102 protein-coding genes and 1 tRNA gene (2 of these 103 running past the window's edge) are annotated in these 115,343 nt (G+C 53.6%); 57 read left to right on the top strand and 46 right to left on the bottom strand.

The genetic code is table 11. From position 1 onward, the window contains the following. A protein-coding gene (locus COO92_RS13815) for a LysR family transcriptional regulator (RefSeq protein WP_101303030.1) crosses the window boundary here: on the top strand, window positions 1-230 show its end. The gene continues 733 nt to the left of window position 1, outside the view; 230 of the gene's 963 nt are visible here — the last part of the coding sequence; its start codon lies beyond the left edge, outside the window; the stop codon is at window positions 228-230. 28 nt (window positions 231-258) lie between these two features. Here the strand turns inward: COO92_RS13815 and COO92_RS13810 are convergent, their stop codons facing one another. Genes COO92_RS13810 through COO92_RS13795 form a run of 4 tightly spaced genes read right to left on the bottom strand, consistent with a single transcriptional unit; the run spans window position 259 to window position 7,054 of the window. Then, entirely contained in the window at window positions 259-2,334 is a 2,076-nt protein-coding gene (locus COO92_RS13810) for a hypothetical protein (protein ID WP_101303029.1), read from the bottom strand. Continuing rightward, window positions 2,331-5,048, bottom strand: a complete 2,718-nt coding sequence (locus tag COO92_RS13805; RefSeq protein ID WP_101303027.1) for a DUF4159 domain-containing protein — start codon at window positions 5,046-5,048, stop codon at window positions 2,331-2,333. The genes COO92_RS13810 and COO92_RS13805 overlap by 4 nt, the downstream gene beginning before the upstream one ends. Next, complete coding sequence (locus tag COO92_RS13800) at window positions 5,045-6,013, bottom strand: DUF58 domain-containing protein (protein WP_101303025.1); 969 nt, start codon at window positions 6,011-6,013, stop codon at window positions 5,045-5,047. The genes COO92_RS13805 and COO92_RS13800 overlap by 4 nt, the downstream gene beginning before the upstream one ends. A gap of 3 nt (window positions 6,014-6,016) precedes the next feature. Next, a complete protein-coding gene (locus tag COO92_RS13795) occupies window positions 6,017-7,054 on the bottom strand; it encodes an AAA family ATPase (RefSeq protein ID WP_101303023.1) in 1,038 nt (345 codons plus the stop codon). Between the two features lie 115 nt (window positions 7,055-7,169). Between COO92_RS13795 and COO92_RS13790 the strand changes: the two genes are divergently transcribed. The 5 genes from COO92_RS13790 (at window position 7,170) to COO92_RS13770 (ending at window position 10,730) form a co-directional block, all read left to right on the top strand. Further along, on the top strand, window positions 7,170-7,748 hold the full coding sequence (locus tag COO92_RS13790) for a DUF1285 domain-containing protein (protein ID WP_101303021.1): 579 nt from the start codon (window positions 7,170-7,172) through the stop codon (window positions 7,746-7,748). Then, window positions 7,748-8,392, top strand: a complete 645-nt coding sequence (locus tag COO92_RS13785) for a CoA pyrophosphatase (protein ID WP_101303019.1) — start codon at window positions 7,748-7,750, stop codon at window positions 8,390-8,392. Before COO92_RS13790 ends, COO92_RS13785 begins: the two co-directional genes overlap by 1 nt. 23 nt (window positions 8,393-8,415) lie before the next feature. Beyond that, window positions 8,416-8,703: a hypothetical protein gene (locus tag COO92_RS13780; protein WP_101303017.1), complete on the top strand. Its 288-nt coding sequence runs from the start codon at window positions 8,416-8,418 to the stop codon at window positions 8,701-8,703. Between the two features lie 63 nt (window positions 8,704-8,766). Beyond that, complete coding sequence (locus COO92_RS13775) at window positions 8,767-10,080, top strand: CCA tRNA nucleotidyltransferase (RefSeq protein WP_101303015.1); 1,314 nt, start codon at window positions 8,767-8,769, stop codon at window positions 10,078-10,080. Then, a complete protein-coding gene (locus COO92_RS13770) occupies window positions 10,080-10,730 on the top strand; it encodes a GDSL-type esterase/lipase family protein (RefSeq protein WP_101303013.1) in 651 nt (216 codons plus the stop codon). The genes COO92_RS13775 and COO92_RS13770 overlap by 1 nt, the downstream gene beginning before the upstream one ends. 47 nt (window positions 10,731-10,777) lie before the next feature. Here COO92_RS13770 and COO92_RS13765 read toward each other — a convergent pair whose 3' ends face one another. From COO92_RS13765 to COO92_RS13750, 4 genes are all read right to left on the bottom strand, one after another. Further along, window positions 10,778-11,128, bottom strand: a complete 351-nt coding sequence (locus COO92_RS13765; protein WP_101303012.1) for a hypothetical protein — start codon at window positions 11,126-11,128, stop codon at window positions 10,778-10,780. Between the two features lie 162 nt (window positions 11,129-11,290). After that, window positions 11,291-13,111, bottom strand: coding sequence for a GGDEF domain-containing protein (locus tag COO92_RS13760; RefSeq protein ID WP_240626437.1), 1,821 nt, complete (start codon window positions 13,109-13,111; stop codon window positions 11,291-11,293). A 236-nt stretch (window positions 13,112-13,347) separates the two neighbouring features. Beyond that, the gene (locus tag COO92_RS13755) at window positions 13,348-14,301 is read right to left on the bottom strand and encodes a site-specific tyrosine recombinase XerD (RefSeq protein WP_101303009.1); all 954 of its coding nucleotides are present in this window, start codon (window positions 14,299-14,301) and stop codon (window positions 13,348-13,350) included. Between the two features lie 11 nt (window positions 14,302-14,312). Continuing rightward, window positions 14,313-16,301 (bottom strand): antifreeze glycopeptide, encoded by a 1,989-nt coding sequence (locus COO92_RS13750; protein ID WP_101302975.1) that lies wholly within the window; start codon window positions 16,299-16,301, stop codon window positions 14,313-14,315. A gap of 561 nt (window positions 16,302-16,862) precedes the next feature. On the opposite strand from COO92_RS13750, the gene COO92_RS13745 reads away from it, so the two are divergent. The 6 genes from COO92_RS13745 to COO92_RS13720 all read left to right on the top strand — a co-directional run bounded on the left by COO92_RS13745 (window position 16,863) and on the right by COO92_RS13720 (window position 22,993). Further along, a complete protein-coding gene (locus tag COO92_RS13745) occupies window positions 16,863-17,474 on the top strand; it encodes a shikimate kinase (protein ID WP_101302973.1) in 612 nt (203 codons plus the stop codon). A 4-nt stretch (window positions 17,475-17,478) separates the two neighbouring features. Further along, entirely contained in the window at window positions 17,479-18,594 is a 1,116-nt protein-coding gene (gene aroB / locus COO92_RS13740; protein ID WP_101302972.1) for a 3-dehydroquinate synthase, read from the top strand. Between the two features lie 151 nt (window positions 18,595-18,745). Beyond that, window positions 18,746-20,020 (top strand): HlyC/CorC family transporter, encoded by a 1,275-nt coding sequence (locus tag COO92_RS13735; RefSeq protein WP_022731569.1) that lies wholly within the window; start codon window positions 18,746-18,748, stop codon window positions 20,018-20,020. A gap of 220 nt (window positions 20,021-20,240) precedes the next feature. Next, window positions 20,241-20,690, top strand: a complete 450-nt coding sequence (locus COO92_RS13730; protein WP_101302970.1) for a CBS domain-containing protein — start codon at window positions 20,241-20,243, stop codon at window positions 20,688-20,690. A gap of 164 nt (window positions 20,691-20,854) precedes the next feature. Next, window positions 20,855-21,496, top strand: coding sequence for a DUF2889 domain-containing protein (locus COO92_RS13725; protein ID WP_101302968.1), 642 nt, complete (start codon window positions 20,855-20,857; stop codon window positions 21,494-21,496). 153 nt (window positions 21,497-21,649) lie between these two features. Continuing rightward, the gene (locus tag COO92_RS13720; RefSeq protein ID WP_101302966.1) at window positions 21,650-22,993 is read left to right on the top strand and encodes a hypothetical protein; all 1,344 of its coding nucleotides are present in this window, start codon (window positions 21,650-21,652) and stop codon (window positions 22,991-22,993) included. A 29-nt stretch (window positions 22,994-23,022) separates the two neighbouring features. Here COO92_RS13720 and COO92_RS13715 read toward each other — a convergent pair whose 3' ends face one another. From COO92_RS13715 to COO92_RS13705, 3 genes are all read right to left on the bottom strand, one after another. Beyond that, window positions 23,023-23,649 (bottom strand): c-type cytochrome, encoded by a 627-nt coding sequence (locus COO92_RS13715; RefSeq protein WP_101302964.1) that lies wholly within the window; start codon window positions 23,647-23,649, stop codon window positions 23,023-23,025. Then, window positions 23,649-24,902 (bottom strand): PQQ-dependent sugar dehydrogenase, encoded by a 1,254-nt coding sequence (locus COO92_RS13710; RefSeq protein WP_101302963.1) that lies wholly within the window; start codon window positions 24,900-24,902, stop codon window positions 23,649-23,651. Before COO92_RS13710 ends, COO92_RS13715 begins: the two co-directional genes overlap by 1 nt. Before the next feature lie 142 nt (window positions 24,903-25,044). Next, the gene (locus COO92_RS13705; protein WP_101303349.1) at window positions 25,045-25,341 is read right to left on the bottom strand and encodes a BolA family protein; all 297 of its coding nucleotides are present in this window, start codon (window positions 25,339-25,341) and stop codon (window positions 25,045-25,047) included. Window positions 25,342-25,501: 160 nt separating this feature from the next. Between COO92_RS13705 and COO92_RS13700 the strand changes: the two genes are divergently transcribed. The 4 genes from COO92_RS13700 (at window position 25,502) to gluQRS (ending at window position 30,206) form a co-directional block, all read left to right on the top strand. Continuing rightward, window positions 25,502-26,152 carry a J domain-containing protein gene (locus COO92_RS13700; RefSeq protein WP_022731561.1) on the top strand — a complete coding sequence of 217 codons (651 nt, stop codon included), beginning with the start codon at window positions 25,502-25,504 and terminating at the stop codon, window positions 26,150-26,152. A 192-nt stretch (window positions 26,153-26,344) separates the two neighbouring features. Then, window positions 26,345-27,352, top strand: a complete 1,008-nt coding sequence (gene cobS, locus COO92_RS13695) for a cobaltochelatase subunit CobS (protein ID WP_022731560.1) — start codon at window positions 26,345-26,347, stop codon at window positions 27,350-27,352. Window positions 27,353-27,411: 59 nt separating this feature from the next. Then, on the top strand, window positions 27,412-29,340 hold the full coding sequence (gene cobT, locus COO92_RS13690) for a cobaltochelatase subunit CobT (protein WP_101303347.1): 1,929 nt from the start codon (window positions 27,412-27,414) through the stop codon (window positions 29,338-29,340). A gap of 26 nt (window positions 29,341-29,366) precedes the next feature. Next, on the top strand, window positions 29,367-30,206 hold the full coding sequence (gene gluQRS, locus COO92_RS13685) for a tRNA glutamyl-Q(34) synthetase GluQRS (protein ID WP_101302961.1): 840 nt from the start codon (window positions 29,367-29,369) through the stop codon (window positions 30,204-30,206). 11 nt (window positions 30,207-30,217) lie between these two features. Here gluQRS and COO92_RS13680 read toward each other — a convergent pair whose 3' ends face one another. After that, entirely contained in the window at window positions 30,218-31,144 is a 927-nt protein-coding gene (locus COO92_RS13680) for a LysR family transcriptional regulator (protein ID WP_101302959.1), read from the bottom strand. A 103-nt stretch (window positions 31,145-31,247) separates the two neighbouring features. Here COO92_RS13680 and COO92_RS13675 point away from each other — a divergent pair, with 103 nt between their 5' ends. Beyond that, window positions 31,248-31,847, top strand: a complete 600-nt coding sequence (locus COO92_RS13675) for a short chain dehydrogenase (RefSeq protein ID WP_101302957.1) — start codon at window positions 31,248-31,250, stop codon at window positions 31,845-31,847. A 223-nt stretch (window positions 31,848-32,070) separates the two neighbouring features. After that, entirely contained in the window at window positions 32,071-34,137 is a 2,067-nt protein-coding gene (locus COO92_RS13670) for a putative bifunctional diguanylate cyclase/phosphodiesterase (RefSeq protein WP_101302955.1), read from the top strand. Between the two features lie 76 nt (window positions 34,138-34,213). Here COO92_RS13670 and COO92_RS13665 read toward each other — a convergent pair whose 3' ends face one another. Further along, window positions 34,214-34,402 carry a hypothetical protein gene (locus tag COO92_RS13665; RefSeq protein WP_101302953.1) on the bottom strand — a complete coding sequence of 63 codons (189 nt, stop codon included), beginning with the start codon at window positions 34,400-34,402 and terminating at the stop codon, window positions 34,214-34,216. A gap of 436 nt (window positions 34,403-34,838) precedes the next feature. On the opposite strand from COO92_RS13665, the gene rpmB reads away from it, so the two are divergent. Together rpmB and COO92_RS13655 are read left to right on the top strand one after the other, a co-directional pair. Then, window positions 34,839-35,132, top strand: coding sequence for a 50S ribosomal protein L28 (rpmB, locus tag COO92_RS13660; protein ID WP_022731553.1), 294 nt, complete (start codon window positions 34,839-34,841; stop codon window positions 35,130-35,132). Between the two features lie 377 nt (window positions 35,133-35,509). After that, on the top strand, window positions 35,510-36,076 hold the full coding sequence (locus tag COO92_RS13655) for an HNH endonuclease (RefSeq protein ID WP_022731552.1): 567 nt from the start codon (window positions 35,510-35,512) through the stop codon (window positions 36,074-36,076). Between the two features lie 106 nt (window positions 36,077-36,182). Here the strand turns inward: COO92_RS13655 and COO92_RS13650 are convergent, their stop codons facing one another. The 4 genes from COO92_RS13650 to COO92_RS13635 form a co-directional block, all read right to left on the bottom strand. Continuing rightward, window positions 36,183-38,369: a TonB-dependent receptor gene (locus tag COO92_RS13650; RefSeq protein WP_101302951.1), complete on the bottom strand. Its 2,187-nt coding sequence runs from the start codon at window positions 38,367-38,369 to the stop codon at window positions 36,183-36,185. Between the two features lie 149 nt (window positions 38,370-38,518). Next, window positions 38,519-39,388 (bottom strand): helix-turn-helix domain-containing protein, encoded by an 870-nt coding sequence (locus tag COO92_RS13645; RefSeq protein WP_101302950.1) that lies wholly within the window; start codon window positions 39,386-39,388, stop codon window positions 38,519-38,521. A 272-nt stretch (window positions 39,389-39,660) separates the two neighbouring features. Continuing rightward, window positions 39,661-40,164, bottom strand: coding sequence for a disulfide bond formation protein B (locus COO92_RS13640; RefSeq protein WP_101302949.1), 504 nt, complete (start codon window positions 40,162-40,164; stop codon window positions 39,661-39,663). Between the two features lie 48 nt (window positions 40,165-40,212). Next, window positions 40,213-40,800: a YqaA family protein gene (locus COO92_RS13635; RefSeq protein WP_022731548.1), complete on the bottom strand. Its 588-nt coding sequence runs from the start codon at window positions 40,798-40,800 to the stop codon at window positions 40,213-40,215. 237 nt (window positions 40,801-41,037) lie between these two features. Here COO92_RS13635 and COO92_RS13630 point away from each other — a divergent pair. Beyond that, window positions 41,038-41,123: transfer RNA gene (locus COO92_RS13630), tRNA-Leu, on the top strand. A 349-nt stretch (window positions 41,124-41,472) separates the two neighbouring features. On the opposite strand, the gene COO92_RS13625 is transcribed toward COO92_RS13630, so the two are convergent. Next, a complete protein-coding gene (locus COO92_RS13625; RefSeq protein WP_101302947.1) occupies window positions 41,473-42,168 on the bottom strand; it encodes a GntR family transcriptional regulator in 696 nt (231 codons plus the stop codon). A gap of 177 nt (window positions 42,169-42,345) precedes the next feature. Here COO92_RS13625 and COO92_RS13620 point away from each other — a divergent pair, with 177 nt between their 5' ends. The 15 genes from COO92_RS13620 to COO92_RS13550 all read left to right on the top strand — a co-directional run bounded on the left by COO92_RS13620 (window position 42,346) and on the right by COO92_RS13550 (window position 61,261). Continuing rightward, window positions 42,346-43,383 (top strand): C-terminal binding protein, encoded by a 1,038-nt coding sequence (locus tag COO92_RS13620; protein ID WP_240626436.1) that lies wholly within the window; start codon window positions 42,346-42,348, stop codon window positions 43,381-43,383. Window positions 43,384-43,482: 99 nt separating this feature from the next. Then, a complete protein-coding gene (locus COO92_RS13615; RefSeq protein ID WP_101302945.1) occupies window positions 43,483-44,499 on the top strand; it encodes a TRAP transporter substrate-binding protein in 1,017 nt (338 codons plus the stop codon). A 75-nt stretch (window positions 44,500-44,574) separates the two neighbouring features. Further along, the gene (locus tag COO92_RS13610; RefSeq protein ID WP_101302943.1) at window positions 44,575-45,174 is read left to right on the top strand and encodes a TRAP transporter small permease subunit; all 600 of its coding nucleotides are present in this window, start codon (window positions 44,575-44,577) and stop codon (window positions 45,172-45,174) included. Then, complete coding sequence (locus COO92_RS13605; RefSeq protein WP_101302941.1) at window positions 45,167-46,495, top strand: TRAP transporter large permease; 1,329 nt, start codon at window positions 45,167-45,169, stop codon at window positions 46,493-46,495. The genes COO92_RS13610 and COO92_RS13605 overlap by 8 nt, the downstream gene beginning before the upstream one ends. Before the next feature lie 15 nt (window positions 46,496-46,510). After that, complete coding sequence (locus COO92_RS13600) at window positions 46,511-48,118, top strand: GMC family oxidoreductase (protein ID WP_101302939.1); 1,608 nt, start codon at window positions 46,511-46,513, stop codon at window positions 48,116-48,118. A gap of 37 nt (window positions 48,119-48,155) precedes the next feature. Continuing rightward, complete coding sequence (locus COO92_RS13595; RefSeq protein ID WP_165792364.1) at window positions 48,156-49,004, top strand: fumarylacetoacetate hydrolase family protein; 849 nt, start codon at window positions 48,156-48,158, stop codon at window positions 49,002-49,004. A gap of 637 nt (window positions 49,005-49,641) precedes the next feature. Beyond that, window positions 49,642-50,679 (top strand): substrate-binding domain-containing protein, encoded by a 1,038-nt coding sequence (locus COO92_RS13590; protein WP_101302937.1) that lies wholly within the window; start codon window positions 49,642-49,644, stop codon window positions 50,677-50,679. Between the two features lie 124 nt (window positions 50,680-50,803). Further along, complete coding sequence (locus tag COO92_RS13585) at window positions 50,804-52,360, top strand: sugar ABC transporter ATP-binding protein (RefSeq protein WP_101302935.1); 1,557 nt, start codon at window positions 50,804-50,806, stop codon at window positions 52,358-52,360. Continuing rightward, complete coding sequence (locus COO92_RS13580; protein WP_101302933.1) at window positions 52,357-53,406, top strand: ABC transporter permease; 1,050 nt, start codon at window positions 52,357-52,359, stop codon at window positions 53,404-53,406. Before COO92_RS13585 ends, COO92_RS13580 begins: the two co-directional genes overlap by 4 nt. 20 nt (window positions 53,407-53,426) lie before the next feature. Further along, window positions 53,427-54,389 (top strand): sugar-binding transcriptional regulator, encoded by a 963-nt coding sequence (locus COO92_RS13575; protein WP_165792363.1) that lies wholly within the window; start codon window positions 53,427-53,429, stop codon window positions 54,387-54,389. Beyond that, window positions 54,389-55,384 carry an aldo/keto reductase gene (locus COO92_RS13570; RefSeq protein ID WP_101302930.1) on the top strand — a complete coding sequence of 332 codons (996 nt, stop codon included), beginning with the start codon at window positions 54,389-54,391 and terminating at the stop codon, window positions 55,382-55,384. The genes COO92_RS13575 and COO92_RS13570 overlap by 1 nt, the downstream gene beginning before the upstream one ends. A gap of 11 nt (window positions 55,385-55,395) precedes the next feature. Further along, window positions 55,396-57,090, top strand: a complete 1,695-nt coding sequence (locus COO92_RS13565; protein ID WP_101302928.1) for a glycerol-3-phosphate dehydrogenase/oxidase — start codon at window positions 55,396-55,398, stop codon at window positions 57,088-57,090. Between the two features lie 37 nt (window positions 57,091-57,127). Then, complete coding sequence (locus COO92_RS13560) at window positions 57,128-57,976, top strand: class I fructose-bisphosphate aldolase (RefSeq protein ID WP_101302926.1); 849 nt, start codon at window positions 57,128-57,130, stop codon at window positions 57,974-57,976. 5 nt (window positions 57,977-57,981) lie between these two features. After that, entirely contained in the window at window positions 57,982-59,508 is a 1,527-nt protein-coding gene (locus tag COO92_RS13555) for an FGGY-family carbohydrate kinase (RefSeq protein ID WP_101302924.1), read from the top strand. Window positions 59,509-59,650: 142 nt separating this feature from the next. Then, on the top strand, window positions 59,651-61,261 hold the full coding sequence (locus tag COO92_RS13550) for a GMC family oxidoreductase (RefSeq protein ID WP_101302922.1): 1,611 nt from the start codon (window positions 59,651-59,653) through the stop codon (window positions 61,259-61,261). 54 nt (window positions 61,262-61,315) lie between these two features. On the opposite strand, the gene COO92_RS13545 is transcribed toward COO92_RS13550, so the two are convergent. Further along, window positions 61,316-62,338 carry a LacI family DNA-binding transcriptional regulator gene (locus COO92_RS13545; RefSeq protein ID WP_101302920.1) on the bottom strand — a complete coding sequence of 341 codons (1,023 nt, stop codon included), beginning with the start codon at window positions 62,336-62,338 and terminating at the stop codon, window positions 61,316-61,318. A 186-nt stretch (window positions 62,339-62,524) separates the two neighbouring features. On the opposite strand from COO92_RS13545, the gene COO92_RS13540 reads away from it, so the two are divergent. The 7 genes from COO92_RS13540 (at window position 62,525) to COO92_RS13510 (ending at window position 69,766) form a co-directional block, all read left to right on the top strand. Continuing rightward, on the top strand, window positions 62,525-63,847 hold the full coding sequence (locus COO92_RS13540) for an ABC transporter substrate-binding protein (protein WP_101302918.1): 1,323 nt from the start codon (window positions 62,525-62,527) through the stop codon (window positions 63,845-63,847). Window positions 63,848-63,975: 128 nt separating this feature from the next. Then, window positions 63,976-64,923 carry a carbohydrate ABC transporter permease gene (locus COO92_RS13535; RefSeq protein ID WP_022734276.1) on the top strand — a complete coding sequence of 316 codons (948 nt, stop codon included), beginning with the start codon at window positions 63,976-63,978 and terminating at the stop codon, window positions 64,921-64,923. Then, on the top strand, window positions 64,920-65,858 hold the full coding sequence (locus COO92_RS13530) for a carbohydrate ABC transporter permease (protein WP_022734277.1): 939 nt from the start codon (window positions 64,920-64,922) through the stop codon (window positions 65,856-65,858). The genes COO92_RS13535 and COO92_RS13530 overlap by 4 nt, the downstream gene beginning before the upstream one ends. Next, on the top strand, window positions 65,855-66,043 hold the full coding sequence (locus COO92_RS13525; protein WP_022734278.1) for a hypothetical protein: 189 nt from the start codon (window positions 65,855-65,857) through the stop codon (window positions 66,041-66,043). Before COO92_RS13530 ends, COO92_RS13525 begins: the two co-directional genes overlap by 4 nt. A gap of 3 nt (window positions 66,044-66,046) precedes the next feature. Beyond that, entirely contained in the window at window positions 66,047-67,144 is a 1,098-nt protein-coding gene (locus COO92_RS13520; RefSeq protein ID WP_101302916.1) for an ABC transporter ATP-binding protein, read from the top strand. Then, entirely contained in the window at window positions 67,137-68,132 is a 996-nt protein-coding gene (locus COO92_RS13515) for an ABC transporter ATP-binding protein (RefSeq protein ID WP_101302914.1), read from the top strand. Before COO92_RS13520 ends, COO92_RS13515 begins: the two co-directional genes overlap by 8 nt. 11 nt (window positions 68,133-68,143) lie before the next feature. Beyond that, entirely contained in the window at window positions 68,144-69,766 is a 1,623-nt protein-coding gene (locus tag COO92_RS13510) for a dihydroxyacetone kinase subunit DhaK (RefSeq protein ID WP_101302912.1), read from the top strand. Window positions 69,767-69,946: 180 nt separating this feature from the next. Here the strand turns inward: COO92_RS13510 and COO92_RS13505 are convergent, their stop codons facing one another. The 19 genes from COO92_RS13505 to COO92_RS13415 all read right to left on the bottom strand — a co-directional run bounded on the left by COO92_RS13505 (window position 69,947) and on the right by COO92_RS13415 (window position 90,427). Continuing rightward, a complete protein-coding gene (locus COO92_RS13505; protein WP_101302910.1) occupies window positions 69,947-71,101 on the bottom strand; it encodes an iron-containing alcohol dehydrogenase in 1,155 nt (384 codons plus the stop codon). Between the two features lie 22 nt (window positions 71,102-71,123). Continuing rightward, window positions 71,124-72,596 carry an NAD-dependent succinate-semialdehyde dehydrogenase gene (locus COO92_RS13500; protein WP_101302908.1) on the bottom strand — a complete coding sequence of 491 codons (1,473 nt, stop codon included), beginning with the start codon at window positions 72,594-72,596 and terminating at the stop codon, window positions 71,124-71,126. A gap of 16 nt (window positions 72,597-72,612) precedes the next feature. Further along, a complete protein-coding gene (locus COO92_RS13495) occupies window positions 72,613-73,767 on the bottom strand; it encodes an iron-containing alcohol dehydrogenase (protein ID WP_101302906.1) in 1,155 nt (384 codons plus the stop codon). A gap of 26 nt (window positions 73,768-73,793) precedes the next feature. Continuing rightward, entirely contained in the window at window positions 73,794-74,456 is a 663-nt protein-coding gene (locus tag COO92_RS13490; protein WP_101302904.1) for an ABC transporter ATP-binding protein, read from the bottom strand. Next, window positions 74,453-75,229, bottom strand: coding sequence for an ABC transporter ATP-binding protein (locus COO92_RS13485; RefSeq protein WP_101302902.1), 777 nt, complete (start codon window positions 75,227-75,229; stop codon window positions 74,453-74,455). The genes COO92_RS13490 and COO92_RS13485 overlap by 4 nt, the downstream gene beginning before the upstream one ends. After that, complete coding sequence (locus COO92_RS13480) at window positions 75,226-76,173, bottom strand: branched-chain amino acid ABC transporter permease (protein WP_101302900.1); 948 nt, start codon at window positions 76,171-76,173, stop codon at window positions 75,226-75,228. Before COO92_RS13480 ends, COO92_RS13485 begins: the two co-directional genes overlap by 4 nt. Before the next feature lies 1 nt (window position 76,174). Continuing rightward, window positions 76,175-77,074 carry a branched-chain amino acid ABC transporter permease gene (locus COO92_RS13475; protein ID WP_022731515.1) on the bottom strand — a complete coding sequence of 300 codons (900 nt, stop codon included), beginning with the start codon at window positions 77,072-77,074 and terminating at the stop codon, window positions 76,175-76,177. Between the two features lie 75 nt (window positions 77,075-77,149). After that, window positions 77,150-78,463, bottom strand: a complete 1,314-nt coding sequence (locus tag COO92_RS13470) for an ABC transporter substrate-binding protein (protein ID WP_101302899.1) — start codon at window positions 78,461-78,463, stop codon at window positions 77,150-77,152. 21 nt (window positions 78,464-78,484) lie between these two features. Beyond that, complete coding sequence (locus COO92_RS13465) at window positions 78,485-79,822, bottom strand: ABC transporter substrate-binding protein (RefSeq protein WP_022731513.1); 1,338 nt, start codon at window positions 79,820-79,822, stop codon at window positions 78,485-78,487. Between the two features lie 242 nt (window positions 79,823-80,064). Continuing rightward, entirely contained in the window at window positions 80,065-81,444 is a 1,380-nt protein-coding gene (locus COO92_RS13460; protein ID WP_101302897.1) for a sigma-54-dependent transcriptional regulator, read from the bottom strand. Beyond that, window positions 81,407-83,167, bottom strand: coding sequence for a sensor histidine kinase (locus tag COO92_RS13455; RefSeq protein ID WP_101302895.1), 1,761 nt, complete (start codon window positions 83,165-83,167; stop codon window positions 81,407-81,409). Before COO92_RS13455 ends, COO92_RS13460 begins: the two co-directional genes overlap by 38 nt. A 227-nt stretch (window positions 83,168-83,394) precedes the next feature. Further along, window positions 83,395-83,631: a hypothetical protein gene (locus COO92_RS13450; protein ID WP_101302893.1), complete on the bottom strand. Its 237-nt coding sequence runs from the start codon at window positions 83,629-83,631 to the stop codon at window positions 83,395-83,397. 32 nt (window positions 83,632-83,663) lie between these two features. Then, on the bottom strand, window positions 83,664-84,065 hold the full coding sequence (locus tag COO92_RS13445) for an Imm63 family immunity protein (protein ID WP_101302891.1): 402 nt from the start codon (window positions 84,063-84,065) through the stop codon (window positions 83,664-83,666). A 1-nt stretch (window position 84,066) separates the two neighbouring features. Further along, the gene (locus COO92_RS13440) at window positions 84,067-85,299 is read right to left on the bottom strand and encodes a TNT domain-containing protein (RefSeq protein WP_165792362.1); all 1,233 of its coding nucleotides are present in this window, start codon (window positions 85,297-85,299) and stop codon (window positions 84,067-84,069) included. Between the two features lie 266 nt (window positions 85,300-85,565). After that, on the bottom strand, window positions 85,566-85,988 hold the full coding sequence (locus tag COO92_RS13435) for an SMI1/KNR4 family protein (protein ID WP_101302889.1): 423 nt from the start codon (window positions 85,986-85,988) through the stop codon (window positions 85,566-85,568). A gap of 1,134 nt (window positions 85,989-87,122) precedes the next feature. After that, window positions 87,123-87,518, bottom strand: a complete 396-nt coding sequence (locus tag COO92_RS13430; protein WP_165792361.1) for a hypothetical protein — start codon at window positions 87,516-87,518, stop codon at window positions 87,123-87,125. A 166-nt stretch (window positions 87,519-87,684) separates the two neighbouring features. Further along, window positions 87,685-88,056 carry an Imm63 family immunity protein gene (locus COO92_RS13425; protein WP_101302885.1) on the bottom strand — a complete coding sequence of 124 codons (372 nt, stop codon included), beginning with the start codon at window positions 88,054-88,056 and terminating at the stop codon, window positions 87,685-87,687. Window positions 88,057-88,202: 146 nt separating this feature from the next. Next, window positions 88,203-89,066, bottom strand: a complete 864-nt coding sequence (locus COO92_RS13420) for a GntR family transcriptional regulator (RefSeq protein ID WP_240626435.1) — start codon at window positions 89,064-89,066, stop codon at window positions 88,203-88,205. Next, the gene (locus tag COO92_RS13415) at window positions 89,063-90,427 is read right to left on the bottom strand and encodes a formimidoylglutamate deiminase (RefSeq protein WP_101302881.1); all 1,365 of its coding nucleotides are present in this window, start codon (window positions 90,425-90,427) and stop codon (window positions 89,063-89,065) included. The genes COO92_RS13420 and COO92_RS13415 overlap by 4 nt, the downstream gene beginning before the upstream one ends. 81 nt (window positions 90,428-90,508) lie before the next feature. Here COO92_RS13415 and hutI point away from each other — a divergent pair, with 81 nt between their 5' ends. The 8 genes from hutI (at window position 90,509) to COO92_RS13375 (ending at window position 100,199) form a co-directional block, all read left to right on the top strand. Continuing rightward, window positions 90,509-91,735: an imidazolonepropionase gene (hutI, locus tag COO92_RS13410; RefSeq protein ID WP_101303339.1), complete on the top strand. Its 1,227-nt coding sequence runs from the start codon at window positions 90,509-90,511 to the stop codon at window positions 91,733-91,735. 170 nt (window positions 91,736-91,905) lie between these two features. Further along, the gene (gene hutH, locus COO92_RS13405) at window positions 91,906-93,483 is read left to right on the top strand and encodes a histidine ammonia-lyase (RefSeq protein WP_101302879.1); all 1,578 of its coding nucleotides are present in this window, start codon (window positions 91,906-91,908) and stop codon (window positions 93,481-93,483) included. A gap of 2 nt (window positions 93,484-93,485) precedes the next feature. Further along, complete coding sequence (gene hutG, locus COO92_RS13400; protein WP_206186413.1) at window positions 93,486-94,289, top strand: N-formylglutamate deformylase; 804 nt, start codon at window positions 93,486-93,488, stop codon at window positions 94,287-94,289. Next, the gene (hutU, locus tag COO92_RS13395; RefSeq protein WP_101302877.1) at window positions 94,286-95,962 is read left to right on the top strand and encodes a urocanate hydratase; all 1,677 of its coding nucleotides are present in this window, start codon (window positions 94,286-94,288) and stop codon (window positions 95,960-95,962) included. Before hutG ends, hutU begins: the two co-directional genes overlap by 4 nt. A gap of 71 nt (window positions 95,963-96,033) precedes the next feature. After that, entirely contained in the window at window positions 96,034-97,131 is a 1,098-nt protein-coding gene (locus COO92_RS13390; protein WP_101302875.1) for a TRAP transporter substrate-binding protein, read from the top strand. 62 nt (window positions 97,132-97,193) lie between these two features. After that, window positions 97,194-97,715, top strand: a complete 522-nt coding sequence (locus COO92_RS13385) for a TRAP transporter small permease subunit (RefSeq protein ID WP_022731499.1) — start codon at window positions 97,194-97,196, stop codon at window positions 97,713-97,715. Continuing rightward, window positions 97,715-99,262, top strand: coding sequence for a TRAP transporter large permease (locus COO92_RS13380; protein WP_101302873.1), 1,548 nt, complete (start codon window positions 97,715-97,717; stop codon window positions 99,260-99,262). Before COO92_RS13385 ends, COO92_RS13380 begins: the two co-directional genes overlap by 1 nt. Before the next feature lie 187 nt (window positions 99,263-99,449). Next, window positions 99,450-100,199 carry a thioesterase II family protein gene (locus tag COO92_RS13375; RefSeq protein WP_165792360.1) on the top strand — a complete coding sequence of 250 codons (750 nt, stop codon included), beginning with the start codon at window positions 99,450-99,452 and terminating at the stop codon, window positions 100,197-100,199. A gap of 13 nt (window positions 100,200-100,212) precedes the next feature. Here COO92_RS13375 and COO92_RS13370 read toward each other — a convergent pair whose 3' ends face one another. The 3 genes from COO92_RS13370 to COO92_RS13360 all read right to left on the bottom strand — a co-directional run bounded on the left by COO92_RS13370 (window position 100,213) and on the right by COO92_RS13360 (window position 104,701). Further along, window positions 100,213-101,853, bottom strand: a complete 1,641-nt coding sequence (locus COO92_RS13370) for a cyclic peptide export ABC transporter (protein WP_101302870.1) — start codon at window positions 101,851-101,853, stop codon at window positions 100,213-100,215. Between the two features lies 1 nt (window position 101,854). Further along, complete coding sequence (locus tag COO92_RS13365; protein ID WP_101302868.1) at window positions 101,855-103,504, bottom strand: cyclic peptide export ABC transporter; 1,650 nt, start codon at window positions 103,502-103,504, stop codon at window positions 101,855-101,857. A gap of 111 nt (window positions 103,505-103,615) precedes the next feature. Then, a complete protein-coding gene (locus COO92_RS13360) occupies window positions 103,616-104,701 on the bottom strand; it encodes a pyridoxal-phosphate dependent enzyme (RefSeq protein ID WP_101302866.1) in 1,086 nt (361 codons plus the stop codon). Between the two features lie 281 nt (window positions 104,702-104,982). Between COO92_RS13360 and COO92_RS13355 the strand changes: the two genes are divergently transcribed. Next, window positions 104,983-106,242, top strand: a complete 1,260-nt coding sequence (locus COO92_RS13355; protein ID WP_101302864.1) for a TAXI family TRAP transporter solute-binding subunit — start codon at window positions 104,983-104,985, stop codon at window positions 106,240-106,242. Between the two features lie 6 nt (window positions 106,243-106,248). On the opposite strand, the gene COO92_RS13350 is transcribed toward COO92_RS13355, so the two are convergent. The 4 genes from COO92_RS13350 to COO92_RS13335 are packed head-to-tail and all read right to left on the bottom strand — an operon-like array spanning window position 106,249 to window position 110,727. Then, window positions 106,249-106,914 carry a hypothetical protein gene (locus COO92_RS13350; RefSeq protein ID WP_101302862.1) on the bottom strand — a complete coding sequence of 222 codons (666 nt, stop codon included), beginning with the start codon at window positions 106,912-106,914 and terminating at the stop codon, window positions 106,249-106,251. Further along, entirely contained in the window at window positions 106,911-107,924 is a 1,014-nt protein-coding gene (locus tag COO92_RS13345; RefSeq protein ID WP_101302860.1) for an ABC transporter substrate-binding protein, read from the bottom strand. Before COO92_RS13345 ends, COO92_RS13350 begins: the two co-directional genes overlap by 4 nt. After that, on the bottom strand, window positions 107,921-109,945 hold the full coding sequence (locus tag COO92_RS13340; RefSeq protein ID WP_101302858.1) for an MFS transporter: 2,025 nt from the start codon (window positions 109,943-109,945) through the stop codon (window positions 107,921-107,923). Before COO92_RS13340 ends, COO92_RS13345 begins: the two co-directional genes overlap by 4 nt. Continuing rightward, a complete protein-coding gene (locus COO92_RS13335) occupies window positions 109,942-110,727 on the bottom strand; it encodes a hypothetical protein (RefSeq protein ID WP_101302856.1) in 786 nt (261 codons plus the stop codon). The genes COO92_RS13340 and COO92_RS13335 overlap by 4 nt, the downstream gene beginning before the upstream one ends. Before the next feature lie 191 nt (window positions 110,728-110,918). On the opposite strand from COO92_RS13335, the gene COO92_RS13330 reads away from it, so the two are divergent. The 5 genes from COO92_RS13330 to COO92_RS13310 all read left to right on the top strand — a co-directional run bounded on the left by COO92_RS13330 (window position 110,919) and on the right by COO92_RS13310 (window position 114,643). Continuing rightward, complete coding sequence (locus COO92_RS13330) at window positions 110,919-111,425, top strand: YcjF family protein (RefSeq protein WP_101302854.1); 507 nt, start codon at window positions 110,919-110,921, stop codon at window positions 111,423-111,425. 50 nt (window positions 111,426-111,475) lie between these two features. Continuing rightward, the gene (locus COO92_RS13325) at window positions 111,476-111,664 is read left to right on the top strand and encodes a hypothetical protein (protein ID WP_240626434.1); all 189 of its coding nucleotides are present in this window, start codon (window positions 111,476-111,478) and stop codon (window positions 111,662-111,664) included. Window positions 111,665-111,710: 46 nt separating this feature from the next. Then, window positions 111,711-113,069, top strand: a complete 1,359-nt coding sequence (locus tag COO92_RS13320) for an SPFH domain-containing protein (protein ID WP_101302852.1) — start codon at window positions 111,711-111,713, stop codon at window positions 113,067-113,069. 106 nt (window positions 113,070-113,175) lie between these two features. Continuing rightward, window positions 113,176-113,739 carry a YcjF family protein gene (locus tag COO92_RS13315; protein WP_165792359.1) on the top strand — a complete coding sequence of 188 codons (564 nt, stop codon included), beginning with the start codon at window positions 113,176-113,178 and terminating at the stop codon, window positions 113,737-113,739. A gap of 127 nt (window positions 113,740-113,866) precedes the next feature. Beyond that, window positions 113,867-114,643 (top strand): 4'-phosphopantetheinyl transferase family protein, encoded by a 777-nt coding sequence (locus COO92_RS13310; RefSeq protein WP_101302848.1) that lies wholly within the window; start codon window positions 113,867-113,869, stop codon window positions 114,641-114,643. Window positions 114,644-114,719: 76 nt separating this feature from the next. On the opposite strand, the gene COO92_RS13305 is transcribed toward COO92_RS13310, so the two are convergent. Then, on the bottom strand, window positions 114,720-115,343 hold the end of the coding sequence (locus COO92_RS13305) for an AMP-binding protein (RefSeq protein ID WP_101302846.1). 2,880 nt of this gene lie beyond the right edge of the window; 624 of the gene's 3,504 nt are visible here — the last part of the coding sequence; the start codon falls outside the window, past its right edge — the gene reads right to left on this strand; its stop codon occupies window positions 114,720-114,722.

The raw sequence follows: 115,343 nt of genomic DNA, 5'->3' as shown, positions 1-115,343 counted from the left end.
TTGTCGCCCAAGCCCTTTTGGATGGACGTTTGGTGTCGATCCTAAAGGACTTTAATGCCGATAGCGGGGGGGGCATTTATGCGGTTTACCCCGAACGTCGCCATTTGCCGACAAAGGTTCGGGTCTTTATCGATTTTCTGGTGGAGAAATTCCGGGGCGGATTATGTTCGTTCCATCAACAAACCTGCGCTGAAGTGGCCCAAGGCAAAGGCCCCATTCGTTCGTCATAGTGACCCAAAGGCAAAATGGCAGTTCGACCTATTTGCTTTCCACCCGCCAGCCGACCAGACAAATCGCGCCGATCAACAGCGCAATCAACGGGATCGGCAACAGATTGGTGATGCCACCAACAATGGTGCGATAGCTGTCTGTTTCAAGAAAACCTGCCCAGTTCAATCCATGCCGAACCCGGTCGCTTGGGATATGACGGAAATCGGGAAGCCCGTTTTCAATACGCCCGATATATCCATCATTTTGCGCAACCAATCCGGCAAGGATTTCGGGGGTGGAATTTGTATTGCGTGATTCGGCGGTCAAAACATCACGATCAACATGCAAGGCCGTTTGGGTTCGGTCACTAAGGTCCCGTCCTCTTACCCGGATCAATCCGCGTTCAGCCATGGGAACAACCGCCTGCCATGTCTGGTCGGGTTGTTTTTCAAAGGCGGCATTTACCTGTTCACCGGTTTCGGGGTTGATCACACTTCCAATTTCGGGATTTGCCCCAATTTTTCGCCAGTTCAGGATCAGGCTTTCACCATCCGCACTGCGCACGCTCGTGATGGTGTTTTCATCGAGTGCCGGTTCTTTCATCAACCAATGCGATAACCGGCGCAGAAGTTCCGCCACCGGGCCACCACCATCATGACCACGCTGCCAAAGCCACATCTGATCGGAGCTGAGCATCGCAACCCGGCCTTCTTCGACCCTTTGAAGGGTCAAAAGCGGCATATCATCCGCACCTGTCATCAATGTCATGACATCAGGATCGGATGTTCTGGTTTCGATTTGCCGGTACCAGCGACCCCATTTGGGGGGCGTGCTTGGCGAGCCGGCAATTGCGGCTGTGACGGGATGTAACCGGCCGGCATCGTTCACGCGCGGCACAAACGGTTGTTCCATAATCCGGCCGGTCGCAACCGCAGGCATCAGGTCATTTAACACCGTACTCGAAAGCCCGTCCGGCCCGATATATTCCGGCCCGGCGACCACCAGCGCCGCACCACCCCACTTTACGTAGTCGACAACCTTTTCCAGATAATGAGCCGGCAGCACACCGCGCATTTGATAACGATCAAAAATGATCAAATCAAACTGGCGAAGGCGCACTTCAAACAGGTCACGAATTGGAAAAGGAATAAGAGCCAATTCATTGATCGGGGTGTCATCGCCCTTTTCGGGTGGCCGCAGAATGGTGAAATGCACAAGATCAACCCCCGGATCAGCCCGTAAAAGATTACGCCATGCACGTTCACCCGGATGGGGTTCCCCCGATAACAACAGTACCCGCAACCGGTCGCGAACCCCGGTGGTTTCAAGGATCAGGCGGTTGTTGGTTTGATCGGTTTCATCTTCAATCTCGTCCATGCGAAGTTCGGCCAAAACCGGTCCAGCATGGGGAACCGGGATGTTGATGCGGTGTTGTTCATTGGCGGGCAGGTAGATTTCTTTCTCGGTGCCATCTTCAAGCAACATGCGCACGGCAATTGGTGTGCCTTTGGCAAGGTCATGATCAATGGCCTCGACCATGAATTCCGCGTCCTTGCCAACAATGCCGTAATCGGCACTTTGGCGAATTTGCAATCGTCTGTCGTGTTCGTCTTCATGTCCGGTGATCAACACATGCAGTGGCGCGTCCAGATCAAGGCGGGCGGGCACATCGTGCACCTGACCATCGGTGATCATCATTATCCCACCAAGCCGTTCACGGGGAATGCCACCAAGCAAGCGGTCAACAACCGCAAACATGCGGGTATCAGATTGGCCTGTGACATCCTCAAACCGCAGTTCAATCGTATCATTACCGGCAAAACGGTCGCGTAGTTGCTTGATCGTTTCGTCGGTTTGCGCGGACCGATCACCAATTTCCTGACTTGCACTGCGATCCACAAGGACCAGCACAATGTCGCTCAATTTTTCACGGTCCTGATCGGCAAACTGCGGTGCCAACAGTGCAAGCAGCACAAGCACCATCACCACCCCGCGCCAGATGGTGCCGCGCAGTCGAAACAGGGCAAAAACCACCACCGCAATCAGGCACAGCACAGCCAGAATTTGCAAAATACCGATATCAAGCAACGGCGATATCTGAAGGTTCTGCCAGTCTTGGGTCATCGGCCAAGCCTTTCAAGGATGGCAGGTAAATGTACCTGATCACCCTTGTAGCTGCCGGTAAGCGCATACATCACAAGATTAACGCCAAATCGAAACGCCATTTCGCGCTGTCTTGGTGAAATATCCTCGGCGCGCATTTCTTCTCGGCCTTCGGGTAACATCCATGCCGATGCCCAGTCATTGCCCCCAAACAGCACCGATGCCACACCATCCAATCGCTGATCCGGGCGGGCATCAAGCCAAATGGGGGCCGAAAACCGGCCATAGGCATGATCAAGCAGATAAAAACTGCGAAATACGATGTGATCGCCCGGTGCACGATCAAGGATCGGGATTTCAAGACCGGCCAGAAGGCGACGCAACCGGGCGGGTTCAACTTCGCGGTCGCGACTGTCGATTAGGATCATGCCACCGTTTTCAAGGTACTTGTTCAACCGGTCACGTGCCCGTTCAGAAAATGGTTTCTGACCATCGACAAGCGGCCAATAGATCAAGGGATAAAAACTCAGTTCGTCTGTTTCCGGATTGACCCCGTCGACACTGCTAAGATCGGCCGCACTGCGTCGGCGCAGGATTTCGGTTAATCCCGCCATGCCCGCCTGACTAAGCCGGTCCACCGGTGCAACCCCGGTTTCAAAATAGGCCAGTCGGGGCGATAAGGCTGCTTCCTGAAGGGTTGCGGCATTACCATCGGTCGTCGATGACAGCATCACGGTGATGGTCGACGTGCCAAGCATCGCAAGTGCGATGAGGGTGGATGTCACCGCATTGCTTTGCCGGTTGCGGCGCAGACTGACGTGATGCACGGCCAATAAGGTAAGCCCATCGACCAGCAGTAAAAGCAACGCCCCAATCAGGCACAAGGCGGCAAGATCAATCTGGTTATGATCCGTGATTTTGCGTTTATCAATCCCGGATGGCCACGTCACATCATTGGCAAGTGATCCCAGAAACGGACCAAGGTTCAGGGCAACTGCCTGACCGTTTTCGCCGTAAATGCCGGGCGGATGACGTGGTGTCGGTGTGGCGAGTGGTGCGCGAAGGGGCAGGATCATCGCATCGGGTTGATGGGCCTGTCCAAACCCGTCGAGAACCGATTGCGGCGGTAAACTGGTTTGCAGTTCACCACTGTTGGGATTGCTCGGACTGGCAAGTGGCAGGATTCTTTGCCACAGCTCAACAAAAAGTCCCGACATCGGCAAGTTCGACCAATCGGCCCATGGGGTGACGTGAAACAGCACAAGGCGTCCGGCATTTTGCGCGGAGCTGGTAATCAATGGGGTGCCATCCGTCAGGCGCGCCCAGGTTTTGCTGAGGATATCGGGGTCTGGTTCGGCCAGCAATTGCCGGGTAATGGTAATTTCCGGTGGAATGGTAATGCCAAAAAACGGGCTGGTTTCGGGGAAATCAAGCAATCGTTTTGGCTTTTCCCATGACATGGAACCGCCAAAGTCGCGATTGCCCAAACGCAAGGTGACGGGCAAAAACTCATTGCCGATTTCTGTCGAACTGTCGCCCGCAAACCGCACCAGCATGCCGCCGTCGTTGACCCACCTTTCAAGGTTTTTATGTTGGCTGCCCAATCCTGAAATCGGGCCGGTTGCCACCAGAATGTCTACTTTCTGTTCCAGCAATTTGCCAAGCGGCTGATAGATGACTTCGGCATAGGGGGACAGCGCCCGATCAAGGAAGAAATACCGATCCGATAAAACCGCCGGACTGTCCCCGGAACTGACAATCACACCCACGCGGCGTTGTTGCCAACGCGCACCTGTTTGAAACACCGTCGCGGCACTTTCACGTCCCTCAACGCCGACGGTTTGAATGGCATTGGCGATATCACTTGGCAAAAGAACGGTCAGTTCGGTCTGTTCAGTATCGGCAGCAATTTCGGCATTGTGGCGCAACAGGACCGATCCACGTTCGCCGCGTGCAAGAAGATTGATCGTGCGGGCCGTGTCGCTGCGATTATGGGAAAGTGTGGCGATCAAGCCAGTGCGTGACCGGATCAGGGATCGTACCGCCATCCGATCATTAATCGTCGGTTCGATCACCGTGATCGGGGCGATTTGAAGAAGCTCCTCGGCAAGTTCGGATTTGCCGGGGTTTGCCATCTGGTCGCTGAGCCAAAGTACGCTGCCAATCGTTGTGTTCATTTCCTGTTGATTGGAAATCAGATCAGACAGGGCGAAATAATCAGCTGCCCAAGGACGCGGTTGTAACCGGCCAATAAGGTCTTGCGCTCCGCGCGGCGAAAGTGGGCCGACAATGTCGGGCAGTTTCCACGTGGTTGCACCGGCGGCCTCGGGGGCAGTGCGCGCGATATAAACCGATTGCAGATCAAACCGTGCCTTATTGATGATCTGATCCAAGGCCGAGCGGTATTGTGACCACTCGGATGCACTCGACCAGCCATTATCAACAATGATCAAAATCGCGCCGTTGTTTTGAACAAATTCGTTTCTGTTCATCACCGGGCGGGCTGCTGCGACAATCAGCAAGGTCAGAATAAGACAGCGCAGAATGGTTTGCCAGATTGGCGCACGCTGAACATCCCGGCGCTGGCTTTTTAAGCCGCGCAACAATCGGGCCGCGGGAAACGTGATTTGCTTTGGTGCGCGTGGGGCAGACCGGATTAACAGCCAGACAATCGGCAGGACCATAAGGCCTGCCAGCATCGCCGGATACAGGAATGTGATGGCCGAAAGGCTCATGACGTCTCCTGCGTTTTATGACCGTCCGGGATGGGGCGGTTCAGGTTGGGGCGTCCACGCCCGTTTGACCCGCTTTGGTTCTGACGTTCGCTAAGATGTTGATACAGTGCCAGAAGGGTCGGGCTTGCACTTTCCGATGTGACGTGACGGTCGCACAGCCAGTCGTTCTGGCGCGCAGCATCACGGACATCGGCCCGCCATTTTTGTGCCCGGCTTTTGAAACCCTCGGCGATGTCTTCGAATTTCTCGCTTTTGAAAATCAGGGTGTCATTGGAATCAAGGAAATTGACCCGCCCCTGAAACGGCGGCGAGATTTCAGCAGGGTCCAGAATATGAACCAGTGCCCCGTCATTCTGATATTGCCCCAAATGACGGAGGGCATTTCGTGTCTGGGTGCCGTGCTCGGCAAATTCCAGAAAATCGCCCAACACCAAAACAGAATGTTTGCGTCCCGGGTGCATGTTCAGGCCTTGCTCGGCGATGCTTGGTGGAGTGGCCAACATGGCATGTGCCAGTTTTTCCAGATGCTCGGCGGATGTAACCCGGGTACGTTCGACATCAAACGTGCCAACGGTTTCACCATTTCGGATCAAAAGGTCGGCCAGGGCAATCGATATGATAAGTGTGCGTTCGGCCTTGCTTGGAATGTCGCGTGCAGATGACCAATACATCGACGGCGATAACACCGGCCAGATCCAGTAATTATGACTGGCCTGCCATTCCGTTTGACGGATAAATGTATGATCACTGCGTGCGGAGCGGCGCCAGTCGATCTGATTGGTTGGATCGCCCGGAACATATGGCCGGAATTGCCAAAAATCACTGCCCGGCCCGACCTTGCGGTTGCCATGCAATCCCCCGCGCAGACTGATGGCTGTCCGGCGGGACTCATCAATCAGTTGGGGCAGTCGTGCCGCCAGCGCACGGGCAGCAGCAACATGATCATGCACGGCATTGAGCGCCAATTCTCAGCTCTCCTGAAGGTGGGCGAGGGCATCTGTGATCAGGCTTTTTGCAGTATATCCTTCGGCACGCGCACCATAGGTCAGGCCAAACCGGTGGCGCAGAATGGGAACAGCCAGTTCAGAGACATCCTCAAGCGATGGCGCAAACCGGCCATGAAGCATCGCCCGCGCCCGGCAGGCTAGTGACAGCGATTGTGCGGCACGTGTGCCCGGACCCCATGCAACATTATCGCGGATGTCGACCATTGATGTGCTTTCCGGGCGGCATTCGCGGCACAATGCAATGATGATATCAAGCACGCGGTCGGGCATCGGCAGGCGGCGGACAAAATCCTGTGCCTCGGCCAGATCATCGGCCTGAAGAACCTGTCTTGGCCGTGTTGGATAGCGCCCGGTGGTTTCGGTGACGATTTTGCGTTCTTCATCCGCATTGGGATAGGCTAGACGCACTTCAAGCAAAAACCGGTCAAGCTGTGCTTCTGGCAGCGGATAGGTGCCTTCCTGTTCCAGTGGGTTCTGGGTTGCCAGAACATGGAACGGTTCAGGAAGTTTGTGACTATAGCCCGCCACCGATACTTCGTGTTCTTGCATGGCTTGGAGCAGGGCCGACTGGGTTCGTGGGCTGGCACGGTTTATTTCATCAGCCAGAAGAAGCTGGCAGAACACCGGCCCCTTGATAAAGCGAAAGGCGCGTTTGCCATCCGTGCCTTCTTCAAGGACTTCGGACCCTAGGATATCGGCAGGCATCAGGTCAGGGGTGAACTGAATGCGCTTGTCCAAAAGGCCCAGTACTTTGCCCAATGTATGGGCGAGTAACGATTTCCCAAGCCCCGGCGCACCAACCATCAAGACATGGCCGCCAGATAAAATACCGATAAGTGTTTGCTCTACTGCCTCATTCTGCCCAAATATAATGGATGAAACCATTTTGCGGGCTTCGGCCAGGCGACCGACACATTCGTCCAAACGCGCGGCGTCGCGTTCAAGACTGCTATCTTGGGAAAACCCCATCTCTTCGGGGAAACGTGGCGCGTTTGTCATGGCGGGAGACTTTGCTTCCTCTGTTGCAGTGCAATCGCTGACCAGATTAGGGAACGCAAAAGAATTCACATAATCACTACGGGAAAACATTTGGTTCCGGAGTTAACTGTACAGCATGAGCAATAACGAAAAAACCACCGATCTCGCCGAAAAACTTTGGTCGCGCCTGCGCGGGCAAAAGCCCGACACCGGACGGCATCCGCAGATTTGCGGCGATATCCCTATGTCTATAGGTCGGGATGGCACATGGTTCTATCAAGGTGGGCCCATTGGCCGAATTGAGTTAGTGAAACTTTTTTCTTCTGTCCTGCAACGTGATGAAGAAGGCGGTCATTGGCTTGTGACCCCTGCTGAAATGGCGCGTATTGACGTTGAAGACGTTGCATTCATTGCCGTTGAGATGGAAAACAAGGGTACAGGCCATGATCAGATCCTTCGATTCCGCACCAATATTGATCAATGGGTCGAATTGGACGGGGATCATGCGTTGCGGGTTGAACATGATCCTGAAACCGATGAACCATCGCCTTATATCGCGCTTGAACGCGGGCTTGAGGCGCGCCTGAACCGGGCGGTATTTTATCAACTTGTAGAATTGGCTGAGGAAATCATTGAACCTGACACCGGGATGACGAGTATAGGTGTATATAGTCACGGACAGTTTTTTGAGATTGGCCGTATGGAGACCGTTTAATGACGCCAGCTGAAATCATTGCCGCACTGAATGCCCCGCGCGGTGATGCCGTGCAGCGCCGTGGTGATCACGCTGTCGATTATCCCGGATCAAAATCACGCGCGCGCGCCTTTGCTGACGGGGATTTGATTGCCCGTCCGGCGGCGGTTCTGGTTCCACTTGTCAAACGGACCAATGGATTACATGTCATTTTAACCCGTCGGACGGATCATTTAAGTGATCATGCCGGACAAATCAGCTTTCCCGGCGGCCGACAGGAAAAATTCGACGTCACCATCGAAGAAACGGCCTTGCGCGAAACCGAGGAAGAAATTGGTCTGAACCGGGGCCATATTGAACTGATTGGTCGCATTGATGATTATTACACCGTGACGGGCTATCAGGTGACCCCGGTGATCGGGCTTGTGACACCGCCGTTTGATCTGGTACCAGATGATCACGAGGTGGCCGAAGTGTTTGAAGTCCCGTTGGAATTTATCCTCAATCCGGGCAACCAGAAACTGCAAACCGTGACCTTTGAAGGCACACGGCGGCGATATTTTGCCATCCCGTACCGGGAATATTATATCTGGGGTGCGACCGCCGGGATGCTGGTTAATTTCAGCGAAGTCCTGCGGGCATCGCGCACCGAGATGCACACATAAATGACGTTCAGGGAAAAAGCTTCATGCTAAGACAAATCATTCAGATTGGCCTGCCCCTGATACTGCCGTTTGTCCTCTATGGCATCTGGTTGAAATTCGCACGTGCCAAAGCCATCCGCGAAGGCCACGATATCGTGCCACCCTGGAGCAAAGGTCCGTGGCTGTTGCTGTTTGGTGCGGGTGTTGCGTTAACCGCAGCAATCCTTATTTACACCGCACTTGGGACTGGTGCGCCGCCTGATTCCATTTATCATGCGCCTTCATTGCGTGACGGTGTTGTCGAACCGGGCTATTTCGAACCCAAAAAATAACACCCCACGACCTTTGAACTTAGGTCCTGCCCCTAGACAACCGACGGACATCAAGACTGTGCGATGACAGGAATGGAAGCAACAGGCAGATTGCGGCCCTATGGCATTATGGTCGCGGAAGATACGGCACGCGTGTTTGACGCCATCGAACAGCACGGCGGGCGTGCCCGTTTTGTTGGGGGTGTCGTACGCGATGCGTTGCTCAGACGTGATCTGCATGATGTTGATATCGCCTGTGATCTTGGCCCGGATGAAACCACATCCGCACTTGAAAAGGTTGGCATCCGGGTAATCCCGACAGGAATCAAGCATGGTACAGTGACTGCAATCACCGATGCCGGTGCGTATGAAATTACCACGTTGCGGGTTGATGTCTTAAGCGATGGTCGTCATGCCGAAGTTGCCTTTACCGACAACTGGTTTGAAGACGCCAAACGGCGCGACTTTACATTCAACGCGATTTATTGCGATCTGGACGGTACTCTTTATGACCCGTTTGATGGTCAAACCGATCTGGGCGATGGGCGTGTCAGGTTCATTGGCACGGCGGAAAATCGCATCGCAGAAGATTTCCTGCGCATTTTGCGGTTTTTCCGGTTTCAGGCGTGGTTTGGACGCCCCCCGATTGACCCGGTTGGTGCCGAAGCCTGCCGCAAGGGGGCGCGTGGATTACTTGATATTTCCCCTGAGCGCATCCGCGATGAAATGTTAAAGCTGCTGCTGGCCAAAAGCCCGGCGGGCACCGTTGGCGAGATGATCGGATTTGATATTTTACCCCTGATCTTGCCGCAACTGACCCAGACAGCGACCCTGCGCATCATGCAATGGCTTGATAGTACCGCATTGGCCGATCCGGCCATTCAACCCGATCCCCTTCGACGTTTGGCAGCACTGTTTAAGCCCACAGATGACAACGATGTTAGCGCTAACATCGCCGAAGAATTCGCCCGGTCCTTACGTTTGTCAAACACCGAAGTAGATCGGTTCAGTGCGATGATTTCTGATGCGCCGCTGATTGAATCCGACCTTGATGCCGATACCGTTCGACGTGATTTGTATCGGATTGGGGCTGATCGTTTTCGGGATGCGGTTCTGTTGGCATGGAGCATGCGGGCTTCTGTCCCGCCGCGGTGTACCCAAGACGAAAACAAAGGCTGGCAAAACCTTATTGCAGCTGCCGCTGATTGGCAGCCAAGACACTTGCCAATCCAAGGCCGCGATATTCTGGCCGCCAAGCTTGCCCCGGCGGGCCCGAAAATCGGCATGCTGTTAAAGCAGGCCGAAGAATATTGGCTGGATCGTGGATGTGAACCCGACAGCGCAGAATTGATCAAATACCTTGCCAGTCACCCGATGACGGACGAACAGGAAGCATAATGAGCAAAGCTACTACTGGACATCGCATTTGCTGTTTTGGTGACAGTTTGGTCAATGGTGTGCGTGATGGGGAAAAAGGTGGCTGGCCGATGCGATTGGGCCGCCGTTTGCTGGGCGAGGCAAAGCGCGAAACCACCATTTACAATCTTGGAATTCGCGCTGAAACGACCGAGGGCCTGAAAGCACGTTGGAAGTTTGAAGCCGAACTGCGCATGGTGGCTGAATTTCCGTCGCTCTTGTTGTTCAGTTTTGGTGTTAATGATGCCAATCATGCCGAAGACCGGGGTGAGGAAACCACTATGCGGGTATCTCCCGCCAAATCAGCCGTGAATGCCGCCGAGATTATCGGCGAAGCATCCAAACTGGCACCGACACTGTGGATCGGGCCGCAGGCGGTGATTGATGGCGGTAAATCAAGTCAGGAAATCAACGAACGGCTTGAAGGGCTTAACCAGATTTATCTGGAAACCGCGCGTGGGTTTGATGTGCCCTATCTTGATCTGCTTGGCACGACGCTAGCCGATGAAATCTGGCAGCGCGCATTGCGCCGTGGCGACGGTTATCATCCAGATAAGACCGGCTATGACCGGTTGGCTGATTTGATCTGGGATTGGAATGACTGGCAAAAAGCGGTTGGTCTGATCGACTGATCTTTACGGTATTCAGCACAGCGCAGCCGTTTGGAGATGCCTGAGAATCAGGCATAGATATCGATATACTGACCACGGCCATTTGATGGGCTTGCACCAGCATTCGCTGTGCCGGACGGATCATATCCGGTGGCGCCAAATTGTTCGATATCGTTTTCAAGAACGATGTCACGTGCGTCATTGCGGACAAATTTTTGCTTTTGATTGCGGTCCTGTTCAAAGGCGCGCACTGCGCGTTCAATTTCTTCGTCCGATGTAACGGCAGCCTGATTGTTCTTATCGACAATCTGGTCTTGCTGTTGCTGATCCTGCTGGGGTTGCTGACGCGGTGCGATTGGCCGCGCTGGACGAACCGGAATGACTTGTTGCAGGTCGGATGAAGAAGAAACGCTAACCATCGACGTGAAATGCTCGTTTAAGGTGGTGTTATTTTGACGGGATATTAAACGCAGCGTAGATAAATAAAAGCATTATTTTGTTGTTTTCAAAGCCCTATTGCGTCTCCGATATCGCGTGATATTCAAGAAATACCGATCAAAGACCGATAAACCCAAACGGCTTTAGGCAGGTATCTGCGCGATTTCATCGTTTGTACCCGGCATTTCATAACAGGCACTGGCGAACCGCGTAGGACTGCTTTTTGCCGTTGCTTTGAGTTTGGCGGCCGCGATTGAAATATGATCAAGGGTAATGTCGCTGCGTTCCGGGGGGATGCGCACCATCGCCGCACTGACACTCATCAGGTCAAACCGCGCTTCAATACCGTCGCGTCCCTTACCGGTCAGATAGCCAGCTTCGCGCGTTTCGGCGTCATAGAAGCTTTTGATCTGTTCATCGAACATGGATTGAACACGTTTAACTGCGGCGATGGCTTCTTCGAAATCGACTGATTGAACATAGGCAAAGAAGTCATCGCCGCCAATGTGGCCGACAAACCAGTCATTCTGGCTTAGCACCTTGCCAAGGATATCCTTGAATAACAGGATCGCCCGGTCGCCCTGACGGAACCCATAGCGGTCATTGAACGGTTTGAAGTTGTCAAAATCAAAATAGACAGCAAAGCGACGTTTGCGCGTGTTCGACAATGCATTTGCCGCATAACGATAAATCGCACTATTGCCCGGAAGACGCGTGAGCGGGTTTTCATCACGTGCATTTAGCGTGTTGCGTTCATTCACCGCATGCAAAAGCGCACTTTGGTCAAGCACGCCAAGGTATCGACCGTTCTCGGTCAGGATGACGCCGTCAATTGCGTTGGTGTTCACAAATGTCTCAAGCAGTTCAGACAGGCTGGTTCGGATATCGGCAACCGGACAGCGGCGCAAAAACCGTTTGATATTGGTGCGGTTGGCCGGATTTTGCAGCAACTCGCGCCCAAACGGGGTGTAGATGAAAGATTTGAATTCAGAATCACGCACCACGCCAAGCGGTTCGCCATTCTGATTAACCACCGGCACCAGCGAAATATCCGGGTTGTGCTGAAAATAGGTCAGAATATCAACCGGGTTGATGTCGCTTGGCAGGGCGGGTGTATCGAGAAGGTAAGATCGAACAACATCGTCGTCACGTTCAGTTTGCCGGCGGTTGTCGGCGGCAAGGTCAGCCGCGATCTTGATGGTGTCTGTTTGTTCGGGCAATTCTATTGACGGGTGGGCAAGGAAAAAGCCCTGCACCAGGTCACAGCCAAGTCGGCGACAACATAGGAATTCTTCGCGTGTTTCGACCCCTTCGGCGACGACTTGTGCGGCAATCATATGGGCAAATGCATTGATTTGCGTGACAAACAGTTCCTTGCGACGGTCGCGGTCGATGCCGTCGATAAAGAACCTGTCAATCTTGATGATATCAGGCTCGCATTCATAGATCGCACGCAATTGGGCAAAGCCACTGCCGTAATCGTCGATGGCAATTTTGAAGCCCTGACTGCGATAGCGGACCAAAATATCCTGAAGATACTGGGCGTTGCTGATGTCGTGACGTTCGGAAATTTCCAGAAAAATCGTGTCACGCTCAAGCCCGGCATCTGACAGTAACTTTGCCGTTTGCCCGGGTTGGTAATCTTCGGTCTTAATGACACGGTTATCAAAATTATAAAACAGTTTCAGGCGCGTGGCACCGGGGAGGCGGGCAAACTTTTTAATCGCCTTTTCACGCAGCATCATATCAACGCTGTGCAGATTGCCGGTTTCCCAAGCCGTATCAAACAGGGCCTGAATGGATGCGAACCCGGCACTATCCCAACACCGTAGTAACGCTTCATAGCCAAAAACATGCCCGGTGTGCGGGCTGACAATCGGCTGGAAGGCAAAGTCGACTTTGTCGACAACCTGTTGCCAGTTTCGAAGCACGACAGGCTGTGCGGTGGGTCTGTTGGTTGTCACTGCAGTGTCTGCATTATGGGCCAATGCAGTTCCCCGATTTGCCAAAATGTTTGCGTTCCCTGAGAAAGACGATCAAGACAGTTTTTGTTTGATTTGCTCTAGCTCAGGTTTGGCAACAACTTGATGACAGTACGGTTACGAATATATGACAACCGCAGAAAACGTGCATTTTTTCGCAAAATGACGGTCGTTTACCTATACGGACGGCTTGGACAAATTTTACGAGGCTGTAAGCGTTACTCTGGTTTACCCATATGTGCCAGGGGATGATGTTCCTGCACCAGCCCGCGCAACCGTGACTCGAGAACATGAGTATAAATTTGGGTGGTTGAAATATCCGAGTGGCCCAGCATTTTTTGCAAACTGCGCAAATCGGCCCCGTTGGCCAAAAGGTGGCTGGCAAAGGAATGACGCAAAACGTGCGGGGATACCCGTGACGGTGCCACACCCGCATCAACCGCCAGATCCTTGATCATGTTCAGGAACATTTGCCGGGTCAGATGCCCGGTTTTTCCACGTGACGGGAAAAGGTATGAGGATTGCCCGGCGCGGTTTGTATGGCCGTCGGATTTGTCTGATGGAATAAAAGCATCGCGCACCGCAATGTAGTCACGCAGGGCATCACGGGCCGGATCGGATAAGGGCACCAGACGTTCCTTGTCGCCTTTGCCCCTTACAATCAGCATTTGGGGATCGCGTGCCGCCGCCGCATAGGGCAGTTCAACCAGTTCGGATACCCGCATGCCGGTGGCATACATCAATTCAACCATCGCCAAAAGACGTTTGCCTTTAATCCCGGAATGATTGGATGCCGCCGCAATCAGGCGATCAATTTCATCGATCGTCAGGAACTTTGGCAAGGTCTGGCCTTGCCGGGGACTGTCGATATTGGCCGAAGGGTCTTCGTTGCGATACCCGTCGGAATACAGGAACTTGTGAAATTGCCGAACGGCTGAAAGTCGCCGTGCCTGTGTGCGCGGCGCAAGCCCGGCCGCACCGAGTTCGGCCATATAGCGCCGCATATCACCATCACCCGCCGTCACAGGATCAGATTTTCCTGCCTTTAACGATCCAACATAATCGTCAAGATCGCGGCGATAGGCATCAAGCGTATGTGGACTGGCCCCGCGTTCAGCCGCCATCATTTCAAGAAAGGCCGAAATCAACGCGCTTGCAGGTGCCTTTGTCATTGCACGTGCCGTTACCGGTCAGACGCCAGAAGAAGCTCAACGGCCAAGTGCTGTGCATCTGCTTGAAGGCCAACCATGGTCAGGGCGGCAACCGTATCGGCAAGTGCCTTTGGATCGGCATTTGGCATGGTTGCAATCTGTTGTGCCTGAATGGCCATTGCGACGGTTTTTGCCTTTTGATTTCCGGTTGCGCCAACGCGCAGATAATGATTGACCACACTGCTGATGGTTGTGCGTTCTTCGGCATAAGGTGCAATCAGCAAGCTGTTCCATGCCCCTTCGGGAACCTCGATGCCAAATCCATCATACAGGTTGAAAACCAGTTCGGCATTACGTCTCGCTGCTGCCTGATCGGAACTGGCTGCTTGTATTTCCTGCCATTCGGTCATGCGGGACCGATGATCGGTTAAGGCCTGTAGATCGACCGTTTGCGATGGTTGTGTCGGCGCCGGTGTTACTGCACCACCCAGACCAAAACGTGGCTGGTTGGTGGTCGCGCCATTCATGACGTCCTGATTGACTTGAACGGCATCATCGTTTGGTTTTGGCGCGCCGGTGTCTTCGAGACCCGATATCGCGAGAACAGGGTAAAGCAGGCTCAAGCGCGACGAAATATCATTGCCGGGATTTGCCGAAGACTTGGCAACCTGAAGCCAGCTTGCCGCACGTTCGATGCTGTTAACCGCGATCGATGTCTTAAGGGCCGTGATTGCAAACCAGGAGAAATCACCATTTATCGGAATTTCTTCCACCAGTGGAGCACAAAGCCGCGCGGCCTGAAGGAAATCGCCTTCGATCTGGGCGGTTTCAAAAAGGGCTGCGAGTATTTCTGCACGTACGGCAGGCACATCGCTTTTTGCGGCAGCCTGATAAAGTTTGGCGTACTGACGCGCCTGAACGCCTTCGGCGGCATCATCTAGGGCATTTTCAAGATCGGCCGGATCGAAGTTGACCGCGCTATAAATATCGCCAAGCTGTTGGGCACTAATTAGGCCAAGGTTTTCGGCCTTGTGGGCAGCTTCAAGGCGTACATCGGTCGGGGTTGCAACCGCGTTGGTGAGGCCAATGATGGACACCGCATTTCCGGTTTCAAGCTGACTTTCCGGGATGGATTGTTTGGCGATAGATAAAAGCGCGATATCAATCGGGCGTAAATCAGTCAGAAGATCGGCATCAACCGCCGTTCCACCGCGAATGGCCGCGACCAGACCAAAGAATGTTGCGTCGCTTTCCCCGTCCATTTCACGGACAAGGTCGACCGAAAATGCGGCAGATGTCGGATCATTGGCATGAAGCGCGCACATGGCTGCTGCTTTTAGCCAGAACATTTCATCGTAAATGGCGCTGTAGCTTTCAATCGTGGCACAGGCATCATCGATGCGTCCGGCAATCAGAAGCGCGTTAACTTCGGCCTGTGCCAGCATGGCCCCACGCGATCCTTGCGGGGTTGCGCGGACCAGATCAATTGCGCCGTCAAGCGCACCCATGTTGATCAGTTTGGCAACGCGTGCCTCAAGCAGGCTGACCTTGGGCGTGTCTTGCGGCAGGGCGGCTACCGACAGTAGCAGCCGTTGTTGTAAATCACGTGCGGTATGTGTGGCCGGGGTGGCGGGAAGTTCTGAAACCAGCTTGGCTGCTGATTTACGTGTCGTGCCGTTCCACATATCAACACCAAGACCGCCTTGCGACGGATCAAGGGTGCCGACTGCTTCGGCATCAATAGCCTGAAGGGTCACGGACTGAACCGCATTTGGATCAGACGGGAAACTGTTAACAGACGTTGAACCCGACCCAAATCCACCGGGGTTTGACCCGGTTGTGCCATTGTTGGCAGGCATGTCGTTCCCGGGTTGAGTTACTGCATCTTGCTGTGCTTCCTGTTTTAAAAACAAGGGCACAGGTGCTGAATTCTGGGCATTTGCGGTTCCCGGCGCAAGTCCGGTTCCCGTCATCATTGCCAGCAAACAGGTCTGCAGTAACAGGCGGGAACGCAATGTCATCTTAATTGAACCTCGAATTCGGGATGGTTTCTTCGATTTGGCTGGTTGGGGCCGGAATATCCCAGGTGACCAGGAAAACGGCGCCGCCGACGATTACAGCAAGGACCAGCAACAGAATAATACGCGATAAGATCTTCATTTTTATCCAGACTTCGATGCGTTTGTGCGAATGACGCGTCTACCAGTATGCTGACGAAGCAGAAAGATGCAAGATACGCAAACAGCGATATACCCAATCGGGCAAAATCCCGCTTGGGACTGTTTGGCTTTGCCTCATCCGTGCCGTGATACAGGTTTATGTTCAACGGGCTGGATGACATTCTATTTCGGCAACTTCAAGGCAGTATAGGTGTCGGTTCCTCACAGAGCGTTAACAGCAAAGTCGCAACGAACAATTGTCTGATCCGCATTCGTAATCGCGGCATATAACGTGCGAGAACAATTTTACGCGGTAAATTGTCGTAAAGAGCGTGCGGTTCGCTTGCGTTCGAGGCTAAGCTGGCCTAAAGAATTAGGTAAATTTTGTTGAAACCGGATGAACTACAGGACTGCAAACCGAACATGGAGAGCAACATTGCCGAGTCGGGTTTGCACGAAGACGTGATTGCCAAAATCCGCCGGGGCCTTAAGGGTTACCCTTTGGTTTTCATTGGCCTTATGGGTGCAGGAAAAAGCTGTATTGGCCGTATGGTCGCCAAGGAACTGAACCTGGATTTTGTCGATGCCGACCGCGAAATAGAAGAGGCCGCTGGCTGCTCGATTGCTGATATCTTCAAGCTGTATGGCGAAGAAGCATTTCGCGACGGCGAAGAGCGTGTGATTGCCCGCTTGCTTGAAGGTGAGCAACTCGTGCTGGCCACTGGCGGCGGGGCGTTTATTCGTGAACGCACTCGAAAACTCATTCTCGAAAAATCTGTATCAGTGTGGCTGCGTGCCGATCTTGAATTGCTGTTGCAACGGACCAGTGGACGGACACATCGTCCGTTGTTGAACCGGGGCAATCCGCGTAAGATTCTCGCAGATTTCATTGAGACCCGTTACCCGATTTATGCCGGGGCCGACATCATCTTTGATTGTGATGAATCGTCCAAAGAAGAAACCTGTGACGCAGTTCTCGAACTGATGGCCAAGTCCTTTGACGATGACGGCAATTTGATCAGAACAGGAAGCTAACACAGTGAGCAATCACGACACTCTTCGCGTTGAACTTGGCGCGCGCAGCTATGACATCCTTGTGGGCAGCAACCTTTTGGCCGATACCGCCAAATACATCGCCCCCTTCGTGCGTAAAGCCGGGGTTGTCGTCATCAGTGATACGGTTGTTGCCGACAAACATCTGCCCACGGTTCTGGCGTCCCTTGATGGTGCAAACATCGCGCACCGCGAAGTTGTTGTGCCGTCGGGTGAAAAATCCAAAAGTTTTGCCACGTTCGCAGATGTCGTCGAACAGATATTGGCGATGGGAATTGAACGGTCGACCGTGATCATCGCATTGGGCGGTGGGGTTGTCGGGGATCTGGCCGGATATGTGGCGGCTTCATTGCTGCGTGGGCTTGATTTCGTGCAAATCCCAACGACGCTTTTGTCGCAGGTCGATAGTTCGGTCGGCGGGAAAACCGGGATCAATTCCAAATCGGGCAAGAACCTTGTCGGTGCGTTCCATCAGCCACGTCTTGTTCTGGCCGATACCGCCGTTCTCGACACATTGTCGCCACGTGAAATGCGCGCTGGCTATGCCGAGGTTGCCAAATACGGCCTGATTGATGATCCGGACTTCTTTGCGTGGCTTGAAGAAAACGGGCAGGCGGTTATCGATACCGACGGGCCTGAGCGCCGTCAGGCTGTGATTAAAAGCTGTGCGGCAAAGGCCCGCATCGTGTCCGAAGATGAACGCGAAGGCGGTAAACGCGCCTTGCTTAACCTTGGTCATACATTCGGTCATGCGTTTGAAGCCGAAACCGGTTATGGCCAGAAACTTCTGCACGGCGAAGCAGTTGCCATGGGCATGGTGATTGCGCATGACGTGTGTGGTGCCATGGGCATGGCACCCGCAGGTGAAAAAGACCGCATTGTCGCGCATTTGAAATCGGTCGGTTTGCCGGTATGCGCATCGGAAGTTTCGGGCATGCACTGGGACATCGACAAGGTCATCAGTCATATGTCGCGTGACAAAAAGGTCCGCGACGGCGAGATCACGTTTGTCATGACACGTGGTATTGGCAAGGCGTTTACGTCCAAGGCGATGGATGTGGATAAAATGCGCGCGGCAATTACCCGGTCATGCCGCGGCTGAGCATCGTGCGATCCATATTAATCTGATTGTTTATGTCTGGTCGTTTTTAGCGACCGGACTTGTGAAGTCGTTGACGTAGCGACAATTGACCTTACAAGTGATTTACGGACAAAGTTGTCCGGTTGCGATCACTCTTTGGAGACGGCCCTGAATGACAATCACGATTGTCGTGATTTTTTTCCTGCTGATGTTGTCGGCATTTTTCTCTGGCTCGGAAACCGCGCTTACGGCAGCGTCGCGTCCGGTCATGCATCACAAGGAACAGGATGGCGACCTCAGAGCCGCGACGGTTAACAGGCTGCGCCAGTATCAGGAACGTTTGCTTGGGGCGATTTTGCTGGGCAACAATATGGTCAACATTCTGGCCTCTGCCCTTGCGACTTCGGTGATGATTGAACTGTTTGGTGAAAACGGTGTTGTTTACGCCACCATCGCCATGACCGCACTTGTTCTGGTGTTTTCAGAAATTCTGCCAAAAACCTATGCGCTTCAGCATGCCGATACCATGGCGCTGCGTGTGGCCCGCCCGATGAGCATTCTGGTGGTTGTTTTTGCACCCATCACGCAAAGCATTCAGGTGATTGTTCAGGCAACCTTGCGGCTGTTTGGCAGCGGCGAAGGCCCCGGCATGGACAGCGAACGCGAATTGCGTGGTGCGATTGAACTGCACGCCGATGATGTGGTTGTTGGTGACCATCATGCCGAACGCACGATGTTGCACGGTGTGCTTGATCTTGAAGACGTTGGCGTATGGGAAATCATGGTGCATCGCCGCAAGGTGCAGATGATCGACATTACCCGCCCTATGGACGAAATCCTTGATACGGTTCTGGCCAGTCCGCACACCCGTATCCCGATTTATGAGGAAGACCCCGATAACATCGTTGGCGTTCTGCATGCCCGTGAAGTGTTAAAGGCGGTCGTGCGCGGCGCCAAACCGGCGACGGCAAAAGAAGTCCGTGAACTGAGTTCCGAGGCGTGGTTCATCCCCGATTCAACGACCCTTGCCGATCAGCTCAAGGCGTTTAAGGAACGTCACGAACATTTCGCAATTGTTGTCGATGAATACGGTGCGTTTGAAGGTGTGGTTTCACTCGAAGATATCCTTGAGGAAATCGTGGGTGATATCGCCGATGAGACCGATGTCGAAGTGATTGGTGTACAGCCACAAACCGACGGATCGGTTATTGTGCGCGGTGACGTGACCATCCGGGACCTCAATCGTCGTTTCGCATGGCGTCTCCCAGACGAAGAGGCCGCAACGGTCGCAGGATTGTTGCTGTATGAAACCCGGCGCATTCCCGATGTTGGTCAGCAGTTCCGTTTCCACGGATTTGAATTCGAAGTCCTGCGCCGAATTCGCAATCAGGTCACCCGAATCCGCATGCGTGAAGTGACCGACCTTACCACCGACGACCGCGAATAGGCGGTCGTTCTCTGCCGGTGGCGTTGCCGTGCTTTGATTTCCCATTTTGGCGTAAACAGTTTTAAGTTTTTCGACTTATGGGTTAAAATCAGGTTTGAGCTCTTGACCCAAAAGATCGCAGGACCATTTTAAAATAAGGTCCACTGCGTTTCATCGCGCAGCACCAGATGATCTGATCGGGTTTGGACATGTGGCAACAGCAATCCGCAGAGAGAGAAGCATGGATACGAAAATCGTACCAGGCGTGGTCAAGGAACAATCCATCGCGACCCTGAACCCCGCCGATTCCGTGATGGATGCCGTGAACATGATGTCGGAACGAAAAATCGGCGCGGTTATCATTGTCGATAACGCGGCAAAGCTTGCCGGTATTTTCACCGAACGCGACCTTGTGAACCGTGTTGTTGCAAAGGGAGAAGACCCTGCCACCACACCACTTTCGAAAGTCATGACGGCAAACCCCGATACGTTGGGGCCAAATGATACTGCGATGAACGCGCTGGAACTTATGAGTGCACGTCGTTATCGCCACCTGCCGGTTGTCGACGGGGATGCGGTGGTTGGCATGGTTTCGATCCGCGATCTGTTCAACGTGGTGAAAGCCCAGCTCGAAGAAGATGTTCGCGAACGTGAAAAGTTCATCTTCGGGTCGGATTACGGCGTGGCATAGGCGCCTTAACACGTTTGTTTAGCTTAATCTTTTATCAGAATTCTTTCGCGATGACGGGGGCATGGTTCCCGTCATCGCGTGGAATGATTTGGCAAGTCAGGACTTTGCTACTTGACATCACATGGGTGAAGGACTTTACGTTTACGTAAAGGAGAGATAGCCCCATGCCATTATCCAGCCCCGCCGCCCGCGAACATATTCACACCCGCACTGTGACCTGTCAGGGTTTTCGCCGCGCAGATGGTTTGTGGGATATCGAAGGCCATATCACCGATACCAAAACATACGGATTTGCCAACAACGACCGTGGCGAAATCCCGCCCGGTGTGCCGGTTCATGAAATGTGGCTGCGGGTGACAGTTGGCGATGATCTTGTGATCCGTGCGGTCGAAGCCGTCACTGATCATGCACCGTTCAATGCATGTGATGCGATTGCACCGGCATATGAAAATCTGGTTGGGTTGAAACTCGGGCCGGGGCTTAGAAAGCAGATCAGAGATCGGGTCGGCGGCATTCACGGTTGCACGCATCTGACCGAATTGATGGGGCCAGTGGCGACCACTGCCTTTCAGACAATCTTTCCGATCCGTTCACGTGAGGCGGAAGAAAAGCGTTTGGCGCAATTAACGTCTGGTGACGGTTCCGATCCGGCCAGTGATGCCGCGCCAAATAAACGAAAAATGCCGCTGATTAATACATGTCATGGTTGGCGCAGTGATGGTGCGGCGGTTAAGCGCATTGCGCCAGATTTCTATACCGGCGATGAACCCATCGACGAAGATGACGACAGCCTGCGGGAGCTTTGAAAACAAAGCCGGCATTGTCTTGCAAGTCCCTTGCAGATTTCCAATATCTTTAAGGTTAGGGGCTGCTAATTTATTGCGTTCTGCCCCCTTAAGTATTCGTCCACTGCAATTGTCAGGCGACAGATGATGTGTTCCCGATGCAAAAAGGCAGCCATGCGACCTAAGGATATTGGTTTGCGCGATGTGTTCATACGCGGGCTGTTGACGGTGTTGCTTGGCTGTGGGGTGGGCGCTACTGTTGAAATACCGGTCACATCAGCACAAGAACTTGCCTTGCCGGTCGAAGAAGTTGGCCAGACTATCGGCGACGGGATGGATACGTTTTTGATCCTGCAAACCAATCTTCAACCGCCGTATCAGGAATTGCAGGACGGGATGCTAAGCGGTTATTCCATTGCCGTACTTAATTGCGCGTTTGACCGGATTGGCATTGGGTATGGGCTTGCAGTTGCCCCGCGTCAGCGAAATCGCGAAATGGTCCGAAGCGGCAGGGCCGATGGCTTTTTCCTTGCCCGCCTTAGCCCGTTTATGGACGAATACGCTGTGCCATCCTATCCGCTGGCACTGGAAAAATGGGTCTGGATTTCCAAGCGGTTCAGTGAAAGCGATCCCCGTTCTGGCTTGCAGACTAAGCCCGTTAATATGTCTGCCGTTGGTGCCATTCTTGGGTCGAATGAAGCCGAATGGCTCCTAGAAGAAGGTTATGCTGACATTAACCGTGCGCCATCGTTCTCATCATTGGTTTCCCAAGTGATGGCAGGTCATGTGGAATATGCGCTGGTTGATAAACAAAGTTTCGAAGCTGCCCGTAATGAGCTTGGCTTAGGGTCGGAAAATTTCGAACTGCGCTTTGAACGCTATGCACCGTTGGTCGTTTATTTTTCAAAAGTGTATCTGCAAAAATTCCCCCATATGTTGAATGATCTCAACGACAATCTGGAATTTTGTGAAACCGTTCCGATGAATCTGGAGCCATGGGAAAGGGCGGCGATTGAACGCGATCAATTGCCATCAATAGAAAAGCTGGCGGGCGCATCGGAGCTGATCACAAAAATTCGCACCGAACTGGATGGCGCAACCTACGACACAGAAACCCGTAAACTGCTTGATGTTGAATGGATCGCCAAAGTGCGAAACGGTGACATTAGTCTTGCGGCGTCCAACATCTTGGAAAACGACCTGTCGCAATATTTGCGGAAATTCCAACAGGCATCGGGTGGTCACGTCGCGGAAGCCTTTGTTTTCAATCTTCGTGGTGAAGTGATCGGCATGAACCGGGTGACGTCTGATTTTGATCAGTCAGACGAGACGAAATTCCAAATGACCGATAACCTAAATCGCGGCCATGCCCAGATTGATGACATCCTTTTTGATGGCTCGACCCGTTCTTTCCTGTCGCAGATTACCGTTCCTGTAATTGATCCGGATACCGGCAACGTCATGGCGGCACTCACCGTTGGTTTGGATGTGTCCGCCGCATTGCGCCCCGAAAGCTAAACTTCCCGGTCTACGCTGTTGGCGGTGATTTATGTCCCCGACGGATCAGTGATCTTGATGTCGATCTGGCTATACCAGTCTGATGCCTGCTGCATTTCGGCGTCTGTCAGATCTTTGGCAATCGGGGTCATGACGTCATGTGTGCGCTTACCGGTCCGGAATGCCTTGATCTGGGTTTCGATGTAAATGTTGGTTTCGCCGGCCAAATTGGGGGCATCGGGCAAATTCGAAATACCGTTTACGCCATGACAGCCAACACACAGCTCCGGTGCGTCGTCTTCTGTCTTGCCTGCAGGTAAGGTGGTCACAACGTCAAAATGATTGAACCATGTTGCGACATCCCTGATTTGGTCGTCGGATAATCCGCGCGCAACCACAGTCATCATTTCATGTTCGCGTTCGCCGCTTTTGAACGCGTGCAATTGCGCCATCAGATAGTCAACGGTTTCCCCGCCAATATGTGGTGCAATCGGAATGCGGGCCTTGCCATCCAGCCCGTGACAGGTTCGGCACATGCCCGCAACCTTGCGGCCATCCTTCAAGTCACCGGTGATTTGGTTGGCGGTGGCGTCAGAGGCGGGGAGGTCGGTGTTTTGAGCGAACAGAACCCCGGCGGGCAAAAGCCCGCCGAGGAGTGCGATCATCAGAATACGCATCAATTGCCCTCATACCAGATGCGATACAGTGCCCCGGCAAGATCATCTGAAACAATGATCGAACCATCGCGCAGTTGGGCGACATCTACCGGACGGCCGAGATATTCGTCATTCTCGTCAATCCAGCCTTCGGCAAAGGGTTCGATGCTGGCGTTTCCTTCGGCATCAATAAAGGTCACCATCACACGCGCACCAACCGGTGTCGTGCGGTTCCATGACCCGTGCTGGGCCGAGAATATGGCGTTCTTGTATTTGGCCGGAAACATCTTGCCCGTATAGAAGCTCATGCCAAGGTCGGCGGCATGGGCAACGGTTTCGACCGCGGGCATCACGACGTCATATGGGACGTCCTGTCCTGCATATTCATTGGTACGTACATCGCCGCCGCCATACCATGGATGGCCAAAGTGCTGGCCTGCGGCAGTTTGATGGTTGATTTCGCCGGGCGGAATTTCATCGCCCATGCCATCGACCTGATTATCGGTCCACCACAATTCGCCGGTTTCCGGATGAAAATCATGACCGACGGAATTGCGCACCCCGTAAGTATACACCTCACGCTCGGTACCATCGGTATTGATGCGGATGATGCCGCCGATCCCGTGGTCGCGATACAGATCAAGTTTTTCAGGTGGAGACACGTTAAACGGCTGACCGAGCGAGATATAAAGTTTCCCGTCCGGACCGATTTTGCAAACACGTGCGGTGTGATTGTAGCTTTCTTCTGCTGGCGGGATGAGATCGCCTTGTTTGACGACATTGAATGCTGCGACGTCCGGGCTTTCATAGAAAAATTCCGCAGCAGGGAAGGTCAGGACGCGATTCTGCTCGGCGATATACAGCATGCCGTCAGGTGAGAAACATGGACCGTTCGGGATGGCAAAACGAAGTGATGGGGCAAAATCCTTCACCTCGTCGGCAACGCGGTCCTTGTTGCGGTCGGTGACCGACCAGACCTTGTCTTTGCGGGTGCCAACAAAGACAACAACCCCTTGTGGTCCAACGGCAATATGACGGGCGTCGGGAACAATGGCATAGAGACCAATCTTGAACCCGGGCGGTAATGTGATGCCATCAAGGGTCTTTTTGATCCCGGCGGCATAGTTGCCACCCTGTTCAATGACGGTGAATTCTGTCGTTCCGGTTGATTGAAAGTTTGAGAGCTTTTCGAGATTGTCCGGCGCAGGTGCTTGCGCATGTGCGGTGCCAGATAAGACAAGGGCAATGGTCGCCCCGATAAGGCGCTTGTTCATTACATAGTCCTCCCGTTTAAACCAGATACCATTGACCGGTATCTGTGCCACGCCTGCAATGGTTGCAGGCGTGGCTTGTTCTTAAAGCAATGCGCTTAAACGGAAAGATCGTCTAGGTTGATTTCACAATGCGGAAATCGCCTTATGTGTTTCTTTGTGCCGCTGCTGCTTCGTACTCGGCCGGGGTCATGGTTTTCAGGGCGAGCGCATGGACCCGGTCCTTGAGAAGCTCGTCAAGGGCGCTATAAACAAGTCGCTGACGGCTGACGCGGTTTTCTCCATCAAATTTGTCAGAGACAACCAGAACTGAAAAATGGGACTCGCCGCGCGGGTCTGCACCCGAATGACCGGCATGTTTCGACGAATCGTCGATGATTTCGAGTTTGGCCGGGGTAAATTCTTTGGTCAGGATGTCACGAATCTGATTGGCAACCTGCATGATAAGAGCCTCTATTTCCATTGGATGTTTGCAGATCACTGCAAAAAACGAAACGTAGGGTGACGTTCTGTCATGCGACGGCAGTTTTTCAAGCCTTTTATCGCATTTAATCGAACCGTATGATATTGCGAGCAGCGATATCCAGAACATATAGACGCACATGAACCGAGGACACCGCAACAAGCGCAGAACACTTTATCATGACGAACCGGTCTTGCCCGAATGCGATTGGCCAGACTGTGACGGTCATGGGGAATTTCGTGCGCCCAAAGATCGCAAGCTGAGTGAGTATTATCAGTTCTGCCTCGAGCATGTGCGCGAATACAACAAATCCTGGAACTACTATGCCGGCATGAAGGCCGAAGATATTGAAAGTGACATGCGCCGTGATACGCACTGGCAGCGCCCCACTTGGCAGTTCGGTCACATTCGCGGGTCCAAAAAGCCGTTCAATTTCAAATTCCGGGACGGGTTCGGCTTTTTCAATGAAGACGGCGATCAAACCCATCATGGTCCCGGGGCCGATGACCGGGCGCGCGCAGAGCAAAAACGCAAAAGCGAAGAAGCTCAGCGCCGTGCAGGTGCGCTTGGCATGCCGTCCGAACAACAACAGGCGATGGCGACGCTTGATCTTGGCTGGCCGTTTACCCGAGACGAGTTGAAAACCAAGTATAAGGCCCTGTCAAAGAAGTATCACCCGGACGCAAATGGCGGGGATAAAGTGGCAGAGGAGCGGTTTAAAATGATCAGTGCGGCTTATTCGTCCTTGATGAGCTATATCCGCGATCTTGAATCGCGTGTTTCACTTTGATCCTGAGTGGATTTTTGTTAAATCCGATTGTCGAACCGGCCCGTAGGATGGCTTATCGATTAATCCTTTTGCGGTAATAAAGATTTTTTGCGCATCTTCCCTTTGTGTGATGCGACTTAGCCGCTATTAATGAGCAAGTTTAATGAAACGACCGCGCCACCAGCGTCGGTCCAAGATAATGCGCGAGTACTTATGAGCCAAGGTTACGAAGCGACAGGTGCAGCAGCCGAACATCCGCTGGACACGCCTGATACCACCATTTCCGTCCGTGATACGTTCGGAATTGATGCCGATATGGACGTCCCTGCCTTTAGTCAGGGCAGCGAACATGTGCCCGCGATTGATCCGACCTATCGGTTTGACCGCGATACCACATTGGCGATTTTAGCAGGCTTTGCCCACAATCGCCGTGTGATGATCCAAGGGTATCACGGCACGGGTAAATCGACCCATATCGAACAGGTGGCGGCACGCTTGAACTGGCCGTGTGTACGCGTGAACCTTGATAGCCATATCAGCCGTATTGACCTGATCGGTAAGGATGCGATTGTTCTGCGGGATGGCAAACAGGTTACCGAATTCCGCGAAGGCATCTTGCCGTGGGCGCTTAAACGCCCGGTCGCGATGGTCTTTGACGAATATGATGCCGGTCGCCCGGACGTGATGTTTGTGATCCAGCGTGTTTTGGAAGTGGACGGTAAATTGACCCTGCTTGATCAGAACAAGGTGATCCATCCGCATTCGCACTTCCGCCTGTTCGCAACCTCGAACACGGTTGGCCTTGGTGACACTACGGGCCTTTACCATGGTACCCAGCAGATTAACCAGGCACAGATGGACCGTTGGTCGGTTGTTGCGACCCTGAACTATCTGTCGGTCGAAGATGAAACCAACATCATCGCCGCCAAGGTGCCAGATTTTGATACGCCGGAAGGCCGTTCGAAAATCGAAGCCATGGTTGCGCTTGCCAACCTGACACGGCACGGGTTTGTTGCGGGTGATATTTCAACCGTGATGAGCCCGCGTACCGTGATCACCCTGGCGGAAAACACCAAGATCTTCGGTGATATGTCTTATGCCTTCCGCGTAACGTTCCTGAACCGTTGCGATGAAGTCGAACGTCCGATCCTGGCTGAATACTATCAACGGTGCTTTGGCGAAGAACTGCCCGAAGAAGCCATTAATGTGATGGTTCGTTAAGCAGCGATCCCATGGCATTAAAGCAGATCGGCGAGTTGGTTCCCAAGGCGGGTGAGACAATGAAAAATGATGAGGCTCTTTCCGGGTTTTTGCGCGGCACGGCGGCGACGTTTCGCGCGCTTGCCGGGCGTAATGATCTGGAAGTAGGCTTTGTCAAAGGTGGTCGGCCCGGCGGATATGGTGAACACGTCCGCCTGCCAATGCCCAAGCAAGCCCTGCCAAAGGGCGAAGTTGCTGATTTACGCGGCGTTGCAGATGGCTGGGCGCTTAAAATGCGCCATCATGATGCGGCATTGCACGCCCGGCGTATGCCCGAAACCGCCGAAGCACAGGCTGTGTATGACGCACTTGAAACTGCGCGCTGCGAAGCGGTGGGATCGCGGTATTTTCCCGGTGTGCGTAAAAACCTGCATGAACATTTCGAACAGGATTGTCACGCCAAAGGATATCACCGGCTGACGGCACGCGAAGATGCACCGTTTGCCGATGCCATCGGTATGCTCGCCCGTGAAGTCTTCACGGGCGAAAAAGCCCCTGAATCAGCACAGCCACTGATTGATCTGTGGCGGTCGCATATCGAAGACAAGGCGGGAGCCGACCTTGGCGATCTGCGCGATGTTCTTGATGATCAGGACGCTTTTGCGCGCAGCATGCGCCGTTTGCTCGATCATTTGTCGCTTGAAGATGACCTTGGCGATGATTCCCCGCCTGATCAGGATAGCGAGGATGACGAGGAACAAGGTGGCGAAAACGATCCTGATCAGGAGGATCTGGAAAGTCAGGGCGGCCAGCAGGGGCAGAACGACGATTCTGAACCCGATGGCAGTGATGATCAGCAGGACGCTGGCACCGAAGACGCCGAAGCCGGTGAAGGCGATATCGACGATCAGCAACTTGAAGCCATGTCGCAGGAAGAACAGCCTGCCGGACCGGGTGAACAACCCGAGTTTGATGGTCGCAATGAGCCGCTTGAACGTGGGTATGAGCCGTTCACGCGTGAGTTCGATGAAATCGTCACGGCTGATGAGCTGTGCGAAGGGCTGGAACTTTCCCGTCTGCGAGCCATGCTTGATAAGCAACTGGCGAATTTGCAGAACGTGGTGTCGCGTCTGGCCAACCGGTTGCAACGCCGCCTGATGGCGCAGCAAAACCGTGGCTGGGACTTCGACCTTGAAGAAGGCATTCTCGATGCTGCCAAACTGGCCCGGATTGTCTCGACGCCATCCACGTCCCTGTCGTTCAAACAGGAACAGGATACTGATTTCCGCGATACGGTTGTCACTCTTCTGATTGATAATTCCGGCTCGATGCGCGGGCGTCCGATTACGATTGCGGCCCTTTCTGCCGATATTCTTGCCCGAACACTTGAACGCTGCGGGGTGAAGGTCGAAATTCTGGGCTTCACCACCCGTCAGTGGAAAGGCGGGCAGTCGCGTGAACGCTGGGTCGAGCAGGACAAGCCGCCAAAACCGGGGCGTCTCAATGATCTGCGTCATATCATCTATAAGGCGGCCGATACGCCGTGGCGTCGTGCGCGCAAGAACCTTGGCTTGATGCTGCGCGAAGGGTTGCTTAAGGAAAACATCGATGGCGAGGCGCTTCTGTGGGCGCATGAACGCCTGTTGGGCCGGTCTGAACAACGCCGGATCATGATGGTGATTTCCGACGGTGCGCCGGTCGATGATTCCACCCTGTCGGTCAATTCGGGAAATTACCTTGAACGGCATTTGCGCGAAGTGATTGACTGGATCGAAACCAAGTCACCGGTCGAACTGATGGCGATCGGGATTGGTCATGATGTCACACGTTATTACCAGCGTGCCGTGACCATCAACGATCCCGAGGAACTGGGTGGCGCGATGCTGCGCGAACTCTCCGATCTGTTCGATGAAAAAGGTGCGCGCCAGCCCAAACGCCCAATCCGCCACGTTCCAGCTGATACCGGGCAGGCGCGTGATCGTGCCGCAGGTGATCGCGACCGCTGGTAAACTTCTTGGGGGACGGTGCTGACGCTATGACAGCAATTACCCGATTTGCGCCAAGCCCAACTGGCTACTTGCACCTTGGTCATGCGGCATCGGCACTGTTTTCGTTCAAACAGTCCGGGCCACATGGCCGGTTCCTGTTGCGGATTGAAGACATCGATCAAACCCGTTGCCGTGCGGAATATCTTGATGCGATTTATCAGGACCTCGCGTGGCTGGGGCTTGAATGGGAAGAACCCGTTCGTGTGCAGTCGGATCATTTTTCGGATTATCAAAACGTTCTTGATCGCCTGACGGATATGGGGCTGCTGTATCCGTGTTTCTGCACGCGTAAAGACATTCAGGCGGAAGTCGCCCAGATTGGCAATGCACCGCATGGACCGGATGGAGCGCTCTATCCGGGGACCTGCCGTGCCTGTTCTGCCAAAGAACGTCGTGACCGTATCGCCGCAGGTGAAAGTTATGCCCTGCGTTTGGATATGACGGCCGCAGTTGGTCGGGTCGGTCGCGAACTTGTCTGGTTTGACCGTGCGGCGGGGCGTCAAATTGCTACACCGGAAATTTTCGGCGATGTTGTCCTCGCCCGCAAAGAGACCCCGACCAGCTATCATTTGTCGGTGACCCATGATGACCATTTGCAGGGTATTAGCCTTGTTACCCGTGGTGAGGACCTGTTCTTTGCCAGCCACCTGCATCGGCTGCTACAAGAAGTTCTGGGCTATGACGTGCCGGAATATCACCATCATGGACTTCTGACCGGGCCGGACGGGAAGCGGTTTGCCAAACGAGATAAATCCAAAACCTTGCGATCCATGCGTGAAGAGGGGCTTGAACCGTCAGATGTTATCGCGATGACCGATCTGGTTTAAGCAAACGGCTTTTAGACGCCGTTTAGCCCATTGGTTTCCAGAAGGTCAGGGCGCTCGGTAAACCAGTTTCGAATGAAATCAATCATCAGCCTGTTCTTGACCGGAAGGTTGCCCTGGTAAGCATACACAAGGTAGATCGGTCGCAAGGGTGAATGATACTCCTCCAGCGCGGTTTCAAGCCGCCCTGCGCGGATTTCGGGCATCGCGACATAGCGGGGCAGGCGGGCAACACCCAGCCCCTGCACGGTGGCATTTCGGATAAGCGGGTAGTGGTTTAACCGCAAGTTACCCTGTGCGGTGATCGACTGCGGACCGCTTTGTGAAAAGAACACCCATTTCCGGTCCTTATAATATTGAAAGTTGACCAGACAATTATGATCGGAAAGATCATCCGGCGTTTGCGGTTTGGTGTGGTGTTGCCAATATGCCGGACTGGCGCACACCAGTTCGGATAGTTGGCCCAGCGGGATGGCAACCTGATCGGGATCGTCGGTCAGTCCGGCGCGAATGGCGATATCAATGTGCGCCGCCTGCAAGTCGCGGAACGTGTTTTCCAGTTCCATTTCGATCTGGATGCGCGGATGAATCTTTTGAAATTCGACAATAATGTCCTGCAAGAACATCTCGCCAAACGATACCGGCACCGTGATGCGCACGCTGCCAACCGGTTCACCGCGCAGTGCTTCGACCGCTTCAAACGCGGCATCGGCACTTTGGGTGATGTTCTGACAATAGGTTAGAAAAGTCCCACCGATTTCGGTCAGTTCGAGTTTGCGGGTGGAGCGAAACAGCAATTGTGCACCCAGCACATCCTCAAGCCGTTTGACATGCTGACTGATCAGCCCTTTGGACGTGCCGGTTGCACGGGCGGCATCGGTAAAGCTGCCCTGTTCAATCACCGCAGCAAAGCTGCGCATTTCGCTAAGATAATCTTTCATTGTTTAATATATTAAACAACATGTTTGAAAATTGCCAGATTATCGACCGAACTGTTTTGTGAAATCCTTCATTCATTGGAAATTCCACATATGGAGATAGATGATGAAGGTACTATTGATCGGGGCATCGGGGATCATCGGCAAAGGCGTTGATGCCGAACTGTCCGCACGCCATGATATTATTCGTGCATCGCGCAACAGTGGCGATGTGACAGTTGACCTCAAAGACACGGCATCGATCCGTGCGATGTTTGAAAAAGTCGGTGCGGTTGATGCAGTGGTGTCAACAACCGGCAAAGTCCATTTCGGAGACCTTGCCGACATGGACGAGGAAAAATACCGTATCGGGATTGATGACAAACTGTTCGGGCAGGTTAATCTTGTGCTGATTGGGCGGGATTATGTTGCCGACAATGCGTCTTTCACCCTGACCACCGGTATTTTGTCCCGGGACCCGATCCGCTATGGCAGTTCGGCATCAATGGTCAATGGTGCAATCGAGTCCTTTGTCAAAGCCGCGGCAATTGAAATGAAGCCGGGCCAGCGTATCAACGCTGTAAGTCCAGGTGTGATCCTCGAGGCGATGGAAGGTTATGCTCCTTATTTCCGTGGGCATGATCCGGTGCCAGCCGCCCGTGCTGCGTTGGGGTATGCCAAGTCTGTTGAAGGACTTCAGACCGGCCAGGTTTTTGAAATCTTCTGATGATTGATTGGGTTCAGACCCTAATTACACCCGAACAGTTGCGCTACAGCGGGGCTGTTCGGGGTTTCTTCGTGAATGAAATCAAAACCCTATGACTTTTGGTGAGAAGTCGCTATTTCCGCTCTTTTTACGCGTGCGTTGTTTGTATATTCGCTCTGGCTTGATTTAGTACCTATGTATAGGATCATAGATACGTACGATGAAGCAGAGGCGAAAAGTACTGATGGGTCAAAAAGCCACCAGTTTGGTCAAAAGGTTCGCAAAGCGCTTTGTCGATCCGGATGTCGGTCACGAAGCAGATAAAGATCTGATCGGCAAGGTGCGCCGGGATCAGCTTGATCTTGCATATCGCAATAGCTGGGCGAACATTCTGGTCAACCTTGCCGCAGGGGCCGGGCTCTTGGTGATGTTCTGGGTGCAGGGCGAAGTTGTCCTTAACACCTTGCTTTGGTTCGCCGCCGTTCTGGCCGTGTGTCTTGTGCGTTTATGGTCGGGTTTCCGGTACTATAAGGTACGTCAGAAAACGCCTGAACTTGATGATCGGGATTATAAACACTGGTATCAAGAATATGTCGCCGGTGTGCTGGTTGCTGTTGTGCTGTGGGCGGTGATTGGGGTTCTGCAAATCCCCAATGTACGCAGCGAAAGCCAGTTTTTGACTCTGATTATTTTTTCCGGTCTTGCGGGTGGTGCCACCGGCATACTTGCGCCGATTTTCATTGTCGGACGGGTATATCTGGTCATTTTGTTGCTCCCTCCAGCCATTCTTTTGCTCGCGATGTCGGGGCTCAATTACATTTTGGCCATTTTGGCGATCATATTCCTGTTCGTCATGCTGTTTACCCATCGTAACAACCATGTGGTTCTGTTTCGGTCCCTGGTCCTCCATCACCGCAACGAGGGGCTGGTCGAAGATTTACGGCACAAGAACCGCATTACCGAAGACTGGAATGCCAAGCTTGAAGCCCGCGTGGCACAGCGTACGGAGGAACTCCGCAATCTGGTGGTCCACGATACGTTAACGGGGCTTTTGAATCGTGACGGAATTGTCGAATGGTTTGACGAGGTCTGTGGCCGGGGAGGGGATCTTGATTTTGCCGTTCTGTTTATTGACCTTGATCATTTCAAACAAATCAATGACGGGCTAAGCCACGCAATCGGCGATGAAGTGCTTCGCGTCGTTGGTGCGCGGTTGCGTCAGTTTGGTGGGCCACAACATGCGGTTGGCCGTTGGGGTGGGGATGAATTCCTGATGGTGCTGGCAGCCCCGATTGATGATCTTCACTCGCTGGTTATGGCAACCATCAAAAAGACCCGTGACTCGGTCAATCAACCGATCAATATTTCCGGTCATACCCTGCATGTTGGTTTTAGCACCGGTGTCGCCTTTGCCACCGGCCATAATCCGGGCATTTCCGAGTTGATCCACTGGGCTGATCTGGCTGCTGCCGAGGTTAAGCGCGAAGGCCGCGGCAACGTCCATAACTATGACAGCACGCTTCTGCTTGAACAGGAACGGCGTTTGAGCATCAATCAGGCACTCCGTCGGGCTGTGCAGGGAAATGAGTTCTATCTTGCATATCAACCCGTGGTCAGTGCGAAGGACGGCGCCATCACCTCGTATGAGGTGCTGCTTCGTTGGAACAGTGCTGAGCTTGGGACCATCACGCCGGATGAGTTTATTCCAATTGCCGAAGAATCGGCTCAGATCGTCGGGATCGGTGAGTGGGTGTTGCGTGAAGCCTGCACGACGCTTAACAGTTGGCAGGACATTTCACCGACAACCAAGGTTGCGGTCAACGTTTCCATTCGGCAGATCGTTGTGCCAAACTTTGCACGGATGGTCGAAGGTATCCTGCGTGAAACAGGACTTCCGGCAAACCGTCTGATTCTTGAAGTCACGGAATCCATTTTTGACCAACGCCAGATCATGCTGATTGCCGATGTTTTATCGGTTCTTCATGACATGGGTATTGAAGTTCACATTGACGATTTCGGAACGGGGTATTCCTCCTTGTCGCGTTTGCATCAAATCCGGGTGGATGCGGTCAAGATCGATAAGTCCTTTGTCCTGAAAATGGATGAAAATGCCCGCGTGGTGATTGAAGGCGCGATTTTGATCGCGCATCGGTTTGGTCTTAACGTCATTGCCGAGGGTGTCGAAACCGATCAGCAGCGCGCAGAACTGGCCAGCATGGGGGTTGATGCCTATCAGGGGTATTTCTTTGCCCGGCCAGACAAAGGTCCCTGTGTAGATCCGCATTGGCAAACCAAAAAGTCACCAGTCTAAAGCATCTGTACAACGCAAAACGGCCTGCCACAAATCACGGCAGGCCGTTTTTATGTCGTGCGCTAAGTGCGCGGTGCTAGCGGCTGAAATCAAACAGGACGACGAAGACAACGGGCACGAGTGCCAGTGCGACATAAATCCAGGCCGATGCGATCGGTATGCCGAAATGGGCCAGAACAAAGCCAACCAGATACAACACCAGCCCGATAACCGCGACCAGCAGAATTCCCAAAAGGGGAAGGGACACATTGCTATCTGTTTTCATTTCGCACCTTGCTTTGAAAGATAATCTTTAATTCTGTGAGGATAAAGCTATCAGCACATACGCGTCGTTACTTTGATCCGTGTCAATTTCCAGTCGGGCCCGGCGAATTGCGATGTCTGACTTTATATATATGCTTTCAGGCGGGAGAATCGGCATGTGAGGGCATCCAATTCGGTCGATTTCCCCTAAAAACATGGCTGTGATATTGTCGCGCTGGTTTGAAAAGAGGCTGATTCCTTGCGGTTGAGTTGGGGAAAATACGGCCCATACCCAAAATTGGTGGCAAAACACACCAGATAGGCGTTTTTGTCGCGTAATTGCGTTGATGAAGGCTTGACGGCATTGGTCAGAGGCGGTAATAACCCGGCTCCAAGCGCGGGCCTGCGTGTTCAGGCCAAGCGTCCTTTTGCGAATTTATAGACCAGGAGATCAGGTCATGGCACGTCGCTGCCCGGTATCCGGCAAAGGCGTTTTGGTCGGCATGAATGTGAGCCACGCCCACAATCGTACCAAACGTCGTTTCCTCCCGAACCTGCAGCCGACTTCGCTGCTTAGCGAGTCGCTCGGTCGTTCGGTGCGTATGCGTCTGACCACCAATGCTGTCCGCACCATCGAAAAACGTGGTGGTCTGGATGCGTTTTTGCTCAGCACTGCAAATGCAAAGCTTCCGGCTGATTTGGTGAAAATCAAACGCCAGGTTGCCAAAGCTGTTGAAGCAAAAGCTGCCTAATCAGGCTTCTGCTTTACGCATAGATTTTACGAGGGCTCGCTTCTGGCGGGCCCTTCGTTTTTTCTGAATATATCCGGCTTGGTTTTAAGCTGCATGAATTGCCGCACCATCATGGATGGGCGGCTTTTTTTGTGGCTGCGATATCCGCGCTGTCGTCCGGCTTTTCTTGGCTTGAGCCGGTGTGCGAACACGTAATCGCGACTCGGCGGAACACGGTCTTTGCGCTTTTGTGAAATTGGTTTATACTTTGCTCTATCAGTGGTTTATGTGGCCGCGTCGCGCTAGGTTTATGGAACGTCACGATATCTTCATCTTCCAAGATTCCCGAACCTGCTAAATAAAGGAAGCGACTCGGTAAACACGGTGGAGCGAATGGTATGCATTTATCGCCCAATGTGTGTCCTGCACTTGTTCTTAACGCCGATTTCCGGCCGTTGAGTTACTTCCCGCTGTCTCTATGGTCCTGGCAGGATACGCTCAAGGCGGTCTTTCTTGATCGCGTCAATGTTCTCTCGGAATATGATCGCGAAGTTCATTCGCCATCCTTCACAATGAAGCTTCCCAGCGTTATCTCGCTCAAGGAATATGTTCCGCTTAAAAGCAGCCCGGCCTTCACACGATTTAACGTGTTCTTACGTGATCAGTTTTCCTGTCAGTATTGTAATGATCGTCTGCCGACCAATGAGCTGACATTTGATCACGTCATTCCGCGGTCACGTGGGGGGCGTACCAATTGGGAAAACATCGTCACGGCCTGTTCGACATGTAACCTGTTTAAGGGCAGTCGATCAGTGCGCGAGGCAGGCCTGCGACTGCGCAGGACGCCGGGACAGCCCACGATGCACGAACTCCAGCATACAGGACGCCGTTTCCCGCCAAACTATCTTCATGAAAGTTGGCGGGATTTTTTATACTGGGATACCGAACTGGACTACGATTTCTAGGCAACTGGTTTCAGCCTACAAAAGATCCAGAAAAAAAGCCGACGGCGATATCACCGTCGGCTTTGGTATTTTTGGGCTTCTTACGGACCAAGGAACCGTCAGATAATCAGAAATCCGCGGTCAGGGAGAACGTCGCGGTCAGTGGTTTGCCGACCGTCATGTAGCCCCACTCGGTACCAGCGGTTTCCCAATAGTCATTATCGGTCAGGTTTTCGACATTGGCGCGGAAGGTGATCGGATACTCATAGAGCTCGGTCACATAGCGCGCGCTCACGTCAAAACGCGTCCACGACGGGATTTCAAGTGTGTTGCCGGTATTGACGTATTGTGAAGCGGTGTGGATCAAGCGACCGCCCAGCGTTGCACCATCAAGGAACGGCAGGTCATATTCTGCACCCAAGGTTGCCTGATACTCAGGCACACCCGCTGCCGTATTTCCATCGTTGGTGCCGTTTTGGGTTTTGGTCAGCTCAGCATCGACAAAGGTGATACCACCCAGAATGCGGGTGCCAATGACAGGTTCACCAAAGGCGGTCAGTTCAAGGCCACGGTTCCGCTGTTTACCATCGGTAGTATAAACGTTGCTGGAATTCAGGAAGGCCGATGGCTTCTCAGCCTGAAACAGAGCAACGCCACCTCCAAAGGTGCCAAAGTCGAACTTTGCACCGATCTCCATCTGCTCAGTCTTGTAGGGAGCGAGTGTTTCACCATAGTTCGTAGCTGATGTTTCCGTTACATTTTGGCCCGCAGACAAGCCTTCGATATAGTTGGCATAAACCGAAATCTGATCGGTGACATTGCCAACAATGCCTGCCATCGGCGAATTGGCTGAGGAATCGTAGTTGGAGGTCTTCGCACCGGTCGAGTTGCTGTAGTTACGCGATTTGACATTTTGGCGACGTACACCACCGGTCAAGTGTATCGTATCATCCATAAAGCTCAGGGTGTCTGAGAGGAAATAGCTGGTCAGAATGGTATGTGCACTCAGACGGGGATCCCCGGCATCGCCAAAGACAACGGTAGATGGGCCACTGTTGTAGATATTACCGGCCACCGACGAGCCGGAAGAGTTCCAGTGCGCCCTGACTTCCTGCCACATTGCTGTGGTTCCGGCATTGATTTCGTGCTGAACAGGTCCGGTCTCAAACTTCTGACGGATGCCCGCGACACCGCTGACATCATCACGCACGTAGCTCGAATCGGCCAAATTGCTAAAGGTGCCTGAGCCATCCGCTCCGTTGAGGGTGAAAGAAGAGTAATCGCCGACCTCATCGGAGTTATGCGCGGCTATGGCGGTATAGATCATCGTGCTGTCGGTTGCGTCATATTCGAAGCGCAACTGTGCGAACTTATCCTCAAGATCGCTATATGTCCCAGCTGCGGCAAAGTTATGTGAGCCAGAAGGAGCATCGGGAATGGATGTCAGAGAGCCCACCGTAACCGTCGGGCGGCCTTCTTCGACATGCAACTTGTTAATCGCCGCATCAAAAATGATTCGGGTATCTTCGCCGCGATAGTCGAGTGCTACTGAGCCGAGCGACGTTTCGCGATCTTCATCTTCGATGGAGGCCTCGCCAGTCCGGTGCATGATGTTGGTGCGGACGCCGAACTGATTATTGGAACCAAAGCGACGGCCAAAATCAAAATGACCACCAACTTCGCTGGTAGCACCGTAACTGCCAGTGAAGCTGGTGACCGGATCGTCACCGGCACGTTTCGGGACTAAGTTGATGTTACCTCCCAATCCGCCAGAATCAGGGGTCATGCCATTCAAAAAGCCCGAAGCCCCTTTGATGACTTCCACGCGGTCAAACATTTCAAGAGCAACAGACTGGCGTGGCGCCGTGCCATAAAGGCCATCAACCGAAACTTCGTCGGCCTTTAAATCAAAGCCACGAATGGTAAAGCGATTTGAAAATGCACCAAAGCCGCTGCTGTTGATTACCGATGGGTCGTTATCCATGACATCGGAGATATCACGTGCCTGCTGGTTCTTGATCAACTCGCTGGTGTAGCCGGTTGCAGCAATCGGTGTATCCATGATGTCCTTGTTGCCAAAGGCGCCAAGTCGGGTACCTGTGGCAACCTGTCCACCGGCATAGACCGGCGGGGTTGGATCACCGGTCTCGAGTACGGCTTCGCCTTCAATGATGAGTGCTTCGGTGGTTTCGCCTTCGCTTGCCGTCGCGTCATCTGCGGACTGCGCCAGTGCATAATTCGGGGCGGCAAAAATAAGCGCGACTGCAGTGCCGAGCATTAGGGTCGAAGACAGTTTCTGTCGTGTAAAACGCATTTGGCAATTCCCTGTGTCGGTTGTCTTTTACGACGACCTGCTTGGCGGGAACCTGCGGGCCATCTTCCATGATGGCCTTTCGGTATCACGTCAGAGGGGTGTGAATATTGAACTGGATTTGGGTGTATTGAACGAATTTTGGTTTAATTTCAGGCGGCGGTTTCTTTGCGCCATGCACCGGGGGTGGTTCCGACGATCCGGCGGAAAACACGGGTGAGGTGGGCTTGGTCAGCAAAGCCGACGCTGGCGGCAACATTGGCAAGCGATGTGCTGCTCTGGCTTAGAAGGTCCATGGCACGTTCGACCCGTGCCTTCATCTGCCATTGCTGTGGGGGCATGCCGGTTGAGGCGCGAAATGCCGAGCAAAAATAGGACTGGGAAAGCCCGGTCAACTGGGCAAGTTCATCCAGACGGATGGTACGACCGCAATTTTGTTCAATATAGGCAACCGATTTGCGCAAGTGATGCGGGGCAAGTTTGCCGCGTTTGCGCGGCAAGGTCTCGGGCTTGCGCGGTTCAAGCAAGGCAGCGGTCAGGGCGGTTACAAGCCCGTCGCCGTAAATCTGCGGCCCGGACATGCCGTTTTCAAGATCATCGGCAATCAGCCGGACCAATGCATTGATGCGCGGGTCGCAAAACCCGATGCGCGGGGTTTCCAGTGCGGTACGATCAACCGTTGTGCCAAGACAGGTTTCAATCGCGTCGACATCAAGATGGATATCAAGATGACGCAGCCGGCACTTGCCGAGAATTTCAGAAGAAACTTCCATGCCCGCCGGAATATAGGACAGGCATCCCTGCCCATGCTGATCCTGACGAAGTTCATTACCCGCAGCCTTGACCTGAACGCGGGCGTCGCCAACACAGTCAAGAAAGGCAACCAGACGCGGCGCTTGCGAAACGTATGTCCCGCCAGCTTCCTGTTCACATTCCACATGCCATAGATCGGTAATGGCTGCATTCCAGCGACGGAAACGCAGATCATCACGAAGGGAAATACCTTCGATCTGACTGGTCATGTGTGGATGGAACGTGCTGTCGTGCAATTTAGCTCAGGTCCGTGTGGTGTGAAACAATGTTATGCGAAACCGCCAAGAATCGCTGACTGAATATAACCGGGAATATCCTGCAAACAATAACAATTCGCATTATCAATCGAGTATTTGTTCGTTTTGCGAGGGATTGTTCGCTTTTTAGGTGTGTGGTGTTGTGAAAAAACCCGCCTGAGGTGTCAGGCGGGTTTTGACTGTGCGTATACCGCTATCACATTAAAGGTGTGATTTTGGGTGGTTTATTTCTTCATCCAGCGCGATGGTGCGATCAGGCAAAAGACCGTCAATGCCGCAGAAAAGAACAAATTGACCGTTGGCATGGTGATACCAAACAGTTTCCAGTCGATCTTGTCACAGCGGATAATCGGCTGCGCCATGAGTTGCGCCTTAAGGTCGGCAACTGAGCTGGCACCACTTGCAACGCCGCCGCACATTGCTGGTCCCTGCCACCAAAGTTCTTGTACGCCGACGTGATAAAACGCAATTGCGGTGCCGACTGCAAACGTAATGCCACACAGATAAACAATAAACCGCGCGGCAGCCGGAAAGCGCAGCAGCAATAAGGCAATAACCGAAAGTCCCGCGACACCATAAAATGGTACGCGTTGATACAGGCATAAAACGCACGGCAGAAGCTTCTGGACATATTGCGCATAAAAGGCAAAGCCAAGGCTGCCAACCGATACCAGAAAAAGTGCGACCGGTGGAAAGGCTGACATAGTGCGGGTGCGGTGCTGTTTCATTATTAGGATGTCCGTATTGCGTGGATGCTGTTTGGGGCGGGGACGGCCTTAACCATGCGGCACAAGTTTGATCGCGGCAAAGCCACCAATAAGAACCACAACAAATATGGTGAAAAGGAGGCCCAATCGCCGTTCGATAAAATCGCGAATGGCCGGACCGAACTTCCAAATCAGGGCGGCAATGACAAAGAACCGTAATCCACGCGCAAAGATCGAGGCAACGGTAAAGACAACAGGATCAAGGGCCGTAACCCCCGACAGGATCGTGATGACTTTATAGGGGAACGGCGTCACACCGGCGATAAATACCGCCCAGGCACCCCATTCATTATAATAATCTCGGAACTGATCAAACTTCGCGGCATAACCATAAAGCTGAAGGACGGGCTGGCCCACGGCTTCAAACAGGAAGTAGCCTATGCCATAGCCAACCATCCCGCCAAGAACCGACCCGACAAGACAGATCAGCGCATAGCGCCATGCCTTGGTCGGTGCGGCAATAATCATGGGGATCAAAAGAATATCGGGTGGAATCGGAAAGACCGAGCTTTCAATCGCAGCGATGAAAAACAATGCCAACCCCGCGTGGCGGTGGGCGGCAAGATTCATGGTCCAGTCATACAGGCTGCGAAGCACGGCGGGTGCGCCTTCTAAATCTAAGTGTTATTTTATGAGTTGATCGAAATTTGACATGTGCCGGGTTTTTACCCGCCAAATACGCGCCGATCAAAGCGTATTTTGCCCCTAATCGCAACGCTGCAGTTCATTGTGGACTGGATCCTTGCATTTTTGCATAAACCCCCATTGACCCCACGAAAATTACAGCTATTATCCCGCCCGTTGATGGGGGTGCAGCATGCACCCATATAGCCTGCCCCTGTGGCGGAATTGGTAGACGCGGCAGACTCAAAATCTGTTTCTCTTTGAGAGTGGGAGTTCGATTCTCCCCGGGGGCACCATCACACTTTCCCTTGCTTTCAGCGATGTGATAATTGCGCCAGACACGCTCATTCCGTATCGGTGTTTCGGGGCGCTTTCTCAAAGATGGCTCGACGGGGCTTAAATTTCCCGCATTTCGTAGTGAAATAATACGCTGATACTCTAGGTGTTTAGTCTTGGCATTTGAGGTGATATCGACGGTTCGTTGCTTACCTGGAGCCATTGTTGTCGGTTATTGCATAGACTGTCTCAAGGTTTTCTTCACCTTCGTGACCTTCGGCGCGAAATCTCAAAGCCTTTTTTGCACAAGCCGCAGATAGCAGAGCGCACGCGAGTATCCATTATCTCCCACGAGCGCGATAAAAGTGATTACGACAGCAACATTGCATACTCTTCATCAGAGCGTCGGCGGCTTTTGGTCCGCTGGTTGATGTTCGCAGACGGCAGTGAAATCGACCGGTTGATCACCAGAATGTGCTCTTCGAGCAAGGCCTGCGCGTCATCAAACTGGCGTTTCGCCATCAAATCGCGCATCTGCGTGTGTTCGGCAAAGGAGCGCTGCCAGAAATCCCCTGCACCCGATTGCAAATGGGCGCGCAGAGCTTCCAGCGCCGTAGCCGTCAGATCATAGGCTTTTTCCAGATAGCGGTTGCCAGCATGACGCAGGATCACACGGTGATATGCACTGTCCGCACGGCTATAGAGCGTGAATTCCTGAACATCAATCGCGTGCTGCATTTGCACGATCGCCGCTGAAAGCCCTTGCACAAGACCGTCCGGGTCACGCACCAACGCGCTGCCGAGTGCCTCGCGCTCCAGCATTGCGCGAAAATGGCTCATCTCTTTGACGTCCTGCGGCGTGGGCGTAAAAACATACGTCCCGGCCTGCGGCACAATGCTGACCAGCCCCATATCGCGCAGATCTGTGAACGCCGCGCGCACGGGTGCTTTGCTCATGCCCAGCGCACGGGCAATCTGCTCCTCGGACAGCCGCTCGCCAAATTCAAGCTTGCCCGACACGATCGCACCGCGAAGTCGTTCACAAGCCTCTTGAGTGAGCGACACAGCACTCTCCTTCGCATTTTCAGATCAGTTCCGTGAGGGCAACAATTGCCATCAATCCCCTGATTTTGCTCAGCTATCAAACACCAAAGAATCACAGTTGACAAGTCATTAAAATTCTAGAATTCTAGAATGACGATTTGATGATACCTGATGCCGATGAACCCCGAAGAGGTCCTTATGTCACGCTTCCGCCTACTCACACCCGATGCCCAATATCCAGACGACGCGCAGATTGAGCGCCGCACGGCCGGTGATCAGGTCGACTGGAATATTTTCCGGGAACGTTTGCCGGAAAATATTCCGACCGATGTGCTGGGCACATGCGATGCGATGGTGGTGTGGCATGAAATGCCGGTTACCCGCGAGGTGATTGCAAAGCTTGCCCGTTGCCAGATCATTGTGCGCGCCGGTGTCGGATTTGATCATATTGATCTGGATGCCGCAGCCGAAGCGGGCATTCCTGTGTGCAACACGCCGGACTACGGCACAAGCGAGGTTGCCGATCATGCCATCGCGCTGATGCTGACGATGCGCCGTGGTATCGGTTCGTACCACAGAAACCTGATGGACTCGCCACGCGGCGGATTTGACCATGCCCGCGCCCCGCTGCTGGCCCGGCTTCGTGGCAAAACATTTGGCGTAGTCGGTCTTGGCCGCATTGGTATTGCCACGGCCCTTCGGGCAAAAGCATTCGGCATGCGCGTCCTGGCATATGACCCGCTGGTATCAAGAGGTACTGAAATTGCCGCCGGTGTCGACCGCTGTGACCGGCTTGAAGACCTTTTAGGGCAAAGTGATGTTGTCAGCCTGCATTGCCCGCTGACTGCTGAAAGCCACAAGATGATCAACGCCGAAAGGCTGGCCGCGATGCAGCCCCATGCGATACTGATCAACACCGCACGCGGCGCGATTATCGATATTGAGGCACTGCTTGATGCCTTGCGAAACGGCACGATCGCCGGTGCGGGTATTGATGTGCTGCCGGTCGAACCGCCTGCCGCCGAAGATGCAATCGCGCTGGCCTATGCCAATGGCAAGGATCCAATTGTCGGCGAGCGATTGTTTTTGACACCGCATGCGGCATGGTCGAGCCCTGAAAGTGTGGCGGACGCGCGCCGCCTCTCGGTTGAAACCGCAATGCAATATCTGCGCGACGGTACGTTACGCAATCTGGTTAACGCACCGGCGCAAACCCGTTTGAGCCAAGCTAGCTAATCTTGGCGCAGGCAGACAGTCTGACTTACGAACTGACTTGCTAAATGGTCCAAAGGCATGGGATCGCTAAAACATGCTTTAATCAGGGAGGAAAATATTATGAAAAAAACATATCTCGGCGTTGCTTTTGCAGCACTTCTGATGAGTGGCACCACAGCCGCAGCACAGGAATTTGATCTTACATTCCAGTCGGTTGATCCGGCCGGAAACCCCAACTTCGCCATTCAAAAAGAGTGGACCGAACGCGTTAATAAAATGTCGGGCGGGCGTATTGCCATCGAACTTCTGCCGGTTGGCGCGGTTGTTAATTACAGCGAGACACAGGAAGCTGTCGGCTCCGGTATTCTCGATGGCCACATCACCGATGTGAGCTATTTTTCAGGCAAGGACCCGGCATTTGGCCTTGTCGCCAATCCGATCGGCGCATGGTCCTCGCCTGATGAAATGTTCCGTTTCATCAATTATGGCGGTGGCTATGAGTTGATGAACGAACTTGAAGAACCTTACGGCCTGCATTTTGTCGGCGCGACCACAACCGGCCTTGAAGGCTTTGTGTCTGACCGCCCGCTTGACGGGGTTGCCGATCTTAAAGGCCTCAAAGTGCGCGCACCCGAAGGGCTCATTCAGGAAGTCTTTGCCGCTGCGGGTGCCGTTCCCGTGAACCTGCCCTATTCGGAAGTCTATACCTCGCTCGACAAGGGCGTGATTGATGCCGCCGATTCCACGGTGTTTTCAACCAACCATCAGCAGGGCCTGCACAAGGTTGCCGTTCACCCCGTTTATCCAGGATTCCATTCCATGCCGCTGGTTGAGGTGGCGATGAACCTTGAGAAATGGAATTCGATGCCCGAAGACCTGCAGGAGATCATGACCGTTTCCGTGCGTGACTTTGCGCAGGACGCCGTTGCCCAATTGTCGATGAATGATCTGAAAGCTGTGGCTGAAGCAAAAGCAGATCCATCCATCACCGTTCACAACTGGCCGGCCGAAGAACGCGCAAAATTCCGTACCATTGCAATGGACCAGTGGTCAAAAGTCGCTGCGAGCTCTGAAAATGCGCAAAAGGTCTACGATTTGCTGACCGAATATCTGGAATCGCAAGGTCTGTTGGACTGACACAATGCTTCCGGGCGCGTTGATCGCGCCCGGATATTTTCCGATCATCACTCCGATTGAAACGATTGGCCAGCCATGTCCGCGCCCCTCGATCATAAACCTACCGTACCCGATATGCTGCAAACCGATGCGCCTCAACCAGAAGCCCTGTCGCAGGCCGGATGGCTTGGACGCGCCATAACAGTCGCCGCCCGCGTATTTGCGGTCTGTATCCTTGCGGCCATGGCGATTCTCGTAACCGAGGTTTTCCTGCGTTACGTGTTCAATCGGCCGACGATATGGGCGCATGAGACAACCATATTCTTAAGTGCGCTCACCTTTATCTTTGGCGGGCTTTACTGTGTTGCACGCAATACGCATATCCGCGTTGTCCTGATTTATGATGTTGTCAGGTCGCCTGTGCGCCATGTGCTCGATGTGGTCATTTCAATCGCCTGTCTGGGGGCCAGCCTGTTTTTCGCATGGGCCTCGTGGTTGATGGTTAAAAAGGCGATGTTCCGCCCAGACGGTAGCTTCGCTCTGGAAACCAGCGGAAGTGCCTGGAACTCACCGGCACCCGCCGTTTTGAAAATGTTCCTGCTATGCGTGCTCGTTACCATGAGTTTCCAGTTTCTCATCCTGACGTTCAATTACGCACGCGGCACCAAAGCGCCAAAAGGGCATGACAATGTTTGACCTTCTTGATCTTGGACTGAACCTCAAGGCACTGGGGATCGGTTGGGGAACATTGCTGATGTTCGCCCTTCTGGTTGTGCTGTTGTTGACCGGAACGCCGCTTGCCATGGTGACCCTGTTTGTCGCATTGATTTTTGCGGTGGGCTGGTTCGGCCCAAACTCGGTGCCTTTGATTACCAGCCGCGTTTACAGTTTCGTGTCATCCTTTGTGTTTGTCTCGGTGCCAATGTTCGTGCTGATGGCGGCAATCCTCGACCGTTCGGGCATTGCGCGTGACCTGTTTGACGCGATGAAACTCGTCGGCGGCCGCCTTCGTGGCGGGGTTGCCGTCCAGACGATTTTCGTGGCTGTCATTCTTGCGGCAATGAGCGGCATTATCGGCGGTGAAATTGTACTACTCGGCCTTGTCGCCCTGCCACAGATGCTGCGCCTTGGCTACAATCGGCGCCTGGCAATAGGTGTTGTGTGCGCCGGTGGTTCGCTGGGGACAATGGTGCCGCCCTCCATCGTCCTGATCATTTACGGCCTGACGGCCAATATCTCGGTCGGTGATCTTTTCACCGCGGCTTTCCTGCCGGGTTTCATGCTGGCCGGACTTTATGTCGCCTATGTTCTCTTGCGTTCCTATCTTGATCCGAACGCCGCACCGCCGACGCCGGTGGAGCGTGTATCTTTCCGCGAGAACCTCCCGCTGCTGCGTGGTCTCGTTTTACCATTTCTAGTCGTATTTTCTGTGCTGGGATCGATTTATGGTGGCATTGCTTCGGTCACTGAGGCGTCCGCCATCGGGGTTGCAGGTGTGATTGTTTCGACCATTTTGCGCCGGGAATTCTCGTTCCGCATGCTGCTGGATGCTGCACTGCATACCTTGGCAACAGTCGGAATGATCATGTGGATCGGCATCGGCGCAAGCGCACTCGTCGGCGTTTATAATCTCATGGGCGGCATCCGCTTTATTTCGCAGCTGATTACCGGCGTTTCAGATCAGCCCATGATGATCATCCTATTCATGATGCTGATTCTTTTCATCCTCGGCATGTTTCTTGACTGGGTCGGCATCGCGCTTTTGACCATGCCCATTTTCGTGCCGATCATTCTTGAACTTGGGTATGATCCGGTCTGGTTTGGTGTGTTGTTTGCGATGAACATGCAGGTTTCTTTCCTGACACCGCCGTTCGGGCCCGCCGCATTTTATCTGAAAAGCGTGACCCCGCCCGACATCACGCTTGGCGAGATATTCAGATCGCTTGCGCCGTTCATTTGCCTTCAGGTCCTGGCCGTCGGCCTTCTGATCCTGTTTCCGGCAATCGCAATTTACTAATTCCCAGGTACCGACATGACACGCACTTTAGACGGCGAGTACGATTATATCATCATTGGTGCGGGTACGGCTGGATGCGTATTGGCAAACCGGCTGAGCGACAACCCGGCCCACCGCGTTTTGCTTATTGAGGCAGGCGGCAAAGACAATTATCCGTGGATCCACATTCCTGTCGGCTACCTCTACTGCATGGGCAATCCGCGCACCGACTGGATGATGAAAACCACTAAAGAGGCAGGCTTGAACGGGCGCCAGCTGGCGTATCCGCGCGGCAAGGTTCTGGGTGGATGCAGCTCAATCAACGGCATGATTTATATGCGCGGGCAGGCCGCCGATTATGACGGCTGGGCACAGATCGGAAATACCGGTTGGGGTTGGGATGATGTCCTTCCGTATTTTATCCGATCCCAGGACCGGCCCGATGGGGATGGCAAAATCCACGGCAAGGGTGGCGAATGGAAAGTCGCCCGCCAACGCCTTAAATGGGATCTGCTCGATGATTTTCAGCGTGCCGCTCAAGAAATGGGCGTGCCACCGACCGATGATTTTAACGGCGGTGATAATGAGGGGGCCGGTTATTTCGAGGTTAACCAGAATGCCGGGCGCCGCTGGAGTGCGGCACGGGCCTTTCTCAAACCGGCTCTCAAACGCCCCAATCTGCGCCTTCTAACCCATGCCCATGTTCAAAAAATCACATTTGAGGATGGCCGCGCGAATGCCGTGACAATAACGCATAAAGGTTCTGTTTTTCAGGCGACGGCAAAATCGGAGATCATTCTTGCCGCTGGTGCAATCCATTCCCCGGCACTGCTTGAAGCATCGGGCATCGGTCAGGGTGAACGCCTTAAAAATGCAGGTATTGATGTGCATCGCGATATGCCCGATGTTGGCGAAAACCTGCAAGATCATCTACAGCTGCGGATGATTTTCCGGGTTGAAAATGCCCGCACGCTTAATCAGGTCGCCAATTCATGGGCGGGTAAAATCGGCATGGGGGCGCGTTATTTGTGGAACCGGTCGGGCCCGTTATCCATGGCGCCCAGCCAGTTTGGCATTTTCACCAAAAGCAGTGCGGAAATCGCAACGCCGGATCTTGAATATCATATTCAGCCGCTGTCCACCGACAAGCTGGGAGAGCCGCTTCATCCTTATCCGGCGGTGACGGTATCGGTGTGCAACCTGCGCCCCGAAAGCCGTGGTTCGACCCACATATCAAGCACCGGACCATCAGCACACCCCGAGATTTCACCGCGTTATCTTAGTGCCCGTCGCGATGTGGAGGTTGCGGTTTGCGCGCTGCGTCAGGCGCGGAACTTGATGACCATGCCGGCATTGAAAAAATATGCCCCGCACGAAAACCTTCCGGGGGCGGACATCACAGACGATGCCAGTCTGGCGCGTGCCGCCGGAGATATCGGCACAACCATTTTCCATCCCGTTGGCACCTGCCGCATGGGCGTTGATGACGCTGCGGTGGTTGACCCGCAATTGCGGGTGCGCGGTGTGACCGGTCTGCGCGTTGTTGATGCGTCGATCATGCCGCGCATCGTATCGGGCAACACCGCGTCACCAGTGGTGATGATCGCGGAAAAAGCCGCCGACATGATTTTGCGCTCTGCCTGAGCGCACACCTAAAAGACCATTTTGAAAGGACTGAAGTATGAAGTTTCTCCGCCACGGCCCCATCGGAAGTGAAAAGCCCGGATGCCTTGATTATGAAGGCAACATACGCGATCTTTCCGCCGTGATTGCCGATTTCACACCAGAAACCGTGACCTGCGAACAACTGGCGGCATTGGCGGAGCGCGATCTATCGGATTTGCCGATCATTGATCCCGCCACGCGCATCGGTCCGTGCGTTGGTGCGGCACGCAACTTTTATGCGGTGGGATTGAATTACGCCCGCCATGCGCGCGAAACCAACAATCCCGAGCCGAAAGAACCCGTTCTTTTTTCAAAATCAACATCAAGCATTTGCGGGCCAAATGATCCTATCATTTTGCCGCGCGGCTCTGAGAAAACCGACTGGGAAGTCGAACTGGGCATCATCATCGGCCGCCCGTGCAGTTATGTCAGCCAAGAAGAAGCGCTGGACTACGTTGCCGGTTTTTGTACGATCAACGATGTCAGCGAGCGCGCCTATCAGATCGAGCGCGGCGGCCAATGGATCAAAGGAAAATCAGCCCCGAATTTCGGCCCGCTTGGCCCGTGGCTGGTCACGCCCGACGAAGCAGGCGATCCCCAAAATCTGGGTTTAAGCCTTTCGGTCAATGGCGAGACGGTGCAGAACAGCTCAACCGCCGACATGATTTTCTCTGTGGCGGAAATCATATCTTATATGTCTGGCTTCATGCGTCTTATGCCGGGCGATATTATTGCAACCGGAACGCCGGAAGGTGTCGGTCTGGGCCTTACACCGCCGCGCTTTTTGAGTGCTGGTGATATTGTCGAACTGTCTGTCGAGGGGCTTGGCACACAGCGACAGACTGTTGTGGCAAATGACCAATGACAATTTGTTCTGATATCTGTGGTTAACGCCATTCATGACGTCAACTCTGTCAGAAATTTTTAAAACGCCGGAGCTCTGACGTCAGAAAATGACAGGTGAGTTGCCCGTTGTGTGCGGCCTGTTTTGCGGAACATTCGGGGTGCTCAAAATCTGTTTTGCTCAGTGAGTGGGAGTTCGTTTTTCCCACGGGCAGCATTACTTTCAAAACCCAACCTGAAAAGGTTGGGTTTTGTTGTTTCTGGGGTTTGTGTGGTTTTGATCGATCAATTTGATCGACGTGCGATCATACCGAGAGCCGGGCTGCAAACGGTGGAAAGCTTTGTTCATGGTGTTTGAAAAACACAGTGAAGGCATTAGTTCGGGCCGCGTCGTCGAAACATCACACCGAATTTAAGACCATCAACTTTGGCAAAGAAGGCTTTGGAAAATTTTTCTCAGGCAGAGTTAACCATTGGTAATCAACGGTTACACGTCGAACCAATGGGTTGAAATATATTTCATATTGACTCCCGAAATGGGATCAACCCAAATGGATGGTAGATATTTCGATCAATGAAATATCTACCATAAATAACATTTTGCGAACCGTGCCGCGTTGTGAAGAGCCCGGATTTGGTTACGCATTAGGGAGGATAACATGAAAATCAAATCAATGCTGCTGGGAACAGCAGCGGCTGCTTTTATGACTCTTACCACGTCGTCGGCGATGGCCCAGGACGGCAATAAAAGTGCATTCCAGTGTGAGCCGGGCGAGCTTTACGTCATGAACGTCATGGTCAGCGGCGTTGAGTACTGGTTCCCGGTCTATGAGATGTTCAAACAGGCTGCCCAGCAAATGGGCTGCGAAACGGCATATACCGGCACCCCGGAATATGACGTGAACAAGCAAATCGCCACCTTTGAACAGGTTCTGGCCCGTCAGCCAGCCGGCATCATGGTGCATCCGATGAACTCTGACCCGTTCATCGCCCCGATTGACCGCGCGGTTGAGCAGGGTGTTGCGGTTGTGACCTTTGCCGCGGATTCCCCGAATTCGAAACGGTCCGCCTACATCACCTCTAACAACGACCGCGAAGGTGCGGCTGCCGCCGATGCCATTGCCGATGCCATGGGTGGTAAGGGCGAATATGCCGTTTTGGAAAACCCGGGACAGGATAACCATGACCGCCGTGTATCGGCCTTCATTGCCCGCATGGAAGAAAAATACCCGGACATGAAACTGGTGGCGCGCGCGGCATCCAATCAGGACCCGACCAAGGCCTATAACGCGGTTCTGACCATGCATCAGGCCCACCCGGATCTTGGTGCGGTCTTTATGCCCGAAGCCAACAGTGCCCTTGGTGCCGCACAGGCCGCCATTGAAACCAAGGCCGATATCAAGGTCATGACCGCCGATGTGAATGCCAAAATTCTCGACATGATCAAAGCAGGCGAAGTGTTTGGCTCAATCAACCCGAACCAGGGTATTCAAGGTTATATGGGCTTTATTTCGCTCTTTCTGGCAGCCCATCCTGATCTGATTGATCCGATGAACGACTACAAACGTTCGGGCACCAACCCGATGATGGTGCCTTATATCGATAATGGCTATGCGGTGGTCACGGCTGAAAACGCCGATGATTTTTATTGGGAAGCCTATCTCAAACGTCGCGGTACCAAAGGTATCGAAGAATAAAAGGACACACGCATCTGACCGCTATGCCCATGGCGGTCAGAACACCCTTCCTTTCGGTTACTCCCACGTATTTTCCACCGAAAGGAAGGGGTGCCCTTCTTTCCAGCGTAAGGCATTTCGTTCAATGCAGCCCATTCTTGAAGTCCACGATATCCATAAATCATTCGGCGCGGTGCACGCCCTGCGGGGTGTTAATCTATCGCTGATGCCCGGCGAAGTTCATGCCCTCATGGGCGAAAACGGTGCCGGTAAATCGACACTGATGAACATCCTAAGCGGTGTTTTCCCCCCCGATCAGGGGCGGATCCATTTTAAGGGACGCGACATCGTCCTGCCCGACCCGGCAAAGGCACAGGCCCATGGCATTGGCCTGGTGCATCAGGAAATTGCACTATGTCCTGATATATCGGTGGCCGAAAACATCCTGATGGCGGCAACAAATGCACGCACATCCTTTTTGATGAACGATCGCGAAGTCCGCGCACGGGCCGAAAAAGTTCTGGCCGACCTGATCCCGATTCCGGTTGATGAAAAGGTCGGCGACCTGCCGATTGCCAGCCAGCAAATTGTCGAAATTGCCAAGGCCCTGACACTTGATTGCGATGTTCTGATCTTTGACGAACCAACCGCGGCGCTGACCGATACAGAGGCCGAGGCGCTGTTTCGCATCATTGCCGATCTGAAATCGCGCAACATCGGCATCATTTACATCAGTCATCGCATGGCCGAGATTTTTGCAATTTCGGATCGCATCACCGTATTTCGGGACGGGGCGTTTGTTGACACGCTGATGACGGCGCAAACCAATCCCGATGAAATCGCAACCAAGATGGTTGGGCGTGAAATCCTTAATCAGTTTCCGGCAAAGAACCCGGATCTGACGGCGCAAACATCCTGTTTGTTGTCAGTGCGCAATCTGTCGGATGGCGGGGTTTTACGTGATGTCAGCTTTGACCTGCGCAAAGGCGAGGTCCTTGGCCTTGGCGGCTTGATTGGGGCGGGGCGCAGCGAAACCGCACACGCGATTTGCGGTCTTGGCCGTAAAACAAATGGCGACATTACCATGCACGGCAAACCGTTCGAAGTCGGTGACTATTCAGACAGCATTCGAAACGGTTTGGTCTATCTGTCCGAAGACCGTAAGGGATCAGGTGTTTTCCTTGATCTTTCGATTGCAGCAAACATCACCGCCCTTGATCTTCGCCACGTTAGTGCAAATGGCTTTGTCCGGCATAAGGCCGAAACCACACGGGCCGAGGAACTGGGGCGGTTATTATCGCTACGCTGTGAAAATGTCAGCCAGCCGGTCTCATCCCTCAGTGGTGGCAATCAGCAAAAAGTGGCAATTGCGAAAATGCTGTCGGTCCATCCCGAGATCATCATTTTTGATGAACCAACCCGCGGTGTCGATGTCGGGGCAAAAAGCGAAATCTATACAATTTTGCGCAATTTGGCCGCCGATGGTGTCGGTGTTCTGGTGATTTCATCGGAAATGCCAGAACTGATCGGCCTGTGTGATCGCATTCTGGTCCTGCACGAAGGCAAGATCGCCGGCCAGGTCGAAAATGACCTGATGACCGAAGAAGAAATCATGAAGCTGGCGTCGGGCATCGCATGCCAAAGCACGTCACAAAACATCGGTCAAAGCATGAACGCGACCACAGGGGGGATGGCGTCATGACGTCGGCCAAGGCACTTAAAACCGAAACCAAATCTGAAACAAACAAACCGGAGGCAACCGCAGTGCAGAACGGTGTGCATAACCGGATGCTTGGCATTTTCAAGGCCCGCGAAGCCGGTCTTGTTGCCATCATCCTGATCATTTGCATCGCGATGAGCTTTGCTTCGCCCTATTTCCTGACCTGGCAGAATTTCCGCGCCATGCTGCTGTCCTTTTCGATTGAGGGCATTGTCGTTGTCGGCATGACCATTTTGTTGATCGTCGGGGGAATTGACCTGTCTGTCGGCTCGGTTGTCTGTCTGGCGATGGTGATTGGCGGCAAGCTGTTTTTGATGGGGCTTGATCCATGGTCGGCCAGCCTGATTGCCGTGCTTGCCTGTGGTTTTATCGGGTATCTGATGGGGCAATGCGTGACCCGGATCGGACTGCATTTCTTTATCGTATCGCTGGCGTTCATGGTGATTGCACGCGGCCTGTCACTGTTGATTACCAAGGGCACCCCGCAGTCGCTGTTTTCGCTGCCGCCAAGTTTTAAGTTCATCGGTCAGGGCGACATTGCCGGCATGCCGTTTGTCATCATCCTGTTCTTTGGGATTGTGGTGTTCTTTGACTTGCTGTTGCGCCACTCAACACTGTTTCGAAAAGTCTATTACACCGGCAGTAATGAAAAAGCCGCCCTGTTTTCAGGCATTAAGACCAAACGCATCAAGATCGTCTGCTCGACCCTGTGCGGGCTGTTGTCCGGGGTGGCCGGGGTTGTCTATATGGCGCGCTTTGGGGCCGCAACCCCGCAATTTGGCATCGGCATGGAGCTAAGTGTCATTGCCGCAGCCGTGATTGGCGGCGCCAGCCTCAATGGCGGGGCCGGGACGATTTTCGGGGCGGTTCTGGGGGCGGCGTTGCTGTCGCTGGTGACAAGTTCGCTGATCCTTCTTGATGTGCCGGTGTACTGGCAGGACATCATTCGTGGCCTGATCCTTTTGGTGGCGGTGTCTGCGGATCATTTGCTTAACAAGCGCAAACGCAGCACATCGACCAAATCGTAATGGCGTCAGGAACAAATATCATGACCAACAGCACAGAATTTGAACGCCTGCGACGTCTGCATAAGGTCCTTGTGATGTTCTATGAACAGAACATTTCACAGGCAAAGATCGCGGAAATGACCGGTCTGTCACACACCACCGTGAACCGGTTGGTCAAGGAAGGGCAGGAACGTGGACTGGTGGAAATTACGGTGAAATCGCCGTTTGGCAATATGACCGACCTTGGTGCGATCATCGCCGAACTGGGGCGGATCGAAAATGCAATTGTCGTGCCCGAAGTTTCCACCGATCCACAGATTACCATTAAATCGACCGCCGATGCCGCCGTTGCTGCCCTGTTTGAAACGCTGCAAGATGGCATGACCATTGCCATTTCCGGCGGGGTCGGTGTCAGCGCCATTGTCGAGGCGATGAAACCCAAACGCAGCTATGACGTCACCGTCGTTCCGGCGACCGGCGGGGTTCAGGGGAAATATTACACCGACGTCAATCACGTTTCGATGGCGATGGCCGAAAAGCTTGGCGGCCGCGCATTGCAGTTGCATGCGCCGATCATTGCCGGATCGCGTGAAGCGCGTGACACATTGCTTGATGTGCGCTCAATCCGCGACGTGTTTGATACGGCCCGTACCGCCGATATCGCGGTGATGGGGATTGGGTCGGTGCGTGAAACCACATCGACCTATCTGTCGCTTGATGGCGATATTGACCGCGACGACGTTCTGGGGGCCGGGGCCTGTGGGGAATTGCTGGCCCATTTGATCAATGCAGATGGCAAACCCTGTGACTATCCGGCCAATGAGCGGGTGGTGGCCCTGTCACTTGATGAATTGCGGCAGATACCCCACCGCTTTGCGATTGCCAGCGGGCAACACAAGGCCGAACCGATTGCCTCGATCCTGCGCGGCGACTTCCTGACCACTTTGGCAATAGACGAGCAAACCGCCTATGCGGTGACCGACATTCTAAAAGGAGATGCCTAATGGCACAGCTTATTCGTGAAATTGGAAAATCCGGTGTATCTGCGTCGGCCATCGGTCTTGGCACGTGGGCCATGGGGGGCTGGATGTGGGGCGGGCATGATGATGCCAATTCCATCAAGGCCATTCAGGCATCGGTTGATGCCGGGATTACCATGATTGATACTGCCCCGGCATACGGCCTTGGCCGCGCCGAAGAACTGGTCGGCAAGGCCGTTGAGGGCCGCCGCGATCAGGTGGTGATTGCCACCAAATGCGGTATGGTCTGGGATACCGATAAGGGGAACTATTTTGTCGATGAACATGACAAAAAAATTCATCGTTATCTTGGTGCGGAATCGGTTCGTGCCGAGCTGGAAACCAGCCTGAAACGTCTGCGCACCGATTATATCGACCTTTACATTACCCATTGGCAGGACCCGACCACACCGATTTCCGAAACCATGGGCGTGCTCGAAGACCTCAAACGCGAAGGCAAAATCCGCGCAATCGGCATCAGCAACGTCAATGCCGATGAAATGGCGCAATACCTCGCCAGCGGCCAGCTTGATTGCATTCAGGAATGCTACAACATGCTGGAACGCAAGCTCGAAGATCAGCTCGTACCGATGTGTCTTGAAAATAATGTCGCGGTACTCAGCTATTCCTCGATGGCGCTGGGGCTTTTGTCGGGCAAAATCGGACCCGACCGCGTGTTCGAAGGCGACGACCTCCGCCGCGAAAATCCAAAATTTTCTGTTGAGAACCGTCAACGGATTGCCGACTTCATGAAGGTCCTGCAACCCATTGCGGAGGCTCATAATGTCGAACCGGGGCAGGTTGTCATTGCCTGGACCATTGCCCAGCCCGGCATCACGTTTTCACTCTGCGGGGCCCGTAATCCGGCCCAGGCCATTGAAAACGCCCGTGCGGGTGAAATCACACTTTCCACAGATGAACTGACGGTCATTGACAGTGCAATTGAGGCCCATCTTGGTCCTGTTGCGCGTGCAGCCTGATTGATTGTGTGATGACGCATAGTTCACAAGTTACTGCCATACCCAAACGCACCACGGTGGTGGTGATTGGGGGCGGGATCAACGGGATCAGTGTGTTCCGGGATCTTGCCCTTCAGGGGGTTGATGTTGTGCTGCTTGAACAGGGGGATTTTTGTTCTGGGGCCAGTGCCGCACTGTCGCGGATGGTCCACGGTGGGTTGCGCTATCTTGAAAATGGTGAATTTCGTTTGGTGCGTCAGTCTTTGCAGGAACGCGATTTCCTGCTGCGTAATGCGCCGCACTATGTGTTCCCGTTACCAACACTGGTGCCGATTTTTGATCTTTTCCACGGATCTTTTGCGTCACTAAAACGCTTTATCGGCTTGGGAAAGGGACCATCACGCCGGTCGGCTGTCATGATCAAGATCGGTTTGATGCTCTATGACTGGCTGTCGCGCAAAAGTCGTTCCATGCCCGCACATAAATTCGTATCTGGTCGGAAATTGCGCGCGATGTCGCCGTCGATAACCCCCGATGCCCGATTTGGGGCAATCTATTACGATGCGTGGGTAAAATATCCCGAACGGCTCGGTGTCGAGATGATCCTTGATACCGAGGCAGCCTGTCCGGATGCGCGTGCTTTTTCCTATGTCGGGGTCGAAAAGGTCGATGGGGCTGATATCCATTGGCGTGATCGCCTGACCGGCGAGGTCGGAACCATCACCCCCGATCTGGTGGTCAATGCCACCGGGGCCTGGGTTGATTTCACCAATCAGGCATTGGCCGGTGATCAGGCCAACAATACCCCGCGTTTCGTGCGCGGGACCAAGGGGTCACATCTGATGATCCGTAACGCCCAACTGGCCAACGCTCTTGGCGATCAGATGGTCTATTACGAAAATGCCGATGGCCGGATTTGCATTGCGTTTAACTATCTTGGGGTGTCGCTGGTCGGATCAACCGATATCCTGATTGATGATCCCGAACTGGCCCGCTGCGAAGCCAGCGAAAAAGACTACATGCTAAGTGCGCTGCGCTTTGTCTTTCCTGATATTGATGTCGCCCGCGATGATATTGTTCATGTCTTTACCGGTGTGCGTCCCTTGCCGGTCAGTGATGCCGATGCCACCGGACGGATCAGCCGTGATCATTCACACCGCGAACAGGAACCCGACGAAAAACGTAATTTTCCGGTCATCAGCCTGATTGGCGGAAAATGGACAACGTTCCGGGTGTTTGGCGAAGAAATCACCGATGTTGTCTTAAAACGTTTGGGGCGGAAACGTCGTTGCCGGACCACTGATCTTTGCATTGGTGGGGGGCGCAATTTCCCACCGGTCGGGAAGGATCAGCAACGCTGGCTGGATACCGTCCTTGGTGATCTGACGATGGATCGTCAGGTTTTTGAACGTCTTGTCGAACGTTATGGCAGTCGTGCCATTGACGTTGCACGGTTCTGTCAGGCTGAAAAGGATGCACCGTTAAACGCGGTGCCAACATACAGCCAGCGTGAAATCGAATTCCTGATCCGCAATGAAAATGTTCGCAGCCTGTCTGACATTGTATTGCGCCGCACCGCCATCGGGCTTGAAGGCGGCATTTCCCAAAATTTGATCGACGAAATCGGGGACCTGATGGCCACGGTTCTGGGGTGGTCCAACGCCGACCTTGATCGTCATAAATCTTTGCTCACCGACGAAATGGGCAAGAAACACAGCATTGTCTGAATGAAGTGCCGGGAACACCCCGGCCAGAGGAGGAAACATGTTTGTATCGAAAAAAGTCCGTCTTAATCGTTTGATGAAAAACGGCCGTTGTCTTGATGTCGCCATTGATCACGGTGTCTGTAACGAACCAAGTTTCATGGTCGGTCTGGAAGACGTCCAGTCGGTGGTTAACACGCTGGTCGATGCGGGGCCTGATGCCATTCAGATGAACTATGGCCAGTCGGACCTGTTACAGGAACTTCCCGGTGAAAACCGCCCGGCATTGGTCATGCGCGTTGATATGGGCAATCCTTATAACAAGGAACGCCATCGGTCGATGTGGGCGGTCATGCAAAATGAAACCGACCCGATCTTGCCTGCCTTGCGCATGGATGCGGCTTGCGTTGTCGTTAATCTTTTCATGCTGCCCGATGAGCCGGATCTGTTCCGTCAGTGCGTAAAAAACATCTCAAAACTGGGCAATGACTGCGAAAAATACGGTATGCCGCTTATGATCGAACCACTTGTCATGCAGCCTAACAGTGCACGTGGTGGCTATCTGGTGGATGGCGATACGCAAAAAGTCACGACACTGGTCCGTCTGGCGCGTGAAATGGGCGCTGATATCATCAAGGCCGACCCGACCGACAATCCCGATGATTTCCATCATGTGGTACAGGCCGCACGCTGTCCGGTGCTGGTGCGCGGCGGTGGCAAGGCCGACCTTCGAACTGTGTTTGATAATTCGGCGGCTTTGATGGCGCAAGGGGCGCACGGTATGGTCTATGGCCGAAACATTTATCAACACGACAATCCCAAGGCGGTGGTCGCGGCCCTCATGGCGATGATCCACGATGGTGCGGATGGACAGGCCGCGTGGGACATCTATAGCGGGTTTGAAGGTTAAGGCTGATGGCACGTTATTTTCTTGGCATTGATGCGGGTAACACGGTCGTCAAGACCGTGCTGTTCGATGCGGCCGGGGCTGAAATTGCCCATGCCAGCCGCGAAGCCGTTTCGCATTGTCCCGCGCCGGGCTTTGTCGAGCGCGATATTGATCAATTGCGGAATGATTTGCTGACCGTTGTGGCCGAAGTCGTCAAAAAATCCGGCGTTGATGCGACTGACATTGCCGCCATTGGCAGTGCGGGTCACGGCAACGGCTTGTATCTTTTGGGTGATAATGCGACGGCCCTTCTTGGCATTCAGTCGCTTGATACACGGGCCAATGCGCTGGTTGATCAGCTCCAGTCCGAGGGGGTTGGGGATGTGTCCTATCCGATTTCCGGTCAACGTCCGTGGGTATCGCAAACACCGACATTGCTGGCATGGGTTAAACGCGAACGGCCCGAAATCTATCAGGCGACGCAAACGGTTCTGCTGTGCAAGGATCTGGTGACGCATGCGCTGACCGGTGAACTGGTGTCCGACATTTCCGATATGGGCGGGTGCGGCATGTTGCGCATGCCTGAAAATACCTATGACGATGCCTTGCTTGAGGCATTTGATATTGGCGATGCGCGTGAAAAATTGCCCCGTCTGGCCCATCCCAGCGAAATCGTTGGTCATGTCAGCAAGGCCGTCGCCGATCAAACCGGTCTTGGCGAAGGCACCCCCGTTGTTGCCGGTTTCTTTGACGTGATTGCCAGTGCGCTTGGTTCTGGCGTGGCGCGACCGGGGCAGGCATCGATGATTGTCGGCACTTGGAGCATCAATCAGCTCGTCGTCGAAAACATCGACTTTGAAAACGAGAACGAGATTTTCATGTCGTCGGGCTATGCCGATGGCCGTTTCATGTCGATTGAAAGTTCGGCAACTTCGGCGGTCAATCTCGAATGGGTGGTGCGCGAATTTCTCGAACATGATGGCGAAGTCGTCGCCGGGAAATCCCCGTTCGAACTGGCCAATGAATTGGTCACCAACAGCACGCTTTGCCTCGATGCACCATTCTATCATCCGTATCTGTATGGTGCCCCGGGCAACGGGATGGCGCGGGCCGGGTTCTTTGGGGTTGGCGGCTGGCATGGGCGCGGCGATATGTTGCGCGCAATTTACGAAGGTGTGATTTTTGCCCATTTGCGTCACATGGACAAGCTCCGTGCGACCGGTGTGACGTTTGACACCATTATCCTGTCGGGCGGTGGGGCACGCAGCAACATCTGGCCACAGATCATCGCTGATATTCTGGAATTGCCGCTGACTGTGGCGAAATGTCAGGAAACCGGCGCCCTTGGTGCGGCGATGGCGGCATCTGTCGGTGTCGAAATGTATCATGACTACGAACAGGCTGCCGACAGGATGGTCCAAACTGATCGTCATTACACCCCGAACCCGGTTGCCAGCGAGATCTATCGCAAACGGTTTGCCCTTTGGGGAGAACTTGAACAGGCGATGGTGCCCTTCTGGTCACGGTTTGCCACGGCAAGTTCTGTGATCTGATTCATCTTTCTTCCCCTGTCAGCAGACCGCTGACAGGGGCTTCAGACACATACGCGATACGGGGTCAAAATCTGTCCAATCGGCTCAACGGTTCGGGCGGGCTTAAGGTGTCGCGCCGATTTTGCCATCGCTGAGGAAACAGATGTCGCTCGATCAATCATCCTTTGACTACATCATTATCGGGGCCGGGTCGGCGGGCTGCGTTCTGGCCAATCGGCTCAGTGCCGATCCGAAAAACCGTGTGTTGCTAATTGAGGCCGGTGGAAAGGACAGCTATCCGTGGATCCATATTCCTGTTGGCTATCTGTATTGTATTGGTAATCCCAAAACCGACTGGCTGTATAAAACGGTCGCGGAAAAGGGGCTTGGGGGGCGTGCAATTGCCTATCCGCGTGGCAAGGTTCTGGGAGGCTGCTCCTCGATCAATGGCATGATCTATATGCGCGGGCAGGCGGCCGATTATGATCGTTGGCAGGCTGATGGTGCGACCGGCTGGGGTTGGAATGATGTCTTGCCCTATTTTGTCAAATCCGAACGCTATCACACCCCGTCAAACGAGCATGGAACGCAGGGCGAATTGCGGGTGGAAAAGCAACGTCTGCGCTGGGATGTACTTGATGCGGTGCGTGATGGTGCCGAAGAAATCGGCATTCACAAAACCGATGATTTCAATGATGGCGATAATGCCGGGTCAGGCTATTTCGATGTAACCCAGAAAAAAGGTGTCCGATGGAGTGCCGCGCGCGCCTTTTTAAAACCGGCCATGGCGCGTCCCAACCTTCACGTTTTGACTAAGGCCACCGTGACCGGCCTTGATGTTGATGGTGGGGTTGTACGCGGCGTTAACTATCAACGGTTTGGCAAGGTTGGCCATGTGACGGCGCACCGCGAAGTTATCTTGTCTGCCGGGGCGATTGGCACGCCCCAGATCATGAAACTGTCGGGGATTGGTCCGGCGCAGGAACTGCGCGATCATGGGGTCATAGTCAAACATGACATTCCCGGGCTCGGCGAAAACCTTCAGGATCATTTGCAAATCCGCACCGCTTTTCGCATTCAGGGGGCAAAGACCCTCAATGAAATGCAATCAACCCTGTTGGGTAAAGCCAAAATTGCCCTTGATTACGCACTGCGTCGGCGCGGGCCGATGGCGATGGCACCCAGTCAGTTGGGCATTTTCACCCGCTCAGATGACAGTCACATAACACCGAACATCGAATACCATGTACAGCCATTGTCGCTGGATAAGTTCGGCGATCCGTTACACGACTTTCCGGCCATCACGGTATCAGTCTGTAACCTGCGCCCGACCAGCAAGGGGCGGGTAACGCTGGCATCAAATAATCCGATGCATTCGCCGCTCATTGCGCCCAATTACCTGAGCACCCCGGAAGACCGTCTGGTCTCCATCCAGTCCATCCGTCATGCCCGTAAATTGATGGCCACCAGACAGATGGCAAAATTCCATCCCAACGAATTTGCACCTGGCCCGGATATTACCTCTGACGAAGCCCTGGCAGAAGCCGCTGGTGCCGTCGCAACCACCATCTTTCATCCGGTCGGCACGGCAAAAATGGGCAGGCTCGACGACAAGATGACCGTTGTTGACGTACGTTTGCGCGTGCGCGGATTTGACAATTTGCGCATCGTCGACGCATCCGTCATGCCCACCATCGTCTCGGGCAATACCCACGCCCCCGTGGCCATGATCGCCGAAAAAGCCAGTGAAATGATCCTTGAGGGCAGGCATTAGACGCACGTGATTAGTCCATATTGCCTTGTCAGTTGATCCTTTTTGTGGAGACACTCACAGGTTTTCCGCGATGAGGATTTCTATTCGGATGCGTTCTTGGGACGCCAGTGTCTCGCGGTTTTCGCATTGGGCTCTGAGTGTTCGCACGGCACTGCGGATGATGTGTCCCGGGTCTTGGTTAATCAGTGCATCAAGGGTCTTTGCCCGAAGTGCGTGTTCTGTTGACGGTGTGCGTTCATGGGCGATGGTGATGATTTTTTCTTCACCACAGAGATTTTGCGCAAGGTCGATCGCAACGCGTGCTTCGGACCCCATGATATACAGCCCGACAATATCCTGATGGGCTGCAAAGGCGTTTGCCAAAACAAGTCGGGTTCTTTCTGCTGTCCCGTGTGTTTCAAGCGTCGGCAGGGCATCAAATTGCGGATATTCGCGGCTCATCACCTTATCAAAACCAAGGCGTCGCTCAAGGCTATCGCGTGATTGCATGGTTTCCGCAAGAACCAGAATTGAACCCGCGGTATGGCCAAGGAACCGCGCCATCAGGCGCCCGGCGGTTGCACCTGCGGCAATGTTATCTATGCCAACAAACGACTGACTGCCTTCTTCTTGCTGGTTGGATATGAAGGCCACGGTTTGTATGCCCCGTTCCCTCATGCGATAAAGCGCATCGCGAATCTGCGGGGTTTCCGGGGCCATAATGGCGATGCCATCATAATCATCTGCTGATAATCGCGACAGGGTTTTGGCTGCGCGATGCGGATCATGGTCATCAATGCGAACAACCTTGGTCGCGATCATTTCTGCCCGGCTGGCCTGATCAAATTCCGATATGTGCTTGATAATCACATCCAGAAATTCATCGCCCGATCGGGGCAGGACAAAGCCGAAACGATATCCTTTTTGGCGGGCCAGGGTGGCGGCGACCTGATTTCTTTGAAAGCCAGTGCGTTCAATCGCCTCGTTGACGGCATCGACTGTTTTCTGTCGCACACCGGAACGTCCGTTGAGTACCCGATCTATCGTTGCAAGGCTGACGCCAGCCGCCTTGGCAAGGTCTTTGGTGGTCGGTCTCATTGGTTTTTCAGGCCTAAATCACTTGGGTTTTCTTAGATTACTTTCAACTATTTGGCGCGTGACTGCAAGAAATTTGAGGTGCGTAACTCAGAAAATACTCTTTTTGAGGTGCGTACCTCAAAAACTTGTGGTAGAAGTGCTTCTGTGGCTGGGAAGCCGCGACGTTCCAAAGGGAGGAAAAATAAAATGAAATCGAAACATTTGATGGCGGTAGTGGCTTCGGCAATCGTTGCCGGTTCGCTTCCGAATGCGGCAGCCGCAGAAGATTTAACGCTGTGCTGGGCAGCTTGGGACCCAGCGAATGCCTTGGTCGAACTTTCCAAAGACTTCGAAACCAAAAGCGGTCACAGCATGAGCTTTGAGTTCGTCCCATGGACGTCCTTTGCTGATCGCATGCTCAATGAGCTAAACTCCGCCGGTCAGTTATGTGACCTTATGATTGGCGACAGCCAGTGGATTGGCGGTGGTGCCGAGAACGGTCACTATGTGAAGTTGAATGATTTCTTCGATGCCAATGGCATCGACATGGGCGATTTTATTCCGGCAACTGTGACCGGTTACGCTGAATGGCCAAAGAATACACCAAATTACTACGCGCTTCCGGCCTTTGGCGATGTGGTCGGTTGGACGTATCGTAAGGATTGGTTTGAGCGCCCGGAAATTCGCGAAGCTTTCAAGGCAAAGTATGGTCGCGAACTCGGCGAGCCGGCAACGCTTGAGGAACTAAAGGATATCGCGCAATTCTTCCAGGGACGCGACATTGATGGCACGACCGTCTACGGGGCTGCGATCTATACCGAGCGCGGGTCTGAAGGCATCACCATGGGGGTGACGAATGCGCTCTATAACTATGGTTTTCAGTATGAAAACCCTGACAAGCCCTATGATCTTGACGGTTTTGTGAATTCCAAAGGTGCCGCAGAAGGTCTGGAGTTTTACAAGGAGCTCTATGATACCGCGACGCCTCCGGGATCATCAAACTGGTACATGAGCGAAAATATTGATGCCTATAAATCCGGGCAGGTTGCGCTTCAGATGAACTTTGCCTTCATCTGGCCGGGCGTTGAAGCTGACCCGAACGTTGGCGGCGGTAAGTCGGGGTACTTCCCGAACCCAGGCGGTCCCGCAGGGCAGTTTGCCCAGCTTGGCGGACAGGGAATTTCGGTTGTTGCGTATTCTGAAAAGCAGGAAGCCGCACTGGAATATATCAAATGGTTCGCACAGCCTGAAATTCAGGCACGCTGGTGGGAACTTGGCGGGTATTCCGCACTGCGTGCGGTGGTCGAGGATCCGGGCTTTGCCGATAGCCAGCCCTACGCACAGACCTTCCTTGATAGCATGGCCATCGTGAAGGATTTTTGGGCTGAACCGGCCTATGCCGATCTGCTTTTGTCGATGCAAGAACGCATCCACAATTATGTGGTTGCGGGTCAGGGTACCGCACAGGAAGCGCTTGACGGTCTGGTGGAAGATTGGACCGAGGTCTTTGAAGACGAAGGCAAGCTCTAAGCCTTTATCACTGTCAGAAATGACTGGCTCTGAACCGACCCCGTCCATGCTGTAATGGATGGTCGGGGTCAACCTTCCGACCGAGTGAAGACCGCGTGGCATCTGCTGCAAGGCTAAGGGCGTCAATAATGAAGAATATTCCGATCGAAAAGATCGCCGCGGCTACGCCGGAAACCGTAGCCCAACGCATTCGGGGTCTCTCTGACCGAAGTATTGCGTGGATTTTCGTGGCACCAACGATCTTCCTGTTGCTGGCGATTAACATTTTCCCATTGATCTGGACCATCTGGCTGAGCTTTACAAACAGCCGGGTAAACCGTCCTAACCGGGATGTTGAGTGGGTTGGTTTGCGTAATTACGAACGCATTCTGTCAGACTCCGATATCTGGAACACGATGCAGGCAACAGCGCATTTCCTGATCTGGACCATCGTTTTGCAGGTTCTGATCGGGTTTTTCCTCGCGTTCCTGATTAACAAGAAATTCCGGGGGAATGATCTTTGGACGACGATTATCGTCTTCCCAATGATGTTGTCGCCTGCTGTTGTCGGCAATTTCTGGACCTTTCTCTATCAGCCGCAAATTGGCCTGTTTAATTACGTGATTGCCTTCTTTACCGGGGTGGACCCGGCGAGCTTTTCGATGATCGGCGATGTGAATTTGGCACCTTGGGCGATTGTCATTGCCGACACCTGGATGTGGACGCCGTTCGTAATGTTGATCTGTCTGGCTGGGTTGCGATCCATTCCAAACAGTATCTATGAGGCTGCAGAATGTGATCGTGCGTCCAAGTGGCGGCAGTTCTGGACGATCACCATTCCCATGGTTTTACCGTTCCTGATGTTGGCCGTTTTGTTCCGCGGGATTGAGAACTTCAAGATGTTTGATCTTGTCGTTCAACTGACCGGTGGGGGGCCGGGAAACACGACAACACTCACGTCAATCGACTTGAAACGTGAAGCGTTCGAGAAGTGGCGAACCGGATATTCGTCGGCCTATGCCGTCATCCTTTTTGTCACCGTCTTCGGCCTTGCATCAATCTACGTCAAAGCCCTGAACAAGGTAAAAGAAAGATGAGTTTTTCGATTACAGAACCAAAAAAGGGGACCAAGTGGTTCGCCGGGGTCCTTGTTGTTGGCTATGCGTTGATTACCATTGCACCGCTGCTCTGGATCATCGCAACCGGGTTCAAATCCCCGACCGATTCCATTTCTTATCCGCCTAAAGTTATTTTTGATCCGTCGCTTGAAGGATACGTCAATCTTTTCACCGATCGTACCCGCGCAACGGACGACATGCTTGAAGCCAAGGGGGAGCCGCAAACCTGGTACGAGCAAATCGCACGTGATCAGGGGACCATCATCAGCGGCCCTTCACGCTATGGCGAGCGTTTCCTGAACTCGATCATCATCGGTTTTGGGTCGACCGCACTTTGTATGGTGCTGGGCACGGCAGCGGCATATGCCTTTAGCCGTTTTCGCGTGCCGCTTAAGGATGATTTGCTGTTCTTCATCCTGTCGACCCGAATGATGCCGCCCATTGCGGTGGCCATTCCGATCTTTCTGATGTTTCGCAATCTTGGACTTAACGATACCCACTTGGGGATGATCCTGCTGTATACCGCAGTTAACCTGTCGCTGTCGGTCTGGTTGCTTAAAGGTTTCATCGATGAAATTCCGGTGGAGTACGAAGAAGCCGCTCTGATTGATGGCTACACGCGGTTTCAGGCCTTTTACAAAGTGGTCCTGCCGCAGGCGGCAACGGGTATCGCATCGACCGCGATCTTTTGTCTGATCTTTGCGTGGAACGAATATGCCTTCGCCGTCTTGCTGACATCGGGCACAGCACAAACCGCACCGCCGTTTATTCCAACGATCATCGGGGTCGGGGGTAAGGATTGGCCCGCTGTCGCGGCGGGTGCGACGATCTTCCTCGTGCCGGTTATGGTCTTTACCATCTTGCTACGTAAACATTTGCTGCGCGGGATCACATTTGGAGCAGTACGCAAATGAGTGATTTCATCAACGGATTGTTGCGGCTGCGCCGCGGCCCATGGGAAATGGTGGCATCAGCCCTTATTGCCTTGGGTGTCGTCATGCTGATGCAGCCCTTTGCCATCACGCTCTATACCTATTCGTTCATCACCACGCTGACAGGAACAGTCATGTTCATCGTCGTCAGCCACTTCCCGGAGTGACCCATGGCACAGATTAGAATTGAAAACGTGCGCAAGGAATTCGGGCCGTTTACCGCTGTTCAGTCGTCAAGTTTCACCATTGAAGATGGCGAGTTCTTTATGCTGTTGGGGCCGTCGGGTTGTGGCAAAACCACGACCCTTCGGATGATGGCCGGGCTTGACCTGCCGACCAGCGGACAGATCTATATCGACGGTGAGGAAGTTGGTCAGAAGCCAGCCAGTCAGCGCGATATTGCGTTTGTTTTTCAGATGTTTGCGCTTTATCCGCACATGAATGTCCGTGGCAACATCAGCTACCCGCTGAAAAGTCAGGGGATGAAATCATCTGCGGTGAAAAAGCAGGTCGAAGAGGTCGCTGAAATCCTTGGCATTACCGATATCCTTGATCGGCCTGTTGGCGGATTATCGGGTGGTGATCGTCAGCGTGTTGCCCTTGGTCGCGCAATTGTACGGGATCCGAAGGCGTTCTTTATGGATGAACCGCTTGGCGCTCTTGATGCCGAATTTCGCGAACATATGTCCGAAGAGCTGCGTGCTTTACATGACAGAATGGGGGCGACCACTGTTTACGTCACCCATGACCAACTCGAAGCTATGCAGATGGGCGACAAGATTGTTGTGATGAACCATGGTGTGGTCGAACAATTTGGTGTTCCGCAAGATATCTATGATTGGCCTGCGACCAAGTTTGTTGCCCAATTCATCGGGTCTCCTCCGATGAATTTCCTTGATTTTGACGGGATGATTGGCACAGGCGGAACTGAGGTGCGGCTAAACGATGTGGTCATGTCGGTCCCCAAAAGTATCGAAGGTGCCAATGGCAAGCTGACCTTTGGTATCCGTCCCGAGCATGTGACGCTTGATGACAGTGCCGCCTATCGTGGCCGGGTCATTGCGACGGAATATCTTGGTACGACCCAGATCGTTACCTTTGACACGCCCAATGGCCTTCTTAAGGCCAGAGTTGCAAGTCACGAAGTGATCAATACCGGACAGGCAATTGGACTTCGGTTTGATCCCCGCACGATCACGTTGTTTGATGCCACACATGGCGGCGCATTGCGTTCAGAGGCAAATGAAGGGGTGCTAAACCATGGCTGAGGTAACATTGGCGGGCATTGCCAAAAACTTTGGGTCGGACGTTGCACTTGACGATGTCACGATGACGATCCCTGATGGTTCCTTCGTGGTGCTTTTAGGACCCACAGGGGCTGGTAAAACCACAACTTTGCGGATGGTTTCAGGCCTTGATAAGCCTGATCGTGGCCAGATTTGTATTGATGGGCGCGACATGGCCGGTTTAACCCCGGCTCAGCGAAACGTCGCGATGGTTTTTCAGCAATACTCGCTGTATCCACATATGACTGTGCGCCAGAATCTGGAATTTCCATTGAAATCTCCGATCCTGAAAACACCAAAAGATGTGATCTATCAAAAGGTTGGAGAAATCGCAGAGATCTTGCAGATTTCTCATAAACTCGACAACAAGGCGACCGAGCTTTCGGGCGGGGAAATGCAGCGCGTTTCCATCGGGCGCGCATTGGTGCGCAGACCGTCAGTCTATTTGATGGATGAGCCGCTAAGCTCGCTCGATGCCAAGTTGCGAGCAGACCTTCGGGTTGAGTTGAAATCCATTCAGGCGGACTCGGGAGCAACGCTTCTGTACGTCACGCATGATCAGATCGAGGCCATGACCATGGCAACCCATGTCGGGGTTCTGGACAAGGGACGTCTGGTTCAGTTTGGCTCGCCACGTGAAATTTATGAAGACCCGGTCAGCATCTATGCGGCCAGTCGTTTGGGGCTGCCGCGGATCAATGTGTTGCCGGCGGACGTTTTTGCGGGCGCACCTGCGGGGGCCAACCAAATTGGGCTGCGTCCCGAACAAATCATGCAAGGCGAGGGTGAGGATAGTTTCGTGCAAAGGGTTGAGCATTTGGGCGATCAGACGCGCCTGCATCTGAACTTCAAGTCGCATGACATCATCACTGTTACCGATGCACATACCGAGCTTAGAACGGGCGACATCGTAAAGATCCGCCCCAATAAACCATTCTACTTTGGCGCCGATGGCGCTCGGGTGGCCTGACGGAGAAGACCATGGCTCAATTCATAAACAACAAAGACGCAACCGTTACCGAGGCCATAGACGGCGTAATCAAAGCTTCTGGCGGCAAGCTGGCAAGGATTGACGGCTATCCGCACATCCGTGTTGTGGTTCGCAACGATTGGGACAAGTCCAAAGTGGCGCTTGTTTCCGGTGGTGGATCGGGACACGAACCGGCACATGCCGGGTTTGTCGGGGCGGGGATGTTGACTGCAGCCGTGTGCGGCGATGTCTTTGCATCACCATCGGTTGACGCGGTTCTTGCCGGGATTCTGTCAGTGACGGGACCGGCAGGATGCTTGCTGATTGTCAAAAACTATACGGGTGACCGGTTGAATTTCGGACTGGCCGCCGAACGTGCGCGTGCGTTTGGACTTAAGGTCAGCATTGTTATTGTCGATGATGACATTGCGCTTCCCGACCTGCCGCAGCCGCGCGGTCTTGCGGGTACGCTTTTTGTTCATAAAATCGCGGGGGCTATGGCCGAAAGCGGTGCATCGCTTGAGGATATCACGGCGACGGCCGAACGCGTGATTGACGGCACAAAGTCGATTGGCATGTCGCTTGACACCTGTACGGTGCCAGGATCACCAAAGGAAAACCGCATTGGAGCAGGTAAGGCCGAGTTGGGGCTTGGCATCCATGGTGAAGCAGGTGCGCAGCAGATCGATTATCACAACGCCGAACAGGCGATGGCAGCGGTGACGGCCAAGCTTGCCGCAGTGATGGAAAACAAACCGCATGTGGTGTTGCTCAACAATCTTGGTGGAACATCTGTGCTTGAGATGGCGATCCTGACAAACGATTTGATCAAATCATCTATTGCCAAGAACCTGAAGATGATTGTTGGACCTGCAGCGATGATGACATCCCTCGACATGCGCGGGTTCTCGGTCTCGGTCTATCCGCTGAGTGCGGAGGACCATGCATGGCTATCGGCCCCATGTGCGCCATCGGCTTGGCCGGGGTGTACACCAATCAAGCCAGTCAGCATCATCGAACTTCCCGATGGATTGACACCGATCCAGCCGATCCCGTCCGAGCATGCACAAACGGCGGCCTTTCTGACCAAATGCTGCCAAATCCTGATTGATGCCGAAGTTGACCTAAATGGGCTTGATGCCAAGTCAGGCGATGGTGATACAGGGTCTACACTGGCCGGGGCTGCGCGTGCTTTGATCGGCGCACTCGACCGTCTTCCGCTGGCCGACCACACCCAGCTTTTGCGTGCGATCGGGCAGGAACTTAGCCAGACAATGGGTGGGTCTTCGGGCGTTCTTCTCGCCATTTTCTTTACAGCGGCAGGCGACGCGGCATCAAGCGGTCGGGCCATGGTCGCTGCCCTTAAAGATGGACTTGAACGCATGCAGCAGATCGGCGGTGCGCAATTGGGGGATCGGACCATGGTCGATGCCTTGAAACCGGCTCTCGACGCGCTTGAGGCAAATGGCATGGCCGATGCTGCCAGTGCTGCGCGCAAAGGGGCGGTGCATACCTCGACCATCGTTAAGGCCAAGGCAGGACGTGCATCCTATATCAATGCGGAACAGCTCGAAGGGCATATCGATCCGGGTGCTGAAGCCGTCGCCCGATTGTTCGAACAACTGAGTAAATAATGCAATAAAAGGTACGTATTTTCCCGGCGATGACTTGGTCAGGTTGAGCTTTTCGTTCATGGGCTTGCCCATTTTGACCTGTATCGGAAGCTTCAGAACAGTCATGTTATTGCTTTGGCGAAAACAAAACCGGCGTCCTTTTCAGAACGCCGGTTTTGTTTGTTCTATATGTGATCGTCTTTAGTAAACCTCGCGGTAGATTGCCTCAATATCCTTGGCGGTCATGTCGCGTGGGTTGCTTTCGATCAGGCGGTATATCTTGGTGAAGACTTCTTCTGCCATTTCAGGAAGCGAATCTTCGGTAACGCCAAGATCACGTAGCCGGGTCTCAAGACCGCTTGCGGGCACCATTTCTTCAATCCGGCGGACAAAGGCCTCGGCAGCCTCATCGTCGGATGCGAAATCGGCATCCTCAATCAGGCAAGGGGCCAGCTCCGCATAAAGTGTGCGTGCCGCTGGCAGGTTAAACCGCAGAACCTGCGCCATCACCAACGCATTGGCATGGCCATGCGGGATGTGGAACCGCGCGCCAAGCGGATAAGCCAACCCATGAATGGCGGCAACCGACGCATTGGCAAATGTCATCCCGGCAATCAGGGACCCTTGCAGCATTGCAGACCGCGCATCCTTATCGCCCGGGCTTTCAATCACTTTCATCAGGTTTTTGCCCAGCAGTGACAGGGCGGTGACGGCCATGCCATCGGCAATCGGGTTTTTGCGCGTCCGGCTGGTGTAACCTTCAATCGCATGCACCATCGCATCAAGCCCGGTGGCCGCCGTGACCTTTTGCGGCAAGCCATAGGTCAGTTCCGCATCAAGCAATGCGATGTCGGGCATCAATTGCGGGGTATAAACAACCTGTTTTAGGTGATCTGGATCGGTAATTACCGACACCCATGTCACTTCTGATCCAGTTCCCGCCGTGGTCGGGATCTGGATCAGCGGCAGGCGATCACCCGTCGCTTTGTCGATGCCGTAAATTTCTTCGATGGTTTGGTCACTATTGGCCAAAAGTGCCACCAGCTTTGCACTGTCAAGCGAGCTTCCGCCGCCAAGGCCAATAACCCCGTCCGCTTTCCAGTCCTTTGCCCCGTCAATTGCCTGTTGCACAATATGCTGGGGCGGGTCGGCGGCAACGTCGGAAAAGACCTGCACGGCGATACCAACCGATTCCAGCGACTGTTGCGCCTGATCGGCAAAACCAAGGGCGACAATGCCCGGATCGCAAATGATGGTGACACGGGTGGCACCAAGTTCCTTCATCATCGGGCCGGCATTGGCAATGCCACCGGCCTCGCAAACGATGCGCGGGACACTTCGAAACATGAAACTCATGGTGGGGCTCCTTGATCGCAGATCAGTTGGCTTTTCCGGCAAGACCGCCGAGGCACATGTATTTGATTTCAACAAAGTCATCGACGCCGTATTTCGATCCTTCGCGGCCAATCCCGGATTCTTTGACACCGCCAAACGGGGCGGATTCCGTTGAAATGATCCCTTCATTGATGCCGACAATGCCGTATTCCAACGCTTCGCCAACACGCCAGATGCGGCCAATGTCACGGGCATAGAAATAAGCTGCCAACCCAAACGGCGTATCATTGGCCATGCGAATGGCTTCTTCTTCGGTGCTGAACTTAAACAGCGGTGCGACCGGGCCGAAGATTTCCTCGGAAAACATCCGCATGTCATCGGTCACCCCGGTCAAGATGGTCGGGGTGAAAAAGTTGCTGTTAGGCTGATGGCGGGCACCACCAAGAATGGCTGTCGCCCCCTTGGAAATCGCATCGGCGACCAGTGTTTCGACCTTTTCGATGGCCTTGGTATTGATCAGCGGACCTTGGGTAATGCCATCTTCCATGCCATTACCAACACGTAGCTTTGCAACCGCTGCGGCAAGTTTTTCGGCAAAGGCGTCATAGACACCCTCTTGCACCAGAATGCGGTTGGCGCAAACACAGGTCTGTCCGGCGTTGCGGTATTTTGAGGCAATCGCACCGGCAACGGCCTCGTCAAGATCGGCATCATCAAACACGATGAACGGCGCGTTGCCGCCAAGTTCCAGGCTGACCTTTTTGACCGTGTCTGCACATTGGCGCATCAAAAGTTTGCCGACCTGGGTTGATCCGGTAAACGACAATTTGCGCACAATCGGGTTGGATGTCAGTTCATTGCCGATCTCCGCCCCATGCGATGCGGTAACGACATTGATCACCCCGTCGGGGAACCCGGCACGTTTCGCCAGTTCGGCCAATGCCAATGCCGTAAGTGGTGTGTCTTCCGCCGGTTTGATCACAACCGTGCAGCCCGCAGCCAGTGCCGGGGCACATTTGCGCGTGATCATCGCCATCGGGAAGTTCCACGGCGTGATGGCGGCAACAACACCAATTGGCTGTTTGATGGTGATGATGCGTTTGTCAGCCCCGTGCGATGGAATGACATCGCCGTAAATGCGTTTGCCTTCTTCGGCAAACCATTCAATGAAGGACGCACCATAGGCAACTTCGCCTGCGGCCTCGGCAAGCGGTTTGCCCTGTTCGCGGGTCATCAAAAGCGCAAGGTCGTCCTTGGCAGCCATGCACAGGTCAAACCATTTGCGCAAAACAGCTGCGCGGTCCTTGGCGGTGCGTGCGCGCCATGCCGGAAGTGCATCATTGGCACTGTTGATTGCCTGACGAGTTTCAGACGTCCCCATATCGGGCACATTTGCAAGGTGCTCACCAGTGGCAGGATCAAGCACGGCAAAGGTATTGCCGCTGGTTGCATCTGTCCATGCACCGTTGATGTGGCCTTTGGTTTGCCAAAGGCCAGGATCATTTAACATAAGCATTGTGTGGGCTCCGTCCTTAAAGCACGCTGGCGTAAATTGCGCGCGCCGCGTCAAAGGTCATCTCACGCGGATTGTTGATCAAAAGGCGTTCGACCTTCATCGCATCGGTGGCCAACATATCCAGATCACTTTCGCTGACACCAACTTCGCGCAGTGTTTTGGCAAATGGCATGCGTTCGACCATGTCGGTCATGAACGCAATGAACCGATCACAGGCCGCATTATCATCGGCAAACCGTTCACCCGGTAAAACCGCACGGGCAAGTTCGCCATACTGGCGGCATGCAGCGTCACGGTTAAACTTCAGGACCTCGATCAGGACCAAGGCATTGCTGTGCCCGTGCGGGACATGAAAATGCCCGCCCAGCGGATAGGCAAGTGCATGAACGGCCGCCACAGGCGCATTGGCAAATGCCATTCCAGCCATCATCGATCCTTGCAGCATGGCTTCGCGCGCAGCCCGGCTTGGATTTTTCGAAACTGCATCGTCAATCGTGCTGGTCATCAGTTGCAGACCACGAATGGCCAGACCATCCGACAGGGCGTTTTTCTTATATTTGGTGGTATAGGCCTCAATGGCATGCACCATGGCATCAATGCCGGTCATGGCCGTGATGGATGCCGGAAGACCCATCGTCAGTTTGGCATCAAGAAGGGCGATATCAGGATAAAGCAACGGGGATACAACCCCCTTCTTTTCCTGTGTCGGGGTGGTGACGATTGAAATCGGGGTAACTTCCGATCCGGTTCCCGCCGTGGTCGGGACCTGAATAAGCGGCAGGCGCGGCCCTTGGGCAAGACCGATACCGTAAATGTCAGAAAGCTTTTGCTCCTGACCACACAAAAGGGCCACCAATTTGGCAGTATCCATCGAGGACCCGCCGCCAAGTCCGATGATGATATCGGCCTTGAAATCAGCGGCCCCTTTGACCGCCTCAAGAATGGTGCTTTCGGGTGGATCGGCTTCAACCCGCGTCCAAAGCAGCGTTTCGATCCCGGCCTGCTTAAGCGCATCAAACGGGGCGTCAATCAGCCCGACCTTTTGCAGGCCGGGATCGGTAATCAGAACAGCGCGTTTTGCACCAAGCTCGTTGCACAAAGCACCAAGCTTAAGCGCACCATCAAATTCGCAAATCACGCGCGGCGTTGTTTCAAACGTAAAGTCGGACATGGAAAACCTCGTCTTGTTTGGGGCGCTTATGCGGGCTGCATGTCGGCGGGGTGAACGGTGCCGCGTTCAATGCGATAGCTGCCCGTCACCAGATCGGAAGAATGGCTGTCATCTGATTCAGAAATCAGAACACAAAGGCCACTGCGGCCCAGATTGGCGATGACTTCCGACAGACGCCGCGACAAAACAGGTGCGACACCCTCGAACGGTTCATCAAGCAACAACAATTTGCGACCCGGCATCAACGCCCGGCCAAGCGACACCAGCTTTTGCTGCCCACCAGATAACTGCAAAGCCCGGCGTTGCCGGAACTGGGCAATTTCCGGCAGAAGGTCATAAACCCACTCAAGCCGTTCCTTGGCATCGGTGATGCCGTTTGTCCATGCGGGCATCAGGATGTTTTCCTCAACCGTAAGCGACGGGATCAGGCGACGGTCTTCGGGCATGTAACTGATGCCGTTTTTGGCCCGCGCGTGATCCGCCATTTTGCGAAGGTCGTTGCCGTCAAAGCTGACGTCGCCGCCGTCAACTTCAAGCAACCCCATAATGGCACGCATCAATGTGGTTTTACCCGCACCGTTGTGACCAATAAGACCAAACATCTGTCCCGATGGCACCGACAACGACACATCGCGCAGGATCGGAATATTGCCGATGGAAACATTCAGGTTTTTGATTTCCAGGGTCATGATGCGCCATTCCCTTTTTTATGAGTTGGACGGTGGCCGGTCACAAGGTCGCGGACCCGGTTATCGGCAAGGACTGCTGCGGGTTTGCCGTCGGCAATAATTTCGCCGCTGTAAAACGCCAACACACGCGAGACATAGCGTTCGACAACGTCCATATCGTGTTCAACAAACAAAACCGTCACACCATGTTGGCGCACCGCATTCATCACCGTATCCATAAGGCCTGTTTTTTCATCCATGCTGACGCCACTTGTTGGCTCATCAAGCAGCAACATCTGCGGATTACCAATTAGCGCCATGGCGATATCAACCAGTTTCCGTGCCCCTTGCGGAACGGCAGTGACCTTTGAGTTTTGGTAATTCTCAATACCGAATTCTGCCAGAATTTCCTCGGCCCGTGCAATGCGGGCATCGCTTCGAAGCGGACTTAGGAAACTGGGCCGCGGGCTTTCTGCTGCGGCAAGTGCGACAATCAGATTGTCAATCACCGACATATCAGGAAACAGTTGTGCTACCTGAAATGATCGGGCCATGCCCGCACGGGTAATGGCACGCGGTGAATGTCCAAGGATCGACTTGCCATTGAACAGGATTTCGCCACGTGTTGGTTTCAGGTAACCGGTAACCATATTGATAAAGGTGGTTTTACCCGCCCCGTTCGATCCGATAACACCGACAACTTCGCCCTTGGCGACCTTCACGTTCAAATCCTTGGCCGCAATCACGGCCCCGAACTCTTTGTTCAGGGAGCGGGTTTCAAGAATGGTGGTCATGTGCGTTCTCCTGACTTTTCACGTGAGACCAGGCTCCAAAGACCTTTGGGCAGGAACACGATGACGCCAAGCAGGGTGAAACCAAGGATCATCTGCCAGGTATTGGGGACAAATTCGATTGAGTATGTCCGAACGACCGAGAAAACGATGGCGGCAATAAAGGGGGCTGCGACATGGCCAAGCCCGCCCAGAAGGGCAATGAAAATGAACTCGCCCGACGTGGTCCAATAGGCCATTTCCGGATCAACGTGACCGGTGGCAAGGGCGGTTAAACCACCGCCAAGTGCGGACACAGAGGCGGCTGCAACATAGTTGCCGTACAAAAGCCAACGCGGTGACAGGCCAAGATATTCCACCCGGACTTCGTTTTCGCGCACCGCCTCGCAGATCACACCGATCCCCGCCTTGGTATAACGGTGGATCAGAACGGCGATCAGCAAACCGGCAAGAACGGTCATGGTAAAGACGGTTTGCTGGCTATCGGCACCGGTGTCCGGTGCCCAGCCAAACACGGTCCAGTTATGAACGTTAAAGCCATCCGTACTGCCAAGGCCCTGACTTTTGACCAGAATGCCAAACAGGATCATGGAAAACGCCAGTGACAGCATCGCAAAGAAAATATCGCGGTAACGCGTCAAAAGCAGACCAAGGATCATGGCGACAACAATGGCAACTGCCATGCCAAGCGCAAGGGCGGCAATCGCATCATGAATGCCAAAGAACTGCCCGCCCATGCCGACGGTATAGCCGCCGATACAGTAAAAAAGGCCCTGCCCAAATGATACCAGGCCCGACCGCATCTGCATGACGACACCCTGCACAACAAGTGCCTTGGCAAGGGCAATGGTCAAAAGAAAGATCAGCCAGCCCGGGGATACGAAACCAAACAGGACACAGGCGATTGCGACCAGCGCAAGCGAGATTTCAGTTTTATCAAATCGCATGTCAGATTTTCCTCGCCATGGTGCGGCCAAACAGGCCTTCGGGGCGGAACGCCAAAACCAGCGACATCACGCCGTAAATGACGAACAGTTCGAACTCCGGTGCGTAATGCACGGCCGCGGCACGGCTCAGCCCAACCAGAAGTGCACCAACGGCTGCTCCGCCAATGCTGCCAAGGCCGCCGATGACGACCACGGCAAAGGCCAGCACGATGACTTCGATCCCGATGCCCGGCACAACCGAAATGGCAGGTGCCGTCAACGCACCGGCAAGTGCGCCAAGCGTGGTGCCCAGAACAAAGGTGATGGTAAACATCAGGCGAACATTGACACCCATGGCAACCGCGATTTCGCGGTCATGGATCACTGCACGCAGGACCTTGCCCTGATTGGTGCGTTCCAGCCACGCCCAAAGGCCAAGGCCAAGAACGGCCGACACACCGACAAGTGCCAGATCGTAATTTGACACCTTAAGCAATCCGAACGCCGTTCGCCCAAGTTCTGTATAGGGTTGATAGGCAAAATACGGGCTAACCCCCCAGACGATTTTCATCGTGTCTTCAAGGATCAGCAAAAGCGCATAGGTAATGATCACCATCAGGATTTCGTCGCGGCCATACATCAGGCGCAGCAATCCACGTTCGACAATCACACCAACAATCAGGCCGGCAACCAGTGCGGCACCAACCAGCAACAGATAGCTGATCCATGCCGGGCCTATGCCATTGTTGAAATACCAGCCAACCAATGACGCCGCAGAATAGGCGCCAATGGCGTAAAAACTGCCATGCGCCATATTCAGAATGCGCATCACGCCGTAAATAACGGTCAGGCCAGCGGCAACAAGAAACAGCCACGATGCATAGATCGAACCATCAATCAGGACGGCAAGAAGACTTGTCATCACAAATATCCAATGTGCAGGAAAAGGGGCGGACATCCCGCAATGGGGATGCCCGCAGTCACAGGGAGAATGCGCTTAGTTACACTGAGCGCCCGGGAAACCCTCGGCAATCCACTCCGCAGCAGAAACGCCTTCTGGCGGTGTGACACACTCGCCAGAGAACGAGACTTTATTCACGATGGATGCTTCACCGTCTTCATAGTGGTACTCGCCGTAAGTGATGCCCTGCATGGCCTGATGACCATTGGCACGCGCCATTTCGACGGTTCCCGAAACTGACTCAAAGGTTGCGCCCTTGATGCCGGATGCAAGCTGTTCAGCGGTCGGGATTTCCTTGTCGGCAACGCCTGCATTTTCAGCAGCAAACTTCAGGCCAAGGATCGCCTGCGCCATTTTCGTTGCCGGATAGACCGGATCAAGATCATAGGCTGCGGTGTATGCACCCTTGAACCAGGTGTTCAGCGCGTTGTCCGGTGCAAATGCGCCAAACGGACCACGTGCGCCAATGATCATGCCATTGGGGGCCTGATCCTTATAGGTGGCAAAGCTTGCTTCACCACAGGTCAGAAGACCGGTTGCATCTTCAAGAAGGCCACGGGCATTTGCCTGCAAGACAAGTGCTTCCATGTCACCACCCCAGAAGGAGGAGTGAACGATTTCCGGGCGTTTAACCGACAGGGCAGAAATTTCTGCGCCGTACTGGCCCTGATAGATTTTCGGAAACTGTTCTTCGACGATTTCTGACTCAGGAAGAAGTTTCGCAGCCGCTGCGGTAAAGTCGGCCCAGCTGTCCTGACCCCAGGAATAGTTCTGCTGGATGCCCGAAAGACGGGTGACATCCGGACGGGTCGCGGCCAGATAGCGGACGGCACCGATGTTATCGACCGATGCGTCAAGGCCGGTACGGAACATGTACTGGGCATCTGCATTGTCAGCAAACAGGCGCGGTGTGCCGCAATCATATGCGATGGTGAAGGTTTTAAGCTCCTCGGCAACCGGGGCGATCGCAAGGCAATCACCTGATGAAACATACCCGATAACCGCATCGACTTTCTGACGCTGTACAAGGTTACGGTATTCTTCAACCTGCTTGGTGGCACCACCGGCTTCGTCAATGATCACGGCTTCGATTTCGACGCCATTGATGCCCATTTTGTCGTAAGGGGCCGGTAGTTCGCCTTTGTTGAGTGCTTCAACAAGAACCTTGGCAGCATTGGCAGACGGAACACCAAACGGGCCCGCTGCGGCACCTGACAGGAACGTCACGATACCAACGCGGAATTTGCCGTTTTCGGCCGCAGATGCACCCGATGCCATACCGGCAGTCAGGGCAAGGGCTGTGACGCCCGAAACCAGATATTTGCTGAAAGTTGCTTTATTATTCTTCACGTTTTCCTCCCTAGGAAAGCTCTATGGTGTTGGCGGTGGTACTGCCTCCGACCCGCCCGCTACCGCGTCGCGGCGGCGTTTGACCATCTCTTTTGACGGCTTGAGGTCTTCGGCGTCGTAGATCGCCCAATTCCCCACCATCAGTTTTGATGGCGGAAAATCTTCGTTATGGACGACCGTGCCCACGGCTTGCGCCTGGACAATCTGGTGGGTATCTGGATCGATGTAGGATGCGAAACCGGGTGGATCTTCCGGAAGGGCCAGTTGCAACCCCTCAAGCGCTTTGATCAGCGCCGCGTCGTCATTGGCTCCACCGGCTTTTTCAATCGCGCGTGCAATCGCGATAATCCCGGTATAGGCACCTTCGGCGGCATAGGTCGGAAAACGCCCGGTCATTTCATGGAACTGGGTGACAAACCGCTTGTTGCGTCCGGTATCGGGCCAGTTGTTATGATGGCGCGCCGACAGGATCAGCCCCGGATACGGTTGATCGCCAAGGGCGGTCATCACATCGTAATTCGCCCCGGTATCAAAATTGGCCAGCCGCGTGGTTTCAAAGAACCGCGTGGTGGCGGCCTGCTTGATAAAGGCAATGAAATCTCCGCCCCAAAGTGCGGTCACAACGATGTCGGGTTTGGCCGACTGAAGCGCGTTTATATAGATTGAGTAGTCTGGCTCATACAGCTTTGGCCAAAGTGACCCGACGGTTTCATACGCCACACCAAGATCGGAAAGGGCGAGTTGAAGGTCGGTCCATGACACATGACCGTAATCATAATCCGGGCCGATAAACGCCAGTTTGCGCCAACCGGTTTGTTTTTGCAGATCGCGCAGGTATCGCGCACCGGCGGCCATCGACGTCCAGCTGTCATTGGTCACACGGAAATAATATTTATGCCCGGCCTCGATGCTGAGCCGCGAAGACGCATGATCGGTGCCGACCATGATGATCTTTTCGCGCTGGGCAAGGTCACTGACCGCATGCGCAACACCCGATGAGACAATGCCGCAAAAGAACTGCGCTTTGTCATTGGCAATGAAATCCTGCGCCAGTCGCACCGCATAGGATGCTTTTGATCGTGGATCGTCGGCAATGACGCGCAGTTTTGGCGCGGGTAACCCGGCTTTGGCTTCTTGGGCAAGGTCATCAAGGGCAATCTTGATCCCGGCGATGCTGTCACGACCATAGGTCGCCGATCGTCCGGTCATTGGGTACAAACAGCCGACAACCGCGTCCGCTTCTGCGGATGTGGCGCCAAGCTCAAAACGTTCTGCCTGTGCGGGTGTCCCCGCCAACAAGACCAACGTTGCGACAATTATGGTGATGCACCCGGAAACCGGGTGTTTGAGCATCTCCATGACGTATCCTCCCTACGAATGGTTGTTCCATTCGTGTTTGTACCTTTGTTGGGCTATTGCGCAAAGGCTGTGCCAGTTTGGAGGAGTGCGTCGCGAAGCCCGTCAGGGCGCGGTTTTGAACGTTTCTGGGTGTTTGGGCGGCTGGTTATGATCGCGTGGTTGAGCGGCTTTCGCTCCAAAAGAAAAACCCTTATGAGCGGTTATCGCTCATAAGGGCTCAATTCGGTCAGTGGCAAAAAGGATTATTGCAGGCCAAGTCGCTGTAAACGGCGTTTTAAGGCATGGCGCGAAATGCCAAGAATTTCTGCCGCCCGGCCTTTGTGCCCGTCCGCCTGTTCAAGGGCGTCCTGCACAATGTGGCGTTCGGTGACATCAAGGCGGTCCTGTAACTGCGGGTGGGCAGCATTTGATAAACGGTTCGTGCCATCGGAATAATGCGGATCATCGGTTTGATGAAACTCACCGGGCAGCACATCTGCACTGATGGTTTTGCCCGGGTACAGGATCGTCAGACGCTCAATCAGGTTTTTAAGCTCACGCACATTGCCGCGCCAAGGGTGGGTGCGCAATATACCTTGCGTTTCGCTGTCAAACTCGATCGGGCGGCATCCTTCGGCCTGTGCCTGTCGATCTGCGAAATGGCTGACAAGGCTCAGGATATCTTCGCCGCGTGCACGAAGGGCGGGAATATCGATGGTAATGACGTTCAATCGATAAAACAGGTCTTCGCGAAACTGGCCAAGCCGGACTTGTTCGGCAAGATCGCGGTTGGTCGCAGCAATCACCCGCACGTCCGCCGATGCAGACCGTTCTGCCCCGACCGGGCGATAGTCGCCATTTTCAAGGAAATGCAAAAACTTGGCCTGAAGGGCGAGGGGCAATTCGCCAATTTCATCGAGAAACAAGGTGCCGCTGTCGGCCAGTCGTACCAACCCCGTGCGTTTTTGATGCGCGCCGGTATAGGACCCTTTTTCCGCCCCGAACAATTCCGATTCAATCAGTTGTTCGGGCAATGCGGCACAATTGACCTCGACAAAGGCGCGGTCTTGGCGCGGGCTTTGGCTGTGGATGGCGCGTGCGACCAATGCCTTGCCGGTACCAGACTCGCCCAACAGCAAAATACGGCTCGCACTGCTTTGTGCGACCCGGTCGATGGTGGTGCGAAGGGCGCTCATGGCGGCACAATCACCGATTAACCCGTTGGCGGGCACAGCATCACGACGTCGGTGATAATCAAGTTCCAGCGCGACCTGACTTTGATCAAGCGTGGTTTTGATGGTGTGGATCAACTCATCAAGCTCAAACGGTTTGCTCAGATAATCCGCAGCCCCGTTTTTAACCGCCTGAACGGCCGCACGCGTATCGCCATGGGCCGAAATCATGATGACCGGAATGCTGATATCCAATTTCTGGATGCTGGCAAGCACCTCCATGCCATCCGCACCCGGAAGACGCAGATCAAGCAGGATGATATCAAATTGCTGTTTGCGCACCGCCAAAAAGGCGTCTTCGCCCGAATGTACTCCGGTGACGTCCATGCCTTCTGTACGAAGCGCAAAGCTTAATGACCGGACGAAAGATTCTTCATCGTCGACGATCAGTATTCTGATCTGCCTGGACATTTTTTGTTATTTCCTCCTGACCAATCCCCGGGCCACTGGCCGGGAACGTCAATATTATCGTCGTGCCCTCTTGCGGGGCGCTTTCGATGTTGATCGTACCGTGATTGGCATCAACCAATTGCTGGCTGATTGTCAGTCCCAATCCGGTACCTTTGCTTTTCATGGTAAAAAATGGCTGGGTGACGTCAAGTAAATGCTCACGCGCGATGCCACACCCATCATCGGTAACCCGAATTTCAACCGTGTCGCCGTGATCCTCGGCCCGCAAACTCACCGTTCCCCCCGCATTACAGGCCTGCACGGCATTAATGCCAAGGTTTAACAGGATTTGTAAGATTTGCTCGGGATCAACGTAAACGTTAAGTCGCGAATCCCCGCTGGTAAAGAACCGGACATGTGCCTCATCGGCAACCGGTTCAAGCAGGATCGATGTTTGCCGGAATAACTCGCGGATCGCGGTGGCTTGTGGGGCGGCTTCACCCGGACGGCCATAGGATAGCAAATCATTGACCACACGGGATAACCGGTCGATCTGACTGCCCATATCATCCAAAAGCGTGATGCGTTCTTCATCTTGTTCGCGCCGGCTTAATGCCTGAACCGTGGTTTTCATTGTCGCCAGCGGATTGCGAACCTCATGCGCCACCCCGGTGGCAAACTGCCCGAGAACCGCAAGCTTTTCGGCCCGCACCGTGCGGTCAATCAAATCCTTTAGCTGCCAGGCCATGGTATTGAACGCCTTGGCAACTGTACTGATTTCATCGCGCCGTCGGCCTTCGGGCAGGCGGTAATAAAGGTCGCCCGATGCGATGCTGTTGGCCCCTTGCACCAATGTATCCACCCGGCGGCGCAGGCTGCGCGACAGGGCAAAGAAGATCGCCAAAATCACCGCAATAATCAGAATGGCGGTGGCATAAAGCCACAGTCGCGTTTCATCAATTGGCTGTAAAATGGTGCCCGGATGAACGCTCATGACGATGTTCCAGCCCGGAAGGATGCTGGGCCCCTCGACCAGTTCGCCGGTGACCTCGGCCGGGCGCCCCGTCGGGTCAAGTACTACGCCACCCGGCGTGCGCAGTAGTGGCTCAATCACCCCGGCAACCCCGGCACTTGCCAGCAATTCGGTCAAGGATGACAAACGCATATGAAGGGCCACCGATACGTTTTGACCAAGTCCGGAATCGCGGATTTGCTGACGCATCAACAGCCAGCCGGAATTGCCATGTTCGGGCAATTTCGGCCCAATAAACTCGACCCCTTCATGGGTAACCCGCGGAAGTCCGCTGATGTCCCAATCGGTTTTCGACCAATAGGGCGGACCGGATGCGGCCTGCCCGGCAACAAGACGATCAAGATTGTCCTGCCGGTCAAAAAACAGCACGCCATACAAATCGGGGGAGTCTGCCTCAACCCGCAACAGGGTCAGCGCTTCTTCGGCCTGCGGCGTATTGGGTGCGTCAATAAACGCTGGTAGGGCCGGGTGGTTGGAAAGCGTGACCAGCTGATAAATACGTGCATCGAGAAATGCTGAAAGCTTATTCGATGTCGCGGCAACTTGCGCGCTCAGCCGCTCCCCGGTCAGGCGATCAATCAGTTCATTGGAAAAGCGTTGATACAAAAAACTCAACGCAATCAGCGCGCACACAACAACCCCCACCGATAACAGCGTATATCGGGCAACAAGGCTCAGACGTTGATTGCGCGACCAATGAAAGGCGGACACGGGCGTTCCCTGCGAACAGAATGGCGGTTGCTTTTATTGCTTTGCAATCTGTTTTGGCGGATTCCGGGCAAAGCGGCAAGATAAAGCTCTCAAGCCATGATTGGCCCAAACGTCATTTCATATCGAAATGGAAGGGTGTAGCGTCATTTTTGATTGAGTTTTCTTTTGAGGGGCAGTCATTTTAAAGCGCGATGAAATGGACGCTTAAGATATGGAAATAAACGGGACTATCCTCTTTTCCACACTGATGCAGAACCGATTGCGCTGACAAGTCCGGTTTCTTCCTTGCGGATTTCACCGCAGCTATGGGTTCTCTGCGCGGCCCAAAGCGACAGGTTGCCGCCAGCATGAATAATTGCGGCTTGTTCCGCGGCAAGGCGGCGGGCTGTAATGCTGTCATCACCGCTGTCGCCATAGCGAACCGAGTCGTCATCGGCAATGTTAGTATTGATAAAAGTTTGCAAAATAAACCTTCCTCAATTTTCTTTGTAAATATTCACTTGAATGGATTAAATTTTAATATTTCATTTATTTCATGCTGTCTTTTTAGTTTCCATTTTTCTGATATTTTCTGCAATATTTCTAATTGCTTTGAGAATAATATTATACGCGAATCTTGATTTTTTATTCTATTTTTGTATTCGTAATCGAGTGCCATTTCAAATGAAATATCTTGGAATATCCAATATAATAATTCATCTATGTTATTCGTTTTATTTTTACATATAACTAAGCCTCTCTCTTCGCAAATATAGTGAAATTCTTCACCTTTTATTTCCAAGTGAGGTTTGCCATTTTGTGGTGATGAATCAAATATTCTAGTTGAATTGTGAGGGGCGTCGATCTTATCACCAAGTTGAAAAACCAGTAATTGTATTTCTTTTATTGAGGTGCCCATTTTAGTTTACCCTTTTCAAATAACCGTTATCGATTAACCATTGCACATTCACTTTTTCACCGAGGTTAGGCAAAATTTGTACTCCGCCTCCCGGTTGATCAAATGCAGGTGCAACTTCTCCTTGGATAATAGGCAGTTCTTTCTTTAATTCATATACGTATAAGGTCTCTGATTTACTTCCCGGTGCCATAGCTCTTTGTTCGAATGGAGTACCTTCGGGTGACATAAAAGCTCCCTTTGGTGAGCCATATCTATCGATACGAGTTCCTATAGGCAGAATTGCTTCTGCGGGGGTAGATGCAAACCCAAAATTATCCGGCCAATCCCAACCACTACCGTCCGCTTTCTTAAATTGATCATAGTAAGACAAGCCTCCAGCCTCAATGTCGGTTTCTCCTGGATTGAGAGTGCCTGCAGGGGTATCGGTTGTGGTGTCAATGTCTGCCGTCCGGATAAGCTTCTTGCCAGCAGCTACAACCGCCTCGCTAACACCTACGCCGGTGTTGATTGTGGCCAGTAGCTGAATCTGAAGTTGCCCGGCAATTTCCCCGGCTTCTTCAAAGTTACCGGCTTCGTACGCTGCTTGTGCTTGCTCCAATGCGTCAGTAACAGAGGCGGCCATCGCAGAAGGAAGCTGATCAAGATTGCTGACCAGCCACATCAGGCTTTCTGCTGTGTCTCCAAGTGCAGTCTGCGAAGCGTCGTCGCCCGACATAGCAAGCACGATAAGTGCCAATCCCTCGGCCGGTCTTGCAAAAGCAGCGTCTCCTAGGCTTGCCCGTGCGCCGCGCATAACGGCATTGCCGACCTCTACTACTGCTGCTTGCATCCCGCCGGTGGCATCAATTTCGAAACCCGCGATGACTTGGCTCTGTTGGGTCAGGTCCTCAAGGTCATTTTGGGCTTCACCCAGATCAACCTGTGCCTGCTCAAGCATAAGACGGTTTGCATCTGTCGGGGTCTCTTCATAAAGGTCTTGAAGAGTATCAACCGTGTTTTCAAGTTCCCCAACGGTGCTTAAAGCGTTATGTCTTTGCTGTTCGATATCACGCCTTAGACCCTGCGCAAGGCTGGCGGTTGCTTTCAGTTCTTTTGCTATTTCAAGGAACGCATCCCGACGGGAGGCTTCTGTTGCTGCATCGGATGGATCCATCCGGTCCAGAACCTCTCCGCCAACGCCGCCGTCAAAACTTGATTTGTTCAGTGAATAGGCAAGTGCGGCCTGCGCGGGCACCTTGATAGCTTACAACCTTTCCATGCTTCAAGGCGGTGAATAAAGCATCTGGAATGTCTGCTTCAGAGATTCCCTATGTTCGCAAAATCAGTTTTATGACCCGCAAGAATGTGGTTCAAGCCCTTTGGACTTGGTCCTGTCGCGACTCCGGTCTCTAGCTATATCGTATGAATATTATCTAATTTAGTAAAATCAACAACATTATCGACCGCAAACAAAGGGGACAGTCCCCTTTTTCTTGCTTTTCCTACGTCCCCCAAAAACTCTCAGCCTCCTTCCAACCAAACTTTTTTCGCCCAAGTTGCTAAATCAGGCCAAGATTCTTCAGTCGCGCCATTATGGTCCCAAAAACGAATCCGTCCATCTGGTACTATGCAATAATAGTCACCGTTATCTTCGCAGATTGGCAGCCAATCTTGCGGTATTCCAACTTTTCTAGCCTCACGAACCCCAACCGCAAGGTCGCCGTAATTTTCTTCTTCTCGCTCATTCAATGTGAAGGGAGACATGTAGCCAACAAAGGCATTGCTGACAGATTTCAAGAATAACTTGTAATCTTCAGGAAAATTAAAACCGGTTTTTCGCTCGTATCGCTCAATAATAGCGTCATTCGGTAACGGTTGATTCCTCCCATCTGGATGATCAAGCTGATTAATTTCTTCGAATACTTCTTCAATATTAGACTTCACCTAGTACTCCCTAGAAATCACTTGCTCTGTTTTTCCAATAATTCCGACGCCACGTGTTAAACTCGGCACGGTTTGTGATGTCCTAAAATAAATCTGTCCCCTTTTCATCCCGCGCACAACAACCCCCACCGATAACAACGTATATCGGGCAACAAGGCTCAGACGTTGATTACGCGACCAATGAAAGGCAGACACGGGCGTTCCCTGCGAACAGAATGACGGTTGCTTTTATTGCCTTGCAATCTGTTTTGGCGGGTTTCGGACAAAGCGGTAAGACAAAGCTCGCAAGCCATGGTTTGCCCAAATGTCATTTCATATCGAAATGGAAGGGTGCAGCCTCATTTTTGATTGACGTTTCTTTAGAGGAATGGCCGTTTCGACGTCGGATAAAATAGACATTTCAAATGTGGAAACAATGGGAACTATCTCATTTTTGAAGCAGCACATCGCCATCGCCGCTATACAGGTCGGTATTCATGCGATTAAGTAAAGAAGAGGACCGTTTCCTTAACACAATGTGTAGGTCTATTAGTATTGGAATGTTGGTAAATTATAAGTTTTGAGGAGCGCGGATAATGAATCTGTCCCATATTTCTGTTAATTTTTTTGATGTCCGATCTACTCCCATTCGTCGGGTACTATTCCGCTCTTTTTCAATTCATTTGCGCTTATTTCTACATTTAATTCTTTCTATGCTAGAAAGACAATTTTAGAATAATTTTTTATGGTTTCTTTTCTCCATTCGGTATTCTTGCAAAACTTATCAAATTTATTTGTTGGGAGTAGTATTTCGCATTCTCCCCCCATGTGCCCGCCAAATTGAAAGCCTATTCTCAAAAGGTTTGGTTCCGAAATTTCATTGGAATCTTTGAACCAATATCCGGTGGGTAGTTCATAGGCCATCGAACAAGTCCTCAACAGTTTTAATGGTTACTTCATCTGCGCGAAGAGATTTCAAAACCAAAAAAAGGGGACAGATTTATTTCTTAAACTTCTTCAGTGATGCTGTTCTTGCAGCGATGTCACCGTAAAATAAATCTGTACCCTTTTTCGCTATTTTTCTGTCAGTAGACGCATTTTGGAAAATTTTACACTCTATCGTGATTGTAGACTAGAAGGTTAAACGTCAGTATTTCACGTAATTGATACCAACCAATTAATTCTTTTCTTCATTTCAGTTGATACCAAATCTTGATTTTGGCTCCAAATCTTGTGAAAAACTGCTTCATAGTCGGCCAGCCTCTCCAAAAAAACTTGAACCCGCAAACTTGTTTCTCGATAGTCATGCTCGAAATTATCTAAGGAAATCATATGGATAGATCTCTCTATAGCCAAAGATAACTCTTCATTATCCAATGTGTCCAATGTTCTGACCACATGGGATAAATACTGATTCATGAATTTGAAGCGTATGCTTTTGGAGGTGCTGGTCAGTAATTTAGCTTGCTCAACATTTGTTAGTATTTTGTAATGTATTAGGAAGTCATTGGCGATTTCGCCCCAATTTCGCGCTTGATCATCTAACTTCATCAACAATCCGAAACACAATTCAAGATTAGACATATAAATTCTCTAACTTTTTGGAACCATGTAGTCACCTTCAAGATGGTAGCCAGCATCTCGAAGTTGGCGCATTTCGCGGAAAATTACTTTTCCCGGAAGAAAAGGGGACAGTCCCCTTTTCTTCGGCTCAAAATCAGCTCTGATCGTTTGATTGCTCTTGTCGCAAGCGTTCACGCCATTCCACAGAAACTTTTCCAATTTCTTCAAGGGCCATTTCCTGAGATTTCACATAATCATATTGAGCATTTTTGCGATAGAAAGCCTTTGAGTTCGCGTAGCTTTTGAATATCCAATACATCAACTCATCTACAGAATAAGTTTCAAGCCTTTTGGTCTCCACTCCTCTATCCGTTGCAACTAATGCCATTTTGCCATCTTCAGAAACTTCCAGATGCCTTCCTCCAAAGTTATCTGGAGCAGTGCCTAGTGGGAAATCACTGGGCTGGCCGTTCATCTTCTCGCTTAAGCGGCGATACGTTGTGAGTATTTCATTCGGAATATTCATAGATTTCTCAATCAAAAACTGGCCTGATGAAACCCTGATCAATTAGAAAAAAGGGGACAAATTTAGTTTTATAATCGCTCATTGTCGATGGCACCTTGATGATCTCAATTGCTATTTGACGGTGTCAAGGTGAGCGGCTGATCGCGCTAAATCGCCGAATGCATCCGATATCCCGGTGCGAACAGCAGGCGTGCGGATGTGATCCCGTGATCGCCATTCCATGTCGTGCGCTCCATCAGGAATAAGGGCGCGTCTTTGTGGGTGCGCAGGATTTTGGCTTCGGTTTCTGATGCCAGCACAGCGGAAAATGAAATGTCGCCCTTGGTATAGGGCGCATGCAGCACCAGCCATTCATTGGCACTGATTTTTGAGAGGTCCGCCTCGGCGATGGCTGGCGTGGCCGCAACCGAAACCCAGCGTTCTTCGAACATATAGGGTTTGCCGTCTGCCAGATGCAGCGACGTGATATGGAGCATGTCACTGTCGGGTGTCACGGCCAGATTGGTGCAGATTTCCGGCGGTGGGGTACGGCGTTCGCTATACAGCAGGCCATAGGCATATTTTTGCCCCCGGCCTTCGATCTCAAGCCTTATGACCGGAATATCAAGTTTGGCCCGGCGCACCGGATGGCTGGCAACGCGCGTTCCGGCCTTGCGGCGGCGATCAAGAAATCCTTCAGTTGCCAGCTCGCGCAGCGCACGGTTCACAGTAGCGCGCGCGCAGCCAAGCTGTTCGGCCAGTTCGACTTCCTTGGGGATCAAATCGCCCGGTTTCCATTGTCGGGTATGAATGCGACGCAAAACCTCGTCATGCACGCTTTGCCAGTTTGTCTGGGCTGCCAGTGCTGCGCGACGACGTGGGGCACGGGTGGACGTTGCCGCATCCCCGGTTGTCTTCTTGTCCGAGGTTACAGTCGGCATCCCGTTCACTGCGGGTACAGTCCCCCCGGTCGATGACTTGGGGGCTGTATCATGCGCTGTTTGCGGCGTTGTCTGGGTCTTGGTGCTCACACCGATGCCTTGAGTTGTTCCATGACCTTGCGATATTCATCCGTGATGGCGTTATGGGCAATATGGTGGCCATCGGTCACAACATGGCGACCAGCCGACCAGACATCACGCACCATGCGATCATCTCCGGCGAAGATATATGTATCGAGGATCGTATCGCCTGTTCGACCGATCAGGTCAACAGCCGTGCCATCAAGAGCCATCAAATCGGCCAATGCGCCAACCTCTATCCGGCCCGCATCCCGACCAGAAGCCTGTGCACCACCCTTGGCAACCGCGTCAAACAAACGGCGGCCGGTTGACTGGTGCGGGGTGGCGAGGGCGGCGCGTGAATTGTCGCGCAGGCGCTGGCTGTACTCAAGGGTGCGGATCTCCTCGGACAGCGAAATGCGGATGTTGGAGTCTGATCCGATTCCAATCGTGCCACCCGCACCAAGATAGCGCACGCCATCAAAAATCCCGTCGCCAAGGCTGCTTTCGGTAATCGGGCAAAGCCCCGCAACCGCACCGGTTTTGGCCAATCCAAGCGTTTCGTGTTCAGCCATTTGGGTGCAATGGATCAGGCACCAGTTTTCATTCACATCGGCATTTTCCAGCAACCATTCGACCGGACGCTTGCCCCAGAATGCGCTGACCTCATCGACCTCGGCGATCTGTTCGGCCAGATGCATGTGGATCGGACCGTCTTTGGAAAGCTTCGTCGTGGCGATTAAATCTTCGCGGCCAACTGCGCGCAGCGAATGCGGGGCAACACCCATGCGGGTATCAGATGGCAGGGATTTCAAAGCCTTGGCGGATTCCTCATACAATTTAGAAAAGCGTTCCGGGTCATTGCCAAACCGGATTTGACCATCGCCGAGCGCGCGTTTGTCGCAACCGCCATATTGATAATGGACCGGCAAAAGGGTGAGGCCGATGCCTGTGATATCGGCGGCGGCGGCAATGCGTTCGGCCATTTCGGCAATGTTGTCATAGGGCGCGCCACCGGGCTGATGGTGCAGGTAATGGAACTCGGTATTGTTGGCGTAACCGGCTTCCAGCATTTCCATTTGTACAAAGGAAGCAATGGCTTGCACGTGATCGGGGGTCAATTGATCGAGAAACCGGAACATCAATTGCCGCCATGTCCAGAAGGTATCACGCGGGTCTGGACCGCGTTTTTCGGTCAATCCGGCCATGGAGCGTTGGAAGGCGTGGCTGTGCAGGTTGGCGATGGCAGGCAAAAGCGTGCCAACATGGGTTCCGGTCGCGGGGGAATCGGCCTGAATGCCCGATATTCTGCCGGTTTGGTCGATTTCAACCCGGACGTTGTTTTCCCAGCCCGCTGTCGTAAGTGCCTGTTTTGCCCAAAGAACCGTCATTGCCTATACCCGTCTTGACAGAGTTATTATGTACGTACATATTATCGTTAATAACAAACTTATCAAGGGGTGATGCTTCGCATGTTGCTGGGAAATGCAAAAATCGCAACCATCGATAAAACGTCCGACGGGGACCGGTTTTCTTATTGTATGAGGAATAACGGTGCCGTCGCGATCAAGGACGATATGATCGTTTGGGTCGGCGATGCCGATGCCATCCCGGCCGAATATAAAGACGCCGCAAAATTCCCCTACCATGACCTTGAAGGTCGCCTGATTACTCCCGGACTGATTGATTGCCACACCCATGTGGTGCATGGCGGCAACCGGGCGGTTGAGTTTGAGATGCGTCTTGAGGGTGCAGGGTACGAAGAGATCGCGCGCGCGGGCGGCGGCATTGTCTCGACCGTGACCGCAACCCGCGAGGCGGATGTTGATCAGCTTCTGAAAAGTGCTCTGCCACGGGTTGACGCGCTTTTGGCCGAAGGTGTTTGCGTGATTGAGGTCAAGTCCGGCTATGGGCTGGACCGCGAGACGGAACTCAACATGCTGCGCGCGGCGCGCAAGATCGAAGAAGTCCGCGCGGTGCGGATCAAGACCACCTTCCTTGGTGCGCATGCCACCCCGGCAGAATTCAAGGGCGAACCGGACCGTTATATTGACGAGGTTTGCATCCCGACATTGCGTGCAGCACACGCCGAAGGGCTGGTTGATGCGGTGGACGGGTTCTGCGAAGGGATTGCGTTTAACACCGATCAGATCGCACGGGTGTTTGATGTCGCCCGTGAGTTGGACATTCCGGTCAAGCTGCATGCCGAGCAACTTTCCAATATTGGCGGCACCAAGCTGGCGGCCAGTTACGGCGCGCTTTCCATCGATCATGTCGAATATGCCAATGAGGATGACGCCAAAGCGATGGCGGCATCCGGATCGGTTGCTGTTCTGCTGCCCGGCGCGTTTTACACCCTGCATGAAACCCAGTTGCCACCGATTGAGGCGTTTCGCAAACATGGGGTTCCGATGGCGGTTGCCACCGATTGTAATCCGGGGACGTCGCCATTGATGTCGATTTTGCTGACCATGAACATGTCCTGCACGTTTTTCCGCCTGACGCCCGAAGAAGCCCTGTGCGGGGCGACGGCTCATGCTGCGCGTGCGCTTGGATTGGATGATACCGGGCAGGTCAAGGAAGGCATGCGGGCTGATCTGGCGATTTGGGATGTCAGCCATCCGGCCGAGCTTTCATATCGCATCGGATTTAACCCGCTTTTTGACCGTATTTTTGGCGGGGTTTCGATGAAGAGTTAGTTGGCTAACTCAATTGATTTGAGGTGTTGATTTAACCTCAATATTGCGCACTAACATCGAGCTTTAATATCGCCCTTAAGACCCGAGCCCGACACCGAAGCAACGCAGTTGACCAAATACCCAACCGCCGAAACACCGCTCCACAACGCTGTATTCTAAAGGGATGCATAATGACCGCGACCCATAACCAGACCCAAGGCAACACCGCACCTCTGACGCTCGTTCCTGCATCGGCAAAACTGGCGGATATTGAAGCCATCTGGCGCGATCAGCGCGCGGTTAAACTTGATCCGTCGGCCAAGGCCGGGGTTGAGGCGGCACATGCGATGGTGCGCGCCGCTGCCGATGGCGAGGATGCGGTCTATGGGGTTAATACCGGGTTTGGCAAACTGGCATCGGTCAAGATTGCATCGCAAGATACCGAAACCCTGCAACGTAATTTGATCCTGAGCCATTGTTGCGGTGTGGGGGAAGCGCTTGATATCGCGACCACGCGGTTGATGATGGCGTTGAAATTGCTGTCACTTGGTCGTGGGGCATCGGGTGTGCGCTGGGACATTATTGACCTGATCGAAGGAATGCTGGAATGCGGCGTAACCCCGGTTGTGCCATCACAAGGGTCGGTTGGCGCATCGGGTGATTTGGCGCCATTGGCGCATATGGCGGCTGCCATGATCGGGGCGGGGGAAGCCATTTATAACGGCGAAACCATGCCCGGCGCAGACGCGCTGGCCAAAGCCGGTTTGACGCCGGTGGTGCTTGGGCCCAAAGAAGGCTTGGCGCTGATTAACGGTACGCAGTTTTCAACCGCCTGTGCGCTGGTCGGGCTGTTTTCAGCCTGGCGCAATGCGGCAAGCTCGATTGTGACGGCATCGCTTTCGACTGATGCGATCATGGGGTCAACCGCGCCGCTGGTCGATGAAATCCATACATTGCGGGGTCATCCGGGCCAGATCAATGTCGCACGTGCGATGCGCGATTTGATGGATGGATCGGAAATCCGCGAAAGCCACCGTGAAGGTGATACCCGCGTTCAGGACCCCTATTGCATCCGCTGTCAGCCACAAGTCACCGGGGCGGCGATGGATTTGCTGCGCTTTGCCGGGCAGACCTTGGAGATTGAAGCCAATGCGGTGACCGATAATCCGCTGGTGCTGAAAGAAGACGGGCGGATTGTATCAGGCGGGAATTTCCATGCCGAGCCGGTGGCCTTTGCCGCCGATCAGATCGCGCTTGCGGTCGCCGAAATCGGCGCAATCGCCCAGCGCCGGGTCGCCTTGATGGTTGATCCAACGCTTTCGCATGATTTACCGCCGTTCTTAACGCCGGAACCGGGGCTTAATTCTGGCCTGATGATTGCCGAGGTCACAACAGCGGCGCTTATGAGTGAGAACAAGCATCTGGCAAACCCGTGTTCGACCGACAGCACGCCGACCAGTGCTAATCAGGAAGACCATGTGTCGATGGCGGCCCACGGGGCACGCCGGTTGGCGCGGATGAATGCCAATCTGTCTTATATTCTGGGTGTTGAGCTGATCTGTGCTGCACAGGGTGTTGAGTTCAGAGCCCCGCTTAAAACCAGTTCCGGTTTGCAGAATGTGCTGGGGACGGTGCGCAAGGATATCGCGACCGTCAAACAGGACCGTTACATGGCGCCCGATCTGGCCAAGGCGGGGGAACTGGTGACCAACGGAACGCTTGTCAATACCGCCGGTCTTTCGGGTTTTGTCGTTGGCGGAGGTGATTAATCATGATTGATCCGGTTGAAATCAAGCGCGGCGATAGCCCGATTGTTTTGGGGCTGCCCCATACCGGGACGTATGTGCCCGATGAGATTGCCGCCAAGCTCAATAATCGCGGACGCGAACTGGCCGATACCGATTGGCATATTCATACCCTGTATGATGGTGTTTTGGACGGTGCAACCACGGTGCGTGCGACATTTCATCGATACGTGATTGATGCCAACCGCGATCCGGCGGGGGAAAGCCTGTATCCCGGTCAGAACACGACAACCTTGGTGCCACTGACCGATTTTGATGGTGAAAACATCTGGGATGTTGCCCCGACCGAAGACGACATCGCAGAGCGCGCAAAGCAGTTCCACGCCCCCTATCACGCGGCTCTTTGGGCGGAACTGGAGCGGGTGCGCGCCAAGCATGGGATTGCGATCCTGTATGATTGCCATTCGATCCGGTCAAACATTCCGTTTTTGTTTGAGGGTACGCTTCCTGATTTCAACATTGGTACCAATCTGGGCACGACCTGTGACCATACGATCGAAATGCTGACCCAGGATATTTGTGCGCAGGCCGAAGGATATTCATCCATTTTGAATGGTCGTTTCAAAGGCGGCTGGACCACGCGCCATTATGGCCGCCCGGACATCAATCAGCACGCCATTCAGATGGAACTGGCACAATCGACGTATTTGTCGGCCGAGGCAGCGCCTTGGACCTATGACGAGACGCGGGCTGCAAAACTGCGCACGCATCTTTCTGAAATTTTGACAACTTTGGCCGCATTGGCCCCAGCACTACGAGGCAAATCATGACCAACAACCCGCGTCACAATCAGCGTGATATCTATCCGGCAACCGGAACCGACATCACCGCAAAAAGCTGGCTGACCGAAGCGCCGATGCGCATGCTGATGAATAACCTTCATCCCGATGTTGCCGAAAATCCGCATGAATTGGTGGTTTACGGCGGGATTGGCCGGGCGGCCCGGACGTGGAAGGATTTCGATCAGATCGTTGCCAGCCTCAAAGAACTGGAAGACGACCAGACCCTTTTGGTGCAGTCGGGCAAGCCGGTTGGGGTGTTTCAAACCCACAAGGACGCCCCGCGTGTTTTGATTGCCAATTCCAACCTTGTCCCCCATTGGGCCAATTGGGACCATTTCAACGAACTCGATAAAAAGGGTCTGGCGATGTATGGCCAGATGACCGCGGGCTCGTGGATTTACATTGGGTCGCAGGGCATTGTGCAGGGCACCTATGAAACCTTTGTTGAGGCCGGGCGTCAGCATTACGACGGCAGCCTTAAGGGCAAATGGATTCTGACCGGTGGTTTGGGCGGTATGGGCGGCGCACAACCGTTGGCGGCTGTGATGGCCGGGGCGTGCTGTTTGGCGGTTGAGTGCGATGAGACGCGGGCTGACTTCCGCCTGCGGACCCGTTATGTCGATGCCAAGACCCATTCGCTGGATGAGGCGCTGGAGATGATTGATCGCTGGACCAAGGCGGGAGAGGCCAAATCGGTTGCCCTGATTGGCAATGCGGCCGATGTGTTCCCGGAACTGGTCAAGCGCGGCGTACGTCCGGATATTGTGACGGATCAGACATCGGCCCATGATCCGGTGCATGGTTATTTGCCGCAAAACTGGACGGTGGCGCAGTGGCGCGAAAAGCAGGAATCAGATCCCAAAGCAGTCGAAAAGGCCGCCCGCGCATCAATGCGCGTTCAGGTCGAGGCGATGGTCGCCTTCCATGATGCCGGTATCCCGACGGTCGATTACGGCAACAATATCCGTCAGGTCGCGCTTGAAGAAGGTCTGGAAAACGCATTTGCGTTTCCCGGCTTTGTTCCGGCCTATATCCGACCGCTGTTTTGCAAGGGGATTGGTCCGTTCCGCTGGGCCGCGTTGTCGGGTGATCCGGAAGATATTTACAAGACCGATCAGAAGGTCAAAGAATTGATCCCCGATGATGAACATCTGCATAACTGGCTGGATATGGCCCGTGACCGGATATCGTTCCAGGGTCTGCCCGCGCGTATTTGCTGGGTCGGGCTGGGGCAGCGTCATCGTTTGGGGCTGGCGTTTAACGAGATGGTCAAGAATGGTGAGTTGAAAGCCCCGGTGGTGATCGGTCGTGACCATCTTGACAGTGGTTCGGTCGCAAGCCCGAACCGCGAAACCGAAGCCATGCAAGATGGTTCGGACGCGGTCAGTGACTGGCCGTTGCTTAATGCGCTGCTGAATACCGCATCGGGGGCCACATGGGTTTCGTTGCATCATGGCGGCGGTGTCGGAATGGGCTTTTCGCAGCATTCAGGCATGGTGATTTGTTGTGACGGCACAGAAGATGCCGCACGTAGGGTCGAACGCGTTCTTTGGAATGATCCGGCAACCGGTGTGATGCGTCATGCCGATGCGGGATATGACATTGCACTCGATTGTGCACGTGAACACGGGCTTAATCTGCCCGGGATTCTCGGCAAATAAATTCGATACGTTACACGACAGGTGCGGGGGCTCCCCGCCCCTGATCAGGGTTCAATCAAGGAGGCTTAACAATGAAAAGACGTGATTTTCTGACCGCCGGTGTTGCCGGTGTTGGTGCAGCGGCCGCGGCCGCAACTTTTGCAACCCCTGCCATTGCACAGGATAAACGCCAGTGGAATATGGTCACCGCATGGCCGAAAAATCTTCCTGGGCCGGGCGTTGCGGCACAGAAACTGGCTGATCGTATCACCACCCTTTCGGGCGGGCGGATTGAAGTCAAACTGCATGCTGCGGGTGAACTTGTTCCGGGCAATGGTGTGTTTGATGCGGTGGCTGAAGGCACAGCAGAAATTTATCACGCAGTTCCGGCCTATTGGGGGTCAAAATCCAAAGGCATCCTTCTGTTCGGGTCGCAGCCATTTGGCCTGCGTGCCGACGAGCAAGCCGGTTGGCTTGCCCATGGTGGCGGTCAGGACCTGTATGATGAAATGTATGGTCAGTTCGGGTTGAAACCGTTCCTGTGCGGGAACTCTGGCCCGCAGTGGGCGGGTTGGTTCCGCAATGAAATCAATTCGGTTGATGACCTTAAGGGGCTTAAATTCCGCACCACGGGCCTTGCGTCCGAGATGTGTTCAAAACTTGGTATGGCGGTTCAGGCCATGGGCGGGCGCGACATGTTCCAGGCGTTGCAGTCAGGTGCACTTGATGCCGGTGAGTTCATTGGTCCGTGGTCCGACAGTGCGCTTGGTTTCTATCAGGTTGCCAAAAATTACTACTGGCCGGGTGTTGGTGAGCCGTCCTCAGCCGAGGAATGTGCGGTTAATGCCAAGGCGTTTGCCGATCTGCCCGATGATCTTAAAGCCGTGGTCAAATTTGCCTGTGACAGTCTTTATAATGAAGTCTGGACCGAGTATGAGACCAAACACGCGATGGCGTTGCAGAAACTGGTGGCCGAGCAGGACGTCAAAGTCCGTATGTTGCCAGAAGAAGTGATCTCCGCCATGGGTGAAGCAGCGGCCGAAGTGATTGGCGAATTGCGCGAAAGCGACGATGCGTTGACGCGCAAAGTAACCGAAAGCTTTGTGTCTTATCGTGACCTGATTGGCGGTTATATGACCTATGCCGATAATGGTCAGATGAATGCACGCGCCAAGGTGCTTGGCTTCTGATAAAGATGCTAACCGGCGCAAGGGGTTGCCCTTGCGCCGGTTTTTGCTTTCGGGGGGATTTGATGCAACGCCTTGCTGATCGGCTTGATCTTGTGAACCACTGGACCGGGATGACGGTGCGCTGGTTTGCGCTGTTGATGGTTCTTTTGCAGTTTTCCGTGGTTTTGCTGCGCTATGTTTTCGGGTTCAGCTTTATTGCGCTGAATGAAAGCGTTTTGTACCTGCATTCCGGGCTTTTCATGCTTGGTGCGGGTTATACGCTTTTGGTGGATCGGCATGTGCGGGTCGATATTTTCTATGCTGCGGCCAAGGACACCACCAAGGCGCGCATAGATACGTTTGGCTATGTGTTTCTGGCAATCCCGTCGATGGCGGCCTTACTGTATTGGACATGGCCATCGGTGGTTAATTCCGTATCGATGATGGAAGGGGCGATTTCGGTTGGGGGTATTCCCGCCGTGTGGCTTTTGAAATCACTGATCCCGGCGTTTTGTCTTCTTTTGATTATTCAGTCTGTGGCCTGTTTGCTCAGGCAAATCATTATTTTGCGCGGCGGTGCTGAAGACAGGGGTGCGCAAAGCTAATGGAATATCTTGATTTATTGATGTTTGTTGCCCTGATGGGCTGCATCCTTCTGGGTTTCCCGGTGTCATTTTCGATTGCCGGTGTTGCGGTGGCGTTTGGCTATCTCGGCTGGGTCACCGATACAATGAACATCGGTCTGATGGGGGCGTTCGGACAGCGGGTCTTTGGCACGCTGACCAATGATGTTTTGATCGCCATTCCGTTGTTTGTCCTGATGGGCGTTGTTCTTGAACGATCGCGCATTGCCGAGGATTTGCTTCATACCATGGGGCGGCTGTTTGGCCAGTTGCGCGGCGGGCTTGGCATTTCGGTGGTGTTGGTCGGCGCGCTTTTGGCGGCATCGACTGGGATTGTTGGGGCGACGGTGATCGCCATGGGCATGATCGCGCTGCCAACCATGTTGCGCACGGGATATAACCCGAAACTGGCATCCGGGCTTGTCTGCACGGCCGGGACATTGGGGCAGATTATCCCGCCATCGACATTGCTGATTATTCTGTCGGATGTGATGTCATCGGCCTATCAGCAGGCGCAGTATGAGCAGGGCAAATTCACGATTGAAACCATTTCCGTCGGGCAGATTTTTGCCGGGGCCTTGATCCCGGGCCTGACGCTGGTGGCGATTTACATCATCTATATTTTGCTGCGCGGATATTTTTGCCCGCAGGACATGCCGCCGGTTCAAAGTGACGATGGCCGACCCAGTATGGGGGAGGTTTTCGGCGCGGTGTTGCCACCGGTGTTGCTGATTATCGCCGTACTTGGTGCGATCCTTGGCGGGATTGCCACTCCGACCGAGGCCGCATCGGTGGGCGCGATTGGTGCGATCCTGATGGCGGGTGTGCGTCAGGGGGCTAATCGTAATCTGGTTCTTCTGGGCACAGTTGCCCTTTTGATTTTGGCGATCATGGCCGGTATCGCACCGGTCCGTTTGCAGCGCAGTGACCTGACCGGGTTTGATTATGTGCTGGGGGCGGGCTACGTCGTGCTGTCGATTGCCGGGATTATGGCGATTGCCGCCTGTTTGAAACAGGCGTGGAAGGCGGATGTTTTGAAATCCGCACTGACATCGACCATGACGGTATCTTCGATGATTTTTGCCACCATCCTGACGGCCAGCATGTTTTCGCTGGTGTTTATCGGGTTGGGCGGTGAAGACCATGTGGCGGAAATCCTTGAATCCATGCCCGGAGGCCCTACGGGGGCGCTGTTTTTTTGCATGGCGGTGATTTTCGTTCTGGGCTTCTTCCTTGATTTCGTTGAAATCACGGTGATCTTGCTGCCGCTTATTGCGCCCGGCTTGATCATGATGGGGCATGATCCGGTGTGGCTGGCGATCCTGATTGCGATCAACCTTCAGACATCGTTCTTAACCCCGCCGTTCGGGTTCTCGTTATTTTACCTGCGCAGTGCGGCCCCACCGGAAATCACCACCGGCCAGATTTACAAAGGTGTGGTGCCGTTTATCGCGCTTCAGGTATTTGGCATTTTCGTGATCTGGCTTTGGCCGTCACTGGCGAACTGGTTGCCGAGTGTGGTTTTCTGATCAGGTTGCAAAGAGATATGTTTAAAAGCGCCCCCGATAACTAACTGTCGGGGGCGCTTTGTTTTGGACCATGACAGGCGTGAAAATCGTGCGCGTTGGAGTTACGGCTAAAACGATGATAACAAGGGGTTTGTCGTTTTCTGGTTGGCGCATTATCAGACGGATCGATAGGAAAAGAAGGAACCCGATGACGCAGAGCAAATGGTTCGTATCCCTACCGGGGCAGATGACAGCGCGGCGGCGGCTGTTTTGCTTTCCGTTTGCTGGCGGTGGGGCATCGTTTTACCGGTCATGGCGCAGCCGTTTGCCCGCCGATATTGAGCTTGTGCTGGTCTGCCTTCCGGGCCGCGAGCAGCGGTTTGGCGAACCATTGATTGATACAATTGATGGCATGGTTGCGGCCATCCATAGGGCCATAGGGCCACTGACCGATAAGCCGTATGCATTTTTTGGCTATTCGATGGGGGCGATCATTTCGCACCATCTGGCGTGTAAGATCGTTGCGGAGGCTAGAGAAGGGGAGTGCGGGCCAGAGCATTTGTTTCTGGCGGCACGGCGCAGCCCCGATATTGCGATGAAACGCTCACCCTTACATGGGTTGTCGTCCGACCAATTCTGGCAAGAGATCGCCAAATATGGCGGGACACCCAATGAAATTCTTGAAAATCAGGAATATCGGGACCTGTTTGAAGCGCCACTTCGCGCCGATTTCAAGCTTTCGGAAACCGCATGTTCCGGTGATCTTGCCAAGCTATCCTGCCCGATTACCGTGTTTGGCGGGGATGCGGATACAAGCCCGGTGCCAGACGACCTTGAGGGGTGGCAGAAGGCAACCACGGGTGGGTTTGCCAAGCATGTTTATGCTGGCGGACATTTCTTTATCACCGACCATCAAAATGCGGTGACAGCGTTGGTTGCGGAGGCGTTTGGCGGTTGATCGACGTTTGGGCCTAGGTGCTGGTCTCGTCAAACTGCCCATCGCGGACATGATAGATGCGATCCGCAAGGTGGAACCATCTGTCATCATGGGTGACGCAAATCAGGATTTTGCCCTGTGCGCGCAGGTCGGGCAGAATTTTTTCATAAAAGACCGAACGGAAATGCGGGTCCTGATCCGCGGCCCATTCATCAAGTACGAGGACGGGTTTTTCTTCAAGAAGGGCGGTGATCAGGGCCAGGCGTTTGCGTTGGCCCTGTGACAGGGATGTTGTTGAAAAGGCGTTGTTTTCAAGCGTTACCTTATTGGCGATTTCCATCTGATTGAGCAGGGCGTTGACCTTATCCTCGTCAATCGGGTCAATGCCATAAAGGGCGTCAAAAAGATGGTAGCCCGCCAGGACCGAGGCAAACTGATCGCGGTAGTTCTGGAGCTGATCAATACCCAGAGGCGTGCCATTGACCGTAATTTCACCGCTGTCAAAGGCGCGAAGACCGGTCAAAAGCGCGATCATGGTTGATTTTCCCGCCCCGTTTCCCCCGGTGATAAAGGTAATTTCACCGCGTTTGAAGCTGGCGTTCAGCGGGCCGACGGAAAACCCGCCAGTTGGGCCGGGATAGGTAAAACGCACATCGTTCAGCGCAATTTCCGTGATGTCGGTAAGCGGTGCGCTTGTGTCTTTGCTGTCGGTGGCATTGGCTTCGCGCTGGTGCTGTTTGCTAAGCGCATCACCGAGTTCTTCTTGCAGGCTGGTGATTTTGGCAAGGGCGGCTTCGCTGTCGTTAAAGGCCGGCAAGGTCATGATGGTCGAGCCGATGGGGCCAAACAAAAACAGGGTGGCCGTGGTGGTTTGCACCGCGACGTCATGATAGTCGGATGTGAACATCGGCACGATGAAAACCATGGCCGCCATCATGATATAAAACGCAAGTTGTACGGCGGCGGTTTCACGGGTCCATTGTTGTTTGATGGTGGCCTTGGTATCGCGGGTGCGTTCCGACCGGGTTTTGAGCCGCGACAGCAGGGTTTCACGGCGAAGACTGTTCATCTTCACTTCCTTAAACCCATCAAGCAGATCGGTCAGCCCGCCAAACAGTTTGCCTTCGTCCTCGGCGGCTTCGCGGACGGCGGCATTAATGCGTTTGATGCGATAGAGGTGAATGCCGACAGCCAAGGCAGCAAGCACGGCGATCATGGCAAAGGCAAACAGCGACAACCACGCAAGATACAGGCTGACGAACACGATCAGAACCAGTTGCTGTATGCCGTTCATCAGCATCGGCAGGGTGTTTGAGATGGTCTGCATTTCCTGGGTCATAGCGGCCTGTATCGGGCCCTGACCAACGGTTTCAAGCGTTTCGGGGGAGGATGTGCGAACTTCGTCAAACAGGGACAAGCGGAATTGATGCAGAATGCGTTCGACCTCGCCTGCGACAAGCGTGTCTGCGGTGTGCTGCGACCAGATGAAGCCGATCAATGATAGCGCCATCAAGGCCAGAAGCCGCGCGCTGATGGTGCCCTCTTCGGCCTGAGACGAGGCCATATTGACGATGACCAGAACCATGGTGGTCGAGACGGCCGCCATGACGAGGAGGGCAACAACAGTGCGCATATTGATGTTCGCGCGCGTGCGCAGGACATTGAACAGCATCATGTCAGATCCTCCCGCGCGGGTCAGTGAGATCAAGCTCGCTCAGCTTGCCGGTATCAAGGTGCAATCGACGGTCGGCAACATCAAAATAATGATCGTCATGGGTGACGGCGATGATGGTCGTGCCGCGCTGTTTAAGTTCAGGCAGAATTTCGCGGTAGAACTTTTTACGGAAATACGGGTCCTGATCCGCGGCCCATTCATCAAGCACAATGATCGGTCGATCTTCAAGAATAGCCGTGATCAGAGCCAAGCGTTTGCGTTGTCCAGCCGATAGCGCGATGGTGATAAACCGCCCGTCGCGAATGCCGGTCACGTGGGCAAGCTCAAACCGTTCGATCCAGTATTGCGCATCCTCAACCGCGATGTCGGTTGTGCCAAACAGTTCCTCAAACAGATGAGAGTCTGAAAAAACGGTCGCGATCAGATTGCGATACGCCGACATGCTTTGCGGGCCAAGCTGGGTATTGTTGATGCTGACCTTGCCAGAAACAGGACGATACAGACCGGTCAGGATTTTGATCAGCGTCGATTTACCTGCCCCGTTCCCGCCGGTGATAAACAAAAGCTCACCGCGTTTGACGGATAAATCAATCGGTCCCAATTCAAACCCGTGGCGCGGATCGCGGTTGGGATAGGTGAAGACAACATTTTCAAAACTGACGTGATCAAAAGGATCGCTGAGCGGCATGCCGTCTTCGGCAATCGGTTCGCGAATGTCTTCGAGGTCCTTTGACAGTTGCATCATGCGAACGGCCGATCGTTCGGCCATGCCAAGTACGGACATTGACTGCACAATGATGCTGATCGGGCCGATCATGAACAGGACGGCAGTACTGATTTTGGCAACGTCGGCATCGAAACTGTCGGAATATACCGGCACGATAAAGACGATGATGGCCAGCAGGATATAGAAGGCCGAAATGCCCATGATCATCTGACGCGAAATCATGGTTTGGGCTTTTTTGCCAATCTCGGCCTTGTTGTCAGACGCATTGTCAAAGGCGACCTTGAAGGCATCGCTGCGTTTGGACCACATCCGGACTTCCTTGATGCCCGCAAACAAATCGGACACCCGGTCAAACAGGATGGTTTCAACCTGATGAAGTTTGCCAAACCACATCGAAAGCGTTTTGCCCATCCGCAGATAGATCAGAATGCCGACCCCGACCACGACGACAATGATGAAAAACGCCAGCATCGACAGCCAGAACACATAGGCCATGACAGCAACCAGCAGCAGCAGGCTTCTGAAAGCCATGCCGATCATGTGGGAGTTTTGCGAGATATTCTGTGTGCTTTGGGTGATGCTGTCAAAAAGGCGGGACTGGCCGAAAATCTCGATCTGGGCGAAGTCGGCAACGGCGATTTGCGACAACAGCTTTTTGCGGACCCGGTCAATGCCGTTTTCGATTTGCCGGGCAATGGTGCTGATCAAAAATACTTCGGCAAGGAAGTAAACAACGGCCAGCACGATAAAGGTTGCGGCAAGTGCCCAGTTCACCTCGTCAATGCCGTTATCGGCGATTTCTTCGGCGGCCGTGTTGACGATGCCAAGAAGTGCTGCGCTGCCGACACCCGAAAGTGCACCCGCAACGCCAAGCCGGATGACAAGGTTGTTATCGCCCCAAGATAACAATTCCAGCAACTTCATTTAGTTAACGGCCCCCAAAACAAACCCGGCGTTGATGGATCAACTGTAGCATGGCCTGATGAACTGTCCAGCGGCCCAAATATGTTTCGTGAAATATCCATCAAATACGCATTAAACATTTGGCTGAAGATACTGGTCGGGAATGGCACCCTCGCTGTTGATCACAAGCACGCGACTTTGGCTTGTGATCGCAAAGCGATCCCGCAGTTCCGGGTTTTGCGCAACATGCCACAACCCGGCAATACCCGATATCCCGGTGTCCCATGTATCAAGCGGTGGATCGTTGCGGACACCGAGGGTCATCTGGTCCTGTACACGTTTGGCGATGGCATCGTTAATCACGATATTGCCAATGCAAACGTCTTGAAGAATTTCAAATGCCGACAGACTGGGACAACCACACGACAGCCCGACCATGCGGGTCAGAAGTTTTCCCGGCACACGGGTCAATGTGCCGCGTTCGATGCTGGTTTTAACGCAGGCAGCAGTTTCAGGTTCTACAGAACAGACCACCGGCTTTTGCCCGGTTTCATGCCACATGCCAATCGCACATCCTGCCGCCATGCCGCCGACCCCACATTGCAGAAAGATGCTGTCGAGGGTTTCATTTCGGGCACGAAGTTGACGGGCGCATTCGACACCCAGCACGGCGTAGCCCGCCATGATGTCGCGCGTCACATCCAGATCGCCATTGTAATCGGTGTCGGTGATCAATAGGACATTCGATGCGGTTGCCGCGTCGCTGGCGGCAAGGACTGCATCATCATAGGTGCCATCGACATAAACCAGTTCCGCGCCATTATCGCGGATACGCCGCATGCGTGCCGGGTCAACGTCGCTTCCGACATAGATTTTTGCTGGGCAATTGAATTTCGTCGCCGCCCACGCAGTTGCAAGGCCGTGGTTGCCATCGGTGGCGGCGATGGCGGTATAGTCGCGGCACTGAGGGCTTCCGGGTTCGATGCCGCGTTTAAGGAGTTGACGTTTCAGCCCATATGGCGCGCCAAGGGCCTTAACCCCGCCAAGGCCAAACCGCTTGCTTTCATCCTTGATCCAGACCTTGCCAATGCCAAGCTCATTGGCCAAACCCGGGCATGACAGCAAGGGGCTTTGGCTGTAGTCCAGCCAGGACGAGATCAGATCAAAGGCCTGATAAACCTCGTCGCGTCCGGGGACAAAGGCGTTTAAACCGGTCACTGTATGATCCTGAGTGGCAAGGGTGGTGTCTGAATATACATACTAATGGTTATGATAAGGGCTCTTTGGATCGTCAAATACAATTTGCTTAAGAATACAGGTTAAATGTCTGAGAAACTTTGCAATGCGCAAGATTGAATCTCGACGGTGCGCGATAAAATCCAGTACAGTAAAGCCTGTTGCGCAAACTGGTTGTGGTAGAATTGACCTTGTGGTTTTCATCGGACGGCCTGGCTAAACCAATAAGATGGACAATTGCATCCCTGTATCTTGTTTGCGGGATGTCGGTTGCTGGTTATGCGCAAGACGCGACAACGGCGGATTCCGCGCAGGCCAGTGCACCCCAAGTCGGTACCGCGCAAGGTCAAGACGCCGATGTTGCCATGCCGGCCCAAGCCGAGGCTTTTGATGTCGACCAGTATGATGCAGATGATATCAAGATCAGCGACAGTAACCCCGATATGGTTGATGGGTGGCTTTATAAACCCGATGCCATTCCCCTGTCGCAATATCGGCGCAAGTCGCGCGATCCTGACAGTCTGATTGCATTGTCGAACGCTACAGAAATTATGGGCGATGGCAAAAGCGAACGGTCCTATTACGCTGCGATCTATAGCGGTAGTACGAATGGCGTGTATTTTCAGGTGGCAGCGAAAATCTGCGACATGATGCGTCGCAGCTACAAACGTCATCGAGTTCATTGCGTCCCGCTTCGATCCCAGGGGGTTGGCAGCAATATCCAATTGATGAAAGAAGGACGGGTTCAGTTGGCGATTGTGCAATCAAACAACAACTGGGAAGCTCAGGCCGGGGTTAACCCGATCCCTGGCGCGCGGTCTGTCATGTCATTGCATGACGAGATGGGGCTTTTGATTGTGCGTCGGGATTCCGATATCGAAAGCATTGCCGATTTGCGCGGCAAGCGGATCAATATTGGCCCGGAAGGATCGGCATCGCGCGAGTTGTGGCTGGAATTGCTCGGGCAATACGGCATCAAGCTTGACGATATGAAAACTGTCTACAGCGTTGCGCAGGACTATAACCGGCTTGGTATTTGCGAAGATTATATTGATGCGTTTGGTCTGTGGATCGGCCATCCGGCATCCATCATTGAAGACAGCCTTGCCTGTGATGCCAAAGTGATTGGCATGGGCGGACCATTGACCCAGAAACTGGTGTCGGCAAACCATTATTTCTTTGATCAGGTCCTTCCGGCCAGAACATATGACCGGCAGGAACAGGCAATTAACTCATATGGTTTCAAGGCGTCACTGCTGGCCTATGAAGTGGCGGATCCGTATGTGGTCTATTGGGTGACCCGCATCATCCATGAGAATATCGAACAGCTGAAAACCGAGTTTCCAACCTTTCGCAGTGTTATGGCCGATGACATGTATGAGAAGGGCAACTTCCTGCCGTTCCATAAAGGGGCGGCATGCTATTGGGAAACTGATCTGCATGCCTGCGACTGGCAGCAATTCTATAATGAGCCAGATAGCGTTTCAAACGCGGCAAACACGCCTTACACCTATATGCAGTGAAACCACCTACGTGCAGTCAAGCGGCAACCAGCCGATGTCTGGGGCGCTTTGCGAGGTGGCCTTGCGAAAAGTCACGCCGACATAGCCCGCCTTTAGCAAGCGATGACAGTTTTCAAAATCTGTTGCCGGGCACCATTGGGTGATTTCATTGGTTTGGTGGGGCATGGGGTTTTTGCCGAGGTCAGCGCGCATCAAAAACCGATGGCCGCCATATTTTTCCTTCAGACCACGAATGATCATTCCGGCAGACAGAATGTTGATCAGGCTTGCGACATTGCCTGGTGCGACGGTGGTCAGTGCAATTTCACGTCCATCAGTGCGTGCCGCGTTTAGACGATGACACGTCAATTTATATTGCCAGTTCTGCCCACGACAATCGCGTCTGACCGCAACGCCGTCGATATGCGCCACCGATTTTAGTTGGTCGGGCGGTAAGCCGTGATCGGCTCCGAAATTAAGATCACCGGGGCGTGGTAACCCCAAGACGCCATAGGCAAGCAGGGTATCTTGATCAAGGATGCCAAATATCTGGCCGCAGTCAGACAGGTGCTGCTGAAAAAAGATGTCTGTTTCACCGGCAACGAGTGTGGGGTCGGCATCGGCAAGCACATCGTGATGCAACGCAATGACGGCGGATAGATGGGTTTCATTCAGGCGGGCAATTACAGTCATTTGATAATTTCAGCGTAATCAAGCAACGAAAGGGGTGGATAGAGTTCCAGCCTGCGCGCCGACGACAGCCGGATCAGATAAGAAAACCGGTCAAGTGTTTCAATGGGAATATCTGCCGGTGAAAGGCCATTGATCAGGATGTCTTCGACCTTGCTTGCGGCTAACCGTCCGACAAGTTCATAGCGGCTGACCAGACCCAGCATTGCCTGACCGTCGCGGACTTCAAGTTCCGTGGCACTAAAGGCGGCCAGACCGTTATCAAAGCCCGCATCGGTCAGGGCGTCGCGGTACGTGCCAATAAAGTTGTCGGGTCCAATATAGAGGATATCCGCACCGCGTTTGGCAAGATCGGCAACGGCGGGCGCGATGTCACTTGACGACGGATCGCCGTTTTGGCCAAGCGGGGCGGCAAGAACGTCAAACCCCATTTCGGCCCCAAGTGCGGTCAGTTCTTCGACGTTGGAAACCGAGTTGTCTTCACCGTTATTATAGACAACCCCCAGTTTGTTCATCGGGCGATATGCGCGGATGGCCTGAATTTGTGCAGGCAGCGGGGCAATGTGGGTGGCCCCGGTGATGTTGGGGCGCGATTGTCCGGGCGGCGCGGCAATGCCCGTTTTCCAAGGAGATGACACCATGACAAACACCACGGGAAGATCGGTGATGTTTTTATCGGGATCGACCTGATTATATTTGCCAACAACGTTGGATGTGATCCCGGTACCCCAGGTATAGACAAGATCAGGCGGGTTTTTGCGTAAGGTGGCGATGATGCCCGGGATGCGGGAAAGATCGCGTTCAACATCATAAATCTGAAGATCGACAGGAATGCCGCGGTCGGCAAAAAAGCCCCGAAAACCGTTTTCGACCCGTGTTTCGCCGCGCCAAAGGATCATTGCAATTTTCAACGGATCGGGGCTGTTGGTTTGCGCCAAAACACTGGTCGTGGAAAACGTGACGGCCAGCACAAGCACGGTGAGAATACGCAAAAAATGGATCAGATGGGTCATGGTGCGTCCTCCTGCACGGAGGGTTTGGTTTTTTGATCTGCGGGCACGTGACCGAACATGATTTCAAAGAAAATCACCGCAACCGCGGCAATCGCCCCGAAACACAAGACGGCGGCATCGGTGCCAACCCACAAGGTTAATCCAGCGGCCAGCAACGGTCCCAAGGCGCCGCCAAGCCGTTCTGCCAGTCGCAGAACGGCAAGCACCGGGCCCGATCCATGATCGCGGGTGAAATCGGCACTGATTTTCAGACTGGCAGAAAGTTGGGCCGGGATTGAGGTCGCCTGTGCAAGACCAAGCATGGCAACTGCGACGGCAAAGGTTGCATATTGTGGCATGAAGCCTGCCAGCAACAAGCCGGTTGCGGTTAGTCCGCCGCCAATGCCCACAGCCCGAATTTCATTTTGTTTGCTATCGGTCCAACGCGCGACCCCCCAACCTGTCAGAAGGGCAACAAGACCATAGAGCATGATCACACGCCCGGTTTCGGCGGTGGTGGCACCTGATTGCAACAAGATCAAAGGGGTCAGGTAATAAAGAAACCCGCTGAGGATCAGTTTGGCCGGGACGGCGGCAAACAGGACCAAGACTTGCAGTCGTCGATTGCCCAGCATGGCCTTGAAGGCTTTGCGTGTCGGGACAGGGGGGGATGTTTTGCCACGCACGGTGTTGTCCATCAGGAAGAAGGCCAATGCAACCGCCAGACAGGCCATTGCGGCCCCGGCAACAAAGGTGATGGCGTCACCAAAGTGACCCGCAAAAATACCGCCAACCGCCGGGCCACAAATATCGGCAAGCATAATGCCGCTGACCATCATGGCCGTCCCCTGTGTGCGGTTGCTGTCATTGGTCGCATCAAGGACATAGGACTGACAGGCGACAAAGGTTGTGGCGTAGCCGATGCCCGATAATGCGCGCCACAGGATCAGATCCCAAAGACCGGTGGCAAAGGCCGTTCCGCACAGGCCAATGGTGGCAAGAAGGGCCCCGGCCAGATACATGCGCAACGACCCGATCCGTTCCTGAAAAAGGCTGCAGAGTGGCATGGCAATGGCAACCATCAGAAGATGTGTTGCCATGACGATCCCCGCACCAAGCTGCCCGTCGATGGTCGGTGCGGTAACCTGACTAAAGAACGCGGGCATGATTGGACGGGCGAGTTCTTCGGCCAGAACAAACATGAAGGCCAGCAAGCGCACGCCGATCAATTTGACTTCGCGTTCCCGGTGCGGTCGGGTGCCGACCTTTTGCGCCGTGCGGCTGATCACGGTGTTGATATGTTCCATGAAACTGCCGATTTCATCGCGTGTCGACTGACCATGCAGGATTGTGAATTTACGTTCACGGACATTGGTCAAAACCCGTCGGGCAACCCGGGCGGGCAGGGCGACATTGACGGTCAGAACCAGTAAGACAAGTTCAAACGACAGTGCCAGCGTGATGATGAAAATGATCGCGATATCAAACAGATTGTCGGTGACAGGGCGCATCAGGGCGGCGCGGTCATGACCAATGACAATTGCCAGATCATTTTCGACATGATCGTTGTGGGCGTCATGACCAAGCGTGACACGGGTGATGATGCTGGGGTGTGTGTCGGTGCCGGCATCACTGTCACTGGCAAGTGCCTGTTTGATAGCATCACGCGCCATGCCGCCGACATGCAGCAGGTCCTGTCCGTGAACGATTGCAGCAAAGCTTAGATCCGGATCGCCAGATTGCAGTTGGTGCACGACGTCTTCGAACCCGACAATCGCATCGAGCGGGATGCCAAGTTCCAAGGCATGTTCGATTTTTTCGGCCAGTGTTCTGGCTTCGATTTCAGCCTTTTCGCGGATTTCCGATTGCAGGTCGGCACGCGCAAGATCAGCCGCGCGCCATGAAATCCCGATCAGCGCGACACATAGTGCCAAGGTGCTAAACAGCAGTAAAATCCAGATCGTGCCCTTTGGCACGATGCGGCGATGAGATGTTTTCGCCGCACCGGGCAGAGGAGATTTTGGTTTGGTGTTCTGGGTCATGTGGATTTCTCCACCGATGTATCGCGATCTGTCTGGGGATCATCATTTGGCAACTGATCGCGGATTTCACGATACAGCGCGATCAGGTCCATCTCGCTTTCGGTAAGAACATCCTTGTCATGGGCGGTGCTGGTGCCGGCCTGACCGGCGAGGGCGCGTTCGATGTCTTCGTGGAGTTCGGAAAATACCCGGTGGCGGCGGCGCATTAAAACCACCAGAAGGCCCAGAACCGGAATGATGGCGAGCATCCCGATCGCGGCCGATTTCCACATTTCGGTAAAGGCGCCATCGAGTTTACGGAAATATTCGCCGCTGTCGGCGGTAATTACCAGCATACCGGCACATTGGCCCAGACTATCGCGCAGGGGTGTCACGGCGATGACGCCCTGATCGGTAAAGCGAGTCCATGATGTTTTGTCCTGTGCGTCCGGCGGTGCTGCCGTGGTACCGGCACCTTGGGCGGTCTTGGTGGCCGTATCGGAAGCTGTCTGGGTGATGATCGTTCCCTGACAGTTCTGTACAGCGATGTGGGTGACTTCGCGCGACATGCCAAGGCGGCGATCCAGAATCGCACCAAGGTTTTCCATATTTTCCAGACGCAGCCCCAGATCAATCCCGGCCAGGAGGTCCTGACTGGTTTCATTGCTGACGACGTTGATCCGCTGTGTGACCAAGGTTCTTAGCGTTTGATCAAAGCGCAGGTAGTTCAGCACGGTTGTCATGCCAAGTGCAGCTGCCAGCACGAGAAAAAGTGCAACACCGATCTTTGTTGCCAGGCTCACTACAATGCTCCTGCGAAAGCGCGAAAAGGGCAATCCAACATTATGGTCCTTTGTGGCAGGCGTTTTAGTCTTAAAAGGCTATCGTCGGTTGCCTAAGTGCTGCGGTCAAGTGCGTATAAGCCCCTGAATCGGTTTGCAGTGTGAAAATTTAGCGTTTATGCTTTAGGTACTTAACAAAACCGGGGGGTGATATGGGCAATGCACGGTTAGAACAGTTGAAGCGCAACAAGCAGAAGCGGCTTGCTGGCGGCATTGTTCGGCGTAATATGCTTTGGGCTGCGGGCACCGGCCTTATTCCCATTCCCGTTCTGGACTCGACCGCGGTGGTTGCCGTGCAGCTTAAAATGCTGGCGGAACTGAGCAGTCTTTATAATGTCGATTTTCGCAAGAGCAGTGGACAGGCTGTCATCGCGACGATGATGACCAGTATTACCGGTGGTGTTTTAGGTAAATCGTTTTTGGCGACGGGTATTTTTTCCGGGTTGTCCAAGGCCTTGCCGGTGCTTGGTACGTCCTTGAGCATTCTGACCATGCCGGGTTTCAATGCGGCATTTACCTATGCGCTGGGCCGTGTTTTTGTGATGCATTATGCGGCAGGCGGGACCTTGAAGGATTTCGATCCGAAACAGGCAGAGCCATACTTTAAAGAAAAATTCAAAGAAGGCTTCACGGTCGTTAAAGACGCGAAAGCGGCATGATCGATCCAGCAGGGTAAACTCGGGCGTCGGAATCCAAAGTTATGCAATTAATGATTATCATACTTTATTTACTTGCCGCGATCGTTTGCGGTCTTTTGGGGCGTAAAACCTCGTTCGGGTTTCTGGGGCATTTCATCCTGGCGGTTGTGATTACGCCGATTGGGGACTTTTTGGTGCAGCTTGTCGCCCGTCCGTCGCGCGAAGTTCGCGAAAAAATCAAAGATATCGAAGACTACTGACGTGCAATCGACTTTTCAGAAAAAGCATACGAGAACGAGATAACGAATGGTTGATGGCACCACAATGTCCGCAAGCGGTCCCGATAGAGGGGACGACGACGACGGGCGTCCACGCGGGATTGCCGGGCGGATCGTTTATGGGTTGCAAAGCGTTGTAAAGCGCTATCAGACCAGTTTTCTGATCACGATCTTTTTCGTCCTGATTGGGATGATCGCGCTGGCGCCGCAGATCTTTATCACCATCCCGTCGGGGCATGTCGGGGTCATGTGGTATCGATTCTTTGGCGGAACAGTTGTCGAACGGAGCTACGGCGAAGGCGTTCAGCTGATCTTCCCGTGGGATAAAATGTTTATTTACGATGCACGTTTGCAAAATCAGGCGCGCGTCTATGACACCATTTCGTCCAACGGTTTGTCGATGGAAGTCGACATTGCGGTGCGTTATCGCATTAACCGTGAAGCGGCCGGGATGCTGCATAAACTTGTGGGGCCAGATTACCCGGAAGTTCTTGTTTACCCGGAAATCGGATCGCATGCGCGTGAGTTGATTTCACGTTACACCCCTGAACAGCTTTATACCGAAACCCGTGCGTTCATTCAGGCGGAGATCCTTGAACGGATGGTCAATCAGCTTGGCTCATCCCTGGTTAATCAGAGTTTTCAGGGGCGGTTGGTCACGGTTGAAGATGTTCTGATCCGGTCGGTCAAGCTTCCGCAGCGTGTTGCCGATGCGATTGAACGCAAGGCCGAACAATATCAGGCGATGCTGGAATATGATTTCCGTCTGGCACGCGAAGAAAAAGAAAAGCAGCGCAAGAAGATCGAGGCCGAAGGTATCCGTGAATTCCAGGATATTGTCGCCAAAACGATTACCGAGGAATATCTGCGTCTGCGCGGGATTGAAGCGACCATGTCGCTGGCGACGTCGCGCAACAGCAAGACGATTATTATCGGGGGTCGAGACGGGCTTCCGGTGATTTTGAATACAGCCGATGCGCCGGGGGCGTCGCGGGAGTCTGAGGAACCCGGTGCCGAGTTGACCGGGGATCGGCAGGAAACATTGCCGTCGGCGAATGACTTTAACGCACGCGGTACTGAAATCTCGCCGCAGAATGCCATTTCACCTGGGCTTCGTGACCCTGATGGCAAGGGGCCGTCATCAAGCCAGGCCAAACCACAAAATCCGAATGCCCCGGGCGGCCAGCCGACACCGGCGATGAAACCGGATGCACCGAAAGCCGGTTCGGCAACACCAGATGTTGAAGAAGCAACCGCACCGGGCACGATGCAAAAGGTGATGGAGTCCATCGCCCCGGTTTACGATCCAAGTGGATCACGTGCCGAGGCACCGGCCGGGCGCGAGCCCGCAGCCGTGCCGGAAATGAAATCGGACTTAAAACAGTAACAACTTCTGTTTATTGCGATAAACCGTAAGTTGGGTTAAGCTGCGGATAAATTAGGTATTCGTTTTGTAACCTTGCCAGCCAACAGATAATTGCAAAGAGGCCATGATGAGCGAAGCAGATAAAGTCGACGAGACTGAAGAAGTTGCCGTAGAAGAAGAAGCTGAGCTCCGCGCTGTCGTGCGTGGGTGCATTCATCGCCATGCTGCCTATGCGGCGGTTGGCGGGCTTGTTCCAATTCCTTTCCTTGAGATGGCAGCAAGCAGCACCATCCAGCTTCGCATGGTTGCGAAACTGTGTGATGCTTATGGTGTGCCGTTCTCGGAAAATGCGATTAAAAGTTCGATCGCAACACTGGTGGCAACGGTATTGCCGGTTACGGGTGTCGGCTATGCGACGGCGCGCCTGATCCGTCGTGTTCCGGTTGTCGGGACGATCTTTGGTGTTGTGGCGATGCCGACCTTTGCCGCGGCCTGCACCTATGGGCTGGGGCGTGTCTTTGCATGGCACTTTGCCAAGGGCGGGACGGTTGCCGACTTTGACGCGGATGAAGCGTCTGAAAAATTCAAGGACGAGTTTGCCGAAGGCAAGCGCAAAGCGTCGGAATTTGTTAAGGGCGGCAGTAAGACGACAGCAAAACCTGCTGGCAATGCGTCGACAGCCAAAGCGTAATCGGGTTTTCGGACCAGATTGCCGATATCTTTTCTGGAATGCCCAAAGCATGTTTTGGGCATTCCTTTTGTTTGTGGGGCAGGGTATTTTGCCCCATCTACCCGCCCTGCTATGATGAGGCCGCGACGTGACTGCGTCTGATGCCGTGAAACTGCAATCGTTTGACCTGCTGCGCCCCACACAGTCGGGCAGCTTTGACGCGGATAAAATCCTGCGTGCGACGCTCGCGGTGGTTGATCTTGACGTGTTGACGCCAGAAGATCGGGCCGGGTTGATCACGTCATCTTTTCACATGCGCGAAACAGATCGGCTTGAAGGTTTTAAACATGCCCGCCGCCGCGATAGCTTTGTGGCAGGTCGGTTGGCCGCCAAGCTGGCGTTACAGCACTATTGTCCGGATTTAGATCCATCCGATGTTTCGGTGGAAAACGGCGTATTTGATCAACCAATAATGATCAGTGAAAGTGGGAAATGTGATATCGCGCAACTGGGCGTATCAATTTCACATTCGCAAAGCTATGGCGCGGCACTGATTTTTCATCGTGCCCATCCGATGGGGATTGATGTTGATGTACCGTCACAAGAGGATGTTGGGCCCGTACTTGCGGGACTTGACCAGAAAACCCGTTCGCAGTGTGACAGACTAGCCTTATCCGATTTTCAGGCGGCCAGTTTGCTTTGGGTGGCGCGGGAAAGTCTGGCAAAGACATTGACGACCGCGATGATGAGCCCGCTTGCTCTTTATACGCCATCAGAGATTACGCAGAAGGACGCCTGTTTCATACTGCGATATGAAAACTTTGGGCAGTATCAAACCCATGTCTGGCCGGGGGCAAAAGCCTGGCTTGCCCTGACCATGCCCGCCCGGACCGAGTTTGAAGGTTCTGGTCCAAGCTGGCGGTAAGTTTCCGGTAATACCGGGAGCTTTGAACAGCGGAGCTAGGCTTTGATTGTTTTTGGTTGAAGTGTGATTAAACCATTCAGGTTGTCCGTTTGAGTTGTTCTTGGATGGCCTGTGCGACATGGCTGATGTCGGGGCCCGTAATCATGGTGCCATGTGTGCCCGGCACCATGGACAGTTTCAGGTTTTCGGCGGTAAATTTGCGCCAGCCATTAAAATCATCCCCCTCGATAAACGGTGCACCGCGGACAATGGTTTCCGGGCGGATCAGCAGGATATCGATGTCGTCGATTTTCGGCGGAATGTAATGCACGGCCGCAAGGGCGTTGTTTTGAAAAACAGCGAGCAGGCGGCGCATGGTATCGCGGTCGGCTTCCTGAGGCAGAAGGTCGGATTTTTTGCCGTGTTCAAGCAGATAATCGATGCGTTCTTCGGGGGTCAGGGGGCGCAGGTCTTCGGCCTGAACAATGCCAAGTTCGCCAAAGATATCGGCAAGATATTCAGACTCGTCCTTACGCAGCATTTCGCGCACAGAATCGGGGACGGCGATGGCATCAAGCAGGCTGATGCTGCGCACATCAACGCCTGCTTGCGCCAAACGGTACCCGGCCTCAAAGGCCAGCAATCCGCCAAAACTCCAACCGGTGACACGTATTGGTCCGGTTGGAACGGCTTCACGTATGGCCGGAAGGTAGGATGCGAC

The sequence above is a fragment of the Thalassospira lohafexi genome (assembly GCF_002844275.1).
Lineage (GTDB): Bacteria > Pseudomonadota > Alphaproteobacteria > Rhodospirillales > Thalassospiraceae > Thalassospira > Thalassospira lohafexi.
Note: the sequence above shows the minus strand (reverse complement) of the source record. Positions and strands in the feature narration are given on the sequence as shown.

Excerpts from the sequence above, each read along its gene's own strand:
- COO92_RS13810 (WP_101303029.1), bottom strand. The coding sequence starts at position 2,334 with ATGACCCAAGACTGGCAGAACCTTCAGATATCGCCGTTGCTTGATATC.
- COO92_RS13805 (WP_101303027.1), bottom strand. The coding sequence starts at position 5,048 with ATGAGCCTTTCGGCCATCACATTCCTGTATCCGGCGATGCTGGCAGGC.
- COO92_RS13795 (WP_101303023.1), bottom strand. The coding sequence starts at position 7,054 with ATGACAAACGCGCCACGTTTCCCCGAAGAGATGGGGTTTTCCCAAGAT.
- COO92_RS13790 (WP_101303021.1), top strand. The coding sequence starts at position 7,170 with ATGAGCAATAACGAAAAAACCACCGATCTCGCCGAAAAACTTTGGTCG.
- COO92_RS13785 (WP_101303019.1), top strand. The coding sequence starts at position 7,748 with ATGACGCCAGCTGAAATCATTGCCGCACTGAATGCCCCGCGCGGTGAT.
- COO92_RS13780 (WP_101303017.1), top strand. The coding sequence starts at position 8,416 with ATGCTAAGACAAATCATTCAGATTGGCCTGCCCCTGATACTGCCGTTT.
- COO92_RS13775 (WP_101303015.1), top strand. The coding sequence starts at position 8,767 with ATGACAGGAATGGAAGCAACAGGCAGATTGCGGCCCTATGGCATTATG.
- COO92_RS13770 (WP_101303013.1), top strand. The coding sequence starts at position 10,080 with ATGAGCAAAGCTACTACTGGACATCGCATTTGCTGTTTTGGTGACAGT.
- COO92_RS13765 (WP_101303012.1), bottom strand. The coding sequence starts at position 11,128 with ATGGTTAGCGTTTCTTCTTCATCCGACCTGCAACAAGTCATTCCGGTT.
- COO92_RS13755 (WP_101303009.1), bottom strand. The coding sequence starts at position 14,301 with ATGACAAAGGCACCTGCAAGCGCGTTGATTTCGGCCTTTCTTGAAATG.
- COO92_RS13750 (WP_101302975.1), bottom strand. The coding sequence starts at position 16,301 with ATGACATTGCGTTCCCGCCTGTTACTGCAGACCTGTTTGCTGGCAATG.
- COO92_RS13745 (WP_101302973.1), top strand. The coding sequence starts at position 16,863 with ATGGAGAGCAACATTGCCGAGTCGGGTTTGCACGAAGACGTGATTGCC.
- COO92_RS13735 (WP_022731569.1), top strand. The coding sequence starts at position 18,746 with ATGACAATCACGATTGTCGTGATTTTTTTCCTGCTGATGTTGTCGGCA.
- COO92_RS13730 (WP_101302970.1), top strand. The coding sequence starts at position 20,241 with ATGGATACGAAAATCGTACCAGGCGTGGTCAAGGAACAATCCATCGCG.
- COO92_RS13725 (WP_101302968.1), top strand. The coding sequence starts at position 20,855 with ATGCCATTATCCAGCCCCGCCGCCCGCGAACATATTCACACCCGCACT.
- COO92_RS13720 (WP_101302966.1), top strand. The coding sequence starts at position 21,650 with ATGCGACCTAAGGATATTGGTTTGCGCGATGTGTTCATACGCGGGCTG.
- COO92_RS13715 (WP_101302964.1), bottom strand. The coding sequence starts at position 23,649 with ATGCGTATTCTGATGATCGCACTCCTCGGCGGGCTTTTGCCCGCCGGG.
- COO92_RS13710 (WP_101302963.1), bottom strand. The coding sequence starts at position 24,902 with ATGAACAAGCGCCTTATCGGGGCGACCATTGCCCTTGTCTTATCTGGC.
- COO92_RS13705 (WP_101303349.1), bottom strand. The coding sequence starts at position 25,341 with ATGCAGGTTGCCAATCAGATTCGTGACATCCTGACCAAAGAATTTACC.
- COO92_RS13700 (WP_022731561.1), top strand. The coding sequence starts at position 25,502 with ATGAACCGAGGACACCGCAACAAGCGCAGAACACTTTATCATGACGAA.
- cobS (WP_022731560.1), top strand. The coding sequence starts at position 26,345 with ATGAGCCAAGGTTACGAAGCGACAGGTGCAGCAGCCGAACATCCGCTG.
- cobT (WP_101303347.1), top strand. The coding sequence starts at position 27,412 with ATGAAAAATGATGAGGCTCTTTCCGGGTTTTTGCGCGGCACGGCGGCG.
- gluQRS (WP_101302961.1), top strand. The coding sequence starts at position 29,367 with ATGACAGCAATTACCCGATTTGCGCCAAGCCCAACTGGCTACTTGCAC.
- COO92_RS13680 (WP_101302959.1), bottom strand. The coding sequence starts at position 31,144 with ATGAAAGATTATCTTAGCGAAATGCGCAGCTTTGCTGCGGTGATTGAA.
- COO92_RS13675 (WP_101302957.1), top strand. The coding sequence starts at position 31,248 with ATGAAGGTACTATTGATCGGGGCATCGGGGATCATCGGCAAAGGCGTT.
- COO92_RS13670 (WP_101302955.1), top strand. The coding sequence starts at position 32,071 with ATGGGTCAAAAAGCCACCAGTTTGGTCAAAAGGTTCGCAAAGCGCTTT.
- COO92_RS13665 (WP_101302953.1), bottom strand. The coding sequence starts at position 34,402 with ATGAAAACAGATAGCAATGTGTCCCTTCCCCTTTTGGGAATTCTGCTG.
- rpmB (WP_022731553.1), top strand. The coding sequence starts at position 34,839 with ATGGCACGTCGCTGCCCGGTATCCGGCAAAGGCGTTTTGGTCGGCATG.
- COO92_RS13655 (WP_022731552.1), top strand. The coding sequence starts at position 35,510 with ATGCATTTATCGCCCAATGTGTGTCCTGCACTTGTTCTTAACGCCGAT.
- COO92_RS13650 (WP_101302951.1), bottom strand. The coding sequence starts at position 38,369 with ATGCGTTTTACACGACAGAAACTGTCTTCGACCCTAATGCTCGGCACT.
- COO92_RS13645 (WP_101302950.1), bottom strand. The coding sequence starts at position 39,388 with ATGACCAGTCAGATCGAAGGTATTTCCCTTCGTGATGATCTGCGTTTC.
- COO92_RS13640 (WP_101302949.1), bottom strand. The coding sequence starts at position 40,164 with ATGAAACAGCACCGCACCCGCACTATGTCAGCCTTTCCACCGGTCGCA.
- COO92_RS13620 (WP_240626436.1), top strand. The coding sequence starts at position 42,346 with ATGTCACGCTTCCGCCTACTCACACCCGATGCCCAATATCCAGACGAC.
- COO92_RS13615 (WP_101302945.1), top strand. The coding sequence starts at position 43,483 with ATGAAAAAAACATATCTCGGCGTTGCTTTTGCAGCACTTCTGATGAGT.
- COO92_RS13610 (WP_101302943.1), top strand. The coding sequence starts at position 44,575 with ATGTCCGCGCCCCTCGATCATAAACCTACCGTACCCGATATGCTGCAA.
- COO92_RS13605 (WP_101302941.1), top strand. The coding sequence starts at position 45,167 with ATGTTTGACCTTCTTGATCTTGGACTGAACCTCAAGGCACTGGGGATC.
- COO92_RS13600 (WP_101302939.1), top strand. The coding sequence starts at position 46,511 with ATGACACGCACTTTAGACGGCGAGTACGATTATATCATCATTGGTGCG.
- COO92_RS13595 (WP_165792364.1), top strand. The coding sequence starts at position 48,156 with ATGAAGTTTCTCCGCCACGGCCCCATCGGAAGTGAAAAGCCCGGATGC.
- COO92_RS13590 (WP_101302937.1), top strand. The coding sequence starts at position 49,642 with ATGAAAATCAAATCAATGCTGCTGGGAACAGCAGCGGCTGCTTTTATG.
- COO92_RS13585 (WP_101302935.1), top strand. The coding sequence starts at position 50,804 with ATGCAGCCCATTCTTGAAGTCCACGATATCCATAAATCATTCGGCGCG.
- COO92_RS13580 (WP_101302933.1), top strand. The coding sequence starts at position 52,357 with ATGACGTCGGCCAAGGCACTTAAAACCGAAACCAAATCTGAAACAAAC.
- COO92_RS13575 (WP_165792363.1), top strand. The coding sequence starts at position 53,427 with ATGACCAACAGCACAGAATTTGAACGCCTGCGACGTCTGCATAAGGTC.
- COO92_RS13570 (WP_101302930.1), top strand. The coding sequence starts at position 54,389 with ATGGCACAGCTTATTCGTGAAATTGGAAAATCCGGTGTATCTGCGTCG.
- COO92_RS13565 (WP_101302928.1), top strand. The coding sequence starts at position 55,396 with ATGACGCATAGTTCACAAGTTACTGCCATACCCAAACGCACCACGGTG.
- COO92_RS13560 (WP_101302926.1), top strand. The coding sequence starts at position 57,128 with ATGTTTGTATCGAAAAAAGTCCGTCTTAATCGTTTGATGAAAAACGGC.
- COO92_RS13555 (WP_101302924.1), top strand. The coding sequence starts at position 57,982 with ATGGCACGTTATTTTCTTGGCATTGATGCGGGTAACACGGTCGTCAAG.
- COO92_RS13550 (WP_101302922.1), top strand. The coding sequence starts at position 59,651 with ATGTCGCTCGATCAATCATCCTTTGACTACATCATTATCGGGGCCGGG.
- COO92_RS13545 (WP_101302920.1), bottom strand. The coding sequence starts at position 62,338 with ATGAGACCGACCACCAAAGACCTTGCCAAGGCGGCTGGCGTCAGCCTT.
- COO92_RS13540 (WP_101302918.1), top strand. The coding sequence starts at position 62,525 with ATGAAATCGAAACATTTGATGGCGGTAGTGGCTTCGGCAATCGTTGCC.
- COO92_RS13535 (WP_022734276.1), top strand. The coding sequence starts at position 63,976 with ATGAAGAATATTCCGATCGAAAAGATCGCCGCGGCTACGCCGGAAACC.
- COO92_RS13530 (WP_022734277.1), top strand. The coding sequence starts at position 64,920 with ATGAGTTTTTCGATTACAGAACCAAAAAAGGGGACCAAGTGGTTCGCC.
- COO92_RS13525 (WP_022734278.1), top strand. The coding sequence starts at position 65,855 with ATGAGTGATTTCATCAACGGATTGTTGCGGCTGCGCCGCGGCCCATGG.
- COO92_RS13520 (WP_101302916.1), top strand. The coding sequence starts at position 66,047 with ATGGCACAGATTAGAATTGAAAACGTGCGCAAGGAATTCGGGCCGTTT.
- COO92_RS13515 (WP_101302914.1), top strand. The coding sequence starts at position 67,137 with ATGGCTGAGGTAACATTGGCGGGCATTGCCAAAAACTTTGGGTCGGAC.
- COO92_RS13510 (WP_101302912.1), top strand. The coding sequence starts at position 68,144 with ATGGCTCAATTCATAAACAACAAAGACGCAACCGTTACCGAGGCCATA.
- COO92_RS13505 (WP_101302910.1), bottom strand. The coding sequence starts at position 71,101 with ATGAGTTTCATGTTTCGAAGTGTCCCGCGCATCGTTTGCGAGGCCGGT.
- COO92_RS13500 (WP_101302908.1), bottom strand. The coding sequence starts at position 72,596 with ATGCTTATGTTAAATGATCCTGGCCTTTGGCAAACCAAAGGCCACATC.
- COO92_RS13495 (WP_101302906.1), bottom strand. The coding sequence starts at position 73,767 with ATGTCCGACTTTACGTTTGAAACAACGCCGCGCGTGATTTGCGAATTT.
- COO92_RS13490 (WP_101302904.1), bottom strand. The coding sequence starts at position 74,456 with ATGACCCTGGAAATCAAAAACCTGAATGTTTCCATCGGCAATATTCCG.
- COO92_RS13485 (WP_101302902.1), bottom strand. The coding sequence starts at position 75,229 with ATGACCACCATTCTTGAAACCCGCTCCCTGAACAAAGAGTTCGGGGCC.
- COO92_RS13480 (WP_101302900.1), bottom strand. The coding sequence starts at position 76,173 with ATGCGATTTGATAAAACTGAAATCTCGCTTGCGCTGGTCGCAATCGCC.
- COO92_RS13475 (WP_022731515.1), bottom strand. The coding sequence starts at position 77,074 with ATGACAAGTCTTCTTGCCGTCCTGATTGATGGTTCGATCTATGCATCG.
- COO92_RS13465 (WP_022731513.1), bottom strand. The coding sequence starts at position 79,822 with ATGGAGATGCTCAAACACCCGGTTTCCGGGTGCATCACCATAATTGTC.
- COO92_RS13460 (WP_101302897.1), bottom strand. The coding sequence starts at position 81,444 with ATGTCCAGGCAGATCAGAATACTGATCGTCGACGATGAAGAATCTTTC.
- COO92_RS13445 (WP_101302891.1), bottom strand. The coding sequence starts at position 84,065 with ATGGGCACCTCAATAAAAGAAATACAATTACTGGTTTTTCAACTTGGT.
- COO92_RS13430 (WP_165792361.1), bottom strand. The coding sequence starts at position 87,518 with ATGAAGTTAGATGATCAAGCGCGAAATTGGGGCGAAATCGCCAATGAC.
- COO92_RS13425 (WP_101302885.1), bottom strand. The coding sequence starts at position 88,056 with ATGAATATTCCGAATGAAATACTCACAACGTATCGCCGCTTAAGCGAG.
- COO92_RS13415 (WP_101302881.1), bottom strand. The coding sequence starts at position 90,427 with ATGACGGTTCTTTGGGCAAAACAGGCACTTACGACAGCGGGCTGGGAA.
- hutI (WP_101303339.1), top strand. The coding sequence starts at position 90,509 with ATGTTGCTGGGAAATGCAAAAATCGCAACCATCGATAAAACGTCCGAC.
- hutH (WP_101302879.1), top strand. The coding sequence starts at position 91,906 with ATGACCGCGACCCATAACCAGACCCAAGGCAACACCGCACCTCTGACG.
- hutG (WP_206186413.1), top strand. The coding sequence starts at position 93,486 with ATGATTGATCCGGTTGAAATCAAGCGCGGCGATAGCCCGATTGTTTTG.
- hutU (WP_101302877.1), top strand. The coding sequence starts at position 94,286 with ATGACCAACAACCCGCGTCACAATCAGCGTGATATCTATCCGGCAACC.
- COO92_RS13390 (WP_101302875.1), top strand. The coding sequence starts at position 96,034 with ATGAAAAGACGTGATTTTCTGACCGCCGGTGTTGCCGGTGTTGGTGCA.
- COO92_RS13385 (WP_022731499.1), top strand. The coding sequence starts at position 97,194 with ATGCAACGCCTTGCTGATCGGCTTGATCTTGTGAACCACTGGACCGGG.
- COO92_RS13380 (WP_101302873.1), top strand. The coding sequence starts at position 97,715 with ATGGAATATCTTGATTTATTGATGTTTGTTGCCCTGATGGGCTGCATC.
- COO92_RS13375 (WP_165792360.1), top strand. The coding sequence starts at position 99,450 with ATGACGCAGAGCAAATGGTTCGTATCCCTACCGGGGCAGATGACAGCG.
- COO92_RS13370 (WP_101302870.1), bottom strand. The coding sequence starts at position 101,853 with ATGATGCTGTTCAATGTCCTGCGCACGCGCGCGAACATCAATATGCGC.
- COO92_RS13365 (WP_101302868.1), bottom strand. The coding sequence starts at position 103,504 with ATGAAGTTGCTGGAATTGTTATCTTGGGGCGATAACAACCTTGTCATC.
- COO92_RS13355 (WP_101302864.1), top strand. The coding sequence starts at position 104,983 with ATGTCGGTTGCTGGTTATGCGCAAGACGCGACAACGGCGGATTCCGCG.
- COO92_RS13350 (WP_101302862.1), bottom strand. The coding sequence starts at position 106,914 with ATGACTGTAATTGCCCGCCTGAATGAAACCCATCTATCCGCCGTCATT.
- COO92_RS13345 (WP_101302860.1), bottom strand. The coding sequence starts at position 107,924 with ATGACCCATCTGATCCATTTTTTGCGTATTCTCACCGTGCTTGTGCTG.
- COO92_RS13340 (WP_101302858.1), bottom strand. The coding sequence starts at position 109,945 with ATGACCCAGAACACCAAACCAAAATCTCCTCTGCCCGGTGCGGCGAAA.
- COO92_RS13330 (WP_101302854.1), top strand. The coding sequence starts at position 110,919 with ATGGGCAATGCACGGTTAGAACAGTTGAAGCGCAACAAGCAGAAGCGG.
- COO92_RS13325 (WP_240626434.1), top strand. The coding sequence starts at position 111,476 with ATGATTATCATACTTTATTTACTTGCCGCGATCGTTTGCGGTCTTTTG.
- COO92_RS13320 (WP_101302852.1), top strand. The coding sequence starts at position 111,711 with ATGGTTGATGGCACCACAATGTCCGCAAGCGGTCCCGATAGAGGGGAC.
- COO92_RS13315 (WP_165792359.1), top strand. The coding sequence starts at position 113,176 with ATGAGCGAAGCAGATAAAGTCGACGAGACTGAAGAAGTTGCCGTAGAA.